Raw genomic sequence first — 115,343 nt, 5'->3', positions numbered from 1 at the left:
AAATATCATACTTTAGATGACTTAAATACTTCATTTAAAAGAATGGATTTACGACTATCTGAACGACTGTTAAAAAGAGAAAGTGCTTCAGAGTATTTTGATGAAGTTCACTTAAATATAGACGAGTTAGAAAATGATTTCTTAGACTTCTTCCCACAATTATGCGAACATACAAAAAAAGATTTAAATCAAGAGAAAATAAATCATTGGAAAATTTAAATCATTAAACCGTTTAAACGATTTGAAACTATCCTAAACTCACAGGTATTTTTATAACAGCTTTATAAATTAACTCTTCTTTCTCTACTTTTACACAAGGTTGATGTGCATCACTTGGATAAAAAATAGCTAAGCAATTTTCACGAATAAGAAGTTTTGATATGCCATTTTCTTTTCCCTTATAATGAGCAAAATCTGTTTTTTCTACATACTCATTTATTATTTCTAATGAGTCTAAATCACATATATCCATATACTCTTCACCTTTTACCATAAACTGAATATCAATATATTTTTTATGTGCTTCAAAAAAACAATCTTTTCTATTCTTTGTATAATAAGCTTGTTTTAAAACATAAATATCTTCGTTTAACATCTCTTTTATACACTCGCCATTTTTAATATCTAAAAAATCACTTGTAATATTTTCTAAATACTCAAAAGCCACTTGAAAAGCTTCTTTTGAAACTTGTTTTTTTATATCTTCTAAATTTCCAAAAATTGCCATGTTTAACCTTTATGATTTGATACTGTTGATGGTACAGTATTTCCACTAGCTTGCATACTTAAAGCTTGGGGATATTTTTTATAATGTTCTCTCACAACTTGCGCTAGCTTTTCTTTTGTAATTTTGTCAACTTTTCCTTCATCACCTATAACTTCTACTAAATTTGAAACCAATTCATCTTGTGGTTTTGTAGCTTTTTCTTGCCATGATTTTAATAAAACTTTATTTACAAAAGTAGGTAGTGAACCCATAATTCCAACATCATTTTGATTATGGATTAAAAGCCCAGAAGTTGTACCTCTATCAAGTGTTAAAACTTGAAATAAATATAAAGTATGATAATCAAGTTGTTTCTTTTTATCTTCTTCTAAAACTGTTTTTCTAGTATTAAATGCATTTGAAATAATATCAATATATGTATCGATTATTCCCTCACCAAAACTATTTGCAAAGTTATAATCTTTTTTAATATCTGATGTTTTATAGTTTTCTAAATAAAAGTGAGAAATACCTCTGTGTCTATTTAAATCAGGAATATTAAAGTATTTATCGCCTTGTTTGATTCCTTCTTCAAAAGTATCTTTTGAAAGAGTTTTTAAAGCTTTTTCAAATACCTCTTTATCTTCATTATTTTCAATACTTGGATTTAAATCCGCCATAATACGCCAATAAGAATCATTTCCTTTAATTTGAGTAAGTGAAATATGAATATGAATAGATGGAACATTAGGATTTTTAGGATGAATTATAGTAGATATTGCACTTGCACTTTGAAGTCTTTTACTCTCATCTTCATCATAATGAACTTGAGATACATTTACACTTGCAGTATTAAAAAGAGTATTATCTCTTGCTTCAAATCTAGAACCACCACCGTGAATTCCTTCATCTCTTAACCATGTAACTTTTTCGTAATTTTTATTCTCTCCAATTGTTTGGCTTAAGTGATTTAGTTTGTCTACAAATCTTTTTTGTAAAGCTCTTACAAGTTTATAAGCCTGAATAGCTTCAGTTGATTTTGCCATAATCATAGTCATTTATATATACCTTAAATTTTTTCTTATTGTATCATAGTATAATCAGAAAAATAAATAAGAAACAATGGGAATAAATGATAGATTTAATAAAAAGATTACCAAAAGCTGAACTGCATTTGCATATTGAAGGTTCCTTAGAACCTGAACTTATGTTTAAGTTAGCAAAAAAGAATAATATACAAATACCTTATAAAACTATAGAAGATGTAAAAGCTGCATATAACTTCACAAATCTACAAAGCTTTTTAGATATTTACTATGCAGGCGCAAATGTACTTATAACAAAGCAAGATTTTTATGATTTGACGCATGAATATATTTTAAAATGTGTAGAAGATAATATAATTCATACAGAAATATTTTTTGACCCACAATCACACACTTTAAGAGGAATTTCTTTTGAAACTGTACTTACAGGAATCAAAGAAGCTTTAGATGATGCAAAAGAAAAGTATGGAATCACATCTTGTATTATCATGTGTTTTTTAAGACACTTATCACAAGAAGATGCCTTTGAAACTTTAGAACAAGCTATAGCTTTTAAAGATGATATTATAGGAGTTGGCTTAGATTCCTCAGAGTTAGGAAATCCACCTTCAAAGTTTGAAGAAGTATTTAAAAAAGCAAAAGAGCAGGGCTTTAAACTTGTAGCTCATGCAGGAGAAGAAGCTGATGTTTCATATATTTATGAAGCTTTAGACCTTTTAGATATACAGCGAATTGACCACGGTGTTCAGTCTATAAAATCAGATGCTTTAATGAAAAGATTAAAAGAAGAGCAAATACCTCTTACAGTTTGTCCTAACTCAAATATCGAGTTAAAAGTATTTGAAAACTATAAAGAACACAATATAAAAAAGCTTTTAGATTATGGATTAAATATAACAGTAAATTCAGATGACCCATCATATTTTAAAGGGTATTTAAATCAAAACTTTATCAATTTATATGAAAACTTAGAACTTACAAAAGAAGATATTATTACTCTAGTAAAAAACTCTTTTAACTCAAGTTTTATAGATGAAAAGCTAAAAAAAGAATATATTTTAAAAGTAGAAAAAGCAATTTAAAGGTATAAAATGGAAGAAATATTAAACTATATAAAAATAAATGAATTAATATCAACATCAGGACAACCAAGCCCTGAACAATTTGAAGTTATTGCAGAAAATGACTTTGAAGTAGTTATAAATCTTGCACTTCACAATGCTTCAAATGCAATAGAAAATGAAGATAAAATAGTAACAGATTTAAAAATGGCATATTTTCATATTCCAGTAGATTTTGAAAACCCAAAACCCTCAGATGTAAAACTTTTTTTAAATACATTGCAAGCTCTTGGAGCAAATAAAGTATGGGTTCACTGTGCTTTAAACTATAGAGTTACAGCCTTTATGTATGTTTATCATAAATATATACTAAATACTCCATTTAATGATATTGATATCTCAATGTTTGAGCAATGGTCTCCTGATACTAAATGGCAAGAGATTATGAAAATAGACTTTGAAGAAATAAAAAAAGCTTAATATATCAGAGGTAAATTATCAGTAAAAGCAAGTCTTATCTTAACTTTTGATAATATAAACTTATAAATTAATAATGGAAAAAATTTGAGAATAGAAACAAAAACCCAGAAGATTGATGAACGCCTACAATTAGAAAGTGGAAGGATACTAGAATCATACGAACTAGTATACGAAACGTATGGCGAATTAAATGAAGATAAATCAAATGTAATTGTTATTTGTCATGCACTTGCAGGATCACATCATGCTGCTGGTCGTTATGGCTCTGAAGCAAAAGCTGGTTGGTGGGATAAGTTTATTGGAGATGGAAAAGTAGTAGATACGTCAAAATATTTTGTAATCTGTTCAAATAACCTAGGCAGTAGTTTTGGTTCAACAAATCCTTTAAGCATAGACCCTTCAACGAAGAAAGAATATAGGCTTAAATTTCCAATTTTAACTATTTCAGATATTGTTAAAGCACAAATGGCTTTATATGAAAAACTAGGTATTAAAAAAGCTGTTGCTGTTATAGGTGGTTCAATGGGTGGAATGCAAGCACTTTGTTATGCTATTGAATTTCCTGAGTTTACAGATACTATTATCGCACTTGCCACAACTGCATATACAAGACCATGGGCAATAGCAACAAATAAAATAGCAATAGAAGCAATAAGACATGACCCTGTTTTTAAAAATGGACTTTATGATAAAGAAGATTTAGAAGCTAATGGTTTACCTGGTCTTGCAATTGGACGAATGGCTGGATTAATTGCATATTTAAGTCCAAGTTTATTTAATGAAAAGTTTGGAAGAGAGTATTCAAGTAAAGACGGTTTATATGAACTATTTGGTAGATTTGAAGTTGAAAGATACTTAGAATACAACGCATATAGTTTTCCAAAAGTATTTGATCCTTTATCATATTTGTATATTTGTAAAACGATGAATATTTTTGATGCAGGAAGAAATAAAGATAAATTAGAAGATGCATTTGAAAAAGTAAAATCTAATTTACACCTAATCGCTTTTGAAGATGATATGCTATTTTTTCCTGAAGAAATGGAAGAAATAAGAGATATTATGATAAAACTAGGAAAAGAAGACCAAGTAACTTATAAACTTATAAACAGCAAATCAGGACATGATTCTTTTTTAGTTGAAGTTGATAAGTTTGAAGAACATACAAGAAATATATTAGAAGGTAAATAATGAGTAAAGAAACAGAAAAATTAGTTTTTGAAGATAAAATAGTAGAAGCAAAACAACTTTTAGAAAAGTTATCAAACCCACAAATCACATTAAGTGATTCTATTGAAGTATATAAAAGAGGTATTAAGCAACTAGAAGATGCACAAAAACTGCTAGATGAAGCAAAGCTTATCTTTACAACACAAGAGAAAAATTAAAAAAACTAAATAATAAAATATTACAAAATGTTATATATTTTATAACATTCTAAAAAATCCGATAAACTTTTCATATATGAAAAGTTAAGGATTTAAAATGAAAACTATTCAAGACTTAGAAGAGATAAATAAACCAAGAGAAAAATTATATAAAAAAGGTGCTCAAGCACTAAAAGATTATGAACTTTTGAGTGTACTTTTGGGATCAGGTGTAAAAGGTAAAGATGTTATTTCTTTATCAAAAGAGATAATAAAACTTCTAGAAAAAAACTTCACTACTATCACTTTAGAAATGCTTACAAGTATACATGGCTTAGGAAAAGCAAAAGCCGCACAAATATTGTCAAGCATAGAACTATCAAAAAGATACTTGAGTGATAAACAAAAAATAAGAATATCAAGCTCTCGTGATGTATATGAAGAATTAATCCCCTATAAAGACAAACAACAAGAATACTTTTTGGCTATTTACCTAGATGGAGCAAATCATCTAGTAAACACAGAAGTCATAAGTATAGGCACTTTAAACCAAACACTAGTACATCCACGAGAAGTATTTTCTTATGCGATTGAAAAAAGGTGTGCAAGTCTTATCCTAGCTCATAACCACCCAAGTGGAGTTTTAAGTGCTAGTTTATCTGATATAAATATAACAAAAAGATTACAAGAATCTGCAAAGATTTTAGGGATTGATATACTTGACCATGTGATTTTTACAAGTGAGGGCTTTTATTCTTTTAAAGAAGAGGGGATTTTATAAGTTAAAAGTATTTTAAAAATCATATTTTCTTTTAGCCGTATGAGTAGAAACTTTGAGTAAAATAATATCCTTAATAATCAAGGAAATACAAACAATTATGGGTGAAGAAAACAAAAAGAAATTAGAACAACAATTATGGAATATAGCAAATACCTTAAGAGGTAAGATGGATGCGGATGAGTTTAGGGATTATATCCTTGGTTTTATCTTTTACAAATATCTATCTGAAAAGATGGAAACATATGCAAATGAACTTTTAGAAGAAGATAAACTAATCTATACAAATCTTGATGAAAAAAAAGATGCTGAGTATCTTGACGCTATCAAAGAGGATGCTTTGGAACAGCTTGGATATTTTCTCAAACCTGCTGAGCTTTTTTCTGCACTTGCTTTAAGAGGAAATGGCGATACAAACAACTTCATACTTGAAGATTTGACTACAATTTTACGAAATATTGAGTCTTCTACTATGGGGCATGAGAGTGAAGATGATTTTGAAGATTTGTTTTCTGATATTGATTTGACTTCTAAAAAACTAGGACGAAGTGAAGAGCAAAAAAACACTCTAATTGCAAAAGTTTTAGCCCACCTTGATAATATAAACTTTGAACTAAAAAACCACGATAGAGATGTTTTAGGTGATGCTTATGAGTATCTTATCTCACAGTTTGCAGCAGGTGCTGGTAAAAAAGCAGGGGAGTTTTATACTCCTCAAAGTGTCTCAAAAATACTTGCTAAAATAGTAACTACTGGAAAAACAAAACTAAAATCAGTGTACGACCCAACTTGTGGTTCAGGTTCACTTCTGCTTAGAGTTTCAAAAGAGGTTAATGATGTATCAAACTTCTATGGACAAGAGTTAAACAGAACCACTTTCAACCTTGCTAGAATGAATATGATAATGCATGATATTCACTATAGAAAGTTTGACCTAAAACAAGAAGATACCCTAGAACACCCACAACACCAAGAGCTAAAATTTGAAGCCATAGTTGCCAATCCTCCATTTTCTGCCCAATGGTCAGCAAACCCACTTCACCTAAGCGATGATAGATTTTCCCAATACGGAAAACTCGCACCCAAAACAAAAGCAGATTTTGCTTTTGTGCAACATATGATTCACCACCTTGATGATGCTGGAACGATGAGCGTCGTTCTTCCCCACGGTGTACTTTTTCGTGGAAGCGCAGAGGGACATATAAGACAATATTTGATTGAAGACAGAAACTATCTTGATGCAGTCATTGGATTGCCTGCAAATATCTTTTATGGAACTTCTATACCTACTTGTATCATGGTCTTTAAAAAGTGTCGTGAAGATAGTGATGATGTTTTATTTATAGATGCTTCAAAACATTTTGAAAAGGTAAAAAATCAAAATGTTTTAAGAGATGAAGATATTGAAAAAATTATAGATACATACAAAACTAGAATACAAGAAGATAAATACTCTTATAAAGCCAGCTTAGAAGAGATAAAAGAGAACGACTACAACCTAAATATCCCAAGATATGTGAATACTTTTGAAGAGGAAGAGCTGATTGACTTGGACGAAGTTTCAAGTGAGCTAAAAGCACTTGAAAAAGAAACAGTTGAAAATGATAAAGTTATCGCTTCTTTTTGTAGTGAACTTAATATTAAAGCACCGTTTTAATGAGTGATAAATTGAAAATGCCTACACTTAGGTTTAAAGAGTTTTCTGGAGATTGGGAAGAAAAAGAATTAAAAGAAACTTCTAAAATTAATCCAAAAACAAAAGAACTACCGAACAAATTCATTTATATAGATTTAGAGAGTGTTGAAAAGGGATTACTTGTAAAATCAAATGAAATTATGAAAGATGAAGCACCAAGTAGAGCTCAAAGGGTATTATCTGTAAATGATATTTTATTTCAAACAGTTAGACCTTATCAAAAGAATAACTACTTTTTTAAATTAGATGGGGACTATGTTGCATCAACAGGTTATGCCCAAATAAGTGCAAATGAATCATCAGAATTTTTATATCAAAAACTTCATACTGATGATTTTGTAAATAAAGTTTTATTAAGATGTACAGGTACAAGTTATCCCGCAATAAACTCAACGGATTTATCAAAAATAAAAATTTATATTCCACAAAAACAAGAGCAAGAAAAAATTGCCTCTTTTCTAAGTTCTATTGATAAAAAGATTGAACAATTATCAAAAAAAGATGAGTTGTTGCACTCTTATAAAAAAGGTGCCATGCAAAAGATATTTTCTCAAGAGATTAGATTTTCCCCCAAGGGGACTTCTTCACAAGCTCAGGGCGAAAAAGATGGAAGTGATTATCCTGATTGGGAAGAAAAAAGTTTAAGTGATGTATCTGAAATAGTAGGGGGAGGAACACCTGATACAACTAAAGATGAATATTGGAACGGAGATATTCAATGGTTCACACCAACAGAAATAAAATCAGACAATGTTTCTACAAGTAAAAGAACAATTTCTTTATTAGGATTAAAAAAATCGTCTGCCAAAATTTTACCAAAAGGAACGATTTTATTAACAACAAGAGCAACTATTGGTGAAGTATCAATAGCATTAAAAGAATGTACTACTAATCAAGGTTTTCAATCTTTAGTAGTAAATGATAGCAATAATAGTATATTTATTTTTAATTGGATTAAAAGAAATAAATATAAATTTATATCAAGAGCAAATGGTTCAACTTTCCCTGAAATCAGTAAAAAAGAAATTGAAAAAATAAAAATAAAACTACCTTGCCTAAAAGAACAAACAAAAATAGCAAACTTTTTATTTTCTATCGATACAAAAATATCACAAAACAGAAAAGCCCTAGAAGAGACAAAAAAGTTCAAAAAAGCACTTTTACAGCAGATGTTTGTATAGATATGGTAAAATAATATAAAGGAAGATTATGAGTAAAAATCCTATAAATAAACAATCTATTAAAGATACAATAAAAGTATCACAAGCTATTGAAGGTTATAATTCATCTACAAGTGAATCTATAAAAAAAGCTAAAGAATTAATGGAAAAATATGAAATCAAAGTATCACCTAAAAGATAGTAGCTTTTACTATGCAAATACGGATATTCCTAAAAACAAGTTTGATATAAAAGATAGTCAAATAATACATGATATAGAGCAAGAACTACTTATAAAGTCTTATGAAATATTTTTTGATGAACTAGAAGAAGATACTCTTTTTGATGAAGAATATTTTAAGTCTTTGCACAAAAGAACTTTTGAATCACTTTATGAATGGGCTGGATTATATAGAGATTTTAATATGTCAAAAGGTGAAAGCCGATTTTGCCAAGGCGCTTTTATAGAATCATCTTCTAAAAAAATATTTGAAGAGTTAAAACAAGACAATTATCTAAAAGATTTTGAAAACAGACCAAAAGAAGAGTTTGCTAAAAAATTGGCTTATTACAAATGTGAAATAAATGCCTTACACCCCTTTTGTGAATTAAATGGAAGAATCACAAGAATGTTTTTTGATATGATTGTTTCATTTAATGGATATAAATTTATAGATTATTCAAGCGTAACTCCAAAAGAGTATATCAATTGTGCTATTGAGTGCGTACAATATGCAGATGAAAGTGGTTTTGAAAAAATAATTCTAAATGGACTAAATAAAATATGAGTACCCAAAGCGAAGCAATACTAGAAGAAAATCTTATTAAACAACTTGTCTCTTCAAAATACGAAAGAGTAAGTATAAAAGATGATAAAGATTTAGAAACAAATCTCAAATCTCAACTTGAAAAGCATAATAAAACAACCATAAGTGACAGCGAATTTAAAAAGATACTAAACCATCTAAATGGTGGAAATGTATTTGAAAAAGCTAAAAAACTAAGAGATAAATATGTGCTTCAAAAAGATGATGGTACCACTTCTTATATTGAGTTTTTAGACTCTGAGCATTGGTGTCAAAATCTTTTTCAAGTGACAAATCAAATCAGTGTCGATGGAACTTATAAAAACAGATACGATGTAACTCTTTTAATCAATGGATTTCCCCTAGTACAAATCGAGCTAAAAAGAAGAGGATTGGAACTCAAAGAAGCTTTTAATCAAATCAATCGTTACCAAAAACACTCTTATGGCTCAAACAGTGCTTTATTTCACTACATTCAAATCTTTGTCATAAGCAATGGAGTAAATACAAAGTATTATGCCAACAACAAAAAACAAAGCTTTAAACAAACCTTTTTTTGGGCAGATAAAGAGAATAAAAATATCACAAATCTAGAAGCGTTTACAGACTCATTTTTAGAGCGATGTCATATCTCAAAGATGATATGTAAATATATCGTTTTAGCTGAAGTTGATAAGATACTTATGGTTCTTAGACCTTATCAGTTTTACGCCGTTGAAGCTATTATCGAGCAAGTAAATACCTCAAAAAGAAATGGTTACATTTGGCATACAACAGGAAGTGGGAAAACGCTAACCTCTTTTAAAACTGCACAAATACTTATGAAACTAGCAAAAGTAGATAAAGTGGTTTTCGTAGTAGATAGAAAAGATTTAGACTTTCAAACTACAAAAGAGTTTAACTCTTTTAGTGATGGAAGTGTAGATGGTACTGATAATACAAAAGCTTTAGTAAAACAGTTTGGTGATGATACCAAACTAATAGTAACAACTATACAAAAACTAAATACGGCTATAAATAAAAAACAGTACCTAGAAAAGATGGAAAAACAAAAAGATAAACATATTGTATTTATCTTTGATGAGTGCCATAGAAGTCAGTTTGGACAAACACACTTAAGTATAAATAGATTTTTTTCAAACAATCAAATGATAGGCTTTACAGGAACGCCAATCTTTAAACAAAATGCTATGGGAAATAAACTGGGCAAAAGAACCACAGCAGACCTTTTTGAGGATAGACTTCACCGATATGTAATTACAGATGCAATCAATGATGAAAATGTCTTGAAGTTTTCAGTTGAGTATATAGGAAGATACAAAGAGAAAGAGGGAAGTGCTACAAATATTGATATTGAAGTTGAAGATATAGATAAAGAAGAACTACTTCAGAGTGAAGATAGAATCAACAAAATAGCAGATTATATTATTGCAAATCATGGAAGAAAAACTCACAGTAAAGATTTTACAGCAATGATGTGCGTAAGTAGTGTAGATATGCTTACAAAGTATTATGAGACTTTTAGAAGTAAAGAACACAATTTAAAAATAGCAACAATATTCTCTTATAGTGCAAACGAAGAGGACAAAGATGCCAATGGTCTGTATGAATCAGATGGGGCACATATAGATGAAGAACATATCAATAAACACAGCCGTGAAAAGCTTGATGAGTATATATCAGACTATAATAAAATGTTTGGTACAAAATACAGTACAAAAGATAGTAAAAGTTTTTATAACTACTATAATGAACTATCAAAAAGAGTAAAAAAAGGTGAAATAGATTTACTTCTTGTAGTAAATATGTTTTTAACTGGATTTGATAGTAAAAAACTAAATACCTTGTATGTGGATAAAAGTCTAAAATACCACGGACTTATCCAAGCCTTTTCAAGAACAAATAGAATACTTGATGAGAGAAAATCACAAGGAAATATACTTTGCTTTAGAAATATCAAAAAAGCAACAGATGATGCAATAGCACTTTTTTCAAAACCAGAAGCAAAAGATGTGATACTTATGCAACCTTATGAAGAGTATGTTCTAAAGTTCAATGAAGCCTTTATAAATCTTATAAAAATAACACCAAGTGTAAGTAGTGTGGATAGTTTGATAAGTGAAGATGATAAGCTAGATTTTATAAAAGCTTTTAGAGAGCTGATGAGAATAAAAAATATACTAGAGGGCTTTAGTGATTTCAAATGGTCAGATTTGTCAATGAGTGAACAGATGTTTGAAGACTATAAGTCAAAATACCTTGATATGTATGAGAAGATAAAAAGTGAAAAAAATCAAGGAGCTGAAAAGGTATCTATTTTAGAAGATGTAGATTTTGAATTAGAACTTATACATAAAGATGAGATAAATGTAGCGTATATTTTAAAACTACTAGCTAAATATAAAGAGTCATCCGATGAAGAGCAAAAACAACAAAGGGAAAATATCTCAAATATTTTGACAAACAATCCACAGCTTAGAAGTAAAAAAGAGCTTATTGAGAAATTTATCAATGAAAATCTTTATGCAATAAATGAAGATGATATAGAAGATGAGTTTGATAAGTTTTGGGAAGAGGAAAAAGACAAAGCGTATAAAGAGTTATGTAGTGAAGAAAACCTAGATTGTAAAGAGGTACGAAAAGTAGTAGATAAATATATCTATGAACAAAGAGTTCCGTTAAAAGATGAAGTTGTGAAAACTTTAAAAGTAAAACCAAAACTTTTAGAGAGGAAGAAAGTAGTGCCAAGGGTTTTAGATAAAATTGTAGTATTTGTAGAGAAGTTTTATGATGATTTAGGAACTCAAAGTAGTTTTGCAAGCAATAGCAGTGATTATGTAAATGTACCAGAAGAACTTTTAGTAGCCCAACCAAAACCTGAGTATACTTAAATATAAATCTGCTATTATTACAAATATATATAATAAAAATAAACTATACTTATTTACTAGGGAATAAATTATGAGTGAATCACATGAATTTTTTAACAGACAAATAAAGCTTTGGGGTGAAGAGACACAAGACTCATTAGCAAATAAAAAAGTTGCTATTATTGGTAGTGGAGGACTTGGTTGTTCCTTAGCTATCGCTCTTGGAGCCTCTGGAATAGGGGAGTTTGCTTTAGTTGATTTTGATGAAGTGGGTGTTCATAATATTCACAGACAAATTGGTTTTAAAGTAGGTGATGATGGAAAGTTTAAAAGTGATGTTTTAAAAGAACTTGTTGAATCAAGATGTCCCTATACTAAAGTTACTTCTTATGTGGAAAGTTTTGAAGAGTTTGCAAAGCGTGGTTTAGAGTTTGATTTAGTTATTGATGGAACAGACAATCTTCCAACAAGAGCAGCTATAAATGAATATTGCATGAAAAACAATCAAGCTTGGATTTATGGTTCTGTAGAAGAGTTTCATGGTCAAGTTTGTTTCTTTGAAAAAGCATCTTATGAAGCAGTTTTTCAAGTAAATGATCGAAAACCAAATGGAATAGCTTGTCCAATAGTTATGCATATAGCTTCACTTCAAGCTAACTTAGCAATTAGACATCTTACAGGACTTCCTGTAAAAAAAGATATTTTATACTATCTATCTTTTGATAGTGAAGGTGTTTTAGATACTAAAAGATTTAATCTTCCTACATCATAAGTATAAAGGAGTACTATTTTATAGTACTTCTTTTTCTTTAATAATATTGCATAATTTAATTTCATCTTTCTTTCATATAACCGAATTTTAAGCACTTTATAGGTATAATCTCCAAATTTATAAAAATATATATGGGGAATTTTTATGCCAAAAAGAGAAGATATAAAGTCTATTTTACTAATCGGTTCTGGTCCAATTGTTATTGGTCAAGCATGTGAGTTTGATTATTCAGGTACTCAAGCTACAAAAACATTAAAAGAACTAGGATATAGAGTTGTTTTAATTAATTCAAATCCAGCAACTATTATGACAGATCCAGAGTTTGCTGATAGAACTTATATAGAACCAATCACTGAAGATGTGGTTGCAAAAATAATCAAAAAAGAAAATATTGATGCTATTTTACCTACAATGGGTGGACAAACAGCACTAAACGTTGCAACATCTATGTATGACAAAGGGATGCTTGAAGGAATTCAATTTCTAGGAGCTCATCCTGATGCTATTAAAAAAGGTGAAGAGAGACAACTTTTTAATGATGCAATGATTAAAATAGGTATGGATTTACCAAAAAGTGCAAATGCTTATTCTGTTGAAGAAGCAATTAAAGTAGCTAAAGATATTGGTTTCCCAGTAATTTCTAGATCTTCATTTACACTTGCAGGTGGTGGTTCTGGAGTTGCTTATAATATGGAAGAGTTCAAAGCTTTAGCTGAAGCTGGTATTGATGCTTCTCCAATTAACGAGATTGAAATTATGGAATCTATGCTTGGTTGGAAAGAATATGAGATGGAAGTTATCAGAGATAAAAAAGATAACTGTATTATCGTGTGTTCAATTGAAAACTTAGACCCAATGGGTGTTCATACAGGTGATAGTATCACTGTTGCACCTGCACTTACTTTAACTGATAAAGAATACCAAGATATGAGAAATGCTTCTTTTGCAATTCTTAGAGAAATTGGTGTTGATACAGGTGGATCAAACGTACAATTCTCAATTTGTCCAAAAACAGGAAGAATGATTGTAATTGAAATGAACCCAAGAGTATCAAGATCATCTGCACTTGCAAGTAAAGCAACTGGTTATCCTATTGCAAAAGTTGCTACACTTTTAGCAGTTGGATTTACTTTAGATGAAATTGAAAATGATATTACAGGTACTACGGCTTCTTTTGAACCAGTAATTGATTATGTTGTTACAAAAATTCCTCGATTTACTTTTGAAAAATTCCCTAAAGCAAACTCTACATTAACAACAGCAATGAAATCAGTTGGTGAAGTTATGGCTATGGGAAGAACATTTAACGAATCTATGCAAAAAGCACTTTGTTCACTTGAAACAGGTCTTTGTGGTTTTGATTCTATTTCTACAGATATGGAACAAATCAAAAAAGAGATTAGAAGACCAAATGATTCTAGAGCATTATATGTAATGGATGGTATGAGACAAGGTCTTACAAATGAAGAGATTTTTGATCTTTGTGCAATTGACCCATGGTTCTTAACTAAATTTAGAGAAATTTATAATATTGAAGCTTCAATGACTGAATCAATTTTAAGTGATGAATTAGCTATGAGAACTGCAAAAACAAACGGTTTCTCTGATGTTATGATTGCAAGAATTATTGGTAAAACAGAAGAAGATGTTTATAAAGCTAGAAAAATTTTAGATGTAAACTTAGAATACAACGAAGTTGATACTTGTGCTGCTGAGTTCAAAGCTTTAACTCCATACCTTTACTCAACTACAAATATTACTAAATTACCAAAAGTTGCAAAACCTCAATCAGCTGAAAAGAAAGTTATGATTATTGGTGGAGGTCCAAACAGAATTGGACAAGGTATTGAATTTGATTATTGTTGTGTTCATGCCTCATTTGCTTTAAATGAAATGGGTGTTAAAACTATCATGTATAACTGTAACCCTGAGACAGTATCTACAGATTATGATACATCAGATATTTTATACTTTGAACCAATTGACTTTGAACATGTAAGATCTGTAATTGAAGAAGAGCAACCAGATGGTGTAATAGTACACTTTGGTGGACAAACTCCATTAAAACTTGCAAATGCATTAACTGCTGCAGGTGCTAAAATTATTGGTACTACGGCTGCGGTTATTGATTTAGCTGAAGATAGAAAAAAATTCTCTAAATTTGTTGAAGAAGCTGGATTATTACAGCCTGAAAATGGTACTGCTGTTGAAGTAGAAGAAGCTATTGAAATTGCTGAGAGAATTGGTTACCCAGTACTTGTTCGTCCTTCATTTGTTTTAGGTGGAAGAGGAATGAGAATTGTTTACTCAACTAGTGAATTAAAACAATATATGGATGAAGCTGTATCTGTTTCAAATGATGCACCTGTATTAATCGATAGATTCTTAGACAGAGCAATTGAATTAGATGTTGATTGTATTTGTGATGGTAAAGAAGTTTATATTGGTGGAATTATGCAACATATTGAAGAAGCTGGAATTCACTCAGGTGATTCTGCTTGTTCTTTACCTCCAATCTCAATTTCTGATGAATTAATCAAAGAATTAGAAACAAAAACTAAAACAATGGCACTTAACTTAGGTGTTGTTGGTCTAATGAACGTTCAATATGCAATTCATAAAGGTCAGATTTACTTAATTGAAGTAAATCCAAGAGCTTCAAGAACTGTTCCTTTTGTATCTAAAGCAACAGGTATGCCATTAGCAAAAGTTGCTACTCGTGTTATGTGGGGTGAAAGTTTAAGAGATGCATTATCATCATATAACTTTGATTTAGTATGGGAAGGAAATGGTGTATTAAAACCAATTTTAAGAGATCACGTTGCTGTTAAAGAAGCTGTTTTCCCATTCAATAAATTATCTGGTTCAGATATGATTTTAACTCCTGAAATGAAATCTACTGGTGAAGTTATGGGTATTTCTGATAGCTTCGGTGAGTCATTTGCAAAAGCACAAAGTGCTGCAAAAAATGATTTACCATTAAGTGGAAAAGTATTTATTTCATTATGTGATTTAGATAAAGAGTTTGCACCAAAAATTGCTAAAGGCTTAGTTGATGAAGGTTTCACAGTAGTTGCTACTGGTGGAACACACAAAGCTATAGAAGATGCTGGAATTGAGTGTGAAAAGGTTCTTAAGATCTCTGAAGGACGTCCTAATATTACAGATTCTATTACAAATGGTGAAATTGCACTTGCTTTTAATACATCAGATGGAAAAGAATCATCAAAAGATGATGGTAAAAATATTAGACGAGCAGTATTAAAAGAAAATGTTCCTTATGTAACAACAGTTTCAGGAGCACTTGCTTGTGTTGAATCTATTACTGTGTTAAAGAAGAAAAATGGATTAGGTGTTAAATCTATCCAAGAGTTCTTAAACGACTAAATTTTTTTATGGATTCATCGCTAGTTTATCTAGTTCAAACAGATACTACAGTTGGTTTTTCATCTTCAAATGATGAAAAACTTTCTGCCATAAAACAAAGACCAAAATCAAAAAAAATACTTCATACAGTTGACTCTTTTAAGACTTTACAAGAGCATACAAGAGTTCCTAAAAAATTTAGAAAAATAGTTAGAAACTCTAAAAAAACTACATTTATATATCCAAATGAAAAATCCTTTAGAGTAATAAAAAAAGAGAATAACTTTTATAATTTTATACATAAGTTTAAAATCTTGTATTCAACTTCAGCCAATAAAACATCGAAAAGTTTTGAAAAAGAGTTTGCGATAAATAGTGCAGATATAATCGTCGAAGATAAAAATAATTTCTTTGAAACAAGTGCATCTAGAATTATAAAACTAGAAAAAACTAAAAAGAAGAATATCAGATAATGTTTTTATCTAGAGAAAATGAGATAAATCTTTTAAATGAAGATTTTGATAAACCTAATTCAACTCTAAATTTTATTTTTGGAAGAAGAAAAGTAGGAAAATCATCACTTGTAAATGAATATATAAAAGATAAAAAAGCATTATATTTAGTTTCTTTTGAAACGATGGCTTCATTATTGATAAAAGAATTTAAAAAGACTATAGATATTTTTTTTAATATTAATAAAAATGAGGAAATATCTACACTTGATGATTTATTTTATTATTTATCTAAAAGTAGAATAAATAATAAAATAGTAATAGTTTTAGAAGATATCCATAACCTTATAAAAATTGATAAACTATTTTTAATAAATTTTAATAACTATTGGAATAAATATTTAAAAAATATGAATATTCAATTTATCATCACCTCTTCTTTATTACCAAATAATTTTGAAATATTGCAAATATCAAAAAAGGTAGATAATAAAATAAGATTAAAGTCTTTAGGGTTTAATACAATAAAAAAGATTTTCCCAAACCTTTCAAAAAATGATCAAATGAACGTTTATACAGCTTTTGGTACAAATCCTAAATATCTTTCTTTTTACAATGAAAGAAAAGATTTTAGAACAAATGTTAAGAATAATTTCTTTAGATATGATGGTTCTTTATATAATGAAGGTATGAATATCATAAAGAAAGATTTATCGGATGCTATTACATATTTTTCTATTTTATATTCAATTTCAATGGGAAATAATAAAATAGGTGATATTGCAAGTTTTCTTAATTTGAAATCTACATATCTTACTCGATACATGCAAAAATTACTTGATTTAATGATTATAAATAGAATTACACCAATCAACCAAGATCCAATAAAAACAAAATTTGGTAGATATGAGATTGAAGATAATTTTTTAAAGTTTTGGTTTTGTTATGTATACCCAAATGCAAATAATATAACATCAAATAAAATTCATAATGTACAAGAGCATATTAAAGTTGATTTCAATAAAAGACTTCTGCCAAGTGCTTATAAAAAATATATTTTTGAAGTATTAGAAAACAATCCAGAAGAGTTTCTTGACTATATACCAAAAAAAATTGCTTCATGGTGGAATAATAAGGATTTAGAAATAGATTTTATTGCCTATAATACACAAACTATTACTTTTATTGATTGTAAATGGATAAAGAAAAATAGTTTAGAAAGTGACTATAGGTTATTAGAAAATAAAGCTAATTCATTTGTCAGTCAATTAGAAAGAAAATATATCATTCTTTAAAAGAAGACAATTTTTATTAATATTTAATAAGAATAAACCAGTATCTTTTCAATAAAGTGTAAAATTTGCATATAAAGAGTACCAGAACTTATATTTTAAGCAAATATAAACGCAAAGTAACTTATAATTTCAATCATTCAAATGACCCCGTCGTCTAGCGGCCAAGGACCTCAGGATTTCCTCCTGATGACGTAAGTTCAAATCTTGCCGGGGTCGCCACTTTCAAATACTTATTCTATATTAAACTAACAATCAATAAAATTCCTAAATAACTATCAGTCTAAACTCTATAATAATTTATATCTTCTAAATATTCATTTTACTTGTCTATACCTCTATTATAACTTGTATAGACAAGATGTAACTAAAGTGTAATTCTACTGTTTTATACTTCCAACGTTCAGCTTGTATAGACAAGATAAAGGAAGTAAAAATGAAGAATTTTGATAAACCATTATATATAAAATTATATAACAAAATTTTAGAAAATATTGAAAATAAAAAATATAATGTTAATTATAAATTACCCTCAGAAAATACTTTTGCTTCTGAATTTAATGTTAATAGACATACTGTACGACAAGCCTTACAATTATTAAAAGATGAAGGAGTTATTTATACATTAAAAGGAAAAGGCAACTTTATCTCTAATATAAAAATCCCTTATTCAATATCTGATAAAAGTTCATATAGTCAGCGAATATTAGACTTAGGATATGAACCTACTACTGAAGTTTTAAATGTTGATATTATTGAACCAAATGCAGAAGTGGCAAAAAAACTAGGTCTGAATAAAAATCTAAATGTAATAGAAATAAAACTTCTTAGATTTGCTAATGACTTGCCAATAACTGTTTCATATTCTTACTTTGATGCATATCTTTTTAGAGATATTGTAAATCACCTAGATATGAAACCTTTCTCATTATATAGGGTTCTAAATCAATGCTATCCCAAAATGGAAATAACAAAAATGTCAACAGTATTTGAAGCATTAAATCCAAGTGCTGAGTTAAGTTCTTTACTTAATTTACACTCAAATACTCCAATCTTAAGTGCAAGTACAATCTCAAAAGATCAAGATGGAAACCTTGTTGAATTTGGAACATCATATTCCAGAGCAGATGCCGTAAAAATTAAAGTCGATTTAATCTAATTAGGAGAATTAAAAATGATAAAAATGAAAAACCTTACTTTAGGTTATAAAAAAGAAAAAATATTAAATAATATAAATATAAGAGTAAAAAAAGGTGAGTTCATTGGAATCATTGGTCCAAGTGGAGCAGGAAAATCAACTTTATTAATGGCCGTTACTGGTGGGATAAAAGTTTTTGATGGAAAATTTGAAGTCTTGGATTACGACTTAGAAAATATTAAAAAGAAAAACTTAATCAAATTAAGAGAGCAAATTGGAGTAATTTTTCAAGGTTATAACTTAGTTGACAGAATATCTGTTTTAGACAATGTAATAAGTGGAATGTTAAAAGACATTCCTCTTACAAGAGCAATAATTAAACTTTATAAAAAAAAGGAGTTAAAAAAAGCAAAAGAGTACATGGATATTGTTGATATGACAAAACATTCATTAAAAAGATGTGATGAACTTTCTGGTGGTCAAAGACAACGTGTAGCAATTGCACGGGCGTTAGCGGCTGAACCAAAGATTATTTTAGCAGATGAACCTGTTTCTGCTTTAGATCCAAAGAGTGCAAAAAAGATTATGAGTATATTGAAGAAGGTTAACGAAACTTATGGGGTAACTGTAATTGCTAACCTTCATCATTTAGAGTATGCAAATGAATACTGTAACAGAATTATTGGTGTTAATAATGGAACGGTAGTGTTTGATGACAAAAGTGAAAAACTAACTGATGAGTTAGTTGAAAAAATATATGCTAACAATGAAAAAGCATAATAAAACATTTAAAATAAGGAATTAAAATGAAATTTATTAAGAAAATTGTATCTGCTTCGATTGTATTAGGTTTAACAACATCTGTGATGGCTCAAGATAAATGGCCAGATAAACTTGTTTTTGGTGTAATTCCAGTAGCTGGTTCTACTTCGATGAAAGAAAATTTTGGACCATTAACTGATTATATTTCTAAGTCTTTAGGAATTAAAGTTGAGATGAAGTTAGCAGGTGATTACACTGGTATTATTACAGCTATGCAACATAAACATATTGACTTTGCTTACTTAGGACCAAAATCTTATGTAGAAGCTGCAAAAAGAGCAAATGCTGAAGCATTAGTTGTTGAAGTTGATGGTGAATCAGGATTACCAGGTTATGTTGGAACAATTATTAGTAAAAAAGGTTCTGGTTTAAAAACTTTAGCAGACTTAAAAGGTAAAACTTGGGCATTTACATCTTCTCAATCAACTTCAGGAACTTTAGTTCCTACTGTTATGTTCTCAAAAGCTGGAATTGACCCTAAGAAATATTTCTCTAAAGTAATTTACTCAGGTGGACATGAAGCTTCTATTCTTTCTGTTAAAGCTGGAAAAGTTGATGCAGCATCTACAAATAACTTAGACTTCAATAGAGGTTTAGGAAAACATTGGGAAAAAGACCAATTCAATATTCTTTGGACTTCAGAATTAATTCCAGGTGCTCCTATTGCAGCTAGAAAAGATTTACCAACTTCTTTAAAAATGGCTTTAAAAGGTGCTTTCCTTTCTTACAATGATCCTGAAGGATTAAAAAGACTTAAGAATAAAGGTTTTATTAAAGGAGATGATTCTGTTTATAACCCAGTTAGAGAATTAATCAAATTAAAAGACGAATTAAAAAAGAAAAAATAATCAAAGTATAAAGTAGGCATTTCTTGCCTACTTAAATCACAAGGAAATAAAACATGAATGTAGACGAGTTAAAAGCACAGAGTAATCCATTCTCTTTTTCTAAATCAATAGTAATAATCATTTTCTTATTGATTTTTATACAGTCTTGGAAAGATACAGAAATGAGCTTTACTTCATTAATTGATGGTTGGCAATATATGCTTGAATATATAAGAGGGAATCCAAATATTGAAAATAGTGGTTTTTTCCCACCAAATCTAAATAGAGATGATTTATTTACTTATGCTTTGTCAATGCTTGAAACTATACAAATGGCAGTTGTTGCACTTGTTTTATCAATTATTTTAGCAGTTCCATTGTCATATATGAGTTCAAGAAATATACTTAATATTTTAATTCCAGGTAAATCTCCTATTCATATATTTTCAAAAAAATTGATATATGGAAGTGCTACTTTAATATCAAATGTTTTTAGATCTATAAACGAAATTATTTGGGCTTTGATTTTTGTAAGTGCAGTTGGACTTGGTCCAATGGCAGGTATTTTAGCCTTAGGTGTACATACAGCAGGAGTATTATCAAAACTTTTAAGTGAAGGAAATGAAGCGATTGACCCAGGTCCAGTTGAAGCATTAACAACAACAGGTGCTGGGTTTATTAAGGTATTAATATTTGCAGTAATACCTCAAACAATGCCTCATTTTGTATCAATGGTTTTATATAGATTTGAATCAGATGTAAGATCAGCTTCAATACTTGGTTTTGTAGGAGCTGGTGGAATTGGATTTTACTTATTTGACAAGATGAGAGCTTTTGAAAATGGTGATGTTTGTACGATTATTATTGTTATTGTTTTAACTGTTTGGGCTTTAGACAAAATGAGTGCATTAATTAGAAAAAGGTTTATTTAAAAATGAAACGTGAAGAGATAAATGATTTAGCACAACTAGTGCAAATTGAGAAATTAGAAAAATTATATAAAAAAATTGATAAAAATCATAATGTAAAGATTTTAACACAAGCAACAGAACAAACACTACTAGTTCCAGTAAAAGATCCAATATCAGGCGGAAGCTTTTATGCTGGAGAAGTTCTTGTAACTTCTACAATTGTTCAAGTTGAAGAAGTAAAAGGTTGGTCAATGGTAATGGATTTAAATGAAGAAATATCATTATATACAGCAGTTTTAGATGCATCTTTTGAAGCAAATATTTGTAAAGAAGAAATTGAAAGCTTACTAATAGATGCAAAAAATATAAAAGAAAAAGATATTAAAAATACAAATAAAAAAGTTAACTCAACTAGAGTCTCTTTTGATTTAATGTAAGGTTTGAAATGAAATCAGTAGATATAGAAAAATTAAATAGAGAAAATTTTAGATTAATGATGAATGTTTTATCAATGCCAGGAAAAGTAGAAAAGATTGAAGAACTTTTTGACTCATCTTTTTTAGCTATTGCAAATACACTTCTTTATTCGGAAGTTAGTTTTTACTATGAAGGTAAAGAAGAGTTTGAATTGATTAAAGCAATTACAAATCCTAAAGAAGCAGATACAAAAAATGCAGATTATATTTTTTGTGATGAATTAAATGAATATCTTTTTAATCAGGGGAAAATAGGAACTTCATTGGATCCTGAACACTCAAGTACTTATATTTTTAAATGTAAAAACTTTGATGGGTTAAAAGTAAGACTTACAGGACCTGGTATTAATGAAAAAAAAGATATTTCTTTGCCAATTAATAAATCGTTTGTAAATTCATTTAATGAAAAAAATTCATATTTTCCCCTAGGAAATGAAGTCTTCTTTTTAAATGAGAATAATGAGCTATTAGCAATATCAAGAACAACAAAACTGGAGATTTTATAATGGCTTACTATGCAATTAAAGGCGGTGAAGAAGCAATAAAAAACTCCTTACATTTTTATGATGATGTAACATCAAGTGCTAATGATATTGAAGATAAAAAACTTATTGAAGGTTTAACTTTTTCAATTGATAAAGTAATTAGTGAAGGTTCTTTATATTCTAAAAAACTAGCTGCAAAAGCTATTAAAAGAAGTGCAGGGGATTTATTAAATGCTTCTTTTTTCTTACGAGCACATAGAAGTTCTTGTCAAAGAATAGGAATAGCTAATCAAATTGACGTAAATGATATGAGATTAAGTAGAAAAATTTCATCTGCCTTTAAAGATATTGAAGGTGGACAGTTATTAGGGCCATCAAATGATTATGAGATTAAATTATTACTTGATTTGAAAAATCAAGATGTAGATATTGAAGAATATTCAAATGGTGATAATATAATTAAATCAGCATTAACTCCTTTACGTAATGATAATTTGATAAAAGTTTTACCAAAAGAAGATGAAACTTGGGATATTACTAGAAATTATCCAAATGCACCATATCCAAGATCAGCAGTATTACAAGTTATGAGTAGAGGAGAATCTGGTTCTTTACTTTGTATAGGATATACAACAATGAGAGGTTATGGAGATATTCATCCTACTATTGGTGATTTGCGAATTGGGGAATTAGATATTAAATTTACTCATCCTTTTACTAAAAAAGAAGTGAAAATTGGAAGTATTGAAGCAACTAGTGTTGAATGCGTTGGAACATTTAATCAAGATGAAAATGGAGATACAAAACTAACAACAGGTTTTGGTTTCTGTTTTGGGAAGAATGAAACAAAAGCTATATCTATGTCTATGATTGATTTATCACTTTATAATTCACATTATTCAGTTGGTGGAGAACATGTTGTTGCAGCAGATTTTGACATGATTATGCATCATTTAGATGGAATAGAGTCTTTTGGTATGACAAATCATTTTAAATTACCACATTATGTGACTTTCCAAACTGATTATCAAATCTTTAAATCAGCACAAAAATATGTAGAAGAAAATGAAAGTGGAGAAGCAAAATGAGATATGCATTTTTAGATGAAGAAGCTAAAAAAGAAATTAGAAGATCTATTTTAAAAGCAATTGCAATTCCTGGGTATATCGTTTCTTTTGCATCACGAGAGTTACCAGTTGCAAGAGGGTGGGGAACAGGTGGTCTTCAAGTTACACTTGCAATTATAAATGAAGAAGATAATTTAAAAGTAATTGATCAAGGTTGTGATGGTTCTGTAAATGCTGTAAACATCAGAAACTTTATATCATCAGTTACCAATGTAGAGACTACAACAAGTACAAAAGATGCAACTATTATACAAACAAGACATAGAATTCCTGAAATACATTTAGAAGAGAATCAAACTTTAGTATTTCAAGTTCCAATGCCCGATATTTTAGAAACAGTTGAACCAAATATTTCAAAAGCAAAATTACTTCATGCTAATGCTGATTATTCAAAACTTTGGGTTCTTTTATATGAAGACACTTCTCAATTTGGAGATTCAAGAATTTCAAATAGATATCCAGTAATGGTAAATAATAGATATGCAATGGATCCAAGTCCTATTCCCAAATATGACACACCAAAATTGAATAATTGTAAAGCCTTACAAATTTTTGGAGCAGGAAGAGAAAAAAAGATATATGCTATTCCACCATATACAAAAGTTGTTCCTTTAAAGTTTGAAGATAGAGAGTTTAAAGTAGAAAGTTTTGATGATAAAATTTGTTCAAGATGTGGAAGTTCACATAGCTTTTTAGATGAAGTTTATGATGATAATGGAGATATACATTATTATTGTAATGATACAGACTTTTGTGATACAAATTTAGAAAGTAAGGAAAATATATGATACTTGATATGAAAAACGTTTCTAAGGTTTTTGGTAGATTCTGCCCAAAATGTCTAGAAGAAACAGGGGCCAATGTCAACAGTTCAATTTGTCCTTCTTGTAAAAGTGTAGTTGGAGTTAATAATGTAAATTTAACTTTATCACAAGGTGAAGTTTTAGGAATTGTAGGAGAGAGTGGTTCTGGAAAATCTACATTATTACAATTAATTTATCAAGATCAAAAAGCAAGTCTTGGTGATATTTTTGTAAAAGATTTTGTAGATAAGGAAGGAAATCGAAAGAATATTTTAGATGCAAATTTAAATGAGCTGTCTTATTTACGAAACTCTTTAATGTCTATGATTTATCAAAACCCTAGATTAGGATTAAACTACAAGTTTTCAGCTGGTGGAAATATTGCTGAAAAAGTAATTATGAGTGGAAATAAAAAGTATGATGAAATAAGAAAAAGAGCATTGTACTTTTTAGAAAAAACAGAAATCCCAGTAAGTAGAATTGATGATTATCCTGAATATTTTTCAGGTGGACAACAACAAAGAATTCAAATATCAAAAGCATTATCTTCAAATCCGAAGATATTACTTTTAGATGAACCTACAACGGGACTTGATTTATCAGTTCAAGCTAAGATTCTTGATTTAATAAAAGAATTACAACATGAAATTGGTTTTGCAATGATTGTAGTTTCACATGATTTGGGTGTTATTAAACACTTAACAGACATTACAGTTGTAATGAAAAATGGTCAAATAGTTGAACGTGGATTAACAGATCAAGTTTTAGAAGATCCACAACATTCATATACACAACTACTTGTGTCTTCAATACTATAAGGGTAAAAGATGATTAGATTAGAAGTAAAAGATTTAAATAAAACTTTTAAAGTACATACAAGAGGAAGTATTGAAGTAAAAGGTTTTGAAAATATTAATTTAACTGTTAAAAATGGAGAATTTTTATCTTTATTTGGACCAAGTGGTGCAGGAAAATCATCTATTTTAAAGACTTTATATAGAACATATACTACAACATCAGGAAGTATCATTTTTACAAGAGACGATAGAAGTAATATTGATATTTCAAATGCAAGTGAAAGTGAAATTTTAAATTTAAGAAAATCAGAAATAGGATATGTTTCTCAATTTTTACAAATTTTACCAAGAGTAAGTGCAGTTGATGTTGTATCTGAACAACTTATTTTTAAAGGTGAAAGTGAAGAGGTTTCAAGAGAAAAAGCAAAAGAATTATTAGCTTATTTATCAATAAGGGAAGAACTTTTTGATTTATCACCATTGACTTTTTCAGGTGGAGAACAACAACGTGTAAATATTGCAAAAGGGATTATTGCACCAAAATCACTATTATTACTAGATGAACCAACTGCATCATTGGATAAAACAAATACAATGAAAGTTGTAGAAAAATTAAAAGATTTAAAAAAACAAGGTGTTGCAATGGTTGGTATTTTCCATGACCTTGAAGCAATGAAAATTATTAGTGATAGAATTTATGAATTAGAGAGAGTAAAGTAAAATGGAAACAATTTTAAGAAGTAAAAATGTATTAATAAATGAAGAATTTGTCCCTGCTGATATAGTAATTCAAGGAGAATTTATAAAAAGAATTGATAAATATAAAGAAAATGAAATTGCAATTGATTTAGGAGATAAAAAAATAGCTCCTGGAATTGTAGATTTGCATTCAGATGCAATTGAAAAAGAAATAGAACCTAGACATGGTGCTACTTTCCCTGTTTCTTTAGCTCTTGCTGAATTAGATAAAAAACTATCAATGGCAGGAATAACAACTATGTTTCATGCAATTGGTTTTGAAGATAATCCTAAAAAGAAAAGAAGTATAGATTTAGCAATTGAACAAATAAAAGAGATAAATAAAGCAAATAAAAAACATTTAGGTGTTGATAATTTTGTACATGCAAGATTTGAACTTAGCTCAGAAGAAGCAGTTGAACCTATAAAAGAAGTTATCAAAAATGGAATGGTAAAAATGGTATCTTTAATGGATCACAGTCCTGGTCAAGGTCAATTTAAATCATTAGAATCATTTAAAACATATTATGAAAATTATTATAACTTAAATGAAGAAGAAATTAATGATGTCGTTAGTAAAAAGTTAAATAAGAATGAAGAAAAAATCAATGATTTAGTTTCATATGCGAAAGAGCATAATTTAACACTATTAAGTCATGATGATGATTGTATTGAAAAACTTGATGGTTTACTTAGCCTTGGTGTTCAAATCTCTGAATTTCCTTTAGATTTAGAAGTTGCAAAATATGCAGTTTCAAAAGGAATTGCAACTGGTATGGGAGCTCCTAATATTGTAAGAGGAGGAAGTCAAAGTGGGAATATTGCTGCAATTGATTTAGTAAAAGAAGATGTATGTAAATATTTATGTTCAGATTACCACCCAACATCAATGCTTCAAGCTGTTTATAGAATGAAAGAAGATGCTAATTTAGATATAGCAAAAGGGTTTTCAATGGTAACATCAACTCCTGCGACATATGCAAACTTGGAAGATAGAGGTGTTATAAAAGAAGGTAAAAGAGCTGATATTATTGTAATTGATGATACATATATTCCAAAAGTTGTTTTGACAATTAAAGATGGTGAATCAATTTATAACGGAATTAGAGGTTTCGATTTTTAATATATAAATATTTAAAGTAGGAAAAATGAAAACAAAAATTATACTAATTGTAGGGCCAAGCGGAGTAGGAAAAGATACGCTTTTACGCTCTTCACAAGAAAGATTAAGTGATAAGTTAAACTTTGTACAAAGATATATAACAAGAAAAGCAGATTTAAATGAAAGCAATTATTATATAGATGATTATGCTTTTTTGTTATTAAAACATAATTCATATTTTGCTTCATCTTGGAATGCTCATGGTAATTCATATGGTATTGCAAGAAGATTTCTTACAACAGGAACGAATGTTATATCAATATCAAGATCCAAAATTAAAGATTTTGAAAAACAATATGATAATGTTTATACGATTAATATAACAATTCCTAAAGAAATACTAAAACAAAGATTACTTTTTCGTGGAAGAGAAACAAAAGAAGAAATTGAAAAAAGATTATCTCGTAGTTATGAGAAAATAGAAGCAAAGAATTTAATTAATTTTGATAATTCTACTTCTCTTGAAGAATCAACAAAAAGATTTGATAACTTACTTATTAAAATTGATATTGAAAATAGATAAAAGTACAAAAGGTAAAAAATGAAACTCAAATTCTTAGGAACAGCAGATAGTGCAGGTATCCCTGTACATAATTGTACTTGTTCTATATGTAATGAATATAGAAGTGATAATATGAATAATTTATCAACTTGTGCATATTTAGAAATTGAAGATAAGGTTATTTTAATTGATGCTGGTATTGAAGATATCTCAAATATATTTGATATGAAAAAAATATCTGCAATTTTTTTAACACATTTCCATGCTGATCATTGCATGGGTCTTTTAAGACTTAGACATTCAAATGATAAAATTAATTGTTATCATCCAAAAGATAAAGATGGTTTTTCTGATTTATTTAAACACAAATATTCGCTTTTATATAATGAACTAGAACCTTTTAGTGAAACAATTATAAATGAAATAAAATTTACTACAATTCCTTTAAAGCACTCAAAGAATACTTTTGGATATTTAATAGAATATAAAAATAATAAAATTGCATATTTGACAGATTGCTCAGGTATAAGTAAGACAAGTATGGAATTCTTAAAATCATTTTCACTAGATTATGCTTTTATTGATGCTTGCTATGATGAAAGAAAAGAAACTGGAAATCATTTAAACTATGTACAAGCGAGTGAAATATTAGATGAACTTGAAGTAAAAAATGCTTCACTAATGCATATTTCACATACAACTGCAGCATATATTAAAGAAAATAATGTATTTCTAAAATATAAATATCTTAAAAAAAATAATGTATTTATAATATAAAGATATTACAATTCTTTTATTTCCAGCAATATTCTTAATTGTTATATCTTGTTTAGATAGTGATATTAATTGATTCGTGAACTTCCCCCATCTGGGTAATTATCATTTATATTTTTGATTATTTTTAAGTCATTTTGTTCTTTTAAATATGTAATTAAAAATTATTATATCAAAAGTAAATATATTAACTTGATTTAAATAATTTTAGAGTAGGTGAGTGTTAAAATATAATGTAGATTTAAGAATAGAAAAATCTATTCTTAAACTAACTTCTTTCTTTTTTATTCTATTCCAATAAAGCTTTTTATTGGATGATCTTCACTTGGAAGCTTTTGTAAAGTTTCTCCATTTGCCTTTAATGTTTCCATATATTTAACAAAACTTAATGCATAATCTAAATATGTATCAACACCTTGACCTCTTTCATCTTGTACAGTTTTAAAAGTAAGATAACCATCTTTACCTCCACCTGTGTAAGAGTTTGTAACAATTGTGTACATAGTTTCATTTTGAATTAATCCCCAAGTTCCTGTTTGTCTATCTTTTATTTCAAGATTTGAAATTCTATTATTTTCTTCTGCTGATAAATCAATATCGTATTTTAAAGCATAAGAATAAGGGAAAGAACCAGTTGAACCATCTACGTCTATTGTATTAGTTAAAGCATCTTCTAATACTTGTTTAATTTCACTTCCGTACATTTCAATTTCGAATAAAGTATTTGCAAAAGGTAATAAAGTATATGCATCACCCATTGTAACTACACCTTCTTCAATAGCAACTCTTACTCCACCTGCATTTTGAATACAAGCATCAGCTAAATTACTTAAATCATAAAAAGATTTTGCAACAATTGGTGCAATATCACTTCCTAAAGGTAGTGCAGCAACACCATCTTTTACATCACCGGGAATTCTATTATGTCCTAATCTTTGGCTTGCTATTCCTATTTCAAGAGATTTTTTCTCATCAACTTGTTGAACAAAAGTGTTTATAACACTTAATGTATTTTCATCTTCTTTAACTATTTCTATATTAGAATTTTCTTCTATGATTTTAGTGATTGTTTCTTTTTGTATATCATTTACAATTTGATCATCACCGTTTTTATCTTCTTGTGTAAATTCATTACCTACTAAAAGTAAAGGGTTTCCTTCACAAGATAAAACAGTACCTTTTTCATCAAATATAACATCTAAATCACCTAAAATATGCCCATATTCCCAGGCTTGAACAATACAAACAGTATTTCCATCAAGAGATTGCTTAATACTAGGGTAATCACTAACAGTACTTTGTAGACCTAAAGCTGTAAAATCTCCAACTAAAGTATGAGAGTCACCACCAACTATTACATCAACACCTGTTAGACTTTCAGCCATTGCTAAATCATTATCAAAGCCTTGATGTGTCAATAATACAATCTTATTAACACCTTTACTTGTTAATTCATCAATGTACTTTTGTGCAGTTTGAGTTTCATTAAAAAATGTGATTTCATCACTAGGATTAGATGAGTTTTGTGTTTTACCTACAATATCTAAACCTATTATTCCTACTTGTTCACCATTTATTTCTTTTATAATATAAGGAGTCCAATATCCTTCTAATATATTTCCTTTCTGAGGTACTACATTTGCTGAAATTACTGGTATATCATCATTTAACATATCTAAAAATGATTTTAATCCTTCATCTCCATCATCAAATTCATGATTTCCTAATGCATAAGCATCCCAAGAAATAAGATTCATAGCTGCTGCATCTGCTTCTCCTTTAAACAATGAATAATAAAGAGTACCTTGGAATACGTCACCTGCATTTAATGTAATTGAATCAGGTTTTTCTTCTTTTAATTCATTTAGCTTACTTACATATCTTGCATAACCACCAACGTCTGCTGATGTTTCAACACCATTAAACTCTAATGTCATAGATTCACTTTCTATGTGAGAGTGTGTATCATTTACATGAAATATTGATAGTTTAAAATTTTCATCATTATTTACTGACTTATTACTTGAGGAACCGCAACCTACAAATAATGCTGATGCTGTTACTATTGAAACAATACTTAAATATACTTTTTTCATAAATTATTCCTTACTATTAATAATATAAATTATTTAACTTCATAAATAACAGTTGACCCACTCATTTCATAAGAAACAAGTAATAAATCCTTTCCATTTGAAGAATCACTTGATGAAATAAACTTCATACCTTCGGGTGAAATATCACCATTAGAGCCAATTTCAATATATTTTACAAAAGAGGCATTTGTTGGATTAGTAATATCATAAATTAATATTGCATTTTGTCTTTCAAGACCAATAAATGCATAAGTTTTATTATCAATTACTCCTACAGTTAAGGCTTCAGGTTCACCACCTTTATTTCCACTTCGACCATCTATTTCTCCTTCATCTTGATTAAATAGATCAGGTTGAATTTGTGCTATTTTTTTAGAAATTTGATCACCACTATCCCATACTAAATCTGCATTTTCATCCCAAATAGAGAAACTTCTAGCACCATAAGTATATAGTTCTTCATACACGCCATCATTATCTGTATCACCTAAATCAATCATAACTTTTAAATCATTATCATTTTTATATGCATTGGCAATTGAAGAATCTAAGTCTAATTTACTAATTTTTTTCTCATCTACATGTGATTCTTGTTCTTCACCATCTTTATCATCATAAAGATATTCTCTTCCATCACCTTCATTTGCTGTAACTAAATATGTTGAATTATTGTAAGAATAAGAAGCTATTGAATCTGGTTGATATAAACCAAAAAGACCTGGATAATTTTTCATTTCAATTGTGCCATTTTCTTCGATGTCAATTGTATTTTTACTTGAATAATCTTTAGCACCAAATGATTTAATAAACTCTAATGTGTTAGTTGTTAAATCAACTTTTGCTAATGCATTATTTTCTTGTAAAGTTACATAAGCATAATTCCCTAAAACTGTAATATATTCAGGTTCTAAATCTTTTGTTTGAGAATTACTAGGTGTTGCTCCTAATCTTACAAGAGTTCCATCATTTGCATTAGTTGTTTGCATATCTAAAGTAATTTCTGTATAACTATAATCATCAGTATTAATAATTCCAATACTTCCTTCTGGATCTACTGAATAATCACCATTTGGTTCGCCTTCATTTGCTACTATAACTTTTGAACCATCTTCATTAAAAGTAACCATATCAGGTAGATATCCAGCTTCTACAGTTTTTAGATGAGTTCCATTTATATCAAAAAATACAACATTACCTTTACTATTTGTTTTTAATCCATCACTAGACTTATTTTCAGTAGCAACAGCTACTTTTCCATTATAAGTAGCAACAGAATTAACACCTGTTCCATAAGTGTTTAAGTCAATACTTTTAACTAAAGATGTTGATGTTGGGTTTGAAATATCAATAACATCAATAGCATTATTAGCGCCATTTGTAACAAACATTCTTTTTGAATCTTTATCATAAGCAACAATTTCACTTCCAGCTTCTTTTTTAGTGTCATAAGAACCTATTTTTTCTAAATTACTTACAATTTTTGGTTGATCAACAAGATATAGTGTATTTGTATCAATTGTTTTTTTATCTGCATCAAGATATTTTTGCTCTAAAATACCACCTGTTGACCAAGTTGCAAAATCATCGTCATTTACTATTCCTAATTTGCCATTATTAAATACTATTAAACCTTCCATTTTATCATGGGGATATTGTACTTGATCAACCATATCAACAAATAATTGTTTTGATATTGGATAAATACCTGAATTTTCTAATGCTTCCCATCCACTATTTAAAACTACTTGTTCTAGAGTTAAACCATCAATTATAAGTCCTAAAGAATCATCTTGTATCATGTTGTTTTTTAAAGAAACATTTTCCAGTTCTGTCCCTGAAGATAAACTTACTTTATAAATATTTTTTTGTAAATTATCACCATCTTTTATGAATTTACCATCTCTTTCTATAATTAAAAATTCATCATTATTTAAAGCAACTATTTCTGAATTAGAATTCTGATTTTTTTCTTGCTTGTATAGATATTGTTTTGTTTCTCCAGTTTCTACATTAACAGTTACAATTCGTGTAATATTTAAATCTTTAACTTCAGAAGAGGGAAGATACATAGTTGATTGCATAATACCAACAAGTGTTTTTTGATCAGGTGTAATTGTAAGACCTTCCATTCCTCTATTTGCTCTTCTATAAGAAAATTCAGAAGGTAAAGTAAAAGTATTTCGTGAATCAGAAGCAAAAGGATTTATTCTTCCAATTTCTTTACCATCAGCATCAAAGTGAACCATATGTGGTCCATATTCATCACTTACCCAAAAAGTACCATCTTTTAATACAGCTAATCCTTCACCATCAAGTCCATAATCATCAAGTTTAATATTGCCATTTTCATCTTTTATTGTATTGCCTTGTGCATCATAAGGCGTTTCACCCGTACCACCTAAAGCAGAAGTATTTGGTAATCCTGAAATTTCTGTACCATCAGGTCTTTTTAGAAGGATATCTTTTATTTTTTTAACTGAATTATCTGATTGAATTTCAAAAAGACCGATTCTAGGTGTATAATCAGGAACGGGAAACTTTTTACCTACACCATCATCACCTGTAAAAGCTGCATTTGGTCCTCTATCTGTTAATGCATAAAATTGTTTTTCTTCACTTGGATGTGCAGCAGCTGCTGAACCATATCCACCATTTCTAACAAAAAACTTCTCATTCTCTTTAGCACCATTATCTAACTCTTCACCAATTTGAGTATATGGTAATACAGCTCCTGTATTGAAAAACTTTTCTAAATTTGATTCTTCAGAATCAGTACCACTCTTTGAGGAATTACATCCTACAAAAGCTATAGATAAAATTGCACTTGCAACTGAGATACTTAACCAACTTTTTTTATTCATTTATTTTCCTCGTATAATACATTTATCGTTCAATTATAATAGTAAATGGTTACAAATTAATTACAAAATATTGATAGTATTATAGAGCTAATATAAGTTGATTAAATATGATTAATTGCTGATTATTTAATATCCTGAGAAAAATGAAATAAGATATTCAAATTATCTATATGGTCTAATAAAATCAAATAACTCTTCTTTTCCAAATAGCCTTGGAGCAATTTTTTCACTTATTCCATTTGATATTTTTATTTCCAATTTACCTCTGATTTCTTTTATAGCAGTTATTCTTCCTAAGTATTCATTTCCTGATTGTTCTCTTATAGGTATTTTTGCACCTTTAAATAATTCAAATAAACTTGGTTCTTTTCTGTTTCCTATATATCTTCGATTTTCTTTTTTATATAAATATTTCCATATCTTTTTTTCTTGATTAGCTGAAAGAAAGTTTTCTGTGTAAGAACTAAGGATTTTATTACCTACTATTTTAAACTCTGTTTCTGGGAAAAACCCTGGAACACAATTGCATAAGAAATCTCCTTTACTTTTAGAAGCTAAATCTTTAATCACCATAAACTTAAATTTTTGTAGTTTTTGCTCCAAGCTTATCTGTAAAGAGTGTGTATCAATAATATTTGGAAGAATAGTAAATAATTCTGATTCATCAAACTTTGTTTCAACAAGCTTTTCATTATTTAAAGAGAAGTATTTGAGTACTTCAAATAAATTGTCACTAGATTCAAACTTTGGCAAATTTGCACTTAAGTGCAGTGATTTTCTTGTATCTAAAATATTTACTCTGTTTTGATCCATACCTATATAAACATTTATAAAATAGCATTTTAAATTATTGTTTATTTGTTCTATTATGAAGTTGTTTTTATCAATTGGTATTATTTTATAATTTAGTGTTTTTTTGCTAGCTTTTCTTGTTGTATGTTTCAAATCATTACTTTTTAAAAACCACTTTAGCTCTTCAAGAGTATTTTCACTTATAGGTGAGTTGTTTGAATACTCTTTTTCATCAAAATTATAATGAATTCCATAAGTTTTTAGTTGATCTTTTAATTCATACGTTTTATCTGATTTTTCTACAATTATTTCTTCATAACTAGATTCATGTTCCATGATTTACCTTTTGAAATTATTTTCTAATAAAACTTTTAACTCTCGTACTTCTTCTCTTAAACTTTTTATCTCTTCATTTATATGTGTTTCATTTGATTGTACTTCATCTAAAATATTTTGTTCTTCTTTTTGATTTAAAATAGCCATTGCATCAACTATGATGGCAACTACTAAGTTAATCATTACAAAGGTTACAACGAAAATAAAAGGCACAAAGAAAACCCATGCATAAGGATGAACTTCCATAATAGGTCTTACAATTCCCATTGACCAAGACTCTAATGTCATAATTTGGAATAAGGTATAAAAAGACTCTCCTAATGTTCCAAACCATTCAGGGAATTTTTCTGAGAAAAGTTGTGTTGACATAATAGCTGAGATATAAAAAAATAGTGTCATCAAAGCAATCACAGATAACATACCCGGAATCACACTAACTATAGCAGCAACTATCTTTTTCATTTGTGGAACTGCTGTAACAAGTCTAAATAATCTTAATACCCTTAAAGTTCTTAATATCTCAAAACCACCACTTGTAGGAACTAATGAAATAGCAACAACAAAGAAATCAAATAAACTCCATGGGTCTTTGAAAAAAGAGATTCTATAAACATAAATCCTAAGTATAATCTCAATAGTAAAAATCGTTATAACAAATTGATTAAATATCGTAGTATAACTTTCATAATTTGACATAAAAGTTTTAGAAGTCTCTAATCCCATAGTAATACCATTTAAAATAATCAAATAAATTATAAACTTTGTGAAAAAATTACTTTCAATAATAGACTTAATTTTTGTGCTCATATAATCTCCATATTTTTTTAGAATAATAGCAAAATAAAGGTTTTAAAAGCTATTAAACTTTAAATAATATTATAAAATAATAAATTATTATAATTTAATAGGAATAACTGTAAAATAGAAATAAAATAACTAGTCTTTTATTTATACTTTTATCATAGATTTTTTAGATGAAGATAGTTGTGAACTAACACTAAATGCTCTAAAGCTACTCCAAAGTAGCGGAAAAATGGTAGGTGTGATTTTTCATGTGGAAGCATTGAAAGAGAGAATACCATTACAAATAAAAGTTGTTCCTAAGGGTGCTGGGATGAGTTTTGTTGAGATAGATTAAAATTAATAATACAGAGGATAATAATGCTAGAAAAATTTCTAGATAAGATAATTGTTTTTTTAATAAAGAAGTTGAATATTTATCATTGTTATATAAAAAATAAATATTATAAAACAGAAAGTAGATATCAATTTTTAACACCTAATGATAAAGCAGAAAATATAGAAGAATATTCAATCGCTTTAGAAAATGCACTAAATGAAATAAAAGTAAGAAATATCGCAATATCAGGTTCATATGGTTCTGGGAAAAGTAGTTTTATAAAAACATTTGAAAAGAATCATGAAAATGGAGTGTATGAATTTTTAGATATATCATTGGCAAGATTTAATAAAAAGAATGAAGATAATAATTCTATAGATTCATCTCTTATTGAAAAAAGTATTTTAGAGCAAATGTTTTATAAAGTTAAGAGTAATAAAATTCCTCAATCAAGATTAAATAAAATTAATAGATTAGACCATTTATCAATAAAAATTATTAATATTTTATTATCATTGTTGTCTTTTTTTATAGTATTTAAACCAGAATATTTATCAAATATCACCTTACTTAAAGATATCCTTGAATTATTTCAATTGGAATCTTACTAGTTGGATGTTATTATCTTATAGAAAAGATCTTATTTATTTTGAGTAATACAAGTATTGATAAACTCAATTTGAAAGATTTGGAATTAGTTTCAAATGATAAAAAAAATGAATCTTTATTAAATAAACATTTGGATGAAATTTTGTATTTTTTTGAAAAAACTACATTTAATGTAATTGTCTTCCAAGATTTAGATAGATTTGAAAATTTAGATATTTTCACAAAATTAAGAGAATTAAATAACTTTATTAATAATTCAGAACAAATCGATAGAGAAATAAAATTTATATATGCAGTAAAAGATAAAATCTTTTGTAATGAACAAGAAAGGACGAAGTTTTTTGATTTTTTAATACCTATTATTCCTTACATTAATGCAACTAATTCAAAAGAAAAATTATTAGATTTTTTTAAAAATGAAGTTAAAACTAATTTCTTATATGATATTTCACTTTATATATCAGATATGCGACTTTTGAAAAATATCTATAATGAATATGAAATATATAGTATGAGTCTTGATTCAAGACTGGATAAAACAAAATTACTAGCAATGATTATTTATAAAAATTTTGAGCCACAAGATTTCGAGAAATTACATAAATATGAAGGATTGGTCTATAATGTTTTTAATAAAAAAGTAGAATATATAAAAAATGTGATTGATGAAATAAATAGTGAAATTGAAAATTTACAACAGAAAATTGATGAAATAGATAAAGAATTTCATAAAAATGTACGAGAATTACGACAGGTTTATCTTTTTAAGATTATGGAAAAATTTTCGTCTTCCTTTAGTGGTAATATTTATATTGATGGAAATAGATTTGATTTAAAAGAATTATTAATGAATGAAGATTTTGAGCTGATTATAAATAGTAAGAAGATAAATTATAATAATTATAATTATAATGGAAGTTTAAATTTTAAAGATATTGAAGATGAAATCAATTCAAAATATTCATATCAACAAAGAGAACAATTTATTTTAGATAAAACAAATAATAAAAAGAATGAATTATTAAATCAAATAAATAAATTGAAAGATGATATTACTGAAATTGAAAACTATTCAATTCAAGAAATAATAAATAAATATAAAGATGTAAATGTATTTGATGATAATTTTGATAAAAAAGACCTTTTAAAATATTTGATCAGTTATGGTCATATAAATAAAGATTATAATATCTATTTATCAAATTTCTTTGGGGTTAGTATTTCAAAAAATGATAATGACTTTTTATTAAATATTAAAAATAATGGAACTCACTTTAATTTTAGTTATGAGTTGAAAAATTTAAAAGAAATTCTTAGAAAAGAAAGACTTGAAATTAGAGATTTTAAAAAAGAATCAGTTCTAAATTTCCAATTATTACTCTATATACTTGACAATAAAAGTGATTATCCTAAACAATTTATTCAAATATTTAAGCAGTTATCAAATGAGAGTGAATCTTCGATAGAATTTATTTTTTCTTATCTAAATACTCAACCTAATATTGTTGCTTTTATAAAAGGCTTAGTTAAATATTATCCATCAATATGGAAATATATCGTAATGAATAGAACTGATGAAGAAAAAAGTAAATATTTCTATATATTACTACATAATTTAGAGTTTGACAATATTTTTAACTTGAATATTGATAATACTTTAAAAAATTATATAGAAGCACTAAAAGAATTTAATAGCCCTCATGAAGCATTTAATAATAGATTAACATCTATAATAAGTAAATTAAATGTTAAGTTCAAGTTCTTTAGAGAAGATAAAGACAAAATTACACCATTTAAATTTATTTATGAAAATAATTTTTATGAACTTAATCGAAAAATGATAGATTATATTATTTTTGTTCAAAATGATTACGATGCTAATATATATGATAGTCTATCAAAGGCACATTACACAGTAATTTTAGATTCAAGTGCTGAAAATCTAAAACAATATATATCTGAGAATATCAACGAATATATTAAAAATGTGAATTTAAAAATCAAGACAAATGTTGGTGAATCTGAATCTACTATACTTAAATTACTTAATGATGAAGAAGTTGAAGAAGTTGAAAAAGAATTAAAAGTAGAAATTATAAAACATCAAGAACAAAGAATATTAGAAATTAATTCTATAAAAGAAAAAGATTTATGGACTGAATTATTAAACAATAACAAGTTGATTTCATCTTGGGAAAATGTTTCAGAATATTACAATTATGTTGAAGGATTAGATGATAGTTTAATTGAATTTCTAGATATAGGAGAAAATTCAAAAGAGTTATTAGATATTCGTATAGATAAAAAATATAAAGAACTACATTCAAATTTTAATTTAACATTATTGAAAGAATTGATTGAGTGTAATAAGTTTAATTTAGTTTCTTATTCAAATTTAGTCAAAAAGAATGGATACCATTATGAAGATATTGATTTGTCAAAACTCGAAGAAGAAAAAATAAATATATTGGTTAATGATGTTATTCTAAAATTTGGAAATACAAACTTTGAACAATTAAAAGAAAATAGTGAAAATCAACATATAGTTTTTTTAGAAAAAAATATAAATGAGTTTATTGAAAATTATTCTGATTTTATTATAGATAGTGATGATATTACAAAGTTATTGGAATCAAAAAATATTTCTGATAAAAATAAAAAAGAAATTATTGAGCTAATAGATTATGATTTTATAAGTAATCCAAGAATTGCAGAATTGATATATTCCATTATAGATAAAACTATTATTATGGGTTATTACTATACCAAAATGATGATTACACAACTTGAATCTATAGAATCAAAAGTTAACTTATTAGTAGAACAAGAGAGTGATTTAGTTGATACAGAATTAATTGAAATACTAGAATTAATGCCTGATGAATATAGTAAAATAGCTAAACTTGATGGAAAAAGACCATTAATTTCTGATAAGGATTATAATAAAAAACTTATCAAACTATTATATTCACGAGAATTTATTACATCTGATAAGCCTGAAAAGAAAGATCAGATTAGACTTGTTATTAAAAATAAAACTAATTCTTAAATATATTATAAGTGCAATAATATAAATATACTTCTTAGTAGTTTTAGATAAAGGAGAGAAGGAAAAATATGAACCTATCTAAATCCCTCTCCACAAAGGCATCCAATGCAAAAAAGTACTTTGGTTAAAAAGAAGTACTATCACCCCCCCAGATGATTGAACAAACAGCCAAATCTATAGATTGCTATCAAGTATATAAATGAAGCTACTTTTAATTTCAATGGTATTTTAGTCTTAGTAGATATATATCAAAACTGCAAATATAGTACATATAAATAGCTCTTATGTAAGAGGTGATACTTTAGAAGTGTTCTTATACTACTATTTAAAAGATTTACAAATAATAATTTTTATTTACTTTTAATAAATAAAGTTATAGACTTAAAAAATAAAATTCATCAAATTCAAATGATATTCAATAAAATAAAGGAAATAACGGGTGTTATTAAAAGAGATTGATAAAAGAAAAGAAGAAGATATTCAATGTTTAAAGAACAAGCTTAAACTCTCAAATAATGAAAAACAAAAATATATAATAAGACAAGAATTAACAAAGTTAGAATCAGGGTTAAAAGGAGAAAAAGAAACTGCTTACTTTATAGATTTTAATTTAAAAGATAGTGAGAACTATATGGTATTACATGACTTAAGATTTGAAATAGATGGATTAACTGCACAGATTGACCATTTATTGATTAATGTTGCAGTAGGTATTATTTTAGTTGAAACTAAAAATACGAAAGCAGAAGTAACAATAAATGATGATGGAACAATGTTATACACTTATCCTAAAGAGTCACATAATCTTCCAAGTCCTTTAGCGCAATCACAAAGACATGCTTTAGTATTAGAAGAAATTTTAAAAAAGTACAATATAAAAATGGATATTATGTCTTATGTTGTCTTTTTACCAGGTGTTAAAATTAAAAATAAAGTTCTTCCTAAAAAATTCTGTAGGGCAGATACATTTATTGAAGATATTAGAAGTCAGTTTAAAAAAAGTCCTTTAAAAATTTTATCTGCCGCAGCAAAAATGATAACAAATAACTTACCAAGTACTAAAAATCTAGAAAATGTTGCAAATATTCTTATAAATGAGCATAAACCTATTTTAATTGATTATGATAAAAAATATAGAATTAAAGATGTAAAGACTAAAGAGAATATTCAAGATACACCTAGTAAAGAAGAAAAAATTGATATTACTTCAAAGTTAAATCCAAAAAATTTAAATAAATTTAAAGATATTCAAGCTTCAAAAAAATATATGGGACATGAAATGCTTAGTTTTATCTGCATAAACTGTAATACTACACAAAGAAAAGGTTTAAATACATTTACACAAAAAGAAGTTTTTTGTAAAAGCTGTGGGAATTAAAATACTTGAAAGATTTCCTGAAAGCTTGAGGTCGCAAATTGCGACCTTAGAACATTGAGGACGAAGGTACTTACCTTATGTTTTCACAGAACAAGATGTTTCTATGTTAAGTGCTATTTTAAAAGACTTAGGTAAAAAATGGTTTGCTTTTTCAAGATTAGATATTGAACCTTTTGATATATTGAGTAGATTAATTGAATAATTTGGATTAGGTTAAAATATGATATAAGTTGTATAAAATTATATATAATATATTTCATAGATTTAAAAATTCTAAATAGTAGGATATAAAATAATATGTCAGAATTAAAAATATCAAACAGCATAACACTAGATGAAAACGAAGTAGAAATATCTGCTATTAGAGCACAAGGTTCTGGTGGTCAGAAGGTCAATAAGGTTTCTGCTGCTATTCATTTGCGTTTTGAAATAGAGGCTTCGTCATTGCCAGAGTTTTATAAAGATAAGTTATTAGAACTCAAAGATAACCGTATTACCAAAGATGGTATTATCGTTATAAAGTCACAACAGCACAGAAGCCAAGAACAAAACAGAGACGAAGCACTTGAACGTTTGGTAGAGCTAATAAAAAGTGTGAATGTAGTACAAAAAAGAAGAGTACCTACAAAACCAACAAGAGGCTCTGTAACCAGACGACTGAACTCTAAAAAGAAATTAAGTTCCCAAAAGAAGTTACGTGGAAGAGTACAGAAGGATTATTAATATAGTATATTTAATTAAGGTTAGTTTATAAATACAATACTATACTATTTATTTAAATTAACAAAAGGAGAAATATTATGCCAAAATATATAATCGAACGAGAAATTCCAGATGCTGGAAATTTGACAGCAGAGGATTTACAAGGAATTTCTAAAAAGTCTTGTGGAATTTTAAAAAATATGGGTCCACAAATCCAATGGGTAGAGAGTTATGTTACAGATAATAAAGTATATTGTATCTATATTGCTCCAGATGAAGATTCAGTAAGAGAACATGCTAAATCAGGTGATTTTCCTGCAAACAGTATTTGTGAAATCAAAAATATCATTGATCCAACTACTGCTGAGTAATCGTAACTATACACTATAGACTAAATTGAAATAAGAATATTTAGTCTATAGAAATAGTAAATTTTGCACCTGTATATTGAACACCTTCGAAATTGTAAGTTTCATTTGTCACTTCTATAGTTCCTTTTAAATGTTTTATTACAATTTCTTTACTCATGTGTAATCCTATCCCTGTTCCATGAGATTCTTCTTTTGTAGTAAAATATGCTTCAAAAATTCTATCAATAATATTATCTTCAATTCCACCAGCATTATCAATTATTTCTATATATGAAGAATTTTTCTTTTGATATGTATTTATAAAGATTAATCTTCTTGTTTTTTCTTTTGTAATTAGTACATCTCTTGCATTATTAAGTATATTTATTAAAACTTGTATTAGATCATTCTCAATTGATAACAATTGATAATTTTCTATATTTTTTATAATTTCTATATTTTTTGTATTAAATTGAGGGTCAATTAATTTTAAGGTTTTTATTAAAGTATCTTCAATTTTAAATTCGTGTAGAACACTATTCTTTGGATTAAAAAATCCTCTAAAGTCATCAATAGTTTGTGAAAGGTATTGGGCTGAATTATTGATAGTTAGAAGAGCTGAATTTAATTCACTATCTGATAGAGTATTCATCTCATTTAATAACTTTGTCCCAGTTGATGCAGTTGTAATAGTAGATAATGGTTGTCTCCATTGATGTGCAATATTACCTATCATTTCACCCATTGCTGCCATTTTACTTTGTTGATACAATAATTCAGATTGTTGTTGTTTTTCTGCTTCCAATTTTTTAATTGCTGTTATATCTTGTACTATACCTATAACAAAAGTCTTTTCTTTATTTAAATGGCCTATACAATTAATCCATATCATTTCACCATTAGGTTTAGTTATTCTATAAGTAGAATTATGTTCTTTCCCTATTACTATACAGTTTTTCATTGAATCTTGGAAAGCAGATATATCTTCTTTAAACATCAAATTTTCTAGATACTCAAGCCCAAAAATCTCTTCATCTTTAATATTAAGCCCAAATATATTAATAAATTCATTTGACCATATAACTTTTTTCGTTTTTATCTCTAACTTCCAACCTGCCATATGAGCAATTTTATGTGCTTCTAATAATGTTTCTTTCTGAGCCTTATTTTCTAGTATTTGGTTTTCCAAATTTTCTTTATAATTTAAAAACTTCTTTTCAATTAATCTAGCTATAAAAAATGAAATTATTACTAATAATATAATGAATAAAAAGCTATATATCAAAAGATCTTTTTCTTTTTTATCATATTTCTTTTCAATAATTGCTTTTCTTTTTTCTATAATTTTATTTGCATCTGATAATTTAAAACTTGTACTTATTATCCATTTCCAATCATCAAATTTTCTTGAATAAGTTATTTTTAATTCGTTTGTTTCTTTTCCTAATTGTATAATAGGTTTATAGCTGAAGAAATCTCCACTTTCTTTGTTTTTTGTAGAAATTAGATTTTTTAAGAAGTTTTTTACATGAGAAAATTCTTTTTCTTTAAATACATTATGATTTAAGACGCTTTTTGATTTATGAAGAATTACATCTCCATCATAGTTAATAATAGAAACAAAACCTTTATTTTTAAATTCTAATTTAGCTAGATGATTTAAAATTCTTTTTTTCAAATTTTCTTCATAGTCATCAATAAATATACCTGTAGTAATAATTAAATCATATGGTTCAAACTTTTTTACAATTCCAATTTTTTTAAATTCTTTTGATGTATTATTAGGTTTAAGTGAATACCAACTTAAAAAACCTTCTCCCTTTGTTTTTGCAATTTTTATTACTTTTTGTACTGGATAATCACCTCTAAGATCTTTTCTATTTAATACGCTTTTCCCTTCATATTCACGAACTATAGGTTGAAGTATATTAATTCCTTCCATTGTATGTATAGAAAAGTATCCTTTTCCATTATCAAACCTAATAGCTTCAAGCGCAGTTTTTATTTGTTTAATTATTTCATCTTTTGAAAGAGTATCTTTGTTTCTTAGATACATATTTGTAGCAATTTTATGAACATTATTGATTTTAAAAGTTAAATCTTCTTTTAATGCTTTTTCAGATTTTGCTTTTTCATTTTTTATATAATTATTTACAGTATCTATTTTTGAGTATAAAGCTTCCTTTTCTGTTTGAAGGTATTGAGTTTCTGAAAAGTATTTTTCATTTTTTAAATCTTGTTTTTTTTCTTGATACATTAAAAATATTATAAATATACTAATTAAAGTTGTTATAGTTAAGGGAGTGTATTTTATGATGTTTAATAGGTTTTTAACTTTTTCGTCCATAAGTTTTTCCTCTATTGTATTATTTAGAGTATATAAAACTATTCCTTAATTATTATATGTTTTTCATCTTACGAAAAAATAGGCTTCACATTATTAATTACAATATCTAAAACTTCATTTTTCTTTTTATTTATCCAACCTGTTGTTTCATCATTGTAAATAATTATATGTGCTCTATTTTTATTTTTAAATGGTCTCATAGCTCTTCCTATGATTTGTTGTAAACGTGCTGTATCTTCAAAAGGAGGGTAAGCAGGACTTGCGCAAAATACATTCTTGATTGAAGGAATGTCAGTACCTTCTCCTAGAAGTTTAGAAGTTCCTATTAGAACATAATCAGTGATTTTGTTTTCTGTTAAATCAGAAAATATTTCATTTCTTTCTTTTGCTTTTGTACTTGCATCAATATATAAGACATTATAGAAGAGTGATAACTCCTCTTTTAAAGCTAGTCCTAATTCAAGAGTATTTACTAATATTACAGATTGATTAGCCTTGAACTCGTTTTTTTCAAGCTGAAGAGATTTTTTAATATCATTTAGTATTAATTCTTTTCTCTTTTTTGATTTATCAATATTTTTTTTAAGCATTCCTAGTTTTATATTAAAATCTAATGATCTTAAATATTCTTGGTCAATATTGATTTTATAATATGTATTTTTAAATCTTATAGTTGGTTGTACTAAAAAGCCATTTTTATATAAATCTATGATATCAACACTTGCAATCTCATTTCCAACTAAATCGTAAAGTCTTTGTTCATTTTTAATATTATTTCTATATGGTGTTGCCGTAAGACCATGTTTATACATAGCAGGTATAGAAGATACCACATCATAATAGACATCTGCACTAGCTTTATGCATCTCATCGCAGATAATCTGTGAGTATTTATCTTCTTTAACTCTTTGTAATGTTTCTTCATTGTTTAGTGATTGCCATGTTGTAATTAAAATAGCTGCACCAAACTCTTTTTTAGCAGAACTAAGCTCACCAATCATTGCTGGGTCTATATCTAAAATATCTTGAAATCTTTTTTTTGTTTGTTTAACTAAATCATATTTAGGAACAATAAATAGTGTTCTTATATTTCTTTTAGCAATTAAATATGCAGCGATATTTGTTTTTCCAGAGCCAGTAGGTGCATAAATATAACCAGTAAGTGTAGTTCGTGTAAATTTATCAATACAATCTTGTTGAAAATCACGCGGCTGAAAATTTTTAATATTAATTGTTTCTTGATTTTCTATAATCTTACACTTATCTCTTGCAGGTACATTTACATTCCATTTTATATCAGTACAAATATTCTTAAATTTACTTAACAATTGCAAAACTTCTCCATAAGGGAAAATTTTTTCAATAGCTCCATCGATAAGTTTAACTTGTGATCCTATTATTAATTGCATTATATTTCCTAAGAATATTTAATTTTTTAGATTATATGCAAAAAAATTCTAATCTTAAAAAATAATGACAATTTGTAATGTTTTCTGTTTTAATAAATAAAAATACCATCAAAAATCAAAAAGTGATTCTTGTTTTTGATTAAATGGTTCTATTAGTTTATAAGCCTCTTTTACATAATAATCAAAGTCTAAAAACTCATAAGAGAAGTCTTCTATATTATTACAAAGTTCTACTTTATATCCTACATTTATTCCTATTACTCTTTGTTCTGAATCTTTATTTAGAGGTGGAAGAATCTTTTTTAAAGGAAACCCGTTTTTACTTATAAAATATCTAATAGTATTAGATAATGGCATATAAGTTTTTTGTAATGAATATACTTTTTCAAGGACTAAGTCTATATTTCTTGTGGCTTTAAAATTTAGTAAGAAGTCATATTTATTTCTATGATTATGTATAAACTCTTCAATTTGAATACCTTTTATAAGGTATGCTTCTACTGCTTTTTGAACTACTAAAGAAGAATGGTTTTGATTCCATGCTAAGTCGTATTTATATGCACCTATTTTTTTGGCTTCACCATTTTCTTTTAACGCTATATAGTTGTTTACATCTCTAATCCATAGCTTTTTATATATTATTTCTTCTAGTTCAAGTCCTGTAAAATCTTGCCATTTATTTGATATATCTTCATATTTTGACTTGTCTTTTTTAGCTATTTTAAAAGTAAGACCATCGGTATTTGCTTGGATTAGGGAAACAGAATCTATTTGCATAAGTTTTTCAGCAAGCATACACAACATCAGTTGTCCATTTATAGTAATATCCAAAGTCATCTTGAAGTCATAAAAAGGACTAAATTGATTGTTTGTATCTCCATATGTTGAGTTTAGTGCTAGTTTTAGCATTTTGTTTTGAGAAGTACCTTTTTTATAAGAAAATCTCAAATCTCGAATCTCTTTATATATATCAACAAACTCAATTCCAAGGTGTTCTGGATATAAGTTATTTTGAATTACAATAGATGGATAATAACTTGCTACATCAACATCTATGATTAAGAACTCATCACTTTTATCATAAAACTTGCTTTCAACACTACCATGCAAACCGCCAGTTCCTAAATAAAAAGTAAAATCTTTGTAGTTTAAATGTAAGGAGTTGGCTTCTTTTTTAGAATTTAGTGTACAAAATGAGCTTAATTCTTCTAAGTTATCTTGGCTGATATTTGAAAAAACTTCATTCATAGAGTTTGAATACTGTTTTTTTAAATATTTAAGTAGACTTTGAAACTCTGGTGTTTCAAAACTAATATAGTCAAAGATAATCTTGCCAAAGTCCAAGTAGTTTCTAATAGTTTGTTTTGGTTTGCCATTTACATAACAAATATCTTTTCCAAGTTTTTCTTCTAGATTCCTTATAAAATATCTTTTACCTATTTTTGTATCACTGTAATTAAGCATATTTTCATTGTATTTTAAACTTAAGTCTTCTCTAAATTCTATGGCTTCTTTTGAGTGTTCAAAGAATAGTAATGTAGCTTCTACATCGTGTTTGTTGTATTTAATTAGATTGTCAAACTCGTCTATTTTTATATTTTCACCTATTTTAAAATCCAAGTCCTCAATAGAATCCATACACATATTTACTTCTAAAACTTTTAGACTTACTCTTGTAGCTTTATAGTCAAAGTTGTGGATTTTCATAAGATCAAGTTGATCTATTTTTAAAGTGTTTTTATCTTCTTTATAAATGATATTGTTTTTGATAAGTCCATCTGCAAAAAGAAATATCTGGTAAACTAGCTCTTTTATAGAATAATTCTTTGCATTCTTATAGATAAACTGTAGTACAGCATAATCAAAGTTTAGATTATTGTATCCTACTAATATTTTTTCATTTTTACTTAACCATTCAAGTGTTTTTAAAAACTTTGTTAAGTCATTTTTTCTAGAACTTAGTTCAAATACTCTTAACTCTTTGCTTTGAGTATTTTGTATAACACAAGTAAAAATATTGGGAAAGGTTTCTACATCATAAATATAATATTTCATAGTTTCGCATTATATAAGTTTAATTTTATTAAATAAATGACCCAAATCTTTCTGAATGACAGGTATATCCACCAGGATTTTTTACTAAATAATCTTGATGATATGCTTCAGCAGGCCAAAATGTATCAAAAGGTTCCAATGTTGTAACAATTGGCGCTTCCCATTTACCTGATTCATTTACAACTTTTATAATCTCTTTAGCTATTTCTAGTTCTTCTTCATTTTGTATGAATATCGTTGAACGGTAACTTGACCCTCTATCGTTACCTTGTCTATCTATTGTTGTAGGGTTGTGTATTCTAAAAAAATAGTCAAGGATTTCTTTAAAAGATGTTAATTTAGGATCATAAGTAAGTTCAATACCTTCTGCATGACCAGGATGGTTTTCATATGTAGGGTTATCATTTTCTCCACCTTGGTATCCCACTTCAGTGTCAATTATACCTTTTGTTTTTCTAAACAAATCTTCCATACCCCAAAAACATCCGCCTGCAATATATGCTTTTTTATAATTTTCCATTTAATTTTCCTTCTATTTTTTAAGTTTCTTTATAATATTTTAGGTATTTTACATCATTTACTTTAAAGTTTCCAATAGGATAGGTTTTTGTGATTGATGGCCTAGGGTAAGAGTTAAAACTTTTTTAGATATATTTACTATTATTCAAATATTTATAAGGGAAGATACTTTTGACATATGTAGTACCAAATTATTTTATAGAAAACAAATATTCAAATCTTTTAAAAATAGATAATTTATTGTGCTTAAATTATATTAGCAAAACAAAAAATTCCAATGTATATGCTAGAACAACTATGCATAGTATGGGAATTATGCTTGAAGGTTCAAAAGTGATACATCTTAGTAATGAAGATATTACTATAGAAAAAAATGATATATTCTTTCTTACTCAAAATAACTATTATATGAGTGAAAGAGTAGCTGATGATTCTAAATATAAATCATTATTAGTATATTTTGATGATAAGTTTATTTTTGATTTTATAAACAAATATAATATTAAAATCAATATAAAAAATGAACAAAGTATAGTAAAAGCAAGTTACAAAAGTGATAAGTTATTTGAAAATAGTGTACAAACATTTCAAGAGTATTTAAAAGTTGATTTTAACGAAAATCTTTTAAAACTCAAAATTGAAGAGATGTTTTTACAAGCAATAAAACACAATGAAAAACAGATGTACTCTTTTTTTAACTCTATTTTAGCTACAAGTCAAGATAGAATTAAATATATTTTAGAATCAAATATAGACCTTATTCAAACCCTTGATGATATGTGTAGTATCACAAGATTATCAGAAAACAAGATAAGAAGATATATTAAAAAAGAGTTTAATCAAACTCCAAAAATATGGCTAGACACAAAAAGATTAGAAAAAGCAGTTTTACTTTTAAATAATACAAATAAAAGTATTTCAGATATATCTACAACTTGTGGATACTCTACTGTTTCATGGTTTATTTCTCAATTTAAAAAATACCACAAACAAACACCTAAAGAATTCCGATACAAAATCTAAGATTACTTGTACCTTTCTATTTTTAGTTCTTGTAAAATACTTAAAATTTACAAAAGGAAAAATATGAAAGAATCAAATGATTGGAATCCAAACAAATATAAAAAACACGCTGATTTCGTATCAAATCTAGCTTTACCTGTAGTAGAGTTATTAGATCCAAAAGAGGGCGAAAAAATTTTGGATTTAGGTTGTGGTGAGGGAACTTTAGCTTTAGAGATAAAAAAATCTGGAGCTGAAGTTATTGGTGTAGATTTAAGTGAAGAAATGATTAAAAAAACAAAATCTAAAGGAATAGATGCAAAAGTAATGAGTGCTACAAATTTAGATTTTGAAAATAAGTTTGATGCAGTTTTTTCAAATGCTGTATTACATTGGGTAAAAAATAGTGAACTAGCAATCCAAAAGATACATAAAGCTTTAAAAAAAGAGGGTAGGTTTGTAGCTGAATTTGGAGGATATGGAAATATAAAAAGTCTAACTGATGCTATGAAAGAAGTTTTTGATAATCATTCTTCATGGGGAGAGTTTAACAATCCTTGGATTTTTTTAAAAGATACAGACTATAAAGTGCTTTTAGAAAACAATGGCTTTAAAGTAGAATATATAGAACTAATAAAAAGACCAACACCAATTGATGATATTACAAATTGGCTAGATGTATTTGCAAATGGTATAACAGAAAATCTAGATGATGAACAAAAAATTACATTTAAAAAAGAAGTAAAAGAAATACTAAAACCAACTCAATATAATGAGATAGATGGTTGGAGTGCTGATTATGTAAGGTTGAGAGTTAGAGCAGTAAAAAAGAAAGTTTGGGATTCATAAGATTCCCAAATCTTTCTAATATTAAAAATCAATTTTTGCTGTTACTTCATTTTTACCAATAAACTCTTTTTCATTTGCACTACTTACAACTAATTTTGCAATTTTATCTGTTGTTTCTGCTACTTCATGAGTTTGAGAAGCTATTTTTGCATTTTGTTGAGTTTGTTGATCTAATTGATTTACTGCTTGATTAATTTGTTCTATTCCTGAAAGTTGCTCTTTACTTGATGTTTCGATATCTGAGATTAAATTTATTGTTAATGATATATTTTCATTTAATTCTTTATATCCTTCTATCATATGACTGGCAATTTCTTTTCCATGATTTGCTTTATCTGTAGCATTTTTAACAATTGTTTTTATTTCATGTGCAGCTTCTGCACTTCTATTTGCTAAGTTTCGTACTTCTTGTGCAACAACGGCAAAGCCTTTTCCAGCTTCACCAGCAGTTGCTGCTTCAACTGCTGCATTTAGTGAAAGGATATTTGTTTGAAATGCAATTTGGTCAATCACGCTAATAGCTTCATTTATTGTATTAACTTGAGTATTTATATCATCCATAGCAATAGTAGTTTGATTAGCAAGTTTTTCACCATCATTTGCTGATTTTGTAACACTATTTGAATAAGAAGACATTTTCCCAATATTTTGCGTATTATTTCTTATATTTGTTGTTATTTCATTTAAAACGGCTGTTGTTTGTTCTAAAGAAGTTGCAGCTTCACTTGAACTTTTATTTAGTTCAATAACATTTTTAAGTAAAATATTTGAGCTATTATCGAGTGTTAAGCCATTTGATTTATTCTCAACTAACATCTCATTAATAATTTGAGCTAAATTATTTAATCCTATTGAAACAATTCCCTTATCATTTTCTACTCTATCTCTAAAGTCAAGATTAGCAAAGTTATCTAAAATTTTTGTTATCTTATTTATATCTTCACAAACATTTTTTGCTGTATTTTCAAGCATTTCATTAAAACTATTTTTTAGTTCTTCAAGGTTTTGATTTTGAGTTGATTTAAGTATTTTTTCATTTAATTTACCTTTTTTAACTTCATTTACAACTCTTTTTACATCTTCAATTAATTCATTATCTTGAACAATAAGATTTTTTGTATTTTGTATATTTTCATTAATTACTTTGGCCATTTGACCAAATTCATCTTTTGTATCTAGTGTGATTAAAGCTGTTGACTCTTTTTCTTTATTTAAAAAAGAAAAGAATTCTTGTAAGCCATTTTGAATAGTACAAGCAGAACTTGATAATTGTTTTGAAATGAAATAAGCAACAAGTGAACCTAAAATTAATGAAATTATTAAAATTGTAATCATTAAAATAGAAAAACTACTTGCAACATCTCTTGCTTGTGGAGTTGCTATTTGATTTTTTGCCTCTTGATAATCAATAAATTCATTAATCACACTTAACCATTTTGAAAAAAGTGGACTTGCTTGATTTGTAAGTAAATTAAGAGCTTTTTCGTGATTTCCTGAAAGTTTTGAGTTAATTATCTCTTTTACTAAAGGCATAGTTTTTTTCTCAACTTCTTTGATTTTATTAAGAATTACAATTTCTTTTTCTTCAATCCCTTCTTTTTTTAAAAATATACTATCCATTAATTTTGCTGAATTAGCATAAGAATCTTCTAGTTTTTTTATATCTACAATAGATTTTTTAAATAAAAGAGTGTTTTTATCTAAAGATAAAACAACATCTCTAATAGAAATAGCTCTATCATGAACACTACCTCTAAAATCTATTGCGTGTCTTTGTTTTACTGAATTTACTTCAGCTATATTATAAAGAGTATTATCAATAAAAGAAACCCTATTTATACCAATTACTGTTAACATAATGATTAAAAAAATCATTAATCCAAATCCTGAATATAATTTCTTAGAAATACTCATTATTATTCTCCTGTTAAATTTAATTTATATATTAATAATAATATAAACACCCTTGTTAAGAAATTAAACAAAAAAAATAATAATAATATAATAATTAGAAAAGAAATTAAAACTAGAATAAATATCTATTTTCTAGATGAGCTTTAAAGTACTTAGGATTTAAAGTCTCTCCTGTAGCTTTTGTGATTAACTCATCTGTAGAATAAATACTTGCATTACTCCAAATATTTTCTTTTAGCCAAGATTTTATTTGCGATAAATCGCCTTTTTCTATTGATTCATTTATATTTGGATGGATTTTTTTTACAGTGTTAAATTGCTGTGCTGCATACATTGCTCCTAGAGTATATGAGGGGAAATATCCAAATATTCCTTCACTCCAATGTACATCTTGCATACATCCGTCTTTATAGTTTCCTTTTGTATCCAATCCTAAAGCTTCTTGCATTTTTTCATTCCATATATCTGGAATATCTGAAGTTTCTATTTGTCCATTTATTAAAGCACGCTCAATTTCATATCTTAAAATCACATGCGAAGCATAGGTTACTTCATCTGCATATACACGAATTAAAGATGGCTCTACTTTTGAATAGATTTTTATTAAATTATCAAGTTCTAACTCATTTTTCTTTCCAAAAGATTTTGTAATAAAAGGGTGAATAGATTTTAAAAACTGACTACTTCTTCCTATTTGCATTTCAAAAAACAAACTTTGACTTTCATGTATTCCCATAGAACGAGCCTGTGCAACGGGTAATCCTAATAGCTCTTGTGGTAAGCCTTGTTCGTAGCAAGCATGTCCTGTTTCATGGATTATTCCCATAAGAGATTGAACAAAATCTTTTTCATCATATCTTGTAGTTAGTCTTACATCTTCAGGAACACCTCCACAAAAAGGATGCTCTGAGATATCAACTCGACCTTTATTAAAATCAAAACCTAGATGATTCATTACTTTTATTCCAAGCTCTTTTTGAGCTTGTATTTCAAATATTCCTTGGGGTTTTATAAAGTTTTGAGATTTTTGTTTTTCTACTATATTTTGAATAAGCTGCGGTAACCAAGTTTTTACATCTGCAAAAATATCATCCAATGTTTCACTTTTCATTCCTGGTTCATATAAGTCTAAAAGTGAATCATAAGCACTTAATCCATTTATTTCTGATCTAATACTCGCTTCTTCACGTGATAGTTTTATAACTTCTTCTAAACTTGGTTGAAAAGCTTTCCAATTATTGTTTTTTCTTTGTTCCATCCATATATGATTACATCTTGAGTGAGCTAAACTTTGTGCTTTTACAAGTGCACTTGGAAGTAGGGTATTATTTGAGTATGCTCTTTTCATTTCATATAATGATGCTTTTTCTATAGAATTTAAGTTTTCAGCCATTGCATCATCTAAAAGTAGAGCTATCTCTTTATCTACTGATGCTTCATGTAAAATCACACCAAACTCTGCCATTGCTTTTGCTCTAGCATCACTTGAACCTTTAGGCATCATACTTTGCTGATCCCAGTAAACAATTGATTGCATATGTGATAAGTGATGTATTCTTTCATATTTTTCTACAAGTTTTTTATAAGCCTTCATTTTTATCCTTGAACGTAAAATTAAAAAGATTTTATCATAAAAAACTATGAGATAATATTTAAAGATAAAGAGAATAAGCTTGAAGGACTTTGAAGTTATATAGACTAAATATTCTTATTATGTATATACGCTATAATCCAAAATCAAAATATAAAAGCTTTAACCATAAAGCAAATTAGGTAAAAAATGCAAGAAACAGCTCTTAAAATACTAAAAACTGGTCAAAATGTTTTCTTAACAGGATCAGCAGGAACAGGTAAAACTCATATCTTAAATGAATATATTTTATATTTAAAATCTAGGAAAATTATTCCTACTATTGTAGCACCTACAGGGATTGCTGCTTCACATTTAAATGGTCAAACAATTCATTCTTATTTTAGCTTAGGTATAAAAGATAGTATTGATGAAAATTTTATTTCTAATTTATTGGATAAAAAATATCTTCAAACAAGATTTAAGAAACTAAAGATTTTAATTATAGATGAGATTTCTATGGTTTCACCAAATGTTTTTTCATCAATTGACAGAATATTAAGAGCTTTTAAACAAAGTGATGAGACCTTTGCTGGTATTCAAGTTATACTTTCAGGTGATTTTTTCCAGTTACCTCCAATATCAAGAAATATAGATGGAAAAAGATTCGCATGGCAAAGTCCATCATGGAAAGAGTTAGATTTACAAACTTGTTATTTAGAAAAAAAGTTTAGACAAGATGATAATCAACTTATTTTTGTTTTAGATGAAATTAGAAGTGGTCAGGTATCACAAAGAAGTCATGATATTTTAAATGCAAGATTGCAAAAAGATTTAGATATAGATTTTACACCTACAAAACTCTACACTCATAATATGGATGTAGATAGAATTAATAATGATGAATTAAATAGTATTGATGACAAGGCAGAAGTTTTTAAATACACAAGTGAGGGTGCAAAGAGTAATATTGAAAAGCTGTTTAAATCAGCACTAGTTCAAGAAGAAGTAACGTTAAAAAAAGATGCTGTTGTTATGTTTATTAAAAATAATCCTGAAAAGTATTATATAAATGGAACTACTGGAGTTGTAATTGATTTTTCAAAAGATGAACAAAAACTTCCAATTGTTAAACTTTCAAATGGTTATATCGTAAAAGTAGAATATGAAGATTGGAAAATTGAAAATGATTCAGGAAAAATACAAGCAAAAATCTCTCAAGTACCTCTAAAACTTGCTTGGGCTATTACAATTCATAAATCGCAAGGTATGACACTTGATGCTGCACAAATTGATTTATCAAAGACGTTTGAAGTAGGGCAAGGTTATGTAGCACTTTCAAGAATAAAAAATATTGAAGGCCTAAAGTTAATGGGCTTTAATGACAATGCTCTAAGTGTAGATCCTTTGATTTTAAATATAGATCCACGAATAAAGCAAGCTTCACAAAAAGCAGCTAAAAAAATAGAATCTTTTGAAGAAAATCAATTAAATGCTATGCAATTATCATATATCCAAAGACTTGGTGGAACTATTGATGAAAAAGAAATAGCAAAAGAGAAAGTAGCACTTGATAGTGAACCTAAAATAGAAGTAAAAATGCCAAATCATATAAAAACAAAAAATCAAATAGAAAACTCAGCAACGCTACAAGATTTAGCAAAAAATGCAGGTTATTCTGTATCAACTATTATGAATCACTTAAGTTTAATAAAAGCAGATGAACCAAATTTAGATATATCAAAATATATGCCAAGTTTAAGTACTATTAATCTAATAAAAGCCGCAGTAGAAGAAATCAAAAAAACAAATAAAGAAGAAGATTTTTCAGAAGATGGAAAAATTAGATTAAAACCAATATTTATGAAACTAGATGAAAAAATATCTTATGATGATATAAAAATAACACTTATATAAAAATAGGATTTTAAGGAAAATATATGAATGAAATAAAACAAAACCAAAAACCTATAAAAAGCTTAGAGGATTTAGCTAAATTTGCTGATTACTCGTTAATGAAGACATTAAATGAAGATCCACAATCAAAAGCAGATGGTACTGATCATAATCCTAGACAAGTTTTCTCGGGTCATTATGTACCTGTAAATCCAACACCAATTAAAAACCCAGAATATATTGCACATAGTAAAAGTTTATTTGCTGAATTAGGCTTTGATGATAGTCTAGCACAGTCTGCTGATTTTATTAAAATGTTTTCAGGAGATATTTCACAAGTTCCAAAGCCTATGAGTAAAGTTGGTTGGGCTTGTGGTTATGCACTTTCTATCTATGGGAATGAGTACTATCAACAATGTCCTTTTCAAACAGGAAATGGATATGGTGATGGAAGAGCAGTTTCTGTTTTAGAAGCTGTTATAAATGATAAGCGTTGGGAAATGCAACTAAAAGGTGGTGGCCGAACTCCTTATTGTAGAGGAGCTGATGGAAGAGCTGTTTTACGTTCAAGTGTTCGAGAGTTTTTAGCACAAGAGCATATGTACTCACTTGGAGTTCCTACATCTAGGTCTTTGAGTTTATATACTTCTAAAAGTGAAACAGTTGATAGACCTTGGTTTTCACAAGGTTCATATTCTAAAGATCCTGATATGATGATAAGTGAAAATATTGCAATTACTACGCGTGTTGCTCCATCATTTATTAGAGTTGGACAAGTTGAGCTTTTTGCAAGACGTGCTAGAAAAAATGAGCATCCAAAAGCTATGCAAGAGCTTGAACAGATTGTATTACACTTAATTGAACGTGAATATAGTAATGAAATTGATGTGATTGATAAAAACTTATCTCTTGAAGACAAAGTAGTTTTATTAGCAATAAAGTTTAGAAAAAGACTTACAAAACTTATAGCTAACTGGATTAGGGTTGGATATTGCCAAGGTAATTTTAACAGTGACAACTGTGCAGCTGGTGGTTTTACACTTGATTATGGGCCTTTTGGTTTTATAGAAGCATTTGACCCATACTATCAACCTTGGAGTAGTAGTGGAGATCACTTCTCCTTTTTAAATCAGCCTCTTGCTGCAGAGCAAAATTTTCATGTATTTTATTCTGCATTAAGAGTTTTAATAGGTTCAAGTAAAAAGCATATAGAAGAATTAGATAAAATCAGAGATGATTTTTCAAAAGTAATGCAAGAAGAAATGAATATAATGTGGGCTTCTAAACTTGGCCTTGATACTTTTGATGAAGAATTATTTAATGAACTAGTAATTCTAATGGTTAAAAGTTCTGTTGATTATACTATTTTCTTCCGAGAACTTTCTTCTATTCCAACTGAAATAAAAGCACTTAAAAAAAGCTTTTATGGTTCTAATTATGATGAGAGTATTGAACAGTCTTGGATAAAGTGGCTTGAAAAATGGAATTCACTTATAAGTAATAATACAAATGAATTAAGTTCTCAAATGAAACTTATAAATCCAAAATATACTTTAAGAGAGTGGTTTTTAGTTCCTGCTTATAAGCAAGCAAATGAGGGTGATTATGCTTTAATAAAAGAGCTACAAGAAATTATGACAAACCCATATTCTGAACAATCTATTGAAGTAGAGAATAAATATTATAGTTTAAAACCACTAGAGTTTTTTGAGCTTGGTGGCGTATCTCATGTTAGCTGCTCATCATAAATCTTTAAAACACCTATTTTAGGTGTTTTAAACTAATTTTAATAGTGAAATTTGTTCCAGTATAAGGAATGTCTTTATATTTAAAAGACACATTTTTAACAGTAATACTTCCTTTTAAATGATTTCTAATAATATTTTCACACATATATAATCCTACTCCTGTACCTTGACTTTGATGTTTTGTAGTAAAATATAATTCAAAAATTTTATCAATTATTCTCTCATCAATACCCTGTGCGTTATCTTTTATTTCAATGATTAGAGAATTCTTTTTTACTTTTGTATCTATAAAAACTAGTTTTTCTTTACTTTCTATTTTTAGTAGAGCATCTCTTGAATTATTTAATATATTAACAAAAACTTGTATTAATTCATTCTCAATTGAAAGAATAGTACAGTCTTCAATATTTGTGATTATTTGGATATTTTTATCTTCAAATTGAGTGTTTATTAAGCTTAAAGCTTTTTCAATTATAGAAGAAATCAAAAGCTTTCTTTCTTTATTATTTCTTGGATCAAAAAAACCTCTAAAGTATTCAATTGTACTAGAAAGATATTGTGCAGAATTATTAATGCTTGTTAATATTGAAGTTAACTCAGTATCTGATAAGGTATTCATTTCTTTTTGTAGCTTTGCACCAGTAGCTGCTGTTGAAATAACTGATAATGGTTGACGCCATTGATGTGCAATATTTTCTAGCATTTCACCCATTGCAGCCATCTTAGTTTGTTGAATTAATATTAAATCTTTTTCTTTTAGTTCTACTAATTGTCTTTTATTTATCTCTCTTCTTTTTATTAGAGCTTTTCTCATAAGATTAAATTGTTCAGATAGTATACCTATTTCATCTTTTCTTTCATCAATTTTGATTTCTTGACTTAAATCTCCATGAGCAATTTTTACACTAGCTTTTGTCAATAATTTTAAAGAAGATGAAATCTTATTAATAAAGAAATATATAATTAAAGTTAGTATTAGAGTTAATAGTAAAGCAAAAGAGAATATTATGAATTTATAATTGCTTAAATGTTCAAATATTAAATCTTTTGAATAATAGATTATTAATTTACCTAAATCTTCATCATTATATTTTAAAGAAATAAGACTTTTTACTAAGTTTTCATTTTTATATTTTTTATTATCAATTTTTATATTTATCAATTTTGAATTATCAATTAATTCTAATTTTACAATCTCTGTATCTTTATAAATAGAAGTAATCATTGATTTAATAACATCTTCATTCAAAGTATAAAGTAAAGTAGATATTGATGCACTATAAATTTCTTTATTGTGTTCAATCTTTGAATAAAAAATTTCATTAACTTTATCTTTTTCAATTTTAATTACTACTGTAACAAATAAACCAAAAAAGATAATAACTGAAATAAGTACTGATAAAAAAAGTTTATAGGTTAAGTTCATATTTAGCTCTACTTTATTAGAAAAGGATAATTATATTTTTCATAAGATTTGTCAATACCTTTTAAAAAAGGGTTGTCTATCTTATAAATTTTTCTTTGTTTCATATTTATAAAATTAATACTAGGTTGATAGTATTTTTCAAATAGTTTATCTATTGAACCATCATAAAATCCGATTTTCAATCCTTCTTCTATTCTTTTAGCAATTTTCTCATTTTTTTTATTCATAAAGAAAAAACGTGGAAGAGGGTAATATAGAGCAAATGTTCTATCATAGTCTAATTTATCTAGATGTTTATATGCTTCATATTCAGCTAAGACTTCATTGATTCCTCTTGGAAAAAGATCTATTCTATTTAATGTTATCATATGAAAAAAACTAGAATAATTAGCGATGATACGTACATTAAATCCATTTGATTTTAAAATATTTGTATCTAACCAACCAACACCTTGTGCAAATTTTAATGTTTTTAGTTCTTCTAATGATTTTATATTATGTATTTTTTCTTTCATTTGAGGGGAAATAAAACTCACTCTATATCCAACTATCCCTCTATCTACAGGAAAATTGGAAAATGAAAATTTATTAAGCAAAGTATTATCAACCGAAGTCTTTAAAATAAAGTTCTTGATTTTATTCTCTTTTAAATTATATACAGCACGTGTAATAGTCATTTTTTTTGAAGGAATTAATTTATACTCACCATATTTATCTTTTGTTTTATCAAGAGCTAAGCTTAGTAATTCTATTTCATAATGCTTTCTTGCATCTACTTCATTATCTTCAGCATGGTAAATTAGTGTAATTGGAGAAGCAATAATAAATGTAGGTATTAGTATTATTAAAACATAAAAAGTAAGCATATTTATTTTTTTCATAATATGAACTCCTTTTTTGTAATAAAGTCAATAAGTAATTTTAGCTAAAATCATGAAACTTGTCTATTCTTTAAGTAGAAAACTCTTAATTTATAGGAAAGTTTCATAAATAAAGAAAAGATGAAAGATTAAATGTTATGATTTCATCATAACTAATATTATACAAAAGAATGGCAATTATAAATGACAACTAACATTAATCCAAAAGAGTTCATAAAAGTACAAAATGATGCAAAAGAAGCAATAATCGAAGCTCATTTTAAAGGTAGTATCGAATATATTGAAAATATGCCATACTATTCTTCTACTAGTTCTAATAAAAATAAAGATTTATCACCTGCAATTGAAAAACTAATTGACTTTAATGTATTTGATTATGATGATTACTCTTATTCTTTATTATTAAGTGATGATTACAATGCTCATTTACAAACTTATACAGATGTAAATATCAAAGATATTGAAGATAAGCAAAAGATTATTAAGAAGCTAATCAGAGATATTAAAATAAAAAGAAAAGATTTTAATGACTATTCAAGTGAAATAAAAAGAATAAACTCTTCTTTTAGAAATATTAAAAAGGTTATTTATAGAGCAATTGAATCATTAAATGAAAAAGAGATGAAGTTTAAAGCAGAAGTAAACTTTGAAGTTAAAAAAGCAAACTTATATGATTGTAAAGCTGATTTAACAGCACTTTCTGAAGCTGTAACAAATACTGATAAATTTTTAATTGAGTATAAGTCTTATTTTATAGATGAACTTGCAAATGAATCTATTTCTTATCATATTAATGCCTTAGCACATCATCTACATGATGTTAGAGAAAATATAAGCAAAACATTAAATGAACTTTCAAAATATCTTATTCATATAGAAAAAGAAGCTAAAAAAATTGAAAAACTAAATCACTTATATAAGCTAAAAGTTCACGGTGAGTTGTTTGAAAAAAGCAATATTGACTCTGTTATAAGTAGATTGAAGAATATAGCACCATCTGTAAAAGTAAAATCTCAATATATGAATGATTATGATTTAATCACAGCAATAGTAGAACTTGCAAAAGAAAATAAAATTGCACCAAGTTCTGAAATAAAAGTAGAAGAGCAAAGACCTGAAGCTATAGAACTTAATCAAAATAAAGTACCAAAACAAAGAATGATTTTAGGAACAAAAAAAGTCTATTATAGTTTTATTAAGCAAGATAAAGATTTAGCTTCATTTTTAAAAGAAAAAGAGTTAAATAAAAAGCAGTTCTTATCAATCTTTATTAGAACAACACTGCAATACAATAAGTTTTTAAAAATAGAAAAAGATATAACTATTGAACATAAAGGCATAGAATTGCCATATATTATAAAGAGGGGATAAATTGGATCTATCGCAATTAGAAGAGTATAAAGAAATTTTTCAAGTGATTGAAGAGTGTAGGGTAAATGGTAAATTTATAAATGAAAATAGCGCAGATTACAAAATCAAAGATGCATATAATTTTATATATCAATACAAACAAGAAGTAAAAACTTTTTTTAGTATTCTTGGATATTCTTTAGAATCTGACAAGGGTTATTTTTACTTTATTATTGAAGGTTATGAAACTATTCCTAAGTCTTATGTAAACGCTTATATTGACTATATAGATATCTATAGATTTTTAAAATTACTTAATACAAATATCAGTTCAGCAAATGGTGGACCTTATAGTGCTAGTGATATTGAAAGCAGATTAAACGGTGATATTGAGTTAAAAACTATGGTTGATAAAATGAACTTTTTAAAGAAACGTTCAACTAATAGAGAAGCCATCGATTCAATAATATTAAGACTAAAAAATGATGGTTTTGCCCAAAGTATTGGTAATAAAGAAGAAGAATTTTTAATACTTAGGTCATTTAAATTTATAGAAGATATGATAGAGGAAATTGAATATGAACTCTAATAAACTTGGATTAAAAGAGATAAGATTTATAAACAGTGGACACTTTCCAAATGAAAGAGTATTACTTGATGACTTTACACTTTTACTTGGAAGTTCAGGAGTTGGAAAAACTACTGTTATGAGTGCTATATGTTATTTTTATACTATGGATAAATCTAAAACTAGACCTGTTGATAAAGAACTTAGTTTCTATGATTGGCATTTAGATAGTATGTATTCGCATCTTATTTATATATATGAAAATAGTATTGGAAGAAATGCTTTAATATTAAGTAAAGATGAGGGTAAAGTAAAACATACCTTTATAAATATTCATAATTTCCAAGAAGATATAAGCACTTTATATTTAGATGAAGATAAAAGATGTTTAAATTTAAAAGAAATTTTAGCAAATTGTTCAAAAAACTTTCTAACTTATTATAAAAGTGAAACAGTAAGTACTTTTAGAAAAATGATGTGCAAAAAAAGCTATAGAATGCTTCCAAATAAAGATAAACCAAATATTGATTTTTCTTTTTATGATAGTGAAGAGTCAGCACATATTTTTGGTAAATACCTTTTTAATATCTATTCAAATTCATCAGTTAGAGATAAAGGTATAAAAGATATGCTTATTTCACTAATTGGTGAAAAAGAGTACTCATTAGATATTTTAGACTTTAAAAATAAATTATCAGATGCTTTAAAAAACGTGGCTCATTTTGAACTAATAGAGGATAGAAGAGAGAGAATATTAAAACTTGATGATACAATTATTTCTTATAAAGCTTTATGTGATGAGATAGATAAAACTACCTTTGAACTTGAAACAATGTCTTATAACAAAGACAGAATAAAAGAAGTAATAAACAATAATCATCTAGATTTATTAGCACAGCAAAAAATAAAAAGTGATAAGAAAAACAGCTTCTTAAATGAATGGAAAATTAAACTAAATAACTATAATTCTCAAATCTCAGATTTAAGTATAGAGATTAAAACAAATGAAAAAAACTATAATAACTTCCATCAACAATATAGAATAGATAATTTAATAAAAGAGCAAAATAGACAAAGTGAGTATGAAAAAAAACTTAATGAACTAAATATTAAAGTAAGTGCAATATCAAGTAGTATTGAAGAACTTGAAGCAGAAGAAAAAACAAAAAAACAAAAAGAAACTGCACTTATAAATGAAAAAAAAGATATAGAAAAACAAGAACTTGATAATAAAAAAGATGATTTAAACAATAAGTTATTAAACCTATCAAAAAATAAAGAGATTGAAATACAAACAGGTGTAAGCTCTTTTGATAAAGAACTTGAAGATAAAAACCTTGAATATACAAAACTAGATAAGAAAATATCTCAAGATGAAACTGCACTTTCATATTTACCAAAGCAAACGTTAGAGAACAATAATACAAAAAAAATCAAAGAAGAAATACAAAGATTAGATAGTTTAAAAAACTCTATTGAATCCCAAGTTATAGTTTTAGAAAGTGAAAAAGAAGGTCTTCAAAAACAAAAAGATGAAAATCTAAAAGAAGCTAATATAAAAATTGAAAATGAAGTTAGTATATATATTAAAAATAAAGCTGAACTTAGTACTAAACTAGAAAAAGTTAATGCAAAACTAGATATTGATAAAAACAACTTATTTGGATTTTTAAATAAAAATGATGTACCAAATAAAAGAAAGATATTAGCCTTATCTAGTGATGATATTTTATTTGATGAGCGTAATTTAAAATATTCTGTACATCAGAGTAATGACACTTTTTATGGCTTAAAAATTGATGGAAATATTGAAGCACTTGCTAGTAAATATGATATTGAAACGCTTGAAAACAATAAAACATCTTTGCAAAAACAACATGATGAATTAGTATCAAGATATAATATTAGGTATAAAAATTCACAAGATAATCTAAAAACAATTGCTAATAAATATGACAAAACAATTAAAGAAAAAACTAGGGCTGCTTATGAATTAAGTCCAAAAGTAAAAGATTATGACATAAAAATTAGAAACGAATCAAAAAGATTAGAAGATGAAATTCTAAGATTAAAAGATGAACTTGACAAAACAATACTTGATAAAAAAGAAAACCTTAAAAAAGATAAAGAGCAACTACAAACACTAAAAGAGTATATATCAAATATAAAAGAAAACAAGTCAGCTTTTATTTTCAAAGTTAATAAAAAATATGAAGATGATGAAAGAAAGTTATCTGGTGAATTAAATATTTGTATACAAAGTATTAAAAGTATAAATAAAAAATATTTAGAACTTATAAATACTTCAGATAAAGAAATTCATGCTATATATAATGAAATCAAGAAAAAAGAAAACATTGATATCAATGAACTTGAATCATATCAAAAAAATATAAAACTCATAGAAAAATCTCTTAGAGATATTAATAAAAACAGAGCCTTAGTTATAAGATATAAAGATGAAGTAGAGCCAAACTATAAAAAAGTTCCTTTTTTAAATGAACAATATGAACAAATGATTAAACAAAGAGATAAGGATAGAGATTATTTTGAAAAAGAGCTTACAGTTCTTACTCTTGATTTAAAAGAAATTGAAAAAGAAATAGATATTTGGAAGAATTATAATGAGTCTTTTAAAAACTTTGAACTAGAAATATCTGAACTAAAACTTGATAAAATATATGAAGCTTATAGTGATGATGAGATTGTATTACTTCTTAAAAGTAAGAAAAATATTAACATATTAGAAAGATTTAAAATTCTATTATCTCAAGAAACTGATAGAGAAAAAACTATTATTTTAGAAACTGGAAAAGTAATTGATGGTATTCCTGCTGATAATATGATGCAATTAAAAACAAAATTTGATATAAACAGCTTTGAAGACAATATAGAACAATATATTTTAATAGCTAAATCTTATGTAGATTTTATTAAAACAAAGTTTGATATTGAAGGAACTAGTTTACAACTTCATAGGTTAATAGAAGCTATTAACGATGCTGTAAGTAAAATATCACATATAAAAGGTACTTTTAATAGTATTGTAAAAGATGTAAATAAGATAAATCTTACTATTAGAAAAGGTATTGAAAATATTGCAGTAATTGACTCTATTAGATTAAATTTTAAAGATATAGGAAAAGATGAAGTTGTAAGTAAAATAGAGAGTATTGGTGATATGCTAAGTGCAAATATGCTTATAGGTTATGAAAAAAGTCAAAGAGCAGATGAATTAAAAAATGAACTAGTAAAAATAGCGCAAGATTTAAAAATAGTACTTGATAAAACCTTCAAAAAAAGTATTACAGTTGCTGATATTAGTACTCTAACTTTTGATGTTAGTGAAAATGCACAAGTTACAAAAGGAATAGCTACACTTGATAGTGTAGGAAGTAATGGTACTTCTATTATGATAAAAGCTATTATTTATATTACTTTACTTCGTATGGTTGCAAATAAGTTTGTAAATAGTGAAGATATAACATATCACTGTATTATTGATGAAATTGGACAAATTTCAGCAGATTATTTTACTGAGTTAATGAAATATGCAAAACACTTAGAATTTGTTTTTATAAACGGTACTGCTGCAAATGATGATGATATTATTGAAGCATATCCAAGAATATATATGGGTACTAGAGAGAGCTCTAATCATGTTGAACTTAACTTAATTGATGCAAGAAATGCAATGGATGACTGGTAAGAGATGATTTGTAATGGCAATTAATATAACTAAGAATAATTTTATAGTTATAAAAATACTACTTGAAGAGAAATATATATCTAAGAGTACTTTTAAAAACAAAAAACTCTTAAGTGCATTATTAGCTTGCAATAGTATATCAATTAGCGAAGAAAGACCTGTAAAAATATACCTAAATGATGAAAAAGCACTCTTAGGTGTAATAAAAGCAAATGGATATAATGTAACATCTTTAAGAGATATAGAGCACTTTATAAATCAAGAAGAAATACCTAAAAGTCGTGATGATGTAGCTAATGATTATTCAGATACAAAAAGAGTAGAATCAAAAAGTTTTAATGGCTTGATGATAGCTGTATTAGATAAGTTAGAAGTTACTTTCAATAATAAAAAAGAATATCTTTATCCAAATATACAAGCAACTGGCTTATTTTTGCACTATTCTTCAAAGTTAGAATTACTTGATGATGTGATTGTAGTAGGTGTAGAAAATCCTCAAGTAGTATGGCAAATCAAAAAATATAAACATTTATTTGCTGAAAATAAAAAGTATTTATTCCTATCAATTAGTGAGTATAAAACAAACTATCAATACAAGTGGCTTGAAACTTTTAAAGGAGAGTATATACACTTTGGAGATTTTGATTTAGCAGGGATTAATATCTATTTAAACACAATTATTCCAAGACTAAAAAAGTGTAAAAAACACTCTTTTTTAATACCTGAAAATATTTATAAAATAATAAAAGAAAAAGATTATAAAAAAGATTATTCACATCAAACAAAATATGAAAATATAGAATCAAAAGATGATTTTATATTACAAGAATTAATAGATTTTATTAAAACTAATAAAATAACTCTTGAACAAGAAATGTTAAGCGTATAAAATATTATCATTTGGGTCATTGTATTTAGCTTGTAAATTACCTAAAAAAATGAAGTTGAATTAATTCGAGAACCCATTTAAAAAAGTTTATTTTCCATTTATGACTTAAGTTGTGTGGAAGAAAATGGAAATAAACGTATAACAAAAGATTGTAATGTAAATGGTTCAAATAAATATGCACTAGATTGGCAATCAAATAAGATATATAAATCTTGGCGAAATGCTGTAGAATTCACAGAAGATGAAATTGGTGTTAATAATAAAAAATCTTACATGAATTTTCAAGAACAATTTTCAGGTTCAGGTGCATCATTTATCTGGTCGAGTAATCTTGTTTAGGTATCAAGTTAAATAGTACTAATAAAAACAAATATTGAACATATTTAAGCACAAAAAAAGAGTCAAGAGCTTTAATATTTAATTTCCCATATTCTCTTACTTTTTGAGCAGTTTTTACAAAAAAATAGCTTGTTCCAAATAGACTTTAATTTTTGAACATATAGAAGTAGTCAAATTGACTACTTCTTTTTATCTATATCTTTAATTGCTCTATAGATTGTATTACGAGCTACATGAAAGAACTTAGATAACCATTCAACAGACTTTCCTTTTTCATGCTGCGAGTATATAAGTTTTTTCTCTTCAGTACCCAGAATAGCTTTTCTACCAAACTGAACACCTTTTTTCTTTGCAGCTTCAATTCCTTCTCTAACACGTTCATTTATTAAATCACGTTCAAATTCTGTAATAGCACCTAACATTGTAAATAACAGTCTCCCTGCTGGTGATGTTGTATCAATATTTTGATGTAATACTTTTAAGTTTACATCTTTATTTTGTAAAAACTTTGCAGTATTATGAAGGTCTATTACAGACCTTGCTAATCTATCAAGTTTAGTAACATAAAGTACATCACCTTCTCTTACGAAATCCATCATAATCTTAAACTGTTCTCTATCTGATTCATTCTTTCCTGACCTTTTTTCGGAGAAGATCTTTTTACAACCAACACTTTTAAGTTGATTAATTTGATTCTCAAGATTTTGACTTGAAGTTGAAACTCTTGTATAACCTACATTCATAATAAATCCTTTGTTTTGAACTTATTATTTATCTCATATATTTGAAGGAATGTAAAGCAGTGATTAATTTCCTGAAGAACAGTTTGTGGGGCATGAAAATGTTAGTAATACTATGGGATTTATTAAACCTACTGATGATCAGATTATTAATAGTTTGGTTAGATGAGGATTAAAAGAAATTAATAAAGTTGTATTTCAATAAAAGAACTTTGGTCTCTTACAAAGCTGTTGTAATAAGGTCTTCAAGAGATTTACTAGATATTTCGTATTGGAAAAGTGCTTATTCTTGTATAAGAACAGAAGTATTAATATCAAGTAAATTATTTTAAAGTCTTGTTTTCAATTTCCTTTTGAAATAATAAGATTATCTTATTTATAATATTTATTTGGATTTCAACACTATTTTCACCACTTATTAAATTTAATGAATGATTTATAAAGTTACTTCTATAGTGTGTTAAAAAAGTTGAAGCTTCTGATTTCTAAATAACAGTTGTTTTATAATAGATAGTTTCTAAATCTTAGGAACTAATATTCAAGATTTTGTAGTAATTGACATGCTATTTGTATTTTTTAATATTTGAATTGTGCTAACTTTTAGATATTATTGAAATAAAAATCATATAAAAAGGAAAATAAATGTCAATAAAAATAACTGTTGATAAAAAAGTTTATTCAGTTGATGTAAATCCTGATACACCACTTTTGTGGGTATTAAGAGATACTCTAAATCTTACTGGTACAAAGTTTGGATGTGGTGTTGCACAATGTGGAGCATGTACAGTATTAATAAATGGAGTAGCAACAAGAGCATGTGCAACACCTATTAATACATTAAATGATGCACAAATTACTACTATTGAAACAAAAGAAGACAAAACTGTTCAAAAACTTCAAAAGTTCTGGGTACAAGAAGATGTTGTTCAATGTGGATATTGTCAATCAGGACAAATTATGAATGCAGCTGGATTATTAAAATCTAATGCAAAACCAAGTGATAGTGAAATCTTAACAGCTATGAATGGAAATATTTGTAGATGTGGAACTTATAATAAAATCAAGACAGCAATTAAAGCTGCGATAGAAGAGGCATAAGATGGAAAGAAGAGATTTTTTAAAAACAACTTCACTTGTAAGTTCAGCGTTTGTAATTGGTTTTTATCTTCCAACTAAATCAAGAGCAGCAGAAACAACAGTAGCAAAACCTCTAGAGCCAAATGCTTTTGTAGAAATCAAATCTGATAATACAATTAATTTTATTATAGGACAAGTTGAAATGGGACAAGGAACATATACTACTTTAGCTATGTGTATTGCTGAAGAATTAAATGTAAATTGGGAAGAGATTAATTTTAAAGGCGCACAAGTTGCTCCTGTTTATAATCATTTTTATGGTCCTCTTATGATTACAGGCGGTTCAAGCTCAATTGTTGCAAAACAATTAGAAATGAGAAAAATAGGGTCTGCATTAAATACTATGTTAAAAGAAGCAGCTTCCAAAAAATGGAATGTAAGAGTTTATGATATTAAAACTAAAGATTCAAAAGTTATAAATAAAAAAACAAAAGAAGATTTTACTTTTGGAGAACTTATAGCTGATTTACCTTCAATAAAAGTTCCAAAAGATCCTAAAATAAAACATTTAAAAGATTGTACAATTATAGGAAAACCTCATTCAAGACATCCTAAAGAAGCTTGGGCTAAAGTTACTGGAAAAGCTGATTTTGGGTTAGATACAAGGGTTGATGACTTAAAATATGCAGCAGTTTTACATCCTACAGTTTTTGGTGCAAAAGTTAAAAGTTTTGATGCTAGTGCATTAGAGAAAAAAACTGGGATTATAAAAGTAAAACAAATTCCATCAGGAATAGCTGTTATTGCAGATTCATGGTATCTTGCAAAAGAGGCTTTAAATGATATTAATGTTGATTGGGATTTAGGAGACTTTGCAAAGATTAGTACTGCTGATATGGATAAAGAGTATGCTGCTGCTATGGAAAAAGAGGGAGCATCTATGCGAAAAGATGGTAATTCTGCCGAGGCATTTAATGAAGCTTCAAAAGTAATCGAACTAGATTATGATTTTCCATTTTTAGCTCATGCCGCAATGGAACCTTTGAGTTTTGCAGCACATCACAAAGATGGTAAAGCAACTCTATGGTCATCAGCACAATCTCAGACTTTAACTTTTGGTGCAACACTTAAAGTTCTTGGTGTAAAAGCAGAAAATATCACTTACAATACTCCATATTTAGGCGGAGCATTTGGAAGACGTGGTGCTATTAATCTTGACTTTATTTTAGATGGACTTCATGTAGCTAAAGATGAAGGTTTCCCAGTTCTTACATTATGGACTAGAGAAGATGATATAAAACTTGGAAACTATAGACCTAAATATAAAAATAAAGTTAAATTAGCTTTAGATGAGCATGGTGATATTACGGCCTTTGATGCTAAAGTTGCAAGTCAATCTATTTTTAAAGGTTCACCATTTGAAGGTTTTGGATTTAAAGATGGTGTTGATGGTGCACAAAAAGAAGGACTAGCATCCCATCCCTATAATATTGATAATAATGACATGCAAGCACATGTTATGGAATCACCAATCCCTGTACTTTGGTGGAGATCAGTTGGACATACACAATCAGCACAAACAGTTGAATGTAGTATTGACCAAGCAGCAGCATATGCTAAAAAAGATCCAATAGAATATAGAAAATCTATGCTAAGTAATGAAAGATTTATAACTTTACTTGACGATGTTGCTTTAAAGGCAAATTGGAAAAATAGAAAAAAAGAGAAAAATGTTGGTTATGGTGTAGCTATTGTTGAATCATTTGGAAGTATATGTGCTCAGATTGCAAAAGTTAGAGTTAGTAAAAATGATTTTAAAGTAGAAAAGGTCTGGTGTTCTATTGATTGTGGTTTTGCTTTCAATCCTCAAAATGTCGAAAATCAAATGATTAGTAGTATTAACTTTGGAATTGCAACTCTATTAAGTAGTGAAATTACAATAAAAGATGGGGCAACAGTTCAAAATAACTTCTATGATTACACAGTTACTAGAATTTCAGATGCTCCTGATATTGAAGTTAGTATTATCAATTCTGGTGAAAAAATTGGTGGTATTGGTGAACCTGGAACGCCTCCAATTTTAGCAGCAGTTCCAAATGCAATTTTTGATGCAACAGGAAAATTATATACTTCAATGCCAATAAAAATTGGATAAAAAATGTTTTTAAATAAAGAGTACTTAAAATTTATTGAAGATAGTAAACAAAAAGGTTTAGATATAGTAGGAACAAGTGTTATTGAAACACTTGGTTCTACTTTTGCAAAGCCTGGGAATATGATGCTTGTAAATTCAATAGGCGAATTTACTGGCGTATTAGGAAGTCCTTTTTTACATAATAAAATTTTAGAGATTTCAAAAAATATTTTAAAAAGTAAAGAATCCTATATTTTTGAATCTGTAGCACAAGATGAGTCATCCGGACATGGAAATAGCAAATATTTTTCACAGCCTTTTTTTCTAAGTGAAAATTATGGAGTACTAGGTTTATCTCTTAAAAATATAGGCAAAACACTTGTAAGATCAATTAAAGATAATAGCTACAAAATTCTTAATGAAGAATGTAATACTAAACTTGAATATGATGAATTCTATCAAACTATAAAATCTCCTTATTCTTTATTAGTCTTTGGTTCAGGAGTTCATGTCAAAGCACTTATTGAAATGGCAAATATTATGGCTTGGAAAACAACCATAATAGATATAAAAATGAATAAGTACGTAGAAGATGCTGATAAACTAATTGAATTAGAAAAATTAGAAGATATTTTAACAATGGATTTAAGTTCTTATACTGCATCAGTAATATTAAGTCATAGTCCAAAAACTGATGATATTTATTTAAGAGCATTACTTGATTCAAATGTTGAATATATTGGAATGATGGGAAATAAAAAGAATATGCAAAGTAAAATAGAACAATTTGGCTTAGAAAATGACAGAAGATTTTTTGCTCCAGTTGGTTTTGATATTGGTGGAAATACTCAGCAATCAATAGCACTTTCAATTTGTTCACAAATAGAGGCTAGGAAAAATGGAAAAATTTAGTAGTCTTGCTGTACTTATCCTAGCAGCAGGCACATCTTCTCGATTAGGCGAGCCAAAACAATTATTAAAAATAGGGAATGATACACTTATTAAAAATGCTGTAAAAAAAGCTTTGAAAATTAGCTCCAAGGTAAGAGTTGTCTTAGGATATAAAAGTGATGAAATAATAAATGAAATAATAAATTTTCCAATATCAATTATAGTTAATCCAAACTATGAAGAAGGTATGGGCAGTTCAATATCTTATGGCATGAATGACTTTTTTAAATCTACTAATGTATTAATTATGTTATGCGACCAACCTCTAATTCCTTTAAGTCATTATATAAAATTAGTTAAAAAATCGATTGAAAATGAAAATACTATTGTATGTTCAAAGTATCAAAATAGATTTGCAGTGCCTTCAATATTTCCAAAAAATTATTATAAAAATCTTGAAGAATTAAAAGGTGATAAAGGTGCAAGAAAATTTCTTGAAGAAAATACTCTAGAATTTGTATCGTTGCAGGATGAATTCTCGATTGATATAGATACGCAAGATGATAAAAAACTTTTAGACAAATAGATTTAAATATTTGACTTATAAACAGAGTATTTGAGCACTCTATTTTAAACTGGTGTTATACATCTTAGTTTGATAGGCTAATTTTTATTAGGTAAAAAAAGCTTCTTATTCAAGAAGTTCTTTTCACAGAAGGAAACAAGTTTCATAAGTTTAAAAATTCGCAGTTTTTAAACTCTCTAAGAAGTTTTACATTTCTTCTTATGTTATGTAAAAGTATAACCTGTCTCAACTAACTGATTGACAATCAATAATTAATGGATGTTTAATTTATTATTTTAACTTTGATCTGTCAACAAAAGATAGGACACAAAATTTTAAAAGTTACAGGTTATTGGACATTTGTATAATCATTTGTAAATAAATCTTTCTATACTACTAATATAGTAAAGCTTAGGAACAGAGAATATTATAAGGTTTCATTACACTACACGAACAGGTACATAAAAATCTAAAATAAATGTTTTATTACCCGCTAAATAATGATTCTTATGATAAATAGCATAAGCAGGTAGTGTAATAGCTTCATAGCCACTATTTGGCATCCAATACTGATATATATAAGTCATTAACTTACATACATCACCATATGATCCTTCATAGTGAAAAATTGCACATAACGATTCTATAACTTCAAATTTACTAATTGAGTTTGTAGGTATAAAATCATCATTTACTTCTAATGCTGCTATATAGTTACATTCCTCATATGGAATAATAATTGTATTATCATGATAAACACCAATTTGTGTAGCATTTTTAATATCCTTTTCATACGCATATGCCATAAGTCTTTGCCATAACTTTGATAATTCAACTCCATCATAACCTTTATGCCTAATATAAGCACATGTTCGAGTGGGTACTCCTTCTATTTTAGGCTCTAAATCTTTAAACTTCTCATAAAATTTTTCTTCTAAATCTAGTTTTTCTTTTGTGAAATTTTTATATGCACCCTTTTTCCATTGAGAAGGTGTATAAGAAAAACGTTTTTTAAATGCTTTTATAAAAGAAGTATGAGAAGCATATCCACATGATTGACTTATTTCACTAATTGTAGAAAATTTATTAGTAATAAGAAGATTTGCAGCCTTTTGAAGTCTTATAGAGGTAACTCTTTCAAAAACATTTTCTCCTATTTCTTCTTTAAAAATTGTAAGAAAGTGAGACTTACTTACACTATTTAATTTTGCCAATTCTTCTAATGTAATATTTGTATCTATATATTTATAAATATAATTAAGAGATTTGTTTACAATATCAGCTCGTATATGTTTGGTATCTTTTTTCATAATTTTATTATATCAGAAGATATAAAAATAGTAATTTAGGATAATAAAGAAAGAATATAGGATAAAGAATTAATTTATCTTATTGATTATAATAATAAGAAAAATTAAGGAGAATATTATGAGTAGAACACCAATGACAAAGAGTAATGAACAGATAGTTATATCAGGATTTGAGTTTTTACCAGCTCTAACATATAATAATAGTATTGAAATATTTCCGCCTTTTTCGCAATTAGCAAATAAACATTTTTTTAATAGAGGTTTAAATATTACTATTTTAGAATCAGGTTCAATAAAAATCAATTTTGATAATATGAATTTAGAGAAAAGAAATATTTTTTTAAAAGACTTAAAGTCTTTTTTAAAAAGTTCAAGAAGAGAAATAATAGATAATTTTTTAATCTATAATAATAAAGGAAGAATATGAAAGCAATAGGAATTAAAACATCACACGAAATTAATCATGAAGAGAGTCTAGTTGAGTTTGAAATGAATAAACCAGCTGCAAATGGCTTTGATATTGTAGTAAAAGTAAACGCTGTTTCTATGAATCCAGTTGATACAAAAGTTAGAGCAAATGCAGTTAAAGATACTGTATTAGAAAATCCAAAAGTTCTAGGTTATGATGGTATAGGAATTGTAGATAGTATTGGTTCTGATGTTACAAACTTTAAAGTTGGTGATAGAGTATTTTATGCAGGTGATGTTACAAGAAATGGTTCAAATAGTGAATTTCAATTAATTGATTCAAGAATTGTTGCACTTGCTCCAACTACAATTAGTGATACAGAAGCTGTAGTTCTACCTCTTACCTCTCTTACTGCATGGGAAGCAATGTTTGATAGAATGAATATCAAAAAAGATAAGAAAAAAACTATTTTAATTATTGGTGGAGCAGGAGGTGTTGGTTCAATTGCAACACAAATTGCAAAAGCAACTACGGAACTTACTGTAATTGCAACAGCTTCAAGAGAAGAAACAAGTGCTTGGTGTAAAGATATGGGAGCTGATATTGTTGTTAATCATAGAGATTTATTAACTTCAGTTAGAGAAGCTGGCTTTGAAACTGTTGATTATATTTTCAATTTAGCAGATACAAAAATTCACTGGGATGCAATGGCTGAACTTATTGCTCCACAAGGTAAAATTTGTTCAATTGTTGATACAACAGAACCCGTAGATATCAATAAATTAAAGCCAAAATCAGTAACTTTTATCTGGGAATTTATGTTTACAAGAGCTATGTTTAATACTGAAGATATTAGAGAACAAAGTAATATTTTAAGTCAAATTGCTTCTTTAGTAGATGAGGGAAAAATTAAAACTACGCTTAGTAAAACAATTGAAGGTTTTAGTGTTAAAAGTTTAAAGCAAGCACATGAACTTACTGAAAGTGGCAATAATATCGGTAAGATAGCCATTTCTTTTTAAGAAGAATTAAATGAAAAACTTAGAAAACAATTTTTATATTGTAGCAAGAGAAGCTGGTGCAGAGAATCATAATATTCCGGCATGGGCTAATACAAATAATAATCCAATAATGCTTGACGAAAATATAACTCAAAATATAAAACGAATAAATCTTTCAAATATACCAGGATCATTTCAAGTTCTTAATATTTTAACAAAAGAAGAGTGTAATAGGTTTATAATACAAACAGAAAAATTAGGTTACTTAGAAGATGCAGCGGTATCATTACCAAGAAGTGTTCGACATAATAATAGTCTTACGTGGATTATTGATGATATGACTCATGATATTATTTGGAATAGAGTTAAAGAATATATGAGTGATGAAGACTCTATTTTTAATGGTAAAAAGTTTTAGGAATAAACAAAAGGTTTAGATTTTATAAATATGATGAAGGTGATTTTTTTAAAGTTCATACAGACGGAGCTTGGCCTGGTAGTTCAGTAAAAGATAATAGGTTAATAACAGATGCATATCCAGATAGATTTAGTCAAATGTCATTTTTAATTCTATTAAATGAAGAGTTTGAAGGTGGTGCAACTCAGTTTTATATTGATGAAGAAAATCCTTCAAAGCCAGCTCGAAATTTATCAAATTCAAAAATAGAAAATATAAGAACACCCACAGGAGGAGTTTTATGTTTTCCTCATGGAATGCATCCTTTACACTGTTTACATAGTTCAGATAAAATCTTATCTGGCGTAAAATATATAATAAGAACTGATGTCTTATTTGAGAAATAACTAGATATCATCTATATTTTTGATGTAATATCTTTCCCTTTCTTTTTGTAAATTAATTTTTATATCAAAAATTTCAGATAAATTTTGGGAGTTAAGAATCTCGTATATTTTTAAAATCTATTATTAAATTAAATGGATTCAATTATATTTCCATTTATTTATTTTATCAGAAAACCAATTATCTTATAAACTCTGCCTTGCTGCTACACTATTTAAAAAACTTGTATCAGCATTATTTATAAAAGAATTAATGCTATTTAGCATATTCTCTTTTTGAATAGGAAGAAAACCATTAACACTTACTGCATTTATATAATGATTACTTGCAAAATGAGTATCCTCAACATTAATTAGTTCAATTAACTTTTTTTGTTCTTCTAATATTTCTAATTCAGTTGCCGGTAAAAACTTTCCATTTTTAACATCCTCTTGTAACTGTGTGCCATCAAAGAAGCCAAGTGTTGTTTCCCTAACCATTTTTGGTTTTGTTTTATTTATTAACTCTGCTGTTTTTTGTGCAACCTCAATACCTTTTCCTCTTCCACCAGTTCCTAACATCAATTTACAGTTATAATCAAAACCAGCTGTTTTTAGTCTTTTAAGTTGAGTATATGTATCATCCATAGTATAACCTTTATTAAAAGATTTTAAAACATCTGCATCACCAGTTTCAACTCCTACCCAAAGGTCATTGATTCTATAGTTATCTCTTAAATCTTTTAACTCTTCATCTGTTTTAGTCATTATATTTCTAATAGAAGAGTACATTGTAATAGTTTCCATCATTGGAAAATATTTAAGAATTAAATCAGATATTTTTCTTAGTTTTTTTGCACTTAAAACAAAAGCATCGCCATTTACTAAAAATATTCTTGTTTCTGATTTATAAAGTTTTTGTGCTTCTTGTAAATCTTTTTCAATTTGCTCTAATTTTTCTACTTTAAACTTTACATCTGTATACATAGAACAGTAAGTACAATTATTATGTGCACAACCTGCTGTTACTTGAAGTAAAAGAGTATTTGCTTCAGGTGGTGGTCTATATGTTATTCCTGTAAATTTCATACTAGTTCCTTATTCTTTCTTTATTATGGCAAGTTATATATTTAACTTGCCATAATAAAAAAAGAGGTACTTTCGTACCATCTTTTTAATTAGTAATTATGCTATTTTAGTCATTTCATTTAAAATGAACTCATCAACAGCACCATCAGTAGCAGCCATATAATCAGCTAAATGTTGATTACCCATATGTGTTTGCCATAATTCTCTAGATTCCCAGTTTTCATAAAACATAAAGTGGTTTTTATTTTCATTATCTTGGTGTAAATCATAGTTAATACAACCTTCTTCTGCTCTTGTGATATCAATAAGTTTTAAAAGCTCAGCTTTTACCAATTCTATTTTGTCCGCTTTTGCAATAATATTTGCAACGATTGTTAATTGTGCCATTTTAAATTCCTTCTTTTCTTTTTTATATGAGAGTATTATAACTGTATTAGTAGAGTAAAAAAAGTGATAATCTGCTAATAAAATCAAACATTTGTGCGAAAACTTTTATTTAGTATAATCAATAGCTAATTTACCTATTGATGTACTTGTTTCAACTCTTTTATGAGCTTCTTTTAATGATTCTACACTAAAACCATTTATTGTTTGAGTTAGAGTTGTCTTTATTCTCCCACAATCAATTAAGTTTGCAATATCTGTTAATATTTCACCTTGTCTTGCAATATCATCCATTTTAAATAGACTTCTTGTAAACATTAGTTCCCATACAAAACCAGCTGCTTTTCCTTGAAGCATACTTAAATCAACTCCACCTTCAAACTCAACAATAGACGCAATCATTCCAAAAGGAGCAATAAGTTCAACCATTGAATCCCAGTGACCTTTTGTATCTGCTACATTAAAAATATAATCAACAGTTTCAAAGCCAGCTTCTTTTACAGAGTTTACTAAATCTTTATGATTTACAACTACATCTGCACCCATTTCTTTACACCAAGTAATAGTTTCTTTTCTTGAAGCAGTTGTAATTACAGTTAGGTTTGTTAACTCTTTTGCAATTTGAGTTGTAATTGAACCAACACCTCCTGCTCCTCCAATGATTAAAATAGTTTTCTTTTCATGGGGATTAACTTTTAATCTATCAAATAGTGCTTCATAACCTGTTAGCGATGTAAGAGGCATAACAGCAGCTTGTGCATCATTCAAACTTTTAGGTGCAAGTGCAACTATTCTTGAATCAACCGCTTGAAACTGTGCATTTGAACCATCTCTTGTAACATCACCTGCATAAAATACTCTATCACCAATTTTAAAGTTTCTAACTTCTTCACCAATTGATTCAACAATACCAACAGCATCATATCCCATGATTTTTGCAGTTTCAAGTTGTGCATCTGGAGCTGTTCTAATTCTTATCTTTGCATCTGCAGGATTAACTGAAACAGCATTAACTTTAACAACAATGTCTAAACCTACTGCTTTTGGCATATCTTTTTCTATTTCAATTAAACTTTCATTTTCTTCTATTTTAAATGATTTTTTAAATCCTATTGCTTTCATGTTTTTTCCTTTTGTTTATTTTTTAATTAATGGAGTTCTTACAATCATATAAGTTCCAGTACCTTCTTCTTTACCACCATTTAATGCAGCTGTTCTATTTAATTGATCAACTGTTCCATAAAGGTATCCATCTTTTTCATTTACAACTAAGCCATCTGGCCATGATTGTCCTGCTGGTACTTTTGCAATGATTTTGTATCCATCTTTATCATTTGAAAAACCAATTGCGTTTTGTTCAATATTTGTACTATAAATATTTTGATATTTATCAACTGTCATTCCATCACTAAAAGCTTTTGGTGCATAATATTCAATATTGTTTGCTACTTCTTTCTCATTATCAAAGCTAGATGCTTTTACTCTATAAACTTTTCTACCATTCAAAGCTCCAAAATAAAGCCATTCAAAACTAGGATCAAGTGCGATTGGATTTAAAGCAAATCCACCTTCAATTTCAGGCATCATTGAAGCATGTGATTGTGCAACTCTTGAAGCTTTTCCTGTGTTCATATCTACAACAATAAAGGCAGGAGTTGGAGCACTTTTTAAATCTCCTTGAGTCATATCTGCGATAATTACTCTGTTTCTTTTTTCATCAAGAACAAAATCTTGTAAAAATGAAGTTGGTGTAGTAACTTCTTCTGGAATTTTAATTGTTTTAGTTAATTTATTCTCATTTATATTCCATACAACAAATTGTTTTACACCCATATCTAAAACCCAAAGGTTATTGTTTTTATCAACTCTAATACCAATAGTTGCTTTTATTGTTGAATCTTTTCCATGAGATACTTTATCATTTGGATATGCTTTAGTTTTTCCATTTGATAAAAGTTCAAATACTTTTGTCTCAGGAGTTATTAATGGTGTATTTGTAGCAAAAATTCTACCATCATTCGAAATAGCCATGTTTCCAGGTCTATGTTCGTGGAACTTTGCAAAAACTTCTGTCTCTTTAACTTGCTTTAAATTATCTGCAAATGTTAATGTTGATAAAGCTAATACTGAACCTAATATTATTTTTCTTAATTTCATTTTTTTCCTTTTGTTATTATATGAGAGTATTATATATTTATTAAAGGCTTTAAAAAATAGATTTTCTGCTAATAAAATCAATCATTTGTGCGATTTTTAGAATCTCATCTATTATAATTTAACTTTTTAAGGTACTTATGTTTATATGCAAGTTAAAATTGTACTATGAAAAAATCAACAACTAATAAATCACATCTAGAACAAATAAACTTAAGTTTAGTATATGTACACAATCATTTTGATTCATATATAACAGCTGAAGACTTAGCAGAAGTTAGCGGTTATTCTATATTTCACTTTCATAGAATATTCAAGGATATTGTAGGCCAAAATGTAAATGATTATATAAGAAATACAAGACTAGAAAAAGCATCAAACCTTTTACTTTACAATCAACATAAAACTATAGAACAAATATCAATGGACTCAGGTTTTTCAACAGCAACTGGATTTACATCAGCATTTAAAAAGAAATTTGGAATGACTCCAAAACAGTGGAGAAAAGGTGGCTATGAAGAAAGTTCAAATGACTCTATATCCATGATAGAAGTGGATGATAATATTGAGATAAAAGCCCCTGAAATAGTAAAAGAAGATGAAATCCCAATGATGTACATGAGAGTATATGGATATGAAGATGATATGAGTGATATTTGGAATCATATGATTGAATGGTCTGAGTCTATAGGTATTTTAAATGAACCACATAGGTATATTGGATTGTTTCATAATCATCCTTCTTTTTCTCCATATAATGAAGCTAGATATTTAGCTTGTATCCAAACAAAATCAGATGCATTTAGAAGTGGTAAAGTAGGAAAATGTATTATAAGTAATGGTAGATTTGCCAAGTTTAAATTTACATGTAAGCATAAAGACCTTTATAAAATGATGCATTTAGCATATATAAAATGGCTTCCTGATTCAAATTATGAGGTTAGAAACTTTCCTGCATATGTAGAATATAAAAATCCGGAAAACCTATTAAATAATGGAATTTTAGAATGTGATTTTTTTATGCCTGTTCAATTAATATTTTAGATAAATAACCTCTTACTCTTGGAGCAGTTTTTACTAATAAAAAGCTTGTTCCAAAAAGAGTTGAATTGTTGAACATTCACAAAAGGTACAGGTTGGGGAAACTTGTATATACATATTTTTATAACTCATCTTTAAAATAAGAGTTTACCTACATTGCAGATTCCAATATATTTAGTATTTTTTTATGTCCCATAAACTGCGACCAGATCAGAAAAAATATTAACATTATTACGAGAAGAGAATGGAAAATCAATCTACTCTCATAAAGAGACCTTTACTTTCTTATATAATGGCAAAAGAATAAGTACTTCTCCAATCATATTTAATAGTTTTAGATATTTAATCGATTGACTCTAACTAATCGATTTTTACCTGATTTTTTTGCTTCATATAATAATTCATCAGATTTATTCAAAATTTTATCAATATCCGTTAAATTGCCGTTACAGCTTAATCCCATAGAAACTGTAAATTTGAACTTATAATTATTTATTTCTATCAGAGTATTTGCACATTTATTTCTAATTTCTTGAGAGATATTAGTTACTTCATCTAAACTTTTATTATAAAAAGTTATGCAAAACTCTTCTCCACCAATTCTTCCAAAAATTGTTTCATCATCAATTACAGAATTAACTATTGCAGAAAGTTTTATTAATACTTCATCTCCAATAGCATGTCCATATGTATCATTTACAGACTTGAAATTATCAATATCAATCATTAAAATACAAAGAGTTTCTTTATTTTTAATTACTTTTTTTAAAGCTTGGTTACTATCTATAAAAAAACATCTTCTATTTCTGATTTTTGTAAGTGAATCTATATTAGCAAGAGTATAAAGCTCTTTATTCTTATCATTTACTTTTCTAAGTGCTTTATCCAGCTGCCCCGTTCTTTTCTCAACTTCTTTATTTAAAGTATCATTTTGAGTTTGAATTAAATATTGATTTTTAAAGAAAAATAAGAAAAATAAGAATAAAATAATAGAAACAATTAAGTTAAACATATAAATAGTTTCTTCCCCATTATTTACAATATCTCGCGGATTTGATACAATTATTGAAATAATATATTTATCATTATAGTCAAAAAATTGAATGTAATTTATGATTTTATTTGAAGTTGTATCAAATTTTATTTTTACATTTTTAAGAGTAGACAAATCTAGTTTTAAGTCATTAGTTAATGTTTTCTCATTATTAATTTTTATATCTTTAAATATCGTATAGCTTTTATCAAAGAATATATCATTTAATGATTTTATTGTTATTAAGTAACCTCTGCTATCTCCTGTTCTATCACTCTTTTGAATCTCCTTCTTTGAGAAATATAAGAAAGTAGAATCATAATTTATTATGGTGTCCAGATTTTGTTTTTCTTTAAACTTATTAATTAAAAAACTCTCAAAATTCTTTTTTTTATCTTCCAAATTTTTATTTGAATAAGTAGAATATGTAACTTTATTTTTAAAATTTAAATAGATTATTGTATCAATATTTAGGTTTCCAAGAGTTCCAGAACCTTCTCTAAAGTTTTCATAAATAAATTCTTCATTTTTACCTTCTATAAATGTGTAGGCATCATCCCATTTTGAATAATCTTCTGTAATATTTTTTAGATTTTTAAGATCGTTATTTATATTATTTAGAAAAGTTTTTATATTACTTTTGTTTTGTATTTTTTCTAGAGAAATAAAATCATTAATGAAAAAGTTATAACTAATTAAAAAAATAATTCCAAATACTAAAGTATATGAAATAATAAAATAGATGATGTAGTTTTTGATATATTTTGAAATCATAAGGATCCTATTTAATTTATGTATAACTATTATTTAATAAATTTAACAAAAGGTACATTTATATCTTATAAATACTCAAAAACAAAAAGTCTTTTTATCATAAATAAAAAAAATAACTTAATGTAAAAACCCAGAATAGAAGAAAAAAGGTAGCATAAATGAATTATCACAAAGTATTCTATACAACTAAAGAAGGATGATTCTCTCTTGCAATAATCATTTTATTATATTTAAACATATAGTTAACCTCTTTATGTTTCAAACAAAATAATAATATAATGTTTTATTTATATTTTACATCATTTCCCCTTAGTGAAAAATAAATGAAGAAAAAATACATGTCAGACCCAATTTAACAAGGACGTTTAGGATTTTTTCAAAGAATACTAATTGAAATGTAAACTTATGAATAATAGAAAACCAATATCCTATATCTTTCATACGTTAGCTATCTAGTGATATGGCAACAAGAAATAGGACACAAAATTCTGAATAGTCTCTTCCTCAACCTCTTATATTTGGAGCACGAACTTCTCATTTTAGTTTTCATGTTCCACAAAGTGTTCAAAAAGTAAAAACTGCAAAGTTCCATAAACCTTAAGGAATTTTGGAATAAAAAGTGGGCTTTTAAACTATTTGCTTTACTGTCTTTGGTCTAAATCTTAATAAATCATCTAAGTAGTTATTATAATCATATTTATATGTAGTTACTTTTATTTTTATAATTACATCTTCTTTTATACCAAATTCTAAATCTATCGTATAAAATGGTTTTAAAAATGGTGTTGTATTATATTTAGATTTTAGAGATAGTATTGTCTCTCTTAGAGTATTAAAATCTACATCAACTCTTTTCACTAATGAGTTTAATTTTTCTTTTGTTTCTTCTACATACTCTTCTAAAGGATAATCATTTTTAACTGTATATTTAAATTCTAAATAGTCTAAATCTTTAATAGCTTTATGAATTATTTCTATTTCATTTAGGGCTCTATTTTCAAGTGAAAATAATTGACCTGTCATCTCATTTCTATATATTGATTTAAATAAATTAACTTTTGATATTTTACAAACTTCATTAGGTTTATCTTTAAAATAAAATTCCATACCTTCATATAATGTTGTTGAAATGGATGATTTATATGCAAGACCTAAAAATATATTATTTAATTGTTCTTTCATTGAAAAGAGTGAAATCAAGATCAATGCTGATAATACAGGGATTATTACTGTTAAATTATTATTTGAAATAATAAAGAATGAAACAAAAGAAAATATTATTAAATAGATTCTTAACATATATTGTCTTTTGTTATTTAAAGTAGCTTCTAAGTTTATTTTTTTTAGTGTAATTTTTGACTTATTTATTTTATTTTTATAATATTTACTTAAGATAATAACATGAATTAAATAGATTATTGACAATGTAATTGTCAATAATATTAACTTACTGTAATCAAAATCATTCAGTAAGTTTAATAAGTTTTCTAAATCAGTAAATAAATCTTTTAGTATATTCATTCTTTTTTCTTTTTTCTAAGTATTTTAGTTTCTAATTATACTTAATGAATGCTTTTACTTTTGTAATGATTTTTTAATTGCCAATTTATCATATAAATCAAGAATATTTAAATAATCTTGATGATAAGTTACATTAATAAACTCACTATCTCCATTAAATATTTGTGTTGCAAGTTCTACTTTTTCTTTTGTAAAGACATTATTTAAAGCAGTCTCATAATCTTCCCAAGATGTTTCATCAATATACATTCTTGTTAATTGTGCTAAAGCAAAAGCTAAAGGTTTATTTGACATTTCAAAGTATTCTATAGCTTCTTCATAATTTCCAAGCATTAAATGTAATTGTGCTTTAAAATCACAAATAGTAAAGTTTTCTTTGAAAATTACACCGATGTATTTTTCTATATTTAGATTATTATCAAAGGCTTCAATTTCATTTAAAATCTCTTCTGGATCATACTCTTTAAAGTTTAAAACCATATCTCTGATCATTTTTCCAGCATTTGTATTGTTATATATCATATCTTCCAAAGGATATACTTCTGAAACACTTGGAACTATAATTTGACAAGAATAGAATCCTAGATAATTATACTCTCTTATATAGACATCTTTTTTCATTGTCTTTGTAATATTAATTAGATAATCATATTCTTCATCTGTATTCGTTCCATTATAAACCCAAGGAGTATATTCAAATGTTTTTTTAGCAGATAAAAACTCAAAACCAATTTTTCCATTTGAATCAATAAAATGAGATTCAATATTTGAATTTGTTTGGATTAATTCTTTATCAAAAGTTGGCTTTTCAAAACCATCTAAATCACCTAAATCTCTACCTTGCATAAGTTCAGTCATTGTTCTTTGTAATGAAACTTCTAAAATAGGGTGAGCACCAAATGATACAAACAGTGTAGATGTTTTTGGGTTAATTAAAGAGATTGCAGTTACAGGAAATTTACCTTCAAAAGAACAATCTAATACTTCGATTATATAACCTAAGTCTTCTAAGGCTTTTATATCTTCATTTAGTTTTGTAAAATTTTCTAAAGCAACTTTAGGAAAAGCAGGAAGTGAATATCCTTCTTTAATAATAGCAATTTTTACATATCTTTCAAAAATCTCACTTAATGATTGTACCTGTGCTTCTTTTGGAGTATTTCCAGTAGCAAGTCCGTTACTTACATAAAGGTTATGTGTTAAGTTTACTGGTAAATATGCTTTTTTATTTGTGCTTAAATTTACAAAAGGTAAAGATACAATCTTATCAAAGTAGTTACTATGATAATCAACAAAATCTTTTGCTTCAAAAGTATTATCTTTATTGTAAAACTTAGCTAAGTCTTTATCTAAGTACTCTTCATCAAATGAAAATACTTTTTGATCAGGATAAGCCTCTCTATTTGGAATATAAAATTCTATAAAACTATTGTTTGTTTGTAATCTTTCGATGAATTCACCAAGAGCACTAACCGTACTAGCTTCAATACAAGTACCTTTTCCATTTGAGTAAATATGTTTTGGAGCATCATTTGAGCTTAAATTTACTGAAAAGCAGTTTTTTAAAGGATGTTTAACTTCTGCAAAAGTTACCTCTGATCCAACATCTTTTAATGTTTTTGTCATTTTTTCTAACGATTCTTCTAATGAAGAGTTTTTTGATAATATTTTCATGTTCAACTTTGTGTTTTTTTCGAGTATAACTGAATAAAATGGTGGTATTAATTAAACATAATTACTGTGGACAAATATTATCATTTTAGATAGAATTGCGCATGAAAAAATTTATATTAATACTGTTTTTAATAAACATACAAATACTAAGCGCAAACTCAAATAATATTCTTTTTTTAGGTGATTCTTTAACTGAAGGATTAGGCGTAAATAAAGAAGAGGCATTTCCAAAGTTAGTTGAAACTTTAATACAAAGTGAACTTAAAAAAGACATCACAGTAATAAATGCAGGAGTAAGTGGTTCAACAACTAGTGATGGACTTTCACGTCTTAAATGGTATTTAAAAAAGAAGCCATATATCGTTTTTTTAGCACTTGGAGCAAATGATGGATTAAGAGGTTTAAATCTTGAATCAAGTCAAAAGAACTTAGAAGAGATTATTCAATACGCACAAAAATCAAATGCAAAAGTTTTATTAGCAGGAATGTTAATTCCACCTAATTATGGCCCTGATTACTCACAACAATTTAAAAAAATGTATGAAAATATAAAAATTAAATACAATTTAGAATCTATGCCTTTTTTACTGCAAGGAGTTGCAGGAGTTAAAGAGTTAAATCAAAGAGATGGAATTCATCCAAATGTTGATGGTCATAAATATATTGCAAAAGAAGTTTTCGAATTTTTAAAGGAAAAATTATAATGTTAGAATTAAAATCACTAAAAAAGGCCTATATCCAAGGCTCACAAAAGATTGAAATATTTGAAAATCTAAACTTTCATTTAAAAGAGGGTGAAAGAGTTGCTATTATGGGAAAATCAGGAAGTGGTAAATCAACACTGCTTTCACTAATCTCAGGGATTATTAAAGCAGACTCTGGTGATATTATTTTAAACTCTGTTTCTTATAAAGATTTACAAGAGAGTGAATTAAATGACTTTAGAGCTACAAATATTGGTTTTATCTTTCAAAACTTTCATTTAGTTTCTTATTTAAATGCTTTAGAAAATGTGATGCTTCCTGCAAAAGTTTGTAATATTGCAAATGCAAAAGAAAAAGCAATTGAGCTTTTAAAAAGTGTAGGGCTATCTCATAGATTAGATCATTTGCCCTCACAGTTAAGTGGTGGTGAGAAACAACGTGTTGCAATTGCAAGGGCGCTTATTCATAATCCTAAAATTATATTAGCAGATGAACCAAGTGGAAACTTAGATGAAGAGACTGGGATTGCAGTTATGGATAAACTTTTTGAGTTAATAAAGCAAAATAACACTACTTTGATTTTAGTAACTCATTCAAAAGATGTAGCAACTCGATGTGAAAAAACTTATGAGCTTAACTCTGGAAATTTAAATAAATGTTAGTACTAGAACTAGTATATAAAGCACTTGCACGTTCAAAATCTTTCTCACTTATATTTATATTCAACTTTTGTTTAGCTATTGCTTCACTTTCTTATTTACAGTTTTTTAAAGGAAGTATGGAAAACTCACTTGATACAAAAGCAAAGATTTTATTAGGTTCTGATCTTGTTGTATCTTCAAGATTTCCTATAAATAAAGAACAAATTGAAGATATTAAAAATAAGCTACCAGAAATAAAAAGTTTTACTCAAGGTATTTCAACAGTTAGTATGATATCTAGTGAAAAAAGAGCTAGACTTATGGAAGTTGTAAAGTTAAATGAAGGTTTTCCTTATTATGGTGGCTTAGTTTTTAAAGATAAAACAATCTATCCAAAAGGTGAAGCAATGCCTGCATCAAATGAAGTTTGGGTTTATCAAGAAGTTCTAGACCTTCTAAATTTAAAGTTACAAGATAAAGTAAAAATTGGAAAAGCAAACTTTATTATAAAAAAAGTTATTGAAGAGGATAGTTTAAAAGCTATAAGTTTTAGTGGTTTTATGCCAAAAATTTATATAAGTAGTGAAGGTTTAGATAAAACAGAACTTTTACAGTTTGGCTCAACGGCGAGATATAAACTAAATTATCTTTTTAAAGAAAATTTTGAAAATGATAAACTTGAAGAGATTGAAAACAAACTTGAAAAGAGTATTGACCAAGATTTAAGAGCACTTTCTCCAAATGATGGAAGAGATAGATTGTTGCGTGTTTTAAACTTTGTTACAAACTTTTTATCATTGGTTTCACTTATTTCATTCTTCTTAGGACTCGTTGGACTTATATATTTATATTCAGGATTTTTAAAGAAGCATCAAAAAGATATTACAGTTTTAAGTGATTTAGGATTAAATAAAAAGAGTTTAAGCCTAACTTATCTTTTACATCTGTTTGTATTAGTTTCAACAGCATCTGTAATAGTATTTTCACTTATGACCATATCAGCTTCATTCTTAGCTCCAATAATTGAGAAACTTATTGATTTTAAATTTGATCTAAGCTTAGATTTTACTTTCTTTTTAAAGTCTGCTTTAGTTTTACTGCTACTTAGTTTAAGTATTGGACTTCCTTTGATTTTACCATTACTTCAAAGAACAAAGAGGCCATTTTATAAGGTTGTTTTAGGTTTTGTTCCTTTTATTATTCTTTTATTAGTAATATCTCATTTTGTAACGCCAAATAAATTTGTAGGTCTTTATTTTGCAAGTGCTATGCTTGTAATAATTGCAATATTTTTTGCCCTTGGTTCAATAATTTTAAAGAAGTTTGATTTTGTAGGACATTTAGAAAATTTATCTTTATCTTTAGCTTTAAAAAATATTGTTAGACAAAGAAGAACATCCCTTACACTGTTTACAGCAATACTTTTATGTACAACATTTTTTAGTCTTATTCCTCAAATTGGTTCATCACTATCTTCTGCTTTAACACAAAGTATTGATGATAGACCTAGATTTTTTGTAGTTGATGCTAAAGAAGAACAGATTAAAGATATCAAAAAGGAAGTAAATAGTATGGGTGCAAAATTAGAAAATATTGCACCAATGATAAGAGGGCGTATAATAAAAGTAAATGATATGGATTTTACAAAGCATTCACAAAAAAATGCAAATAAAGAGTTAAAAGCAGAACAAAGTGAACTTAAAAATAGGGCGGTTAATCTTTCATATAGAAATACTTTAAAGAAAAGTGAAGAGATTATAGAGGGAAGGGAATTCTCAGGTGTTTATGATTCCCCAGACTTTTCAAAACCTATAGAAGTAAGTGTAGAAAAAAACTATGCAAATAGACGAGGAATAAATCTAAATGATACTCTTGTTTTTGATATTTTAGGATTAGAGTTAGAAGCTGTGGTTGTAAATATTAGAACTGTTAAATGGACTGAATTTGTACCAAATTTCTTTTTGATTTTACAAGAAGGTGCTTTAAGTGATGCTCCAAAAACAATACTTGCTACTATTTCAACAGGAGATTATGATGCAACGCAAATGCTTATAAAACTATCAGATCTTTTCCCAACATTAACAGTTATTGATGTTAAGAACTTATTTGAATCTTTTGCAAAGCTTGTAAAAAATGTCACAAACATAACGAATAAGATGAGTATTTATTCCATCATAATTGGACTTTTAATGAGTTTTATTATTATTCAATATCAAATGAATTTACAAAAGAATAATATTCTAAGATTAAAAATGATTGGAGTAAAAAACAAAGCTATTAGAAACTCTTTTTTAATAGAGTTTGGACTAATCTCTTTTACTGCAAGTACTTTTGGAATTATTTTAGGAAGTATTGGCTCTTATGCTATAAGTAATATACTTTTTGATTCATACTGGGATTTTAGACCTGATGTTCTTTTGGTTTATTTTTTCTTTATACCAATTTTAACGATTTTAATTGTTAGCTTTTTTACTTCAAAAATGATACATCAAAAAGAAAACATTCTTTTTGGTGAATAGCTTTAATTAAAAAAGGAAGTAATTTACTTTCTTTTTTAATACTAAAAACAAACTTTATAGACAAAACTGTTATAATAGAACTTAATAAAGGAGGTAGTTATGGATATTAAAAAAATTATTAATTCACTTGATTTAATATATTATGAGTATGATGAAAAGAAAAAAATTCTAATAAAAGATATTAATTATTCAAATAGATTCACAGAAATGGAGTTTTTAAAAATCACATATCATTTATCTAAAGTATATGTTCCTTTTGAGGTATTGAAAAACAAAACTATTAGCTTAGAAAAAACAAAATTTAATATTAAAAAATATTTCTCACAAATCATAGATAAGACTAAGACTAAAAATATTTATTTATTAAATAACTATAAAATTAAAGGTGTTAAAAATATTCCTTTATTTAAAATTGAATATATAAATAAAAAAATAGATTTTAGTAAGTATGATGCAATTATATTTACTTCTAAAAATGCAATCAATGCAATTAATTCTTTTAATAAAGCTTGGAAAAATATCCCTTCTTATGTTATTTCTGAACAAACTGCTAAATTAGTAAAAGATTTAAATGGAAAAATAGAATATATTAGTAAGATAAAACATGGAGATGAGTTTGCATATGAAATCTTGACTTTGTTAAAAAACAAGAAAGTATTATATTTACGTGGTAAAGAAATTGTTTCTAATTTAATAAATATTCTAAGTGATAATAAAATTCAAATTGATGATGAAATAATTTATGAAAACTGCTTTGATGAAGCAGTTAAAACTGTAGAAATCCCAAAAAATTCTAAAATTATTTTTACATCTCCTTCTACAATTGAATACTTCTTTAAGGTATTTTCATGGGATGAATCTTATCAAGCTATATCTATTGGGAAAACTACAGCTCAGTATTTTCCTAAAAATATTAAACCTATAATTGCTGATAATACTTCTTTTAAATCTTGTGTTGATAAAGCGTTAGAATTAGAAGTTTAATCTAAGAGAAAAACTCCTCTAATATTAGGTGAAAATTCTTATAAAAAAAGAATCAAAATCATATTTTATATGATACAATTCGAAATTATATTATAAGGATTTTTTATGGAATATGAACATGCCCTTATCCTAGATAAAAAGGGAGGAGCTAAAGAAATTAACATTGAGGAATATAAAGAAGGAATGGGACTGTTATGGTTGCATCTTGATTATTCTAAAAATGATACAATTCAATGGCTTACAAATAAAAGTAATATCGACCCCTTAGCAATTGAAGCTCTATTGACAGAAGAAACTAGACCTCGAACTATTATTTTAGAAGAGTCAATTTTATTAGCATTAAGAGGTGTAAATTTACATCCTAATTCTGATGCTGAAGATATGATTTCTATTAGATTATTTATAAATGAGAACATTATAATTAGTACAAAAAGAAGAAATTTATTATCTGTAAAAGATATAGTAGATAGTTTAAAAGTAAATAAAGGTCCTAAAAGTTCAGCTGAATTTATAGTATCACTTACTAATAATTTAACTTCAAGAATGGAAAATACTATTTCTCAAATGGAAGAGAGAAGTTCTGATTTAGAAGAATCAATACTTGATTCAAATAACTTTGAAAAAAGAACTGAAATATCAACTATTAGAAAAGAAGCAATAAGTTTAAGAAGATATCTATCACCTCAAAAAGATGCGATATCAAGACTTTATTATGAAAAAATTTCTTGGTTAGATGATTATAAAAAAAACCAATTGCGTGAGATTAATGATCAAGTAATTAGATATATAGAAGAACTTGATTCTATTAAAGATAGAGTGACATTAACACAAGAAGAATTATCAAATAAACTAAATGAACAAATGAATCTTAGAATGTATGTTTTATCTGTAATCTCTGCAATATTTTTGCCAATTGGTTTTCTAACTGGTTTATTAGGCATAAATATTGGAGGAATGCCTGGAGCTGAAAATAAAGATGCATTTTTGATTTTCTCAATATTTCTAATTTTCATTGTTAGTGTTCAATTGTATATTTTCAAGAAAAAGAAGTGGATTTAAATAATGAAAAAGCTAATTTATTAGTTAAGTTAGTATAAAATCATTATAGATTAAACAGAAGGAAGAGTAAATGAAAATATTTATTATTTTGACAATCATACTTATTGTTATATTTATAATTACAATGATAAGAAAATCTAAGAAGATAAAAAATGTAATTTTAGAAGAGGAAACAAAAACACTTTCAAAGTATTTCGGAGAAAAAGTTTCTGATGATGTAAAAGATTTAAAATCATTAAAAAATAGTTTAGATATAAAATTAAGTTATAAAAAAGAGTTAGAGACAATTATTCCAAAAGTTAAACATGATCATGAAATTCTTTACTCTCACAATATAAATTTAAATAAAGCATATCCTGATTCTTTTGTATATAACATTATTGTTAATACAGTAGTTTCATATAGTATGCGTAATAATATAAGTATAAAAAAAGCAATAAAACTTCTTCTTTTAACAATCACGGATGAATATATTCAAGAACAATTAACTGATGAATTAAGTAAAGAAGAAGAGTTAGAGAACTTTTATGAAGTTTTAGAAAATTTTATTAAAAAATATAACGATGAAAATAAGGATGTGTAGTTGGATGCATTTTACGATATTTTAAAACAATTAATTAGAGTACCAAGTGTGACAGGACATGAACACTCTTTTTTCATGTTTTTAAAAAGAGAATTAGAAGATTTAAATATAACAGTTGAATACTATGATGGTGTTCTTGTTGCAAAAGGAAAGGAACCAGAATCTGGATATATTTCAGCACATGCTGATAGGCATGGACTTATTTGTACTGGACATAATGAATTTCAATACGCAGCTTATATTGCAAAAAATCAATCTTCATTAGCTGAGAATTTAAATAAAGATCAAGTATTAAAAAACTTTGAGAAAAGATTTACCACTCAAAAAGTGCAAGCTTATGAGCCTTGGTCTGGAAGTTATTTAGGTATGGGAATGATTGAAAATGCTTTCTTATGTGAAAGAAGAGAAAATATAATTTTTCAAATAAATGGTTTTGACCATCTATTCCCTGGTACTCCAATTGCCTTTATGGATAAACTAGAAATTAATGATGAAGTAGTTTCTGCACAATTGGACAATGTCTTATCTGTTGCAATTTTAATCTATTTATATCACCTAGGATATCAAGGAACTGCATTTTTCACGGCATCTGAAGAAGCTGGAAAAAGTTGGAGGTTTTTACTTGATTATTTTAGAAGATTTGAAATAACTACAAATGAATTATTAGTTTTAGATACAAGTCCATATAAAACAATGGAAGATTTGAAAAATATTGATATTGTTTTAAGAAATAGAGATGCAAATGGATATTTTAGATCACCTCTAAAAACTAAGATAAAGAAAATTGCAATTAAAAATAGAATCAAATATCATTATAAAGATGAGTATTTAAAAAATATTATGAAACAAAACAATACTAAGTCATCACTTGGTATTACAGAGCTTGGTAGAATTATTCATGCAAGTAAAGGTCAAATACAAGGAACAACATTGCAAATTCCTACTATTGGATATCATACAGTAAAAGAGACTGCAAAAATAGAGTCTGTTGACAGTATTTTACTTATATTAAAAAAACTTTATTTAGAGCAGGAAATTATTGAATAAGTTAGCATTTTCTTTTGTAACATTATTACTTTCTTTACAAAGTTTACTAGCACAAGATTTTGTAATTGGTAAGTTTGATAGATTAGACTTGCCCAAACTTAACTTGAAAAACTTAGGTGCTAAAATTGATACAGGTGCTAAAACATCTTCTCTTCACTGTAGTTATATAAAACAAATTGATGAAAAGAATGTTACTTTTGAAGTACTAGATGAAACACACAAAAAGTATAAAGACAAAAGATATACAATGCCTATAAAACGAATTGCAAGTGTTCGTAGTTCAAATGGTATTGTAGAAAAGAGATTTGTGATTTCAACAAAAGTAGTTATTTTCAAAAAGAGTTATAATACTGAGTTCACATTAAGAAATAGAACTAAGATGAATTATCCTATTCTTTTAGGTAGAGAGTTTTTAAAACAAGGTTTTTTAGTTGATGTAAGAGAAGGTTATCTATCTTATTCGCAAAAGAAATTAAAATAAGGATTTATTTGAAAACTATATTTATATTAATTGTCTTAATACTTTTTAACACAATTATGTTAGCTAATGTAGAAGCTACTAATGACACAAAAAATGACAGTAAAAAAGTTATTGAAATTAAAAAGATTGAAAAAACTCCCAATAACATATGGTTAAAAACATATAAAAACTATAAGAAATACAATACAATTCTGATTAATATTAATAAAATTGAACAAGAAGTTGAGAGAAATAAAAGGAATATAAATAAGGTTCAAGAATTAACTAGTAAACTTAGTATAAATAAGTCTAAACTTTCTTTATATGAGAAGAATCAAAACTTTAATGATTTATTAAAAAATTATAAATTTGAGATTATAGATATTACTATTTATGACTATTTATTTAATGTCTCTTCAAATGAATTACAAAAGAAAATTACAAAATATGAGTTATTAAAAAAAGAGTTCTATGCTGCTCTTTCCTATCTACAAGAGAAATATAATAAAGATAAAAAAGTAATAAAAGATAAAAAGAAGAATCAACTTTTATTAGAACAAATCAATTATTTTAATGAATATTCTGAAAATATAGAAAAAACTTATCAAAGCTTTTTAGATCTTCAAGATGAATTAACTAAAAAATATAATGAGTATGAAAACGAAGTATTTATAAAGCATATAATCACACTAGGAAGTATTCTAGCTGCATATATCTCTTATAAATTTTTATTATTTGTCTTCTTTTATATTATTAGAAATAAAGATAATCAAGAGTTAGAACAAAATTATAGAAAGATATTATCTTTATTATTTGTAATAACTATTTTAATTTTTGTAGTAGTTAGATATATGGATGATTTATTATATATAATTACTTTTTTAGGAGTTGTAGCAGCAGCTTTAACACTAGCAACTAGAGAAATTATTTTAAATATAGCAGGTGCAATTTATATCTTCTTTTCAAATGTAATTAGAGTAGGTGATAGAGTTATGGTTCAGTTTGAAACAAAACATGTTGTAGGTGATATTGTTAGTATTTCTTTAATAAAAATGAAACTAAATGAAGTGTGTGATTACTCTAATATAAAAGATATAAAAAATGTAGGTAGGACTATTTATATACCAAATAGTTATATGTTTACTAAAGTATTTTATAATTATTCATTAAAGCAAAATGGAATAATAAATGATTTAATAGAATTTGAATTTGACAAAGATAATGACTTTGATTTTATTGAAAAAGCCACAGAAAATGTTTTAAAAACTTTTTCTTTCCCTTATACAATTGCATTTTCATTAAATAGTGCTAAAACAGGAATTGTAGGACTTATTTCATACCAAGTAAACTATAAAGTTGCTACAAAGAAAAGAGGTGAAGTATCAATTGCTTTATTAAAAGAGTATACAAGTAATGAAAATATAAAATTAAAAACAACAGTAAAAAAAGTATAAAGAGAGACTATGAATAATACAGAAAAATTAGAACAATTAGTTTTAGAAATAAACAAAACAATATCAAACTTTAAAAATAACATCTCTGATGACCATCCTTTTGATATAGCAAAAGATTTACAATATATTAGAGAAATGGATTTTAATGAATATAAAAGTATTTGTAAAAAAATACCAAGTGATTTATTTGCACAGATTTTAATAAACATGCCAACATATATTCAAGAAGAGATTACAGAAGTAATTAGTGAACAAAAAGTTGCAAAAGTTACTTCTAATATGGATAGTGATGATGCTTCTATGCTTATTTATAATATCTCTCAAAAGAATGAATCTTCTGCTCAAACTGTATTATCAAAATTAAATTTAGAAGAACAACAAATAATTGAAGAGCTTAATGCTTATGAATTTGCTCAAGCTGGTGCTTATATGCAAAAGGAACTCTTTTCTGTAAATTTAAAAGAAAATATAGGTGATGCACTTAAGAGATTAAAAGAGAAAAAAGATTTACATATTTTAAGTAATGTATTTCATGCTTTTTTAGTTGATGATGAAAACAACTTCTTAGGTTCTATTGGACTTGAAGAACTTATACTTTTTGAAAGAAGTCAAAAGTTTGAAGAAATTCCAGCTGATAAAATTGAACATTATAGTCATAATGATAATGATGATATTTCTGATGTTGTTAATATGTTTGTAAATTATGATTTAAATTCCTTAGCAATAGTTGATGCTAATAATAAGCTATTAGGAAGAGTTACACATAATGATATTTCTACATTAATGCAAGAACAAAATACTAAACAACTTTACTCTTTAGCTGGAGTTAATGATAAAGTTGAAGAAGATGAAAGTATTTTTAAAATTGGAAAAACTAGAGCTTTTTGGCTGAGTATTAATTTAATAACTGCAATTCTAGCATCTTTAGTTATTGGTATTTTTGATGCAACAATCCAATCTTTTGTAGCATTAGCTGTTTTAATGCCTATAGTTGCATCTATGGGTGGAAATGCAGGAACACAAACACTAACTGTAACAGTTAGGCAAATGGCTTTAGGTGATATTGAATATGATGATGCAAAAAAAACAATTATAAAAGAAGTAACAATTTCTTTAGTAAATGGACTTTTATTTGCTTTAGTAATTGGAGTAATTGCATATTTCTGGTTTAAAATACCACTTTTAGGGCTTGTTATTGCAATTTCTATGGTTATAAATTTATTAAGTGCAGGTTTTTTTGGCGCTGTTATTCCTCTAGTTTTAGAAAAATTTAAAATAGATCCTGCTATTGGTTCAACCGTTATCTTAACAACTGTAACTGATATAGTAGGTTTTTTCTCATTTTTAGGCTTAGCTACAATTATTTTATTATAGATTAAGATTTAATTTATTAGATACACTTTTTTTTAATAATATTAAATATGATATAATATTATTATGTGGAAAAATATAATATATAGTGGTTTGGATTCAAAAAACAATGATAAGTTTTTTAATAACAAACTTCAATTAATCAATACTATTTTACTAATTGGTATTTTTGTATCTTTTTTTATGGCTTTTTTATTTATCTTTATAGGAAGTGTCGAAAATAAATTTTTTGTAATTACCTTAGAGCTTTCAAACGGGGCTTTATGTATAGCACTTTTCTTTTTTTTAAGATATGATAAAAAGTACTTAAATACAGTTATTTATATATCATTATTTTATCTATATATCCTTCAAGTACTTATTATGATAAATTTAGTTGAAGATTCGCTAAGAGAAGCATGGTTTTTCCTAACAGTTCTTTTATCTTTCTTTCTTGCTGGTAGAAAATTTGGATACTTTATGTTTTCATTAGTATTTCTTACAATCCTTTTATATAATTTTCAATCATTTATTGATACACATTTAAATGAAGTTGAATCAGTACTTCCTCTTATCTTATTATTTTTAATAGGCTTGATTATTAATTTATATGAAACAAATAGAGAAAACTATGCTACTTCCTTAAAAGAAGTTAATATTAAATTAGAAAGTAAAATAGCAGAGTTAAATCATTTTAATAATAATCTTGAAACGAGAGTTAAAGATGAAATTGAAAAAAATATAAAACATGAACTTAAATTAGCTGAACAATCAAAAATGGCAGCAATGGGAGAAATGCTAGGAAATATAGCACATCAATGGAGACAGCCTTTATCTACAATTTCTACTCTCGCAACTGGTACAAAATTACAAAAAGAAATGAAAATCTTAAGTGATAAAGACTTTGATTCTTCAATGGATACAATTAATGCTTCAGTACAATACTTATCAGAAACAATAGAAGATTTTAGAAGTTTCTTTAATCCTAAAAACAATAAACAAAAAGAGTTTTTACTTCCTTTTACAATTGATAAAGCATTACGAATTGTAAGTTCACAATTTGTTTCTAAAGATATTGAAATAATAAAAGATATAGAAAACATATCTATTATTTCTTTAGAAAATGAATTAATACAAGTTATTTTAAATATATTAAATAATTCAAAAGATGCATTACTTGATTTAGAAAATGAAAAAAGATTAATATTTATTTCTGCTTACAAAAAAGAAGAAGATATCATTATTGAAATAAAAGATAATGGTAAAGGGATAAAAAAAGAAATTATTAATAGAATATTTGAACCATATTTCACAACTAAACATCAATCTCAAGGTACAGGTATTGGTTTATATATGTGTGAAAATATCATTGTAAACCATTTAAATGGAACGATAAGTGTTTCAAATTCAGAGTATATGTATGAAAATGTTAAATATATTGGAGCAAGATTTATTATAAAATTCGTAAAAGAGTAGTTCTTCTACGAATTTAAAACTTTTTCTCCCCAAAGCTCAAATGTTCTATCTGGAATAAACCAAATATCATCTTCTTTATCTACAAACTCTTTTGCATATAATTGATTTAATGATGATTGCATTGAAGCTCTTGAAATATCTTCTTGTTTTAAAACTTCATTTGAAAATAACTCAACTTTATACTTTGATAAGAGTTTAAATGCTTTTTTCTGATTAGTACTAAAAATCTCAAATAAACTTTTATAATGGTCATTTTTTGTAATTAGAATTTCATCTAATAAATCATCAATTATTTCAATAGTAGTTTCATTTTTCTTTGCATTTAAAATATAAGCTTTATGTAAAATCATTTGAATTAGTTTTGTTTCTCCATCTGATAAAGTATAAATATACTCAGCTGTATCTTTTGATATATTAATATATTTTTTTGAATAATCATATATTTCTTCAATATCTATACTTTTTAAAAGCATTGGTGTTGCCATTTCATATAAGGGTGCTTTGTATTGAAAAAGACTATTTAAAATATTTCTTTTTGAACCTAAAAAAATATATGAAATATTATGAGCCTCTTGTATATATTTACGAAGTAGGGCATCTATTTTTTTCTCTTTTATGGTTGATATTTGCTGAAACTCATCGATTGCTAAAACTACATTTGATTTCTTAGCAAGTTCAAATAACAATGCAAAAGCATCTTCTATTATCTCTTCAAAAGTTGAGTTTAAAACAACAGGAGAGATACTCATCTTTCCACTTCTCATATCAAAAGTAGGTTCAATTCTTGTCTTCTTTAAGATTTTAGTTACTTGTTTAATAGTCTTTGTAATATCACCTTTTTGAGCATTTGTAATACCTTTTAATAATATTTCTGCAAAGTCTTTTGCTGTTATAATATTAAAAATATCAATATATATAACAGTAAAATCTTTTTCTACTTTTGAAAAAACATTCTTTATTAGAGTGCTTTTACCCATTCTTCTTTTAGAAAAAAGTAGTATATTTGTTGAGTTTTTTATATGCTCTTTTATCTGTAAAACTTCTTCTTTTCTACCATAAAAGCTTTTATCATCAGCAATATACTCATAAGGAAAAGGTGTATTCATTTTCATGCCTTGTATTTATTTTTAAATATCATTTAGTATTGTACTATAAGTATTTAAAAAATACAAGTATTCATATTTAATTTTAGATACAAAGTAGATAATATCTTAAGTCTACTTTTAATGATTAATTATTTAGTAAAATTTAGATATAATATATACACTTATACTAAATAATATGGATATATTCAAAATGACTGTTAAAATTAATTTACCCCACGATAATTCTTATGAAATCTTTATAGATAAACTAAACGAACTTTACTTTGATACAAAAGTTGTAATTGTTACTAACCCTACAGTAAGTGGTTTTCACTTAGAGTATTTAAAAACAAAACTGAGTGCTAAAGAGCTTAGTGTTGTTACTATTCCTGATGGCGAAAAATATAAGCATATGGAAACTATTGAGTATATTTTAGAACACTGTTTTGAAAAAAGACTTGATAGAAAATCCTTACTAGTTGCTTTTGGTGGTGGTGTTATTGGTGATATGACTGGTTTTGCTGCTTCTATTTATCAAAGAGGAATTGATTTTGTTCAAATTCCTACAACTTTATTATCTCAAGTTGATGCAAGTGTTGGTGGAAAAACAGGAATTAATAATAAGTTTGGTAAAAACTTAGTTGGCGCATTTCATCAACCAATTGCTGTTCATATTGATCCTTCAATGCTAAAAACACTTCCAAAAAGAGAGTTTGGAGCAGGAGTTGCTGAAATTGTAAAAATGGCAGTTACTTTTAACAAAGACTTTTTTGAATGGTTAGAGCAAAATGATATTAATGATGAAGAAAATTTAAAAATCGCAATTTCTAAGTCAGTTGAAACAAAAGCATATGTAGTATCTCAAGATGAAAAAGAACATGGTATTAGAGCTGCTTTAAATTATGGTCATACTTTCGGTCATGTTATTGAAAATGAAACTAATTATAATACTTATTTACATGGAGAAGCCGTAGGAATTGGTATGATAATGGCAAATGAAGTTTCTGTAAAACTAGGACTTATGAATAATGATGATGCATTAAGAGTTAGAAAACTACTTGAAAAATATGATATTCCTACTACTTATAAGATTAAAGATGTTGAAGATTTTTATGAGCATTTTTTCTTAGATAAAAAATCTCTAGATAATAAAATAAAATTTATTCTAGCCCGTGGCATTGGAGACTGTTTAATTACTAATGAAGCAAAAAAAGAAGATGTGATAGAGGTTTTAAAAGGTTTTTCTAATGCTTAAAAATTTTTTACTTGCCCTTTCTTTTACTGCTTTTACTACTTTAGGTTTTAGTGAAGATATTTTAATAGATACTGTAGATAAAGCTCAAGTTAAACAAATTGAGCAAGAGATAATAAAAGAAAAATTCGATGAGGCTCAAAAAGAATTAAAAGAACAACAAGAAAGAAAATTAGAAGAGCAAAAATCAAGAGAGATTAATATGAAAAATCTTGCACTTATAAATACTCTTCTTCTAAAAATTGAAAAAATCGATGCTTCTTTAAAAGATAATATTCTATTAAAAAGATATTCAAACTATTTGTCATATAGAAAAATATCTACAGAGCTTAATTCTTTAAAGAAAAGTGTTGAAAAAAAGAAAGATGCAGATGAAGAGCAGATATATCAACTTCATAATAAGATTAGAGTAAAAGAAAATGAACTTGAACTTATTGCAGAATATAAAGGCTCTCCTATTGGTGGCTTTATAAATCCTCCTGAAATTGAAAATTATGCACAGATTACAAATCCTTTTGGGATCATAAATGCACTTTCTCAAATTAAAAAACTTGAAGATAATAAAAAAGTATTTAATAACTTAGAAAACGATATAAGTGATTTGACTATTAAATTAGCAGAAGAGTTATTTGTATATTTAGAACTTTTTAATCTTGAGCAAAAATCTGATTATAAAGAAAGAATTACTTTTTTAGATAAACAGAAAAAAGACTTCAATATGGTTTTAGAAATTGTATCAACAACAGAAGAGGTTTATACAAGAAAAATTGAACAAGTAATTTTAGAAATTAAAAATCAAATATCACAGCAAATACAAAAAAGTTTAGTGATTTTTATCATTATTGTGGTTTTATCATTTTTAGCATTTTTAGTTAAATTAGCACTTAAAAAGTATTTCTCTCAAAATGAGAGCTATTATATGACGAATAAAATTATCAACTTTACAGTTGTATTTTTAATAATTATGGTTTTAATGTTTTCATATATTGATAATGTCTCATATCTTGTAACTATTCTTGGATTTGCATCAGCAGGTATTGCTATTGCTTTAAAAGATTGGTTTATGTCTATTTTTGGTTGGATGGTTATTGTAACATCTGGTTCTATTCAAGTTGGAGATAGAATTAAAGTTAATAGAAACAACGTACAAGCTGTTGGAGATGTTTTAGATATTTCACTATTTAAAATCACTATTAGAGAAGATATCACTTATACATCATATACTGTAAATAGAAGAACAGGAAGAATTTTCTTTATTCCAAATAACTATATTTTCTCTGAAATGATTGCAAACTATACTCACTCAGGTTTAAGAACAGTATGGGATGGTATTGATATTACAATTACATTTGATTCAAACCATAAAAAAGCACAAAAGATTTCAAGAGATATTTTAAAGCATTATTCAAAAGGTTATACAGATATAACTAGAAAACAGTTAAGCAAAATGAGAAGTAAATATCAATTAAGAGCGACAGGAGTTGAACCGCGAGTATTTACTTTTGTTGAACCATATGGAATTGTAATATCAGGATGGTATCTTACAAACTCTTATGCAGCATTACAATTAAGAAGTACTATGAGTCCAGAGATTTTAAATGCCTTTATGGCAGAAGATGATATTCATATAGCATACCCAACGCAACAAATAAATATGAATACAACAGAGAATCATTATGGTCCATCAAGAGCTCCAAGAGCTAAGCCAGAAGAATTAGAAGATATAGAATAGAAGGTTAAGAAAAGTATATGAATTTTACAAAAGATAAACAAAAAGTATATTTTAAAACATTTGGATGTAGAACTAATGTTTTTGATACACAAGTAATGATGAGTAATTTAAAAGATTTTGATGTTACTCAAGATGAAAAACAAGCCGATGTAGTTGTAATTAACTCATGTACAGTTACAAATGGAGCAGATAGTACAGCACGTGGTTATATTAATAGTTTAAAAAAATTAGGTAATAATCCAAGAGTTGTATTTACAGGTTGTGGGGTTTGGACTAAAGGTGAGAGTTTATTTAAAGAAGAAAAAGTTGATGCATTATTTGGACACTCAGAAAAAGAAAAGATAAATGACCTTTTACAACAAGAAGAAAGATTCTTCCAAGCAGGAGATTTAGAACATCTTGATAGCACTATAGTTGAAGAATTTATTGGGAAAAGTAGGGCGTTTATAAAAGTACAAGAAGGATGTGATTTTAGATGTTCATATTGTATTATTCCTCATGTACGTGGAGATGCTAGATCTTATAGTGAAGATAAAATTTTAGAACAAGTTGAAACTCTAGCTTCAAATGGTTTTGGAGAATTTATTTTAACAGGAACAAATGTAGGTTCTTATGGAAAGAAACAACATACATCTTTAGCAAAACTTTTAAAGAAAATGTCTAAAATTAAAGGTGTTAGAAGAATAAGAATGGGAAGTATTGAACCTATTCAAATTGATGATGAATTTAGAGAGTTAGTAAATGAACCATTTATGGCAAAACATTTACATATTGCACTTCAACATACATCAAAAGATATGTTAAAACTTATGAATAGAAGAAATAAAGTTTTATCAGACTTAGAACTTTTTGAATTTTTAAAAGAAAATGGTTATGCTCTAGGAACAGACTTTATTGTTGGGCATCCAGGAGAAACTGATGAAATATGGAAAGAGGCTATGGAGAACTTACATAAATTCCCATTAACTCATATTCATGCATTTACATACTCAAAAAGAGATGGAACACCAAGTGCACAGATGAAACCAGAAATTCGTGGTGATATTGCTAAATTACGTTATAACGAATTGACTAAAATTATAGAAGAAAAGAACTATAACTTTAGAAAAGAAAACAATAAAACTTTAGAAATTTTAATAGAGCAAGAAAAAAATGGGAAATACATAGGTTTAGATCAACACTTTAATCAAATAGAAGTTGAATCAACTGTAGATTTGGTTGGAGATTGGATTTTTATTGATGATTATGAAGTAAAGGCTAAAAACAATGTCGCAAAATTTAGATAAAAAAGCACTAGATAAAAATTTTAAACTTATGGCAATTTCTGCCATAGTTCTACTAATACTTTTCGTATATACACTTTACAAAGGTGGTTCTCATATCCAAGGTGGTTCTTATTATATAGGAATTGGATTCTTATTTGTACTGCTTTTTGTAGCCTTTATTGTAAAACTTAAACAGGATAAACTAAAAGAGTATTTTGATAAAAATAAAAAGAAATCTGCTTTTGGAACAGAATTAGATAAAGCTAAAGCAAACGCTACAAATGAAGACTTAAATACAAATATTCAAGCTGTTAATTCAAATGTAACATTTAAAGATATTGCAGGAATTTCTGAGATAAAAGAAGAACTTGAAGAAGTAGTTGACTTTTTAAATGAGCCAAATAAGTATTTAAAATATGGAGTAAAACTACCAAAAGGTGTTTTATTAATAGGACCTCCAGGTGTTGGTAAAACATTAATTGCACGTGCAGTTGCAGGTGAAGCAGATGTACCATTTTTTTATCAAAGTGGTGCTTCCTTTGTACAGATTTATGTTGGAATGGGTGCAAAAAAAGTACGAGAGTTATTTGCAAAAGCAAAACAAAGTGCACCTGCAATTATATTTATTGATGAAATAGATGCAGTTGGTAAAAAAAGAAGCGGAACTTCAAATGATGAGAGAGAATCAACATTAAATGAACTATTGACTCAAATGGATGGATTTGAAGGTGATAGTGGTGTAATGGTAATTGCAGCAACAAATAAAGTTGAAGTATTAGATGAAGCATTATTAAGAGCTGGAAGATTTGATAGACGACTTCATGTTGGGCTTCCAAATATTGAAGATAGAAAAAAAATCTTAGAGCTGTATTTAGATGGTAAAAACCATGAAATAAATACAGGACAATTATCTATTGATACAACAGGGTTTAGTTCAGCTGCTTTAGCAACACTTATAAATGAAGCTTTATTAAATATGATAAAAAGAGACTCTAAGATATTAGATTCAGATGATATAGAAATTGCAAAAAACAAGCTTGAATTTGGTAAAAAACAAATCAAGATTTTGGATGAAAAACAAAAAGAAATTTTATCTATTTATCAAGCATCAAAAGCATTTATTTCAAAAAGTAAAGTTGCTCTATTTGATGAAAGTGTAGAAAAATTAAATACAACATATCCTTCATATCATGATTTAGTTGAAAATATTAAAAGAGATTTAGCTGGATTTATTGGTGTTGAAGTTATAAAAAAAGAAAAATATGCAATTAACCATAAAGATTTAGAAAGTGCAGATTTAATTGCAAATGAGATTGTAAATAAGTACAAAATGGCAAGTTCAGTTGATGAGTTATTAAACAATGTTAAAAATGATTTAAGAGCTGAATTATCACACAATGCAGATGAAGTTAATAGATTAAAAGATCTTATGATTAAAAATGAGGTTATAACAGTAAATGATATCTAAAAATCATCATTCAGGATTTTGTTTAGAAAATGAAGCAGAGCTTTTCAGTGAATTTATTATTGAAAATGACTTTACAGTAAGTGGATTTTCTTATGGAGCTATAAAAGCTTTTGAAGAAGTTTTATCTTCAATACAAAGAGTTGATAAACTTCAGCTTTTCTCTCCTGCTTTTTTTCAAACTAAAGATAAAAGGTTTAAAAGAATGCAGTTAATGTTTTATAAAAAAGATGATAATGCTTATTGTAATAACTTTTTGGAAAATATTTCACATCCAAGTAGTATTGATTGTAATAAGTATTTTAAGCAAGGTACTTATGCACAATTAGATGAGTTAATCAACTATAAATGGGATGAAAAAAAACTAGAAGCATTAGTAAATAAAGGCGTAAAAATAGAAGTTTTTTTAGGCTCTGAAGATAAAATTATAGAAGCTCAAAAAGCAAAAGACTTTTTTATGAAATATGCAACAGTTTATTTTATAAAAGATGTTGGACATATATTAAATAAGTAAAGATTTAAATTAAAAAGTAAATAAATATGAAGGAATTATAATGAATGAAAAAAAAGCAAAAATTGGAATTATAACAGCTAGTGATAGAGCAAGTAAAGGTATTTATGAAGATTTATCAGGAAAGGCTATTATTGATACAATGAATGATTATTTAACATCTCCTTGGGAAGAAGTTTATAGATGTATTGAAGATGACCAAAAAACTTTGGAAGAGACTATGAAAGATTTAGTTGATAATGAAGGATGTTGTTTAGTAGTTACAACTGGTGGAACAGGACCAGCAGCTAGAGATGTTACACCAGAAGCAACAGAAGCTGTATGTGATAGAATGATGCCAGGATTTGGTGAGCTAATGCGTGCTGAGTCTTTAAAGTTTGTTCCAACTGCTATTCTTTCAAGACAAACAGCTGGATTAAGAGGAAGTTCATTAATAGTTAATCTTCCTGGAAAACCTAAGTCTATTAGAGAATGTCTAGATGCAGTTTTCCCTGCTATTCCTTATTGTATTGATTTAATGGAAGGGCCATTTTTAGTTTGTAATGAAGAGGTTATAAAACCATTTCGACCAAAGAAAAAGTAGGGCTTGATTATGAAAAATATATTTATTTCTATACTTATTTCTGTTGGATTCTTTTTCCTTGCAAGTATATTTTTTAATACACAACATTCAATTTTGATTGGATTAATTTCACTACTTGTTGTAATGTGGACAAACGAAGCTTTACCAATTGGTGTTGTTTCTTTACTTCCAATTGTGCTTTTCCCTGCTTTTGGTATTTTAGATATAAAAACAGCAACTGCAAATTATTCTAATACGACAATTTTCTTATTTATGGGTGGTTTTATGATTGCAATTGCAACACAAAAAATCAACCTTCATAAATATATTTCAAATAAATTATTAATGGTTTTTCCTTCAACTCCACGAGGAATGATTTTTTCATTAGCAATTACTGCTGCTTTATTAAGTTCGATATTATCAAATTCTACATCAGCATTGCTTTTAATTCCAATTGCTATATTTTTAACTGAAAATATAAAATTTAAAGCTAGATTAGCTTTAGCAATTGCTTATGGATGTAGTATTGGTGGAATTATTACACCAATTGGAACACCTCCAAACCTAATTCTTATGGGATTTATGCAACAACATTCAATTGAACCAATTGCATTTATTCAATGGATTTTATTAACAGGACCATTAGCTATTGTAATGCTTATTTTAATTCCATGGGTTTTATCTTTAGGCTTAGGTGATATAAAACTTGATAATAAACTTGATTTAAAAGAAAAACTATTACCTGATCAAAAAAGATTATTGTATATTTTATTAGGATTAATAGTACTTTTATTAGTAAACTCAAAGATTGAACCTTATTATTCAGGATTAGGTCTTAATGAAACAGCGATATTATTAAGTTTTGGACTTTTAATGTTTGTTCCAAAAATTGGATTTATTACATGGGAAGATGCAAAAAATATTCCTTATGAAATTATCTTCTTATTTGGTGCAGGTTTTACAATTGCAAAAGCATTCTCAAATACTGGTTTAGCAAGTGAAGTAGCAACATATATGTTATCTTTAACAGATTTACCTGTAATTGTATTGATTTTAATGGTTGCAGCTATTATTACATTTACAACTGAAATCACATCAAATACTGCACTTATCTCAATTGCTCTTCCTATTATTTATTCATTAGGACAAGCTACAAATATGGATATGACTTTATTATTGATGATTGCAACAATTTGTGCTTCTTATGCATTTATGCTACCAATTGCAACTCCGCCAAATGCAATTGCAATGAGTAGTGGTGCGATAAAAGTAAAACAAATGGCGAAATTTGGTGTATTATTTAATATTATTGGTATTATTGCTATTACTACTATTGCCTTAGTTTACTGGCAATATTTTATTTAAAAACTAAAGGTCTTAAATGGATATAGAAATATCAACACCAGCTTTATTATTCCCAGCAATTTCATTGCTTCTTTTAGCATATACAAATCGTTTTTTAACAACTGGACAACTTATTCGTTCTCTTAGCCATCAAGCAAGAGAACATGGTAGTAAAAATTTATCTGGACAAATTGGGAATTTAAAAAAAAGATTAGAACTTACAAAATGGATGCAATTTTTTGGAGTGGTATCTATGCTTATGTGTACAATTTCTATGTTTGCCTTTTTTCTAGAATCTTATGAAATAGGGAAACAAGTATTCGGATTAAGTTTACTTATTATGTGTTTATCTTTATGTATTTCATTGTGGGAAGTTTATATCTCTTCAAATGCTTTAAACTTAGAGTTAAAAGATTTAGATCAGAAATGTAAATAAATTCATTTAATTCATATGATTATTATGGCCTTTTAGTTATAATTCGGCCATGCAAAATATATTAAAAAAATTAGACTTAATTGATTATATTGATAGTTTTTCAAAGCTTATGGCTAGAGAAAAATCTATTATTTTAGAAGGTGACATAAACCTTCATTTTAAACTTATAAACGAGTTATCAAAATTTGATATTAAAGCTCCAAATCAAATACAAAATCTTGATAGAGCCTTACAACATATACAAAAACAAGGTGTTTTAAAAGTTGATGATATTATTGAATTTGTTAAAATCTTAAAATACTTTATGTATTTAAAAAGATTTAACTTTGATGGTAAACTTCAAGAATGGATTGATAAAATTATAATACCATCTGATGTAGAAAAGGTATGTGACTATTTTGATGAAAGAGCAAATCTAAAAGATGGCATTGATGAAGAGTTTGATTCTATTAAATATGCAATTTCTAAGAATAAAGAAGAAATTAAACAAAGTTTATACAAGATAATTAATAATCAGAAAGTAAGATCTTATCTTGTTGATTCTCAAGTTCACTATATAAATGGTGAAGAATCACTACTTGTTCGTGGTGGTTTTAATCATGTTTTAAAAGCTTCAGTAATTGATAGATCAAACTCTGGATTCTTTTATGTACTTCCACATAGTGTAAGTTCTTTAAAACAAAAACAAAATGACTTAAAAAATAAACAAGAAGAAATCTTATTAAAAATATGTAGACAAATAACTTCTTTATTTGAAAAAAACTTGATGTTTTTAAAATTTATAAATAAAGAGTTTGATAGATTTGATCATTATCAAGCAAGACTATTTTTTGCTAAGATAAATGATAAAAACTTTATTATTCCAACAAAGAAAAATGAAAATAAACTTGTTGATTTCTCTCACCCCGCACTTCATGACCCAAAACCTATAAGTATTGATTTTTCTAAATCTGTTGTTATGATTACAGGAGTAAATGCAGGTGGTAAAACAATGATGTTAAAATCTATTTTATCTGCTGTTTTACTTTCAAAATATTTAATTCCATATAATGCACATAAAGATACAAAAATAAGCAATTTTAAATCAATAAACGCAGTTTTAGATGATCCACAAAGTGTTAAAAATGATATTTCAACATTTGCAGGAAGAATGCAAGAATTTTCAAAACTATTTTCAACAAGAAATGCAATTGTTGGAGTTGATGAGATTGAGTTAGGTACAGATTCAGATGAAGCAGCTTCTTTATTTAAAGTAATTATCGAAGAACTTATTAAAAAAGATATTAAGATAATCATTACAACTCACCATAAAAGATTGGCAGCTTTAATGGCAGCAAATGATGATGTTGAACTAATTGCTGCACTTTATGATGAAGCGAATAGAGTGCCTACTTATGAGTTTTTACAAGGAACTATTGGAAAGTCATATGCTTTTGAAACAGCTTCAAGATATGGAATTCCAAATACTGTAGTTAAAAAAGCAAAAGAAGTTTATGGTGATGATAAAGATAAATTAAATGAACTAATTGAGAGAAGTAGTGAGTTAGAAAAAGATTATAAACTAAAAATTGAAAAGTTAAATAGTGAGATTGATAATATGGAAAGATTATCAAGAAATTTAAAAGAGCAAAAAGAAACTTTAGATGATCATATCTACACAGAAAAATCAAAACTTCATAAAGAATATAAAGATGCACGAGATGAAGCTAAAAAAGCTATCAAAGCAAAATTAAGTACTGAATCACATCAACATTTAAATGTTGCGCATCAAAAAGCAAGTGTTATAAAAACTCAAAGAGTTCAAGATATTGTTGAATTAAAAGTAGGCGATAGAGTAAAATATAGAACTACAAAAGGTGTACTTATATCAATTAAAGGCGCAAAAGCATATATTGAAAATGATATGGGAATGAAAGTTCAGGTTAAGTTAGCTGACTTACAAAGATCTGGTAATCCTCCAAAGTTAAAAAAGAAACCTATAAAAGCTACAGTAAATATAGAAAAACCTTCAACTGGTCATGTAAAACTAGATTTACATGGACAAAGAAGTGAAGAAGCTATAAACAATCTTGATAAGTTTTTATCAGATGCCTTAATAGCTGGTTTTGATGAAGTTTTAGTTTATCATGGAATTGGAACTGGAAAGTTATCATATGCAGTTAAGCAATTTTTAGATTCACATCCAAGTGTTGCTGGATATACAGATGCTCATCCTTCACAAGGTGGTTTTGGAGCAAAGGTAATAAAGCTATAAAGCTTTATTACTTTAATTTAAATATAGATTGGTATTAGTTCTTTAAGGATTTAATAAAATTTTCCATAGTATCATTTGCAGCTTCATTTGGTGCTTCAAGATAATTTATTACATAAGAATCTTCTAGTTCACAAACTCCAATACTTCTAGGTCTTACAGCTAAAACTTCAGGCGTTGGTAACTCTTTACCAAAACAAAATATAATATTTTTTGCAGCTTTAATACTATCATTTATTTCACCCATTTCTAAAGAAGAAGTATGAGCATGCTGATCAAAAATTGCAATAAATGCAATAACAGGATGAGCATCAATTTTTACTTGTAATGCACTTATAATCTCATCAACACTTTTAAATTTTAATTCATCTTTTTTATACTCAATTTCAAAAATTGAGTATTTATCTTTAAATATTTTTTGTTTCATTTTATAATCCTTTATTTAATTGATAAAAACGAATCTATTGCACAAACCATTCTTTCTTTAATATCTTTTCCATCTATATCCATATAGTCAGTTTGTATTTTATATACTAATTTATTATCTAATTTAAATTCAAACAAGATATATCCTGCATAGAGTTTTGATTTAGCACCTTTTTTCCCCTTATCTTCTTTATCATTTTCATATATATAATAATCAATGATTAGTTTCTTTTCATTTGCTATATTTGATTTAATATGTTCTTTTAATATTGAGTTTAGCATCTCATCTGCTTGTGTAACAGTTAAAATATCTTTTAAATGACTTGGCATATACTTAGAGTATTCAATATCAGATTTAACAATAAAATTATTTGTTTCTATTAGATTATTAGTTTCCCAAATAGGATTTTCAAAGTCTATTTTCTCAAAAGTTGTTGTTGTTTCTTGGCATGCCAATCTTTTTTTATTTGGATCAAATTTATTAACTTCTTCAAAAACTGCAAAAGTAACAAAGAGTATAAGTAATATTAGTATTCCAGGTAAAATCATTTTTTTCATAAGTTATCCTTATCTTTAAATTATAATAATATATTATATAAATGAATAATATCAAATTAAATATTAGAAGTCAAGTAATAAGAATTACAAATAATAGTTATAAGTTAAGAATATAGTAAAGATTAATCTTTACTATATTATTTAGATAATTTTAGGTCTATATTTGAAGTTTTTCCAGATTGAGTTTTAATATCTATTTTCTTAGATAGTTTTATTTGTTTTGTATTTACTTTCTTTACTTCTACTAAGTAATCTTTTATATTTTCTACTCTTGTAAGTGCAATTTGTTTTAAAGTAGAAGTTTCAACTTTTTGTCTAGAAATAATATAAGTCTCTAGTGTATCTATATATGTTTTTTCGTCATTTACGTACTGCTCTTTTAAAGGTTTAACTTTTTGATCAAAATCTTCATATAATTCTTCTAGTAGTTCTATATATTCTTTTTTATACTCTTTTTGTTTTACATTTTTTAATTCATCTGAAATAATTTCATCAAATAATACCTTTTTAAGAGCATACAAATCTTTGTTTTTATCATAAGATGGAACAACTTCTAAAACTATATTTGGACGTTTTTTTAAGATTTGAGTAATTTTATCTAATGTCTCTTTTTGAATTGGTGTTATTGAATCTTTCCCATAATTAAAATCAACACTATCAATTTCATTTGCTTCAAATCCAAAGATAGCTCCTAGAAGTGAAAATGGTGCTGTTACTGCTTTAGTAATTAAATTAACAAAGGCTTTCCATACAAGAGGAGCAATTGCAAATTGAGGGTCATCCATATTTCCAGTAACTGGAATATTAAGATCAATTACTCCATTTGTATCTTCTAGCAATGCAATAGCAAGTTCTAAAGGAAGAGAAACAGCATCTTTACTCTCTACTTTTTTACCAAGTTTTAACTTTGTAATTATAATACTATTTTGAGCATCAAGGTTTGATTTTAGAACATTATATTTTAAATCTAAATCTAACTTTCCACTTTCCAACTCTTTCCCTATAAACTTCCCTGTGTAAGGTGTAAAATTTTGCATAGAGATGTTTTTAAACAACATATTAATATCAGTTAATATTTTTAAACTTTGAGGGTCTACAACTCCTGTTATTTTTGTAGTTCCATATTTATCTACTATTCCTTTAACATTTAGTTTTGATGTAGATGATTTGGTAGTATCTAATTTTGAAACGTTTCCACTTAACTTACTAATAACAGTTTTAAAAGGAAGAGGTAAGTTTTTATCTTCAAAACTTAATATAGCATTATCAATATTTATAGGACCAATATTTAATTTTGCTGCTGATTCCTTACTCGTCTCTTTTTTTGCTTCTTTGCTAGGCTCTTTTTTTTCAACTGCTTTATTATTGTTTTTCTCTAGTGTTACAGAAATATTTGGTTTTGAAATATTAGTTTTTAAAACTTTTAAACCATTTTTGCCATTTGAAATACCTGTAATATTTACATCAATATTTTTTGCAAGAATATTTGTTTTATCAATATCGTTTATCATAGAAATACTAGGATCAAGAATACTAAGAGATGCTACGCTTAATAGGTCTTTACTTTGTTTTAAATCACTTGCATTTATTTCCATTTTATCTGAAGATATAGTTGTTTTGTTTATTAAATCTTTAAATGTTAATAAGCCTTTTTCAATTTTTGCCGTTTTAATTAAGATATCATTGTTATTTAACAAAAACGAATTTATATTTGCATTTATTTTATTAATATCAATTTGTAGTTTATTTGTTTTATCATTGATATTTAATTCAGGGTTTATAAGTGCTATTGATTCCATAGCTATCTTTGGACCATTAATATTGAAATTATTTACTATAAGGTTTGTATCTTTTGTATCTATATCTAATTTAGATTTTTGATTACTAAATTTCAATGTAGGAGTATCAAGTTTTATTTTATTCATTGAAATAATTGATTTGATAATATTCAAATCAATTGTTGATAAATTTATATCAGTACTCTTGATATTTAAGGCATTTTTAGAGTCTTTATACTCAAGTTTTGGAGTATTTAAATCAACCTTTCCAATATAAATATCAGAATCTTTAATTTTTAGATTATCTATATTTATTTTAGGATCATTTAAATCAATATTCAATGAAGCTTTTTTATCTTTATATGAGATTGCACTTTGTGTTGTGCTAATATTGTTAATATCTATATTATTATTCAAAATTGATAATTTATCTAATGAAATTAAGTTATTGTTTAAATTTATATTCATTGCATTTTTATTATCACTATATATTATATTTGGGTTTGTAATTTTAAGTTTATTAAGTAAAATATCTGAACCTGTAAGCTTTATACTTGAAATATCTGTATTAAGTTTTTGAGTTTTAACACTAGTATCATTCTGTTTATCTAAAAAAGTTAAATCCAAATTTGTTTGTTTGAAATTTGATACTAAAATATTCCAAGGTTTTGTTAGCTCAGAAGTCTTTTCTTCTTCTGTTATTATTTCTTCTTTTTTACTAGCTGTTTCTTTTACTAAAGTTGCTAAATTTAAGCCCATTTTATCACTTATTATATTTGTAGATAAGTCATTTATACTTATATTGTTTACTTTAATGTCTTGTTTTAGCAAATCAAGATTTACTTTTTCAACCATAAGTTTATTTAGTTTTGCAATACTACTTTTATTTTGACTAATATCTATATTTGAAAACTCTAATTTTTTTGTTTCTAATTTCAAGTCAAAATCATTTTCTGTATTAATATTGTAGTTTAATGCTAAATCAAATCTAGCATCATCATTAATATCAAAGTTTAGTATCTCTTTTTGTTGATTAAGTATTTCTTTTAATCTTAAATCAATTATTTCAGCTTTTCCATACATTTTAAAAGGAAGAGTATTAAAAGCTCCACTTATTGACACTTTTGTGTGTTTATTTATATTAAATTGTAAATCATTTGAAGCCAAACTATTCTTGTAAGTTCCAACATCATATAAAGTATAGTTTGCATTATTTATAGAAAGTTTATAGGGTTTATTTTCTCTTTGTTTTGTATAGTTGATATTCATATTAACTAAAGAGATTTTTGATACTAAAAATTTAATATCAGAAGATTCTTCATCTTTTACAGGTTCTTCTTCACTACTTTTAAGTATTTTACTTAAGTTTATTGTTCCATCTAAACTCTCTTCGACATTTATAGTTGTATCTTGAAGTAAAACTTCTTCTAAACTAACATGTGTTTCAAGAATAGAACGTAATAATGCAATATTTAACTTAAACTGTGAAAAAGAGATTGTTTTATTATTTTTATCATCTAATAGCGTTAAATTATGAATCTTTACTTCAAATGTAAAAGGATTAAACTCTACTTTTTCTACTATAGTTTTTAAAGTTAAATTTTCATCTAAATTTTTTACCAATTGATCTTGTATTACACTTGGAATTAGTTTAAAACCAATTGTTATATAAATTGCTAAGAAAAAGCATAGCCAATAAAAATATTTTTCTATTTTACCCATCATAAACCCTTTTTAGTTTTCTAAATCTTCTAAAATCAAAAATTGGTATTTAAATAAGGATTGATTAGTACCAATTTTAATTATATCACCATCATTTAATACTTTTTCAAAAACTTCTTTTTCTCCACCATAAGTAATATCATTTATAGTAGTTCCATTTGAACTACCTCTATCTTTTAATATATATTCAGATGAAGTTCTCTCAATTTGAAAGTGCTCTTTTGATATTTGTAAATCTCTTCCTTCATTAATAAGGTAAATATCATTATTAGGTTTAGAAGGAGTTCTAATTAATCTTAATTTTACAAACAAGCCATTGTCATTCGTATCAAGTCTTGATTCTCTTCCTACTTTAAAAGGAAAATCCATCATAGGAATTAAGTCATGTTGATATTGACCTTTTACTAGTGCATTTGTTGCTTCTTTTGTTAAAGGAAGTAATACTGCTTTTGGCATAATTGTTTTTATAATGTTTTTTTTAGTGTTTATCATAAATTAACCTATTTTTCTAATATTAAAAATTGATATTCGAACTTTGACTTTTTATCTCCAATTGCAATAATATCTCCATCTTCAATTCTTCTTTTAAAAGTTTTTTTATTCCCACCATAAGTGATTCCATTTATTGTAGTACCATTTGAACTACCTCTATCTTTTAAAGTATAAATATTTCCATCTTTTTCAATTTGTAAGTGTTCTTTTGAAATTTGTAAATCTTTGCCTGAATTATATAAAAATGTATCATTTTTTGGTTTAGCAATATTTTTCATAATTCTAAATTTTACAAATAAACCTTTTTCATTTTTCCCAACCCTAGACTCTCTTCCTATTCTATATGGAAAATTAGACATTCTAATTAAAAATGTTTCACAAGGATCGTTAATAATTGATTTTTTAGCTTCTTCTGTTAAAGGAAGTAATACTGCTTTTGGAGTTATTACTTTTAAAATATGTTTTTTTGTTTCTTCCATTTCCTATCCTAATTAAAAAACGCGTATATGAATAATTATAACAAATATAATATCAATTTTGATACAATCACGTATTAAAAAGGAAACAAATGACAGTTATAGAACTTTTTCAAAAATTATTAAGATTCAAATCAGTAACACCAGATGATGATGGTGGCTTTAATTTTATAGAAGAATACTTAGGTAATGAGTGGACTTGTATAAATGTAGACAGAGAAGATACAAAAAATAGAGTATATTATAAAAAATTTAACGACAACCCTCAACACCTATGTTTTGCAGGTCATATAGATGTAGTACCTCCAGGTGAAGGATGGGATGTTGACCCATTTGCTGCTGATATTATAAATGGAGTTATCACAGCACGTGGAACTCAAGATATGAAAAGTGGAGTAGCTGCTTATCTTTATGCTTGTAAACATGCAAAAGATTTTGATGGAACATTAAGTATTCTAATGACTTCAGATGAAGAAGGTGAGGGTACTTATGGAACTATTAAAGCCTTAGAATATTTAAAAGAAATAGACTTTATACCTCAATATGCTGTTGTAGCAGAGCCAACTTGTGAGAAAGTTTTTGGTGATGCTATAAAAGTAGGACGACGTGGAAGTATAAATGGATATTTACATATCCAAGGAAGACAAGGTCATGCTGCTTATCCAGAAAAAGGAATAAATCCAATACATCAAATGGCTCCACTATTAAACGAAATAGCAGGACATGACTTAGATAATGGAGATGAATACTTTGCACCCTCAAAAATGGTTTTAACAGATATAAGATCTGGTATGCAAGTTACAAATGTAACACCAAATAAATTAGACTTGATGTTTAATGTAAGAAACTCAACTAATACAAAAAAAGAAGATGTCGAAGCTTATGTAGAGAAGATATTTGGTCATTTAGATTATTCACTACGAACTACACAAGGCTCTTTTCCTTTTGTAACAAAT

At 26.9% G+C, this 115,343-nt stretch carries 101 protein-coding genes and 1 tRNA gene (2 of these 102 running past the window's edge); 73 read left to right on the top strand and 29 right to left on the bottom strand.

The features are described from left to right. Nucleotides 1-219, top strand: partial view of an ACP phosphodiesterase gene (locus KO488_RS09855; protein WP_216058633.1) — the final stretch only. 396 nt of this gene lie to the left of the window's left edge; only the last 219 of its 615 coding nucleotides appear in the window; the start codon falls outside the window, past its left edge; it ends in the stop codon at nt 217-219. Nucleotides 220-247: 28 nt separating this feature from the next. Here KO488_RS09855 and KO488_RS09850 read toward each other — a convergent pair whose 3' ends face one another. Together KO488_RS09850 and KO488_RS09845 are read right to left on the bottom strand one after the other, a co-directional pair. Further along, nucleotides 248-727, bottom strand: coding sequence for a YhcH/YjgK/YiaL family protein (locus tag KO488_RS09850; RefSeq protein WP_216058632.1), 480 nt, complete (start codon nt 725-727; stop codon nt 248-250). Between the two features lie 2 nt (nt 728-729). Beyond that, nucleotides 730-1,764 carry a coproporphyrinogen III oxidase gene (locus KO488_RS09845; protein WP_216058631.1) on the bottom strand — a complete coding sequence of 345 codons (1,035 nt, stop codon included), beginning with the start codon at nt 1,762-1,764 and terminating at the stop codon, nt 730-732. A 74-nt stretch (nt 1,765-1,838) separates the two neighbouring features. Between KO488_RS09845 and KO488_RS09840 the strand changes: the two genes are divergently transcribed. The 28 genes from KO488_RS09840 (at nt 1,839) to KO488_RS09705 (ending at nt 28,417) form a co-directional block, all read left to right on the top strand. Then, on the top strand, nt 1,839-2,834 hold the full coding sequence (locus KO488_RS09840) for an adenosine deaminase (RefSeq protein ID WP_216058630.1): 996 nt from the start codon (nt 1,839-1,841) through the stop codon (nt 2,832-2,834). A 9-nt stretch (nt 2,835-2,843) separates the two neighbouring features. Beyond that, nucleotides 2,844-3,293 (top strand): protein tyrosine phosphatase family protein, encoded by a 450-nt coding sequence (locus KO488_RS09835; RefSeq protein WP_216058629.1) that lies wholly within the window; start codon nt 2,844-2,846, stop codon nt 3,291-3,293. A gap of 84 nt (nt 3,294-3,377) precedes the next feature. Then, the gene (metX, locus tag KO488_RS09830) at nt 3,378-4,484 is read left to right on the top strand and encodes a homoserine O-acetyltransferase MetX (RefSeq protein WP_216058628.1); all 1,107 of its coding nucleotides are present in this window, start codon (nt 3,378-3,380) and stop codon (nt 4,482-4,484) included. Beyond that, nucleotides 4,484-4,681, top strand: a complete 198-nt coding sequence (gene xseB, locus KO488_RS09825) for an exodeoxyribonuclease VII small subunit (RefSeq protein WP_216058627.1) — start codon at nt 4,484-4,486, stop codon at nt 4,679-4,681. Before metX ends, xseB begins: the two co-directional genes overlap by 1 nt. 97 nt (nt 4,682-4,778) lie before the next feature. Then, complete coding sequence (gene radC, locus KO488_RS09820; RefSeq protein WP_216058626.1) at nt 4,779-5,441, top strand: RadC family protein; 663 nt, start codon at nt 4,779-4,781, stop codon at nt 5,439-5,441. Between the two features lie 97 nt (nt 5,442-5,538). Next, nucleotides 5,539-7,095: a type I restriction-modification system subunit M gene (locus KO488_RS09815; protein ID WP_216058625.1), complete on the top strand. Its 1,557-nt coding sequence runs from the start codon at nt 5,539-5,541 to the stop codon at nt 7,093-7,095. Beyond that, complete coding sequence (locus KO488_RS09810) at nt 7,095-8,315, top strand: restriction endonuclease subunit S (protein ID WP_216058624.1); 1,221 nt, start codon at nt 7,095-7,097, stop codon at nt 8,313-8,315. The genes KO488_RS09815 and KO488_RS09810 overlap by 1 nt, the downstream gene beginning before the upstream one ends. A gap of 28 nt (nt 8,316-8,343) precedes the next feature. Then, nucleotides 8,344-8,496, top strand: a complete 153-nt coding sequence (locus KO488_RS09805; RefSeq protein ID WP_216058623.1) for a hypothetical protein — start codon at nt 8,344-8,346, stop codon at nt 8,494-8,496. Next, nucleotides 8,468-9,082, top strand: coding sequence for a Fic/DOC family protein (locus KO488_RS09800; RefSeq protein WP_216058622.1), 615 nt, complete (start codon nt 8,468-8,470; stop codon nt 9,080-9,082). The genes KO488_RS09805 and KO488_RS09800 overlap by 29 nt, the downstream gene beginning before the upstream one ends. Further along, nucleotides 9,079-11,991, top strand: coding sequence for a type I restriction endonuclease subunit R (locus KO488_RS09795; RefSeq protein WP_216058621.1), 2,913 nt, complete (start codon nt 9,079-9,081; stop codon nt 11,989-11,991). The genes KO488_RS09800 and KO488_RS09795 overlap by 4 nt, the downstream gene beginning before the upstream one ends. Nucleotides 11,992-12,061: 70 nt before the next feature. Next, the gene (locus KO488_RS09790; RefSeq protein ID WP_216058620.1) at nt 12,062-12,742 is read left to right on the top strand and encodes a HesA/MoeB/ThiF family protein; all 681 of its coding nucleotides are present in this window, start codon (nt 12,062-12,064) and stop codon (nt 12,740-12,742) included. Nucleotides 12,743-12,886: 144 nt separating this feature from the next. Then, nucleotides 12,887-16,129 carry a carbamoyl-phosphate synthase large subunit gene (gene carB, locus KO488_RS09785; protein WP_216058619.1) on the top strand — a complete coding sequence of 1,081 codons (3,243 nt, stop codon included), beginning with the start codon at nt 12,887-12,889 and terminating at the stop codon, nt 16,127-16,129. An 8-nt stretch (nt 16,130-16,137) separates the two neighbouring features. Beyond that, nucleotides 16,138-16,581: a Sua5 YciO YrdC YwlC family protein gene (locus KO488_RS09780; RefSeq protein WP_216058618.1), complete on the top strand. Its 444-nt coding sequence runs from the start codon at nt 16,138-16,140 to the stop codon at nt 16,579-16,581. Then, the gene (locus KO488_RS09775) at nt 16,581-17,855 is read left to right on the top strand and encodes an ATP-binding protein (protein WP_216058617.1); all 1,275 of its coding nucleotides are present in this window, start codon (nt 16,581-16,583) and stop codon (nt 17,853-17,855) included. Before KO488_RS09780 ends, KO488_RS09775 begins: the two co-directional genes overlap by 1 nt. A 143-nt stretch (nt 17,856-17,998) precedes the next feature. Continuing rightward, nucleotides 17,999-18,074: transfer RNA gene (locus KO488_RS09770), tRNA-Glu, on the top strand. Between the two features lie 214 nt (nt 18,075-18,288). Then, complete coding sequence (locus KO488_RS09765; protein ID WP_216058616.1) at nt 18,289-19,011, top strand: GntR family transcriptional regulator; 723 nt, start codon at nt 18,289-18,291, stop codon at nt 19,009-19,011. A gap of 15 nt (nt 19,012-19,026) precedes the next feature. Next, the gene (phnC, locus tag KO488_RS09760; protein WP_216058615.1) at nt 19,027-19,770 is read left to right on the top strand and encodes a phosphonate ABC transporter ATP-binding protein; all 744 of its coding nucleotides are present in this window, start codon (nt 19,027-19,029) and stop codon (nt 19,768-19,770) included. 26 nt (nt 19,771-19,796) lie between these two features. Then, on the top strand, nt 19,797-20,660 hold the full coding sequence (gene phnD / locus KO488_RS09755; RefSeq protein WP_228319090.1) for a phosphonate ABC transporter substrate-binding protein: 864 nt from the start codon (nt 19,797-19,799) through the stop codon (nt 20,658-20,660). A 53-nt stretch (nt 20,661-20,713) separates the two neighbouring features. Further along, the gene (phnE, locus tag KO488_RS09750) at nt 20,714-21,571 is read left to right on the top strand and encodes a phosphonate ABC transporter, permease protein PhnE (protein WP_216058614.1); all 858 of its coding nucleotides are present in this window, start codon (nt 20,714-20,716) and stop codon (nt 21,569-21,571) included. 2 nt (nt 21,572-21,573) lie between these two features. Next, nucleotides 21,574-21,987 carry a phosphonate C-P lyase system protein PhnG gene (locus tag KO488_RS09745; protein ID WP_216058613.1) on the top strand — a complete coding sequence of 138 codons (414 nt, stop codon included), beginning with the start codon at nt 21,574-21,576 and terminating at the stop codon, nt 21,985-21,987. 8 nt (nt 21,988-21,995) lie between these two features. Continuing rightward, nucleotides 21,996-22,532 (top strand): phosphonate C-P lyase system protein PhnH, encoded by a 537-nt coding sequence (gene phnH / locus KO488_RS09740; RefSeq protein WP_216058612.1) that lies wholly within the window; start codon nt 21,996-21,998, stop codon nt 22,530-22,532. Further along, nucleotides 22,532-23,599 carry a carbon-phosphorus lyase complex subunit PhnI gene (locus KO488_RS09735; protein WP_216058611.1) on the top strand — a complete coding sequence of 356 codons (1,068 nt, stop codon included), beginning with the start codon at nt 22,532-22,534 and terminating at the stop codon, nt 23,597-23,599. Before phnH ends, KO488_RS09735 begins: the two co-directional genes overlap by 1 nt. Continuing rightward, the gene (locus tag KO488_RS09730; protein ID WP_216058610.1) at nt 23,596-24,426 is read left to right on the top strand and encodes an alpha-D-ribose 1-methylphosphonate 5-phosphate C-P-lyase PhnJ; all 831 of its coding nucleotides are present in this window, start codon (nt 23,596-23,598) and stop codon (nt 24,424-24,426) included. Before KO488_RS09735 ends, KO488_RS09730 begins: the two co-directional genes overlap by 4 nt. Next, a complete protein-coding gene (locus tag KO488_RS09725) occupies nt 24,423-25,259 on the top strand; it encodes an ATP-binding cassette domain-containing protein (protein ID WP_216058609.1) in 837 nt (278 codons plus the stop codon). The genes KO488_RS09730 and KO488_RS09725 overlap by 4 nt, the downstream gene beginning before the upstream one ends. Nucleotides 25,260-25,268: 9 nt before the next feature. After that, complete coding sequence (gene phnL / locus KO488_RS09720) at nt 25,269-25,958, top strand: phosphonate C-P lyase system protein PhnL (protein WP_216058608.1); 690 nt, start codon at nt 25,269-25,271, stop codon at nt 25,956-25,958. 1 nt (nt 25,959) lies between these two features. After that, nucleotides 25,960-27,099: an alpha-D-ribose 1-methylphosphonate 5-triphosphate diphosphatase gene (locus KO488_RS09715; protein ID WP_216058607.1), complete on the top strand. Its 1,140-nt coding sequence runs from the start codon at nt 25,960-25,962 to the stop codon at nt 27,097-27,099. Between the two features lie 25 nt (nt 27,100-27,124). Beyond that, nucleotides 27,125-27,661 (top strand): hypothetical protein, encoded by a 537-nt coding sequence (locus KO488_RS09710; RefSeq protein WP_216058606.1) that lies wholly within the window; start codon nt 27,125-27,127, stop codon nt 27,659-27,661. Between the two features lie 18 nt (nt 27,662-27,679). Further along, the gene (locus KO488_RS09705) at nt 27,680-28,417 is read left to right on the top strand and encodes an MBL fold metallo-hydrolase (RefSeq protein ID WP_216058605.1); all 738 of its coding nucleotides are present in this window, start codon (nt 27,680-27,682) and stop codon (nt 28,415-28,417) included. Nucleotides 28,418-28,698: 281 nt separating this feature from the next. Here the strand turns inward: KO488_RS09705 and nadN are convergent, their stop codons facing one another. The 4 genes from nadN to KO488_RS09685 form a co-directional block, all read right to left on the bottom strand. Beyond that, nucleotides 28,699-30,510, bottom strand: a complete 1,812-nt coding sequence (gene nadN / locus KO488_RS09700) for an NAD nucleotidase (protein WP_216058604.1) — start codon at nt 30,508-30,510, stop codon at nt 28,699-28,701. A 29-nt stretch (nt 30,511-30,539) separates the two neighbouring features. Then, on the bottom strand, nt 30,540-33,371 hold the full coding sequence (locus KO488_RS09695; RefSeq protein WP_216058603.1) for a choice-of-anchor I family protein: 2,832 nt from the start codon (nt 33,369-33,371) through the stop codon (nt 30,540-30,542). 162 nt (nt 33,372-33,533) lie between these two features. Further along, nucleotides 33,534-34,499 carry a hypothetical protein gene (locus KO488_RS09690; protein ID WP_216058602.1) on the bottom strand — a complete coding sequence of 322 codons (966 nt, stop codon included), beginning with the start codon at nt 34,497-34,499 and terminating at the stop codon, nt 33,534-33,536. 3 nt (nt 34,500-34,502) lie between these two features. Continuing rightward, nucleotides 34,503-35,306: an ion transporter gene (locus KO488_RS09685; RefSeq protein WP_216058601.1), complete on the bottom strand. Its 804-nt coding sequence runs from the start codon at nt 35,304-35,306 to the stop codon at nt 34,503-34,505. Between the two features lie 354 nt (nt 35,307-35,660). On the opposite strand from KO488_RS09685, the gene KO488_RS09680 reads away from it, so the two are divergent. The 5 genes from KO488_RS09680 to KO488_RS09660 all read left to right on the top strand — a co-directional run bounded on the left by KO488_RS09680 (nt 35,661) and on the right by KO488_RS09660 (nt 41,728). Then, complete coding sequence (locus KO488_RS09680) at nt 35,661-36,230, top strand: hypothetical protein (protein WP_216058600.1); 570 nt, start codon at nt 35,661-35,663, stop codon at nt 36,228-36,230. 38 nt (nt 36,231-36,268) lie between these two features. After that, nucleotides 36,269-39,277 carry a hypothetical protein gene (locus tag KO488_RS09675; RefSeq protein ID WP_216058599.1) on the top strand — a complete coding sequence of 1,003 codons (3,009 nt, stop codon included), beginning with the start codon at nt 36,269-36,271 and terminating at the stop codon, nt 39,275-39,277. Nucleotides 39,278-39,716: 439 nt separating this feature from the next. Next, on the top strand, nt 39,717-40,655 hold the full coding sequence (locus KO488_RS09670; protein WP_216058598.1) for a nuclease-related domain-containing protein: 939 nt from the start codon (nt 39,717-39,719) through the stop codon (nt 40,653-40,655). A 297-nt stretch (nt 40,656-40,952) separates the two neighbouring features. Beyond that, nucleotides 40,953-41,378 carry an alternative ribosome rescue aminoacyl-tRNA hydrolase ArfB gene (gene arfB / locus KO488_RS09665; RefSeq protein ID WP_216058597.1) on the top strand — a complete coding sequence of 142 codons (426 nt, stop codon included), beginning with the start codon at nt 40,953-40,955 and terminating at the stop codon, nt 41,376-41,378. A gap of 77 nt (nt 41,379-41,455) precedes the next feature. Next, nucleotides 41,456-41,728 (top strand): DUF4242 domain-containing protein, encoded by a 273-nt coding sequence (locus tag KO488_RS09660; RefSeq protein ID WP_216058596.1) that lies wholly within the window; start codon nt 41,456-41,458, stop codon nt 41,726-41,728. A gap of 40 nt (nt 41,729-41,768) precedes the next feature. Here the strand turns inward: KO488_RS09660 and KO488_RS09655 are convergent, their stop codons facing one another. The 4 genes from KO488_RS09655 to msrA form a co-directional block, all read right to left on the bottom strand. Further along, a complete protein-coding gene (locus tag KO488_RS09655) occupies nt 41,769-44,054 on the bottom strand; it encodes a cache domain-containing protein (protein WP_216058595.1) in 2,286 nt (761 codons plus the stop codon). 68 nt (nt 44,055-44,122) lie between these two features. After that, on the bottom strand, nt 44,123-45,463 hold the full coding sequence (locus KO488_RS09650) for a DEAD/DEAH box helicase (RefSeq protein WP_216058594.1): 1,341 nt from the start codon (nt 45,461-45,463) through the stop codon (nt 44,123-44,125). A 108-nt stretch (nt 45,464-45,571) separates the two neighbouring features. Beyond that, nucleotides 45,572-47,518: a hypothetical protein gene (locus KO488_RS09645; RefSeq protein ID WP_216058593.1), complete on the bottom strand. Its 1,947-nt coding sequence runs from the start codon at nt 47,516-47,518 to the stop codon at nt 45,572-45,574. A gap of 28 nt (nt 47,519-47,546) precedes the next feature. Further along, nucleotides 47,547-48,038 (bottom strand): peptide-methionine (S)-S-oxide reductase MsrA, encoded by a 492-nt coding sequence (msrA, locus tag KO488_RS09640; protein WP_216058592.1) that lies wholly within the window; start codon nt 48,036-48,038, stop codon nt 47,547-47,549. 170 nt (nt 48,039-48,208) lie between these two features. Here msrA and KO488_RS09635 point away from each other — a divergent pair, with 170 nt between their 5' ends. Both KO488_RS09635 and KO488_RS09630 read left to right on the top strand, forming a co-directional pair. Continuing rightward, nucleotides 48,209-49,060, top strand: a complete 852-nt coding sequence (locus tag KO488_RS09635; RefSeq protein ID WP_216058591.1) for a helix-turn-helix domain-containing protein — start codon at nt 48,209-48,211, stop codon at nt 49,058-49,060. A 63-nt stretch (nt 49,061-49,123) separates the two neighbouring features. Beyond that, the gene (locus KO488_RS09630) at nt 49,124-49,888 is read left to right on the top strand and encodes a class I SAM-dependent methyltransferase (protein ID WP_216058590.1); all 765 of its coding nucleotides are present in this window, start codon (nt 49,124-49,126) and stop codon (nt 49,886-49,888) included. A 21-nt stretch (nt 49,889-49,909) separates the two neighbouring features. On the opposite strand, the gene KO488_RS09625 is transcribed toward KO488_RS09630, so the two are convergent. After that, nucleotides 49,910-51,802 (bottom strand): HAMP domain-containing methyl-accepting chemotaxis protein, encoded by a 1,893-nt coding sequence (locus KO488_RS09625; RefSeq protein WP_216058589.1) that lies wholly within the window; start codon nt 51,800-51,802, stop codon nt 49,910-49,912. 112 nt (nt 51,803-51,914) lie between these two features. Beyond that, nucleotides 51,915-53,396 carry a carboxypeptidase M32 gene (locus KO488_RS09620; RefSeq protein WP_216058588.1) on the bottom strand — a complete coding sequence of 494 codons (1,482 nt, stop codon included), beginning with the start codon at nt 53,394-53,396 and terminating at the stop codon, nt 51,915-51,917. A 186-nt stretch (nt 53,397-53,582) separates the two neighbouring features. On the opposite strand from KO488_RS09620, the gene KO488_RS09615 reads away from it, so the two are divergent. Next, nucleotides 53,583-55,289, top strand: a complete 1,707-nt coding sequence (locus KO488_RS09615; protein WP_216058587.1) for an AAA family ATPase — start codon at nt 53,583-53,585, stop codon at nt 55,287-55,289. Between the two features lie 23 nt (nt 55,290-55,312). Next, nucleotides 55,313-57,016, top strand: coding sequence for a protein adenylyltransferase SelO (locus KO488_RS09610; protein WP_216058586.1), 1,704 nt, complete (start codon nt 55,313-55,315; stop codon nt 57,014-57,016). 13 nt (nt 57,017-57,029) lie between these two features. Here the strand turns inward: KO488_RS09610 and KO488_RS09605 are convergent, their stop codons facing one another. Both KO488_RS09605 and KO488_RS09600 read right to left on the bottom strand, forming a co-directional pair. After that, entirely contained in the window at nt 57,030-58,442 is a 1,413-nt protein-coding gene (locus KO488_RS09605; RefSeq protein WP_216058585.1) for a sensor histidine kinase, read from the bottom strand. Between the two features lie 8 nt (nt 58,443-58,450). Continuing rightward, entirely contained in the window at nt 58,451-59,323 is an 873-nt protein-coding gene (locus tag KO488_RS09600; protein ID WP_216058584.1) for a transporter substrate-binding domain-containing protein, read from the bottom strand. Nucleotides 59,324-59,506: 183 nt separating this feature from the next. Here KO488_RS09600 and KO488_RS09595 point away from each other — a divergent pair, with 183 nt between their 5' ends. The 5 genes from KO488_RS09595 (at nt 59,507) to KO488_RS09575 (ending at nt 66,178) form a co-directional block, all read left to right on the top strand. Continuing rightward, nucleotides 59,507-60,694 (top strand): hypothetical protein, encoded by a 1,188-nt coding sequence (locus KO488_RS09595; RefSeq protein ID WP_216058583.1) that lies wholly within the window; start codon nt 59,507-59,509, stop codon nt 60,692-60,694. Between the two features lies 1 nt (nt 60,695). Continuing rightward, nucleotides 60,696-61,262: a condensin complex protein MksE gene (locus KO488_RS09590; protein ID WP_216058582.1), complete on the top strand. Its 567-nt coding sequence runs from the start codon at nt 60,696-60,698 to the stop codon at nt 61,260-61,262. Then, on the top strand, nt 61,252-64,950 hold the full coding sequence (locus KO488_RS09585; protein WP_216058581.1) for an ATP-binding protein: 3,699 nt from the start codon (nt 61,252-61,254) through the stop codon (nt 64,948-64,950). The genes KO488_RS09590 and KO488_RS09585 overlap by 11 nt, the downstream gene beginning before the upstream one ends. 13 nt (nt 64,951-64,963) lie before the next feature. Next, nucleotides 64,964-65,839 (top strand): hypothetical protein, encoded by an 876-nt coding sequence (locus tag KO488_RS09580; protein ID WP_216058580.1) that lies wholly within the window; start codon nt 64,964-64,966, stop codon nt 65,837-65,839. A gap of 114 nt (nt 65,840-65,953) precedes the next feature. Further along, a complete protein-coding gene (locus tag KO488_RS09575) occupies nt 65,954-66,178 on the top strand; it encodes a hypothetical protein (RefSeq protein ID WP_216058579.1) in 225 nt (74 codons plus the stop codon). A gap of 179 nt (nt 66,179-66,357) precedes the next feature. On the opposite strand, the gene KO488_RS09570 is transcribed toward KO488_RS09575, so the two are convergent. After that, the gene (locus KO488_RS09570; protein WP_216058578.1) at nt 66,358-66,921 is read right to left on the bottom strand and encodes a recombinase family protein; all 564 of its coding nucleotides are present in this window, start codon (nt 66,919-66,921) and stop codon (nt 66,358-66,360) included. A 639-nt stretch (nt 66,922-67,560) separates the two neighbouring features. Between KO488_RS09570 and KO488_RS09565 the strand changes: the two genes are divergently transcribed. The 4 genes from KO488_RS09565 to KO488_RS09550 are packed head-to-tail and all read left to right on the top strand — an operon-like array spanning nt 67,561 to nt 71,606. Further along, nucleotides 67,561-68,016 (top strand): (2Fe-2S)-binding protein, encoded by a 456-nt coding sequence (locus tag KO488_RS09565; protein ID WP_216058577.1) that lies wholly within the window; start codon nt 67,561-67,563, stop codon nt 68,014-68,016. Nucleotide 68,017: 1 nt separating this feature from the next. Beyond that, a complete protein-coding gene (locus tag KO488_RS09560) occupies nt 68,018-70,150 on the top strand; it encodes a molybdopterin cofactor-binding domain-containing protein (protein ID WP_216058576.1) in 2,133 nt (710 codons plus the stop codon). Nucleotides 70,151-70,153: 3 nt separating this feature from the next. Further along, nucleotides 70,154-71,041, top strand: coding sequence for an XdhC family protein (locus KO488_RS09555; RefSeq protein ID WP_216058575.1), 888 nt, complete (start codon nt 70,154-70,156; stop codon nt 71,039-71,041). Beyond that, nucleotides 71,028-71,606, top strand: coding sequence for a nucleotidyltransferase family protein (locus KO488_RS09550; RefSeq protein ID WP_216058574.1), 579 nt, complete (start codon nt 71,028-71,030; stop codon nt 71,604-71,606). Before KO488_RS09555 ends, KO488_RS09550 begins: the two co-directional genes overlap by 14 nt. Nucleotides 71,607-72,025: 419 nt before the next feature. Here KO488_RS09550 and KO488_RS09545 read toward each other — a convergent pair whose 3' ends face one another. Further along, nucleotides 72,026-72,895, bottom strand: a complete 870-nt coding sequence (locus tag KO488_RS09545; RefSeq protein WP_216058573.1) for an AraC family transcriptional regulator — start codon at nt 72,893-72,895, stop codon at nt 72,026-72,028. Nucleotides 72,896-73,013: 118 nt separating this feature from the next. On the opposite strand from KO488_RS09545, the gene KO488_RS09540 reads away from it, so the two are divergent. The 4 genes from KO488_RS09540 (at nt 73,014) to KO488_RS09525 (ending at nt 75,109) form a co-directional block, all read left to right on the top strand. Continuing rightward, a complete protein-coding gene (locus KO488_RS09540) occupies nt 73,014-73,322 on the top strand; it encodes a hypothetical protein (RefSeq protein ID WP_216058572.1) in 309 nt (102 codons plus the stop codon). Continuing rightward, nucleotides 73,319-74,326: a zinc-binding alcohol dehydrogenase family protein gene (locus KO488_RS09535; protein WP_216058571.1), complete on the top strand. Its 1,008-nt coding sequence runs from the start codon at nt 73,319-73,321 to the stop codon at nt 74,324-74,326. Before KO488_RS09540 ends, KO488_RS09535 begins: the two co-directional genes overlap by 4 nt. Before the next feature lie 10 nt (nt 74,327-74,336). Continuing rightward, on the top strand, nt 74,337-74,723 hold the full coding sequence (locus KO488_RS09530) for a hypothetical protein (protein ID WP_216058570.1): 387 nt from the start codon (nt 74,337-74,339) through the stop codon (nt 74,721-74,723). A 137-nt stretch (nt 74,724-74,860) separates the two neighbouring features. Next, nucleotides 74,861-75,109 (top strand): hypothetical protein, encoded by a 249-nt coding sequence (locus tag KO488_RS09525; protein ID WP_216058569.1) that lies wholly within the window; start codon nt 74,861-74,863, stop codon nt 75,107-75,109. A gap of 183 nt (nt 75,110-75,292) precedes the next feature. On the opposite strand, the gene KO488_RS09520 is transcribed toward KO488_RS09525, so the two are convergent. From KO488_RS09520 to KO488_RS09505, 4 genes are all read right to left on the bottom strand, one after another. Then, the gene (locus KO488_RS09520; RefSeq protein WP_216058568.1) at nt 75,293-76,174 is read right to left on the bottom strand and encodes a radical SAM protein; all 882 of its coding nucleotides are present in this window, start codon (nt 76,172-76,174) and stop codon (nt 75,293-75,295) included. A gap of 96 nt (nt 76,175-76,270) precedes the next feature. Continuing rightward, nucleotides 76,271-76,561: a putative quinol monooxygenase gene (locus KO488_RS09515; protein ID WP_216058567.1), complete on the bottom strand. Its 291-nt coding sequence runs from the start codon at nt 76,559-76,561 to the stop codon at nt 76,271-76,273. A 105-nt stretch (nt 76,562-76,666) separates the two neighbouring features. Continuing rightward, nucleotides 76,667-77,680, bottom strand: coding sequence for a zinc-binding alcohol dehydrogenase family protein (locus tag KO488_RS09510; protein WP_216058566.1), 1,014 nt, complete (start codon nt 77,678-77,680; stop codon nt 76,667-76,669). Nucleotides 77,681-77,695: 15 nt separating this feature from the next. Then, complete coding sequence (locus tag KO488_RS09505; protein WP_216058565.1) at nt 77,696-78,715, bottom strand: L-dopachrome tautomerase-related protein; 1,020 nt, start codon at nt 78,713-78,715, stop codon at nt 77,696-77,698. Nucleotides 78,716-78,880: 165 nt separating this feature from the next. Between KO488_RS09505 and KO488_RS09500 the strand changes: the two genes are divergently transcribed. After that, on the top strand, nt 78,881-79,756 hold the full coding sequence (locus KO488_RS09500; RefSeq protein ID WP_216058564.1) for an AraC family transcriptional regulator: 876 nt from the start codon (nt 78,881-78,883) through the stop codon (nt 79,754-79,756). Nucleotides 79,757-80,087: 331 nt separating this feature from the next. On the opposite strand, the gene KO488_RS09495 is transcribed toward KO488_RS09500, so the two are convergent. The 3 genes from KO488_RS09495 to KO488_RS09485 form a co-directional block, all read right to left on the bottom strand. Then, nucleotides 80,088-81,560: a diguanylate cyclase gene (locus KO488_RS09495; protein WP_216058563.1), complete on the bottom strand. Its 1,473-nt coding sequence runs from the start codon at nt 81,558-81,560 to the stop codon at nt 80,088-80,090. 627 nt (nt 81,561-82,187) lie between these two features. After that, on the bottom strand, nt 82,188-83,081 hold the full coding sequence (locus KO488_RS09490; protein ID WP_216058562.1) for a hypothetical protein: 894 nt from the start codon (nt 83,079-83,081) through the stop codon (nt 82,188-82,190). 54 nt (nt 83,082-83,135) lie between these two features. Continuing rightward, nucleotides 83,136-84,755, bottom strand: coding sequence for a YcaO-like family protein (locus tag KO488_RS09485; protein ID WP_216058561.1), 1,620 nt, complete (start codon nt 84,753-84,755; stop codon nt 83,136-83,138). 101 nt (nt 84,756-84,856) lie between these two features. Between KO488_RS09485 and KO488_RS09480 the strand changes: the two genes are divergently transcribed. The 11 genes from KO488_RS09480 to KO488_RS09430 all read left to right on the top strand — a co-directional run bounded on the left by KO488_RS09480 (nt 84,857) and on the right by KO488_RS09430 (nt 97,032). Beyond that, nucleotides 84,857-85,459: an arylesterase gene (locus tag KO488_RS09480; protein WP_216058560.1), complete on the top strand. Its 603-nt coding sequence runs from the start codon at nt 84,857-84,859 to the stop codon at nt 85,457-85,459. Beyond that, complete coding sequence (locus tag KO488_RS09475) at nt 85,459-86,121, top strand: ABC transporter ATP-binding protein (RefSeq protein ID WP_216058559.1); 663 nt, start codon at nt 85,459-85,461, stop codon at nt 86,119-86,121. The genes KO488_RS09480 and KO488_RS09475 overlap by 1 nt, the downstream gene beginning before the upstream one ends. Then, complete coding sequence (locus tag KO488_RS09470) at nt 86,115-88,619, top strand: ABC transporter permease (protein WP_216058558.1); 2,505 nt, start codon at nt 86,115-86,117, stop codon at nt 88,617-88,619. The genes KO488_RS09475 and KO488_RS09470 overlap by 7 nt, the downstream gene beginning before the upstream one ends. Before the next feature lie 99 nt (nt 88,620-88,718). Further along, nucleotides 88,719-89,603 carry a uroporphyrinogen-III synthase gene (locus KO488_RS09465; protein ID WP_216058557.1) on the top strand — a complete coding sequence of 295 codons (885 nt, stop codon included), beginning with the start codon at nt 88,719-88,721 and terminating at the stop codon, nt 89,601-89,603. Between the two features lie 105 nt (nt 89,604-89,708). Beyond that, nucleotides 89,709-90,662 (top strand): zinc transporter ZntB, encoded by a 954-nt coding sequence (locus KO488_RS09460; protein ID WP_216058556.1) that lies wholly within the window; start codon nt 89,709-89,711, stop codon nt 90,660-90,662. Between the two features lie 70 nt (nt 90,663-90,732). Further along, nucleotides 90,733-91,245 carry a hypothetical protein gene (locus KO488_RS09455; protein ID WP_216058555.1) on the top strand — a complete coding sequence of 171 codons (513 nt, stop codon included), beginning with the start codon at nt 90,733-90,735 and terminating at the stop codon, nt 91,243-91,245. Further along, the gene (locus KO488_RS09450; RefSeq protein WP_216058554.1) at nt 91,246-92,292 is read left to right on the top strand and encodes a peptidase M42; all 1,047 of its coding nucleotides are present in this window, start codon (nt 91,246-91,248) and stop codon (nt 92,290-92,292) included. Further along, nucleotides 92,285-92,773, top strand: coding sequence for an ATP-dependent zinc protease (locus tag KO488_RS09445; RefSeq protein WP_216058553.1), 489 nt, complete (start codon nt 92,285-92,287; stop codon nt 92,771-92,773). The genes KO488_RS09450 and KO488_RS09445 overlap by 8 nt, the downstream gene beginning before the upstream one ends. A gap of 8 nt (nt 92,774-92,781) precedes the next feature. Next, nucleotides 92,782-94,206, top strand: coding sequence for a mechanosensitive ion channel domain-containing protein (locus tag KO488_RS09440; RefSeq protein ID WP_216058552.1), 1,425 nt, complete (start codon nt 92,782-92,784; stop codon nt 94,204-94,206). 9 nt (nt 94,207-94,215) lie between these two features. Next, nucleotides 94,216-95,580 carry a magnesium transporter gene (locus KO488_RS09435; protein ID WP_216058551.1) on the top strand — a complete coding sequence of 455 codons (1,365 nt, stop codon included), beginning with the start codon at nt 94,216-94,218 and terminating at the stop codon, nt 95,578-95,580. A gap of 63 nt (nt 95,581-95,643) precedes the next feature. Continuing rightward, nucleotides 95,644-97,032 (top strand): sensor histidine kinase, encoded by a 1,389-nt coding sequence (locus tag KO488_RS09430; protein WP_216058550.1) that lies wholly within the window; start codon nt 95,644-95,646, stop codon nt 97,030-97,032. A gap of 5 nt (nt 97,033-97,037) precedes the next feature. On the opposite strand, the gene KO488_RS09425 is transcribed toward KO488_RS09430, so the two are convergent. Then, nucleotides 97,038-98,138, bottom strand: a complete 1,101-nt coding sequence (locus KO488_RS09425; RefSeq protein ID WP_216058549.1) for an AAA family ATPase — start codon at nt 98,136-98,138, stop codon at nt 97,038-97,040. A gap of 190 nt (nt 98,139-98,328) precedes the next feature. Between KO488_RS09425 and aroB the strand changes: the two genes are divergently transcribed. Genes aroB through KO488_RS09380 form a run of 9 tightly spaced genes read left to right on the top strand, consistent with a single transcriptional unit; the run spans nt 98,329 to nt 108,938 of the window. Next, entirely contained in the window at nt 98,329-99,372 is a 1,044-nt protein-coding gene (aroB, locus tag KO488_RS09420; RefSeq protein ID WP_216058548.1) for a 3-dehydroquinate synthase, read from the top strand. Continuing rightward, nucleotides 99,365-101,101: a mechanosensitive ion channel domain-containing protein gene (locus tag KO488_RS09415; protein ID WP_216058547.1), complete on the top strand. Its 1,737-nt coding sequence runs from the start codon at nt 99,365-99,367 to the stop codon at nt 101,099-101,101. Before aroB ends, KO488_RS09415 begins: the two co-directional genes overlap by 8 nt. 17 nt (nt 101,102-101,118) lie before the next feature. Next, nucleotides 101,119-102,387 carry a tRNA (N(6)-L-threonylcarbamoyladenosine(37)-C(2))-methylthiotransferase MtaB gene (gene mtaB / locus KO488_RS09410; protein WP_216058546.1) on the top strand — a complete coding sequence of 423 codons (1,269 nt, stop codon included), beginning with the start codon at nt 101,119-101,121 and terminating at the stop codon, nt 102,385-102,387. After that, nucleotides 102,368-103,834 (top strand): AAA family ATPase, encoded by a 1,467-nt coding sequence (locus KO488_RS09405; protein ID WP_216058545.1) that lies wholly within the window; start codon nt 102,368-102,370, stop codon nt 103,832-103,834. Before mtaB ends, KO488_RS09405 begins: the two co-directional genes overlap by 20 nt. After that, nucleotides 103,824-104,345, top strand: coding sequence for a pimelyl-ACP methyl ester esterase BioV (gene bioV / locus KO488_RS09400; protein ID WP_216058544.1), 522 nt, complete (start codon nt 103,824-103,826; stop codon nt 104,343-104,345). Before KO488_RS09405 ends, bioV begins: the two co-directional genes overlap by 11 nt. Before the next feature lie 40 nt (nt 104,346-104,385). Beyond that, a complete protein-coding gene (mog, locus tag KO488_RS09395; protein ID WP_216058543.1) occupies nt 104,386-104,925 on the top strand; it encodes a molybdopterin adenylyltransferase in 540 nt (179 codons plus the stop codon). A gap of 9 nt (nt 104,926-104,934) precedes the next feature. Further along, nucleotides 104,935-106,269, top strand: coding sequence for an SLC13 family permease (locus KO488_RS09390; RefSeq protein WP_216058542.1), 1,335 nt, complete (start codon nt 104,935-104,937; stop codon nt 106,267-106,269). Nucleotides 106,270-106,285: 16 nt separating this feature from the next. Beyond that, nucleotides 106,286-106,684 carry a DUF2721 domain-containing protein gene (locus tag KO488_RS09385; RefSeq protein ID WP_216058541.1) on the top strand — a complete coding sequence of 133 codons (399 nt, stop codon included), beginning with the start codon at nt 106,286-106,288 and terminating at the stop codon, nt 106,682-106,684. A 49-nt stretch (nt 106,685-106,733) separates the two neighbouring features. Beyond that, a complete protein-coding gene (locus tag KO488_RS09380) occupies nt 106,734-108,938 on the top strand; it encodes an endonuclease MutS2 (RefSeq protein WP_216058540.1) in 2,205 nt (734 codons plus the stop codon). Between the two features lie 34 nt (nt 108,939-108,972). Here KO488_RS09380 and KO488_RS09375 read toward each other — a convergent pair whose 3' ends face one another. The 5 genes from KO488_RS09375 to KO488_RS09355 all read right to left on the bottom strand — a co-directional run bounded on the left by KO488_RS09375 (nt 108,973) and on the right by KO488_RS09355 (nt 114,390). Then, a complete protein-coding gene (locus tag KO488_RS09375) occupies nt 108,973-109,362 on the bottom strand; it encodes a DUF6858 family protein (protein WP_216058539.1) in 390 nt (129 codons plus the stop codon). Nucleotides 109,363-109,373: 11 nt separating this feature from the next. Continuing rightward, nucleotides 109,374-109,919, bottom strand: a complete 546-nt coding sequence (locus KO488_RS09370) for a hypothetical protein (protein WP_216058538.1) — start codon at nt 109,917-109,919, stop codon at nt 109,374-109,376. 137 nt (nt 109,920-110,056) lie between these two features. Continuing rightward, a complete protein-coding gene (locus KO488_RS09365; protein ID WP_216058537.1) occupies nt 110,057-113,419 on the bottom strand; it encodes a DUF748 domain-containing protein in 3,363 nt (1,120 codons plus the stop codon). 12 nt (nt 113,420-113,431) lie between these two features. Beyond that, complete coding sequence (locus tag KO488_RS09360) at nt 113,432-113,911, bottom strand: FHA domain-containing protein (protein WP_216058536.1); 480 nt, start codon at nt 113,909-113,911, stop codon at nt 113,432-113,434. Between the two features lie 8 nt (nt 113,912-113,919). Beyond that, nucleotides 113,920-114,390 (bottom strand): FHA domain-containing protein, encoded by a 471-nt coding sequence (locus KO488_RS09355; RefSeq protein ID WP_216058535.1) that lies wholly within the window; start codon nt 114,388-114,390, stop codon nt 113,920-113,922. Nucleotides 114,391-114,479: 89 nt separating this feature from the next. On the opposite strand from KO488_RS09355, the gene dapE reads away from it, so the two are divergent. Then, nucleotides 114,480-115,343: the 5' portion of a succinyl-diaminopimelate desuccinylase gene (gene dapE, locus KO488_RS09350; RefSeq protein ID WP_216058534.1), read on the top strand. Its footprint extends 237 nt past the window's final position; 864 of the gene's 1,101 nt are visible here — the first part of the coding sequence; its start codon is at nt 114,480-114,482; its stop codon lies off the right edge, out of view.

Origin of the sequence: Poseidonibacter lekithochrous, assembly GCF_018861145.1 — a bacterium.
In the GTDB taxonomy this organism is placed as follows: domain Bacteria; phylum Campylobacterota; class Campylobacteria; order Campylobacterales; family Arcobacteraceae; genus Poseidonibacter; species Poseidonibacter lekithochrous_A.
Note: the sequence above shows the minus strand (reverse complement) of the source record. Positions and strands in the feature narration are given on the sequence as shown.

What these genes read in the sequence shown, in the direction of transcription:
- KO488_RS09840 (WP_216058630.1), top strand. Translation starts at nt 1,839, where the DNA reads ATGATAGATTTAATAAAAAGATTACCAAAAGCTGAACTGCATTTGCAT.
- KO488_RS09735 (WP_216058611.1), top strand. Translation starts at nt 22,532, where the DNA reads ATGGCTTACTATGCAATTAAAGGCGGTGAAGAAGCAATAAAAAACTCC.
- msrA (WP_216058592.1), bottom strand. Translation starts at nt 48,038, where the DNA reads ATGGAAAATTATAAAAAAGCATATATTGCAGGCGGATGTTTTTGGGGT.
- KO488_RS09790 (WP_216058620.1), top strand. Translation starts at nt 12,062, where the DNA reads ATGAGTGAATCACATGAATTTTTTAACAGACAAATAAAGCTTTGGGGT.
- KO488_RS09520 (WP_216058568.1), bottom strand. Translation starts at nt 76,174, where the DNA reads ATGAAATTTACAGGAATAACATATAGACCACCACCTGAAGCAAATACT.
- KO488_RS09795 (WP_216058621.1), top strand. Translation starts at nt 9,079, where the DNA reads ATGAGTACCCAAAGCGAAGCAATACTAGAAGAAAATCTTATTAAACAA.
- KO488_RS09835 (WP_216058629.1), top strand. Translation starts at nt 2,844, where the DNA reads ATGGAAGAAATATTAAACTATATAAAAATAAATGAATTAATATCAACA.
- KO488_RS09805 (WP_216058623.1), top strand. Translation starts at nt 8,344, where the DNA reads ATGAGTAAAAATCCTATAAATAAACAATCTATTAAAGATACAATAAAA.
- KO488_RS09565 (WP_216058577.1), top strand. Translation starts at nt 67,561, where the DNA reads ATGTCAATAAAAATAACTGTTGATAAAAAAGTTTATTCAGTTGATGTA.
- KO488_RS09810 (WP_216058624.1), top strand. Translation starts at nt 7,095, where the DNA reads ATGAGTGATAAATTGAAAATGCCTACACTTAGGTTTAAAGAGTTTTCT.
- KO488_RS09360 (WP_216058536.1), bottom strand. Translation starts at nt 113,911, where the DNA reads ATGATAAACACTAAAAAAAACATTATAAAAACAATTATGCCAAAAGCA.
- KO488_RS09495 (WP_216058563.1), bottom strand. Translation starts at nt 81,560, where the DNA reads ATGATTTCAAAATATATCAAAAACTACATCATCTATTTTATTATTTCA.
- KO488_RS09505 (WP_216058565.1), bottom strand. Translation starts at nt 78,715, where the DNA reads ATGAAATTAAGAAAAATAATATTAGGTTCAGTATTAGCTTTATCAACA.
- KO488_RS09745 (WP_216058613.1), top strand. Translation starts at nt 21,574, where the DNA reads ATGAAACGTGAAGAGATAAATGATTTAGCACAACTAGTGCAAATTGAG.
- KO488_RS09625 (WP_216058589.1), bottom strand. Translation starts at nt 51,802, where the DNA reads ATGAGTATTTCTAAGAAATTATATTCAGGATTTGGATTAATGATTTTT.
- KO488_RS09385 (WP_216058541.1), top strand. Translation starts at nt 106,286, where the DNA reads ATGGATATAGAAATATCAACACCAGCTTTATTATTCCCAGCAATTTCA.
- xseB (WP_216058627.1), top strand. Translation starts at nt 4,484, where the DNA reads ATGAGTAAAGAAACAGAAAAATTAGTTTTTGAAGATAAAATAGTAGAA.
- mog (WP_216058543.1), top strand. Translation starts at nt 104,386, where the DNA reads ATGAATGAAAAAAAAGCAAAAATTGGAATTATAACAGCTAGTGATAGA.
- phnE (WP_216058614.1), top strand. Translation starts at nt 20,714, where the DNA reads ATGAATGTAGACGAGTTAAAAGCACAGAGTAATCCATTCTCTTTTTCT.
- KO488_RS09430 (WP_216058550.1), top strand. Translation starts at nt 95,644, where the DNA reads ATGTGGAAAAATATAATATATAGTGGTTTGGATTCAAAAAACAATGAT.
- KO488_RS09555 (WP_216058575.1), top strand. Translation starts at nt 70,154, where the DNA reads ATGTTTTTAAATAAAGAGTACTTAAAATTTATTGAAGATAGTAAACAA.
- KO488_RS09375 (WP_216058539.1), bottom strand. Translation starts at nt 109,362, where the DNA reads ATGAAACAAAAAATATTTAAAGATAAATACTCAATTTTTGAAATTGAG.
- KO488_RS09530 (WP_216058570.1), top strand. Translation starts at nt 74,337, where the DNA reads ATGAAAAACTTAGAAAACAATTTTTATATTGTAGCAAGAGAAGCTGGT.
- KO488_RS09600 (WP_216058584.1), bottom strand. Translation starts at nt 59,323, where the DNA reads ATGAAAAAAATAAATATGCTTACTTTTTATGTTTTAATAATACTAATA.
- KO488_RS09425 (WP_216058549.1), bottom strand. Translation starts at nt 98,138, where the DNA reads ATGAATACACCTTTTCCTTATGAGTATATTGCTGATGATAAAAGCTTT.
- arfB (WP_216058597.1), top strand. Translation starts at nt 40,953, where the DNA reads ATGTCAGAATTAAAAATATCAAACAGCATAACACTAGATGAAAACGAA.
- KO488_RS09710 (WP_216058606.1), top strand. Translation starts at nt 27,125, where the DNA reads ATGAAAACAAAAATTATACTAATTGTAGGGCCAAGCGGAGTAGGAAAA.
- KO488_RS09680 (WP_216058600.1), top strand. Translation starts at nt 35,661, where the DNA reads ATGCTAGAAAAATTTCTAGATAAGATAATTGTTTTTTTAATAAAGAAG.
- mtaB (WP_216058546.1), top strand. Translation starts at nt 101,119, where the DNA reads ATGAATTTTACAAAAGATAAACAAAAAGTATATTTTAAAACATTTGGA.
- KO488_RS09485 (WP_216058561.1), bottom strand. Translation starts at nt 84,755, where the DNA reads ATGAAAATATTATCAAAAAACTCTTCATTAGAAGAATCGTTAGAAAAA.
- KO488_RS09730 (WP_216058610.1), top strand. Translation starts at nt 23,596, where the DNA reads ATGAGATATGCATTTTTAGATGAAGAAGCTAAAAAAGAAATTAGAAGA.
- KO488_RS09845 (WP_216058631.1), bottom strand. Translation starts at nt 1,764, where the DNA reads ATGACTATGATTATGGCAAAATCAACTGAAGCTATTCAGGCTTATAAA.
- KO488_RS09460 (WP_216058556.1), top strand. Translation starts at nt 89,709, where the DNA reads ATGGAATATGAACATGCCCTTATCCTAGATAAAAAGGGAGGAGCTAAA.
- KO488_RS09415 (WP_216058547.1), top strand. Translation starts at nt 99,365, where the DNA reads ATGCTTAAAAATTTTTTACTTGCCCTTTCTTTTACTGCTTTTACTACT.
- KO488_RS09535 (WP_216058571.1), top strand. Translation starts at nt 73,319, where the DNA reads ATGAAAGCAATAGGAATTAAAACATCACACGAAATTAATCATGAAGAG.
- KO488_RS09715 (WP_216058607.1), top strand. Translation starts at nt 25,960, where the DNA reads ATGGAAACAATTTTAAGAAGTAAAAATGTATTAATAAATGAAGAATTT.
- KO488_RS09370 (WP_216058538.1), bottom strand. Translation starts at nt 109,919, where the DNA reads ATGAAAAAAATGATTTTACCTGGAATACTAATATTACTTATACTCTTT.
- KO488_RS09705 (WP_216058605.1), top strand. Translation starts at nt 27,680, where the DNA reads ATGAAACTCAAATTCTTAGGAACAGCAGATAGTGCAGGTATCCCTGTA.
- KO488_RS09510 (WP_216058566.1), bottom strand. Translation starts at nt 77,680, where the DNA reads ATGAAAGCAATAGGATTTAAAAAATCATTTAAAATAGAAGAAAATGAA.
- KO488_RS09475 (WP_216058559.1), top strand. Translation starts at nt 85,459, where the DNA reads ATGTTAGAATTAAAATCACTAAAAAAGGCCTATATCCAAGGCTCACAA.
- KO488_RS09455 (WP_216058555.1), top strand. Translation starts at nt 90,733, where the DNA reads ATGAAAATATTTATTATTTTGACAATCATACTTATTGTTATATTTATA.
- KO488_RS09525 (WP_216058569.1), top strand. Translation starts at nt 74,861, where the DNA reads ATGTCATTTTTAATTCTATTAAATGAAGAGTTTGAAGGTGGTGCAACT.
- KO488_RS09470 (WP_216058558.1), top strand. Translation starts at nt 86,115, where the DNA reads ATGTTAGTACTAGAACTAGTATATAAAGCACTTGCACGTTCAAAATCT.
- KO488_RS09650 (WP_216058594.1), bottom strand. Translation starts at nt 45,463, where the DNA reads ATGCAATTAATAATAGGATCACAAGTTAAACTTATCGATGGAGCTATT.
- KO488_RS09480 (WP_216058560.1), top strand. Translation starts at nt 84,857, where the DNA reads ATGAAAAAATTTATATTAATACTGTTTTTAATAAACATACAAATACTA.
- KO488_RS09570 (WP_216058578.1), bottom strand. Translation starts at nt 66,921, where the DNA reads ATGAATGTAGGTTATACAAGAGTTTCAACTTCAAGTCAAAATCTTGAG.
- KO488_RS09685 (WP_216058601.1), bottom strand. Translation starts at nt 35,306, where the DNA reads ATGAGCACAAAAATTAAGTCTATTATTGAAAGTAATTTTTTCACAAAG.
- KO488_RS09435 (WP_216058551.1), top strand. Translation starts at nt 94,216, where the DNA reads ATGAATAATACAGAAAAATTAGAACAATTAGTTTTAGAAATAAACAAA.
- phnL (WP_216058608.1), top strand. Translation starts at nt 25,269, where the DNA reads ATGATTAGATTAGAAGTAAAAGATTTAAATAAAACTTTTAAAGTACAT.
- KO488_RS09465 (WP_216058557.1), top strand. Translation starts at nt 88,719, where the DNA reads ATGGATATTAAAAAAATTATTAATTCACTTGATTTAATATATTATGAG.
- KO488_RS09515 (WP_216058567.1), bottom strand. Translation starts at nt 76,561, where the DNA reads ATGGCACAATTAACAATCGTTGCAAATATTATTGCAAAAGCGGACAAA.
- KO488_RS09660 (WP_216058596.1), top strand. Translation starts at nt 41,456, where the DNA reads ATGCCAAAATATATAATCGAACGAGAAATTCCAGATGCTGGAAATTTG.
- KO488_RS09545 (WP_216058573.1), bottom strand. Translation starts at nt 72,895, where the DNA reads ATGAAAAAAGATACCAAACATATACGAGCTGATATTGTAAACAAATCT.
- KO488_RS09560 (WP_216058576.1), top strand. Translation starts at nt 68,018, where the DNA reads ATGGAAAGAAGAGATTTTTTAAAAACAACTTCACTTGTAAGTTCAGCG.
- KO488_RS09690 (WP_216058602.1), bottom strand. Translation starts at nt 34,499, where the DNA reads ATGGAACATGAATCTAGTTATGAAGAAATAATTGTAGAAAAATCAGAT.
- KO488_RS09620 (WP_216058588.1), bottom strand. Translation starts at nt 53,396, where the DNA reads ATGAAGGCTTATAAAAAACTTGTAGAAAAATATGAAAGAATACATCAC.
- phnC (WP_216058615.1), top strand. Translation starts at nt 19,027, where the DNA reads ATGATAAAAATGAAAAACCTTACTTTAGGTTATAAAAAAGAAAAAATA.
- KO488_RS09695 (WP_216058603.1), bottom strand. Translation starts at nt 33,371, where the DNA reads ATGAATAAAAAAAGTTGGTTAAGTATCTCAGTTGCAAGTGCAATTTTA.
- KO488_RS09500 (WP_216058564.1), top strand. Translation starts at nt 78,881, where the DNA reads ATGAAAAAATCAACAACTAATAAATCACATCTAGAACAAATAAACTTA.
- carB (WP_216058619.1), top strand. Translation starts at nt 12,887, where the DNA reads ATGCCAAAAAGAGAAGATATAAAGTCTATTTTACTAATCGGTTCTGGT.
- KO488_RS09765 (WP_216058616.1), top strand. Translation starts at nt 18,289, where the DNA reads ATGAAGAATTTTGATAAACCATTATATATAAAATTATATAACAAAATT.
- KO488_RS09540 (WP_216058572.1), top strand. Translation starts at nt 73,014, where the DNA reads ATGAGTAGAACACCAATGACAAAGAGTAATGAACAGATAGTTATATCA.
- KO488_RS09405 (WP_216058545.1), top strand. Translation starts at nt 102,368, where the DNA reads ATGTCGCAAAATTTAGATAAAAAAGCACTAGATAAAAATTTTAAACTT.
- KO488_RS09815 (WP_216058625.1), top strand. Translation starts at nt 5,539, where the DNA reads ATGGGTGAAGAAAACAAAAAGAAATTAGAACAACAATTATGGAATATA.
- KO488_RS09655 (WP_216058595.1), bottom strand. Translation starts at nt 44,054, where the DNA reads ATGGACGAAAAAGTTAAAAACCTATTAAACATCATAAAATACACTCCC.
- bioV (WP_216058544.1), top strand. Translation starts at nt 103,824, where the DNA reads ATGATATCTAAAAATCATCATTCAGGATTTTGTTTAGAAAATGAAGCA.
- KO488_RS09585 (WP_216058581.1), top strand. Translation starts at nt 61,252, where the DNA reads ATGAACTCTAATAAACTTGGATTAAAAGAGATAAGATTTATAAACAGT.
- KO488_RS09850 (WP_216058632.1), bottom strand. Translation starts at nt 727, where the DNA reads ATGGCAATTTTTGGAAATTTAGAAGATATAAAAAAACAAGTTTCAAAA.
- KO488_RS09580 (WP_216058580.1), top strand. Translation starts at nt 64,964, where the DNA reads ATGGCAATTAATATAACTAAGAATAATTTTATAGTTATAAAAATACTA.
- KO488_RS09595 (WP_216058583.1), top strand. Translation starts at nt 59,507, where the DNA reads ATGACAACTAACATTAATCCAAAAGAGTTCATAAAAGTACAAAATGAT.
- KO488_RS09605 (WP_216058585.1), bottom strand. Translation starts at nt 58,442, where the DNA reads ATGAACTTAACCTATAAACTTTTTTTATCAGTACTTATTTCAGTTATT.
- KO488_RS09615 (WP_216058587.1), top strand. Translation starts at nt 53,583, where the DNA reads ATGCAAGAAACAGCTCTTAAAATACTAAAAACTGGTCAAAATGTTTTC.
- KO488_RS09725 (WP_216058609.1), top strand. Translation starts at nt 24,423, where the DNA reads ATGATACTTGATATGAAAAACGTTTCTAAGGTTTTTGGTAGATTCTGC.
- aroB (WP_216058548.1), top strand. Translation starts at nt 98,329, where the DNA reads ATGACTGTTAAAATTAATTTACCCCACGATAATTCTTATGAAATCTTT.
- KO488_RS09380 (WP_216058540.1), top strand. Translation starts at nt 106,734, where the DNA reads ATGCAAAATATATTAAAAAAATTAGACTTAATTGATTATATTGATAGT.
- radC (WP_216058626.1), top strand. Translation starts at nt 4,779, where the DNA reads ATGAAAACTATTCAAGACTTAGAAGAGATAAATAAACCAAGAGAAAAA.
- KO488_RS09355 (WP_216058535.1), bottom strand. Translation starts at nt 114,390, where the DNA reads ATGGAAGAAACAAAAAAACATATTTTAAAAGTAATAACTCCAAAAGCA.
- KO488_RS09550 (WP_216058574.1), top strand. Translation starts at nt 71,028, where the DNA reads ATGGAAAAATTTAGTAGTCTTGCTGTACTTATCCTAGCAGCAGGCACA.
- KO488_RS09645 (WP_216058593.1), bottom strand. Translation starts at nt 47,518, where the DNA reads ATGAAATATTATATTTATGATGTAGAAACCTTTCCCAATATTTTTACT.
- phnD (WP_228319090.1), top strand. Translation starts at nt 19,797, where the DNA reads ATGAAATTTATTAAGAAAATTGTATCTGCTTCGATTGTATTAGGTTTA.
- KO488_RS09630 (WP_216058590.1), top strand. Translation starts at nt 49,124, where the DNA reads ATGAAAGAATCAAATGATTGGAATCCAAACAAATATAAAAAACACGCT.
- KO488_RS09610 (WP_216058586.1), top strand. Translation starts at nt 55,313, where the DNA reads ATGAATGAAATAAAACAAAACCAAAAACCTATAAAAAGCTTAGAGGAT.
- KO488_RS09800 (WP_216058622.1), top strand. Translation starts at nt 8,468, where the DNA reads ATGAAATCAAAGTATCACCTAAAAGATAGTAGCTTTTACTATGCAAAT.
- KO488_RS09775 (WP_216058617.1), top strand. Translation starts at nt 16,581, where the DNA reads ATGTTTTTATCTAGAGAAAATGAGATAAATCTTTTAAATGAAGATTTT.
- KO488_RS09365 (WP_216058537.1), bottom strand. Translation starts at nt 113,419, where the DNA reads ATGGGTAAAATAGAAAAATATTTTTATTGGCTATGCTTTTTCTTAGCA.
- KO488_RS09490 (WP_216058562.1), bottom strand. Translation starts at nt 83,081, where the DNA reads ATGAATATACTAAAAGATTTATTTACTGATTTAGAAAACTTATTAAAC.
- KO488_RS09780 (WP_216058618.1), top strand. Translation starts at nt 16,138, where the DNA reads ATGGATTCATCGCTAGTTTATCTAGTTCAAACAGATACTACAGTTGGT.
- KO488_RS09390 (WP_216058542.1), top strand. Translation starts at nt 104,935, where the DNA reads ATGAAAAATATATTTATTTCTATACTTATTTCTGTTGGATTCTTTTTC.
- nadN (WP_216058604.1), bottom strand. Translation starts at nt 30,510, where the DNA reads ATGAAAAAAGTATATTTAAGTATTGTTTCAATAGTAACAGCATCAGCA.
- phnH (WP_216058612.1), top strand. Translation starts at nt 21,996, where the DNA reads ATGAAATCAGTAGATATAGAAAAATTAAATAGAGAAAATTTTAGATTA.